Consider the following 110,884-nt stretch of genomic DNA (forward strand, 5'->3'; position numbering starts at 1 on the left):
CGGCGTTCGAAGCGTGCGGACCTACTTGACTTCGCGCGCCGAGGCTTCCCCGCGCTCATTGGCGATGCTCTATGACCTGGTGCTTGCGGACGCGCGCAGTGCGTCTTACGTGCGTGCGCTCATCGAGGGCTGCGAGCCGATTCTAGAAATCGACTGCGACGTCGCGACGCACATCGCCGCTGGATGGAGCGCTGCCCCATGTCGCTCCGATTTCGAGTCAATCTCGTACTGGACGTTCAGCGATTGGCACTATGGCGTCCCATACACTCGACCGTTAGGTAAACAGCAAGACGGCGACGATGCCAGCAAAGGGAGAGTCGGGCAGAACATATAGCGAGTCTGACATCGCTATCGAATGGAAACACCGGCAAATGAAGGCCGACGTGCTGTGGAGAGTCGGGCCCATACAAGAGCAGGTCTTCCCTGTCAGGCATCCAACGAGTCCCTACTTCCAGCGATTTCGAGTAAGCGCATTTGAGAAGCCGGTCGATGAGCCAAAGGTTCGTTCTGACCTGCACAAGAGGTGCATAAATTTCCTGATTAGGAAGGTCGTAGAGCGCGGCCTTGTAGTCTGCACCCCCACGTTCGACGGAGAGGTCCGCACCGCAGACGGCCAAGTGCTGCTGGACGTTGCTGCCGGCCAATATTCGTGGTGGTCTGACACGCGAGGCACTCGAATCCCGGTGGGCTATGGGCGCTATATCCAACCGGACCTGTGCGGGAGACTTGCAACGGGCGACGCCTTTGCTCCGTCCATGCGTTGGCCCAGCGTAATCATCGAGGTCATCGACACGCACTATCCGGAAGAGGGCACGCTCTTTGAGCTGCTGAAGCTCTCCACGCAGAACCACGTCGTCGCGCTGCACTTCATCAGAGCCAGTTTCAGCTCGTACTGGAGCCAGCTCTACACACCCGAACAGGAAAAGGTCCGGCTGAGGGTTGTGCATCTGCTGGTCAACGGAAACTTCGTGACAAACGGCGAGCCGCTGGACGAGAAGCTTGCGCCACCGGCCGATAGGAAGCAGTTCTCCGCGTGGTACGGCGCCTTCAGGGACAACACGTTCAAACGAATCATGGACCGGAAGGACGAGACAAAGGACTATTCCGCGCCGGCATAAGGGGCCCGCCAGGCGGGCAGCGACCTAGCGATGAACTCCCGAGAGGTCTTCCAGCAGGCCACGCGCCTGGTCGTAGCCAGGCAAGTCGGAGCGAAGGCTTCTCACGAGCTCATCGACGTGTTCGGCAACCTGCGCGCGGATGGTGTTCTCTGATGGGCTACCGACTGGGCGCAGGCGCATGAACGGGATGCCGGCCGCCGCGAACAGACGGTCCTTCTTGTCGTCATTGCGCTGCTGGCGCTCAGTGTCGTGCCAGACGGAATCGACTTCGATGGCCAACATTGGTAGGTAGGTCGTCGAGGAGACGACGACGATGTCAACGCTCGCTCGGAGGTAGTACCCGAAGTCGTCTTCGCTGACCAACTCCTTCATGCGGTCGAAGTTCATGACGCTCTGCAGCGAGCAGTTCGGGAAGACGAGATGGTTGGGACAGAGCTGCACCAGGACTTGGTAGATGGTGAACTCGCGCTGACTGTTGAAGACTTGCTTGACCGCGCTGGTGCCCTGAGCGCGAACGATTCTGCCGACCACAGCGTGCTGCGACTCCCTCTCTAGCAGCGGCGCAATATGTGGGTTGATGCGGAAGGTCGTGTCTGTGGTCAGCAGCATTCCAAGGTCGACCAGTTTGTCGTAGTGGCGCTCGGCCCACTTCAGCTCCATGCCCGCGTACTCGGCCACCTCGGCAAGGCCGTTGTAGCTCTTGATGGTGGCAAACACGCTCAGCAGCTTGCGTGCGGGCGCGGTAAGCGTCGGCCACCGGCTGACGGCGGTCCGCTCAAACTGGTCACGCTTGTTGAGAACCGCCAGCCGTGCTTTCGCATCAGTCAGCAGCTGACGGACCACATCAGAACTGCGCGAAGTAGCCAGGTCCTCTTCAAGCGTGTCGATGAACTGCTGCACCTTGTCGAGGCTCTCGGAGCGCGCCCAGAGTAGCTTGGCGTTGTTGATAGCGCTCGCTGGTGGCTCACCGTCGGCGGCCTCAATGTAGGCGAGGTAGTAGCGAAGCGCTTTTTCCGGGTCCCCGGCTACCTGCTCAAGGTAGGCCAACCTGAATGCGTGCCCCTTCTCGAGCAGGTCATCGCAAAAGAAGCGCGCCAACGGCAACAGGCGGATTCGGACCTTGTCGCCAAGCTTGGATAAGGGGTCGAAGATATCTTCTGCAACCTGGAGCCACATGCGCTGGGTGTTGGCATGCATCTTCCCGCGCACTGCTGCAAGTCTGCCCAGAGCTTCGAGCAACGGCTCGGCATCGGCTTCATCAAGTTCCTCATCGAGGTCGCCGGAGTAGTAGCTCTGGGACGGTGGGATGCCCGCATCCGTCGTACGCCACATCGCATCGAGCAGAAGCCTCATTCGACCCGCCACGCCTTGGATGACAAAGGCTGCAGCGAACTGGAAGGAAATGCTCCGCTCGCACAACCACTGAAGGCCTGGCATCTTCTCGTCGCCGCGCTCTTCATCCTGCAGCGGGGAGTACTGCGTGCTAGCGGTGAATACGCGGTAGAGGCTTTCAAGCTCGGCCTGTCGGGCGAAGCCTTCGGGCGCATGCTCATACAGCCGCAGCAGAAGGTCCGCTACAGACGGCACGTCAAGCCCTTGGAGCCCGATGTACACGTCACGCACCTCGTCAGCCACGGTCATCGTCAGCCGCTCGCCGAACCAATGGGCGTCGGCATCGGCGAACCGCATCAGAGCCGGAACGGCGAGAGCGAGATGCTCGTCGACTTCCCCCGGGGCGGCTACCAGAGCGCATAGCAAGCGTCGGAGCCCCTCGCAGGCGTCGCAAGCCAGTGGGTCGGGGAATTGCTGCAGCAGTTCAGCAAAGCCCTCGCCGGACGTGTGCCCTAGGCCCCACATGAAAGCCCACGCCCGCGGTGTCAGCCAAGCGTTGGCACCGACCCCCTCATGCATGGCGATGAGGTCGCGCTCACTCGGGCCGGGAAGCCTCAAAAGCGCATCGCAAACTCGCCCGTAGTCCCACGGGTCTGCCATCCTCAGGTCGAGGTCGAGCCGCATCACCTCGACGAGCGCACGTCCTTCATCATCAAGTGCACCACCCTGTTCAGCCGCTGCATAGGCTTCGCTGAGTGCCAAGGTCAGGTCCGGAAGCGAGGCAAGCGTCTGCTGCTCGGCTGCAGTGACGTCAAACTCAAGGCCCTCCTGCGCCCGCATGAGTCTCACTGCGCTCCCGCGAAGCTTTCGCAGCCACTCGACATTGGTCATTTCCATGCAGGCGCGCGACAGGTGCCGGAAGGCTTTGGCGCAGTCGTGAATTGACCAGCCTAGGGTGTCAAGGTACAGCTCGAACTCCGGCTGACGGTGCGGTGCGTCGACGACTTGGGTGAGTTCATCCAGCGCGCCAGCAAGCTCTTCGCGGTCGGGCTTGGCGAGGTCGTAGAGGGACTTCGTCCCAGGCGGATAGAGCCCAAGAATTTTGGCGCGCAAGAGCCAAACTCGTGCCTGAGGCCGTTCCTCTTCATGGAAATCAGCCAAAGGCATGCGGCCCAACGCCGCGAGTTCCGCCCAAGCACGGTCGTCGATATGCGCAGCTGCTTGTGCTCTCAGGTCATCCAGGCGGACCTGTGAAGCAGACATGGAAGGCTCGACGGCGATGTCGTTGCCTGCAAGCGCGGCGGCTGCCTGCGGCTTCTTCTTCGACTTCTTGCTCATGCACCCTCCTCAAGGCGGTCGATATCCAGGTAGATGGCGTGTCCGAAGGCGTAGGACCACGTGTTCGGCAGCTTCTCGATGACGCCCTCGGTAGGAACGAGGTGTGGCATCACGCCGACGTACATCTCCAGGCCGAGCGCCTCGAGCTTCAGTCGCAGCTCGTCTCCGTCTCCGGCATAGCAGAGGTACGGCAGCGGGTCGTCGGGGTCGGTGAGCTGCCCCAGCTGCTGCATCCTTTGCACCCGTATGGAAGCGCTGAAGTCCTCAATGGCATCGCGGATGCCTTCGACTTGGTCAGGTTCGAGGTCGCGTGGCGACCGGTAGCGCACGAAGTCCACACGTGGCATGAGCGAGCGGATGAGGCTGTCGTCGGTGGCCTTGACCAGCTTCGCTCGGGGCGGCGAGGCGAAGAGCCTGTTGGGGTCCTTGAGCTTAAGGTGCTCGGCCAGCACCATGACGAAACCGACTGCCACGTCGGGCGTCTTGGCTTGCTCGATGCCCAACTCAGCGCAAAACGAATCCCAGTCGTATCCGGCGTCGTTCAGTGCGTGGAAGACCCGATTGAGGTCGACCCGATAGGTGTCGTCAGGACCGCTCAGGTACTTCAGTTGCTTCGTGACGTGGTGGTGCTTCACCTTGCCGCCGAGGATGCCCCGCGCGAGGTAGTAGCGCCGCAGGAGCTTTGCGGTCTCGGCCTCTGTGAGTGGGGCTTGAATCGACCGTGGCGCATAGTCGTCCGGGTAAAGGGTTGTGAGCTGCCACACGTAGCGCCCCATTCCGACCCACCATGCGCCTGCTTCCATAGAGACTTCAAGCGGCTGGCCCTTCGCCTCGCTCTTCACAGCCAGCTCAAGTTGCGACCAACACGTCATCTCGTCGCCACGGGCGATTTCGAAGCCGCTGCCCGGCACATCGTCTTCCCGAAGTAGCACCAGCTCGGAATTGCAGGCATCGTCGAGCGCGACGGGTCCCAGCACAGACGACATCCTTCCTGAGACGTCCAGCGCCAGGCGACCGCAGACCTGAAGGGCGGCAACCCCGTCCAAGACGGCTTTGCCAGTCTCCTCCAACCGCCGGCGGACGAACTCAAAGGCTGCGCCTGCGTCGTCCAACCAACCCTTTGAGTCTCCGATAGGGGTGATGGAGAGCGCCGGCATCATTTCGGTCTCGCCGGCCGTGCTGTCCTGCTTGAGCTCTGGCACGCAGACCAGGATGAAGTCGTTCCCGAAGCGGACTTCAAACAGCGTGGTGGGCTTGACCTGATGCCAAGCCTCCAGCCACTCCGCCAACCTTGGCGCCAGCTCGTGCCACGCTGAGAACTGCTCCTCAGGCGCCTTCGCCACCACGGTGAGCTTGAGCTTGGGTACGGTAGGTTCGCGATGAAGGGCGTGCCAACTCGACCGCCCCAGGATGCGCGAGGCGGCGTCGAGAGCCGCCGTGTGCTTGAGGGCCACGCCAGCGTCGCTCAGCGCTTTGCGTAGTCTTTTGGCCAGGGCCTTGGGGTCTTCGTCAGGATGCGCCTGAAGGCCTTCGACAACCCTGAGGGCGGCCTCAGAGGTGAAGCGAGGGACCTTGAGATGGACGAACGTCCACAGAGCTGCGGCACTGGCCTGCAGGTCATGAGGTGAAGGGGGATGCGCCGTCGGCGCAGCAGCGGCTGCCATAGATGAACTCCTGGAGAGCATCGAGGGACGGCACGCGTTGTCCGGCTCCCCAAGTGGAGGTCATCGAGCCGGGAAAGGGAGTCTTGCGATTGAACTGGCTTTGCCGTGTCGGATGAGACCGATGCGTGCACTGACGGGCGCCAACTTGCCCCCGGTTCGGCTTGAACCGCGAGCAAATCGTAAGGACCAGCGGCCAACGGTGTCAACCGTCCATGCGGCGGCATCTGACCCTGCCCCGACGAAGAGGTGCCCAGCAAGACCCACGGAGGACGCCTGGAACTGCGCTTTTCCGTCGCTTAGAGGGCCAGTCCGGTCTGCACGCTAGGACTCTCTCAGCGTGGTGCGCACCCACGGTCGACCCTGAGGGCTGCACAAGTTGCTCGCCGTGTTCGAAGCGACTTTATTGCCGCGTGCGCGATGCGAGTTGCATGCCTTGCGAAACGACTATTTGTCTTGCTTCCGCTACTGCGGCTCTTTTTGTAGGCAGATACCGAAACGGCTTTAATGCCGGCGACCACGTCCTACGAGGCCGGTCATCGGCAGCAAAGCACAATGCCGGCATGGATGACGATGCCTTCCAGGTCCGCGACGACCTGCAGTTCACCCACCCGCCAAAACGCATGTTCGGCGACTGCGCCGATTGCGCGGCCGGGCGCTGCGCCCCGCCGACGCAACGCGGCCGCCGCCTCTTCACGGGCCTGCTGGGCGCCGCGGCCTTCATGCCCGCCTGGGCCCGCGAGGGCGTGGACGTCGGCCCCAAGAGCAAGTTCACCGGCTTCGTGTCGGCCGAGCAGCTGGAGCAGGCCGGTGGCCAGCAGTACGCGCAGATGATGCGCGAGGCCGGCCAGCAGCGAGCGCTGGCGCCGATGGAGCACCCGCAGGCCCAGCGCCTGCGCTACATCGCCCAGCGCATCATTCCCTTCAGCTATGAATGGAACGACCGCGCCCGGCAATGGAAGTGGGAGGTCAACCTGCTGGCGAGCACGCAGCTGAATGCCTTCTGCATGCCCGGCGGCAAGATCGCCTTCTTCTACGGCATCCTCGACAAGCTCAAGCTCGAGGACGACGAGGTCGCCGCCATCATGGGCCACGAGGTCGCGCACGCGCTGCGCGAGCACGCCCGCGAACGGGTCGGCAAGTCGGCCGCGACCAATGCCGTCGTCGAGCTCGGCTCGGCTCTGCTGGGCCTGGGCAATGTGGGGCGCGGCTTGGCCGGCATGGGCGCCCAGCTGGTCAATCTGCGCTTCAGCCGCGACGACGAGAGCGAGGCCGACCTGGTTGGCATCGAGCTGTCCGCCCGCGCGGGCTATGACCCGGCCGCCGCGGTGCGGCTGTGGGAAAAGATGATGGCGGCCAACAAGGGGGCGCCGCCGCAGTGGCTGTCCACCCACCCGGCCAGCTCCACCCGCATCCGCGACATCCAGGCCAATCTGCCCCAGGTCGCGGGCCTTTACCAGCGCGCGCCCAAGCCGGACCAGCGCTTTCCGGTCGCGCCGCCGCTGCCGGTGCGTCCGCGCTAGGCGCCTTCGGGCGCTACCAGCGTGCCGGCAGGTTCTTCAAGCGCTGGTATTCGCCCGCTGCGACACGCTTCAGATAGCCGCCCAGCTCCAGGTCCTTGACGAGCTTGGAGACCATCTCGCGCGAGCAGCCCAGGCGCTGGGCCATGCCCTGGTGGGTCAGCTCCAGGTGGCGGCCATCGCCGGTCGAGTCGTCCACCAGGCTCTTGAGCCGGCCATAGACATCGTTCAGCGCAAGCTGCTTGGTGGACAGCGTCGCGGCACGGGCGCGGCGGATGACCTTGGTCAGCAGCTCGAAGGCGAACTCGGGGTGCTCGCTGATATGCGTCAGCAAGCTGGCCCGCGTGACCATGACGAGGCGGCTGGCCTCTTCGGTGATGACGCTGGCCGAGCGCGGCCCGCCGTCCAGGCTCATCTCGCCGACGTATTCGCCGGGGCCGTAGACGCCGTAGGTGATCTCGCGGCCCCGCGCGTCGCTGCTGAAGGCGCGCAGCGAGCCCGACAGGATCAGGTAGAGGTTGTCGCCGACCGAGCCTTCCTCGATCAGCACGATGCCCTTGCGATAGCTGCGCGCCATGCCGCGCGCGGCCAGCAGCCGCAGCGAGGGCGGCAGGGCCAGGAGTTCGGTGTCGAGGGTGTCGTCAGGCATCCGGCTGCGCCGCGGGATTGTGGCCCGCGGCGCGCCGGAATGTTAGTTCACCAGCTTGGCAGGCCTCAGAGACGACACCAACGGGGGCAACAGGGCCAATTGGCGCATCAGCTCGCCGATGCTGTCGGCACCGCTCTTGGCGCGGATGCTCTGGATCTGGCTGCGCACCGTCGAGATGGCCACGCCCTGGCGTTGGGCGACCTCGGTCGGCTTGACGCCGTTGGACAAGGCCTTCAACACCTCGGTCTCGGCCGGCGTCAGCTGGTAGCGCAGCGCGAACCACTGGGCGGCCAGGTCGCCGCAGAGCTGGCGGCGCTCCAGGATCAGCAGCACGGCCGCCTGGTTGACGTCGCGGTTCAAGGGCACGACAACGACATTGGCCCGGCCGCATTCGGCGCGGTCATCGCCCAGGCGCAGCAGGCAGCGGCGGCCGCTCGCCTCGGCGCCCTCCAGCGCCTCGGCCAGCGGCACCGCATCGGTCAGCAGGCGGGCCCGCAGATGCTGGCCGACCAGTTCGAGCGGATGGTTGTCATCCAGCGACGCACGCGCCGCGAGATTGCTGTGGAGGACACGGCCGGCACCGTTCAGCAGCACGACGCCGTGGTCGAGCTCCTCCAGCACCAAACCCAACCATTGACTGGACAGCGAGGCCGCCTGACGGCGTTCACGCGGGCGGGAGCCAGGGGCTTGGCCCGGCTGCACAAACTCGGACAACCACATCGAAGCACTCCTCGGCCCACACCATGCGAACCATCATCAAAGCGTAGGAGAGCATGTTTCGTCGCGGGCGTAAATGTTGCTGAGTGTGTTTGTGAAGGAATTACGGCGCGCCGTCGCTCAGGCGCCATCTACAACATAGGGATTGATGCAATGCCGCTTCCGCTGCCGATTTCGGGCTCGTGGCCAAATCGGTGCGGTCGATGCTGCCCGCGAACACATTCGCCGCCTCTCCAGCCTCGCGCATTGATTCCCGCGCCACGGGGCGAAAGGTTGGGGGGAAACGTTCCCGGCGCGCGGGAAATCAGCGCTTGCAGGCCTGCGAATCGCTGCGCCCTTGATGTGGCTCAAAGGCCAGGCCGGACGCCGGCGCACAGTCCGGCGAAGCGAGGCCAAGCGCGCAAGCCCAGCGCCTCCTGCGTGCTGCGCCGCACAGACCTTGGCCAGCTTCGAGGCCACGCTCGCCGTCGAATCGGAGGTTTCCTCATGCCCATGATGAAAGCAGCAGTCTTTGTCGAGCCCGGACGAATCGTTCTGCAAGACAAGCCCATCCCGGACGTCGGCGCTCAGGACGCACTGATCCGCGTGACCACGACGACCATCTGTGGAACCGACGTGCACATCCTCAAGGGCGAGTACCCCGTCGAGCGTGGGCTGACCATCGGCCATGAACCGGTCGGCGTGATCGAGAAACTCGGCTCCGGGGTTCGGGGATTTGTCGAGGGGCAACGTGTGATTGCCGGCGCCATCACGCCCAGTGGGTGGAGCACGGCATGCCTGTGCGGTGTCAGTTCGCAAGATGGCGCCGGCACGCGCCATGGGTGGAAGGCGATGGGAGGCTGGAAGTTTGGCAACACCATCGACGGATGCCAGGCCGAGTACGTCCTGGTTCCCGACGCCATGGCCAACCTGGCAGCCGTTCCCGACAGCCTCGAGGACGAGCAGGTGCTCATGTGCCCTGACATCATGTCGACCGGATTCAGTGGCGCGGAAAGCGCCGGCGTACGAATTGGTGACGCGGTGGCCGTGTTCGCCCAGGGCCCGATCGGCCTCTGCGCCACGGCGGGAGCAAAGCTCAGCGGCGCGTCACTCGTCATCGGTGTGGATCGGCTGTCGAATCGCCTGGAAGTTGCCAGGAAGATGGGCGCTGACCACGTCATCGACGCCAGCAAGACGGATCCCGTCGAAGAGATCATGCGCCTTACCGATGGGCGCGGCGTCGACGTGGCGATCGAGGCGCTGGGCACCCAGCAGACATTCGACGCTTGCCTGCGGGTCTTGCGGCCTGGCGGCACGCTCTCGAGTCTCGGGGTCTATTCGACCGATCTGACGATCCCGCTCGGCCCGTTCGCGGCAGGGCTGGGTGACCACAAGATCATCACGTCACTGTGCCCAGGCGGGAAGGAGCGCATGCGCCGGCTCATGTCGATGATCGCGAGCCGTCGCGTCGATCTGGGCGCCATGGTGACCCACCGCTTCAAGCTCGACGACATCGAAAGAGCCTACGAGCTGTTCAGCCAGCAGCGTGACGGCGTGCTGAAGGTGGCGATCACGCCATGAGGCTCGGGTGGCGCGAATTCCCGTGACGGCGGCGGCGGCAGTTCTTGCTGGCCGCGCCCGAACAAATGGGGTTGATGCGTGTCCGGCCGCACCGACCGTCAGCAGAAAGACCTGGACCATGTTTGCGAGCCGTTGGTCTTGCTTTCGACCAATTCGCCGGTCTCGTCCGGCCCACACATGCAGACGGGTGTCGACAATGACTTTTGCTGACGATGTAGATTCTCTCAACCACCGCATAGCCAAGGCAGAAACAGCGCGGGATGCATGGCGGGCCACCGGGGGTCAGGAACAATATCTCGAGGCTTGCTCGCTGGTCAGCGCGCTCACCTTGCAACTGGACCAGCTGTTCGAAGAGCGAGCCGGCATGGCCGCGCGCCTCCCAAGCCCCAGCACCGATGCCTGACCCAGCCATGCTCGAATCCCCGCAGCTGTTCAAACAACAGGTCATGTCCGCTTCTTGCGCCGGGCGGTCTCTGCCGTTCACCCTGTCCTGTGAGTCGCCTGTTGGAGATCAGGCCATCGCGCCCGTGGATGACAACATGTCGGTCGCCGGCGAGGAAGATCCAGGGGCGGCGCTGGACACCATGGACTTGAGCCCAACATTGCATTCGATCCACACGACAACGGGATCGGGCCAAGCGGGCAGAACGCCGGAGCCAGCCCCTCCGGTGACCCGACTCGACTCAGGGGGCGCTAACGCTGCAACATAGGCCCCCAGACGCAGGGGCGCAGGACACGCACGTAGCGCATGGGTCCGCCAATCGGCGCTCGCACGTCGACGTGGAAACCCAAGCTGCTGGCCAACGCGCGCATCGCCGTGTTCTCGTGCAGCACGTCGCAAGCGATGCGTTGGGTGCCGCGACGCTTGACCGTGGCAATGAGATGCATGAGCAGCAGGCGCCCCAGCCCTTGATGCTTGAGGTCGGACCGCACGGTGATGCCAAATTCAGCTTCGACGTTGCCGGCATCTGCAACCGCGCGCGATGAGGCCACTTCCTCCAGCTGGCCGTCGGCACCCGCTGCCAGCGCCATGAGCGCCACTTCGGTGGCGGCGTCGGGGTGCACGAACCGCAGCATCTCAGCTTGCGGCACTTCGCGCCTTGGACTGAAGAACCTCAGCCGCAGATCCTCAGGGGCCAGATGAGCGAAGAAGGCGGTGTGCCGTGCTTCGTCGGCCGGCACGATGGGCCGTATCACCAGCGCACGGCCTCGCCAGTCGAAGGTTCTTGCGGCTGAGCCCGGCCCCGCGAGCCCAGCGGGCATGTCCAGACATTGATCGGCGGGGCGTGCCATTCACGGGCCGCGGCGATTCTGGATGCCTTGGCGCCCTGCCGAAGCCCACGGGCCTGCAGCCACCGTGCCCACGCGGCCTGCGACAGGAATCATCAAGGTCTCAAGTGCACCATCGCCACGCGCCGGCAGCTCGATGCGAGTCATCCTGCCCGCGCCATCTGCAGGCACGAACTGCATGGTTCCGCCCAACAGGCCGCAGAGCCGGCTGACGATGGACAGGCCAATGCCTTCGCCGGAGGTCTGGCCAGCCGCTGTCGGGAGGAGGGATGCTGGCTCCATCAGGTCGTTGCCGCCCGGGGCGAAGGGGGTGTCACCGACTTCGAAGTACCAGTGTTCAGATTCCGCACCGGCACAACGACCGCACGTCAACATCACACTGCGAGCCTGCGTGTACTGGATGGCGTTGAGCACGAGGTTTTGCGCGATTCGCGCCACCATCAGCGGATCAGTTCTTGCAGCGAGATTTGCCGGGCCTTTGAATTCGAGTTGGAGCCCGCGCACGCTCGCCATGATCCGCAGGCTGTTGCACGTCTCACCGAGCGTGGCGGCAATGTCGACATCGCGGATGACGGGTTGCTCCTGCATGGCGTCCAGGCGAGCCAGGTCAGCCACGCCGTTGAGCAGCTCGCGCAGACCGGTCACATTGCGATCCAGCATGGCCATCAGCTCAAAACGGCGAGCTTCGCCGACCGGCTTCTGCAGCATGGCAGTGACGCCCGCGACGACACCGAGCTTGCCTCGCAAATCGTGAACCGCTTGGCGCCACAGCGCCGAAGCCCGCTCGGCGGCTTCAGGCCCCGACTCGTCGGCGATACCTCGCCACGCAACGTGCGAACGAGCAAGTGAACTCTGCAAGCCGGGCAGGACCCTCATAACTTGAGTGGAGCCCGTCGCGTCAAAGGGTGGGCGTTGCGTGTTCATGAGATCACCTTCTGCATCAGCCATCGAAGCATCAGGGAGGTGGGCGCTCTGCGTCTGTGCGGTGCCATACGTTCACGTCCGCCGAAGGCGTTGCCAAGGGGGCGGCCGAGTTGGCGCAGCGCGCCTGTCTAGCGCTTCGCGCGTTTGCCTCGCGACAGCGGTTCGCCAAAGGCCCAGCAAATCGGGATGCAGATGAGTATCGGAATCCAGGCGCCCAGGATCTTCTGTCCAACGTCTTCACCCGTGACGAAGAAGTACGCGATCGCCGTCAACATGCAGGTGTAGACAAGCCACCCCTGCCAGGTCAAAGGCCAGGACCACCCCAGGCCACTTTCCTTGGCCTTGAACCAATACTTGCGCTCTGAACTCATGGCCTTCTATATCTGGACGCGTGTTCCCAGCTCGACCACGGCGTTGTCCGGCAGGCGGAAGAACCTGGCAACACCGCTGGAGTTGCGACTTAAGGCAGCAAACAGGCGCTCGCGCCAGTTCGCCATGCCACCGCCGGGCGTCGGCACCACCGTCTCGCGACTGAGGAAGTAGCTGGTCTCGAAGGGCTCGACACGCAGGCCCTTGGGTTCGCACAGCGCGAGCGCGGCCGGCACGTCGGGCTCTTCCATGAAGCCGTAGTTGACCACCACGCGCCAGAAGCCAGGGGCGATCTGCGACAGCGCGACGCGGTCGGCCGCGTCGACGCTGGGGTGGTCGTGGAACTGCACGTTGAGGATGACGTTGGTCTCGTGCAGCACCTGGTTGTGCTTGAGGTTGTGCAGCAGGGCTTGCGGCACCAGCGTGGGGTCGGCCACGGTGTAGACGGCCGTGCGCTGGGCGCGGTGAGCGCCGCCGTGGGCCAGGCTCTCGATGAAGGGCTCCAGTTCCAGGCCTTCGCTGCGCAGGCTCTGCATCAGCAGCTTGCGCCCGCGCGCCCAAGTGCTCATCAGCACGAAGAGCATCAGGCCCAGGGCCAGCGGGAACCAGCCGCCGTCGAAGAACTTGATGGCGCAGCCGGCCACGAGCAGTGCGTCCACAGCGAGGAAGAAGACGGTCGCGCCGATGGCGACCGGCGCGGGCAGGCGCCAGCCGTCACGGATGACGAAGAAGGTCAGCACCGTGGTGATGAACATGGTCAGCGTCACCGCGATGCCGTAGGCGCCGGCCAGGGCCGACGAGCTGCCGAACATGAACACGGCGCCCAGCACGCCGGCCAGCAGCGCCCAGTTGACGGCCGGCACATAGATCTGGCCCGACTCGCTGGCCGAGGTATGGCGCATGGTGACGCGCGGCAGGAAACCCAGCAGCACGGCCTGCTTGGTCATCGAGTAGGCGCCCGAGATGACGGCCTGCGAGGCGATGACGGTCGCCAGCGCCGCCAGAACCACCATGGGCAGGATCAGAGCGGTCGGAAAGAGGCGAAAGAAAGGGTTGTCGATGGCCGAGGCATCGCCCATCAGCAGCGCACCCTGGCCCAGGTAGTTCAGCGCCAGCGCCGGGAAGACGAGGCCCATCCACGCCAGGCGGATGGGCTTGACGCCGAAGTGGCCCATATCGGCGTACAGCGCCTCGGCACCTGTCAGCGCCAACACGATGGCGCCGACGGCCGCGAAAAGATGCCAGCCGCGCTGGCTCAGGAAGGCCCATGCCTCCAGCGGGTTCAGCGCCGCGAGGATCTGCGGCTGCTTCACGATATGCACCACGCCGATGGCGCCCAACACGCCGAACCAGATCACGATGATGGGGCCGAACACCTTGCCCACCGACGCCGTGCCATAGCGTTGCACGACGAAAAGGCCGACCAGGATGGCCGCCGAAATGGGCAGCACATAGGGCTTGAGCGTGGGCGTGACCACCTCCAGGCCTTCGATGGCGCTCATGACCGAGATGGCCGGCGTGATGACGCTGTCGCCGTAAAACAGCGTCGCGCCAAACAGACCCAGCAGCAGCAGCGCGCTGCGCAGCCGGGGACGTTGTTGCACGGCATGCGCCGCCAGCGCGGTCAGCGCCAGGGCACCGCCTTCGCCGCGGTTGTCGGCGCGCAGGATGAGGATGACGTACTTCAGTGTGACGACGAACATCAGCGCCCAGACGATGACCGAGGTCGCGCCGATGAGGTTGTGCGTGTTCAGCGCGACGCCGGTCGCCGGCAGGAAGACTTCCTTGAGGGTGTAGAGGGGGCTGGTGCCGATGTCGCCATAGACGACACCGATGGCACCCAGCGTGAGCGCGGCAAGGCCGCTGCGTTTGTGATCAAGGCTCATGCGGTAGGGTCCCGAAGGGGATACCGCAGTTTGCTGGGTTTCGTATAAAGAACTTATAAAGATGAAGGACAGCCGGCGGCAACGCGGCGGCTTTCCAGGCAGAACGTCGATGCCCGTCGGCGCTGCGCGTCAGTGCCAATTCACCGCAACGGCCCGCCGCCACCCCGGGCCGATCAACCTTGACGTCCATTCGCTGTAGACCCGCCTGGCAATGCGCCGCAACTCGACGACGCGCTGCGGCAGTTCCCTGAGGATGAGGGCTGGCGATTGCACCGCGGGGCCGTGGGCACGCGCCAGTTCTGCGGCGCTCTGGCTGCACCAGTCACGGACGATGCCCTCGTCCACCTCGAGGTGGCATTGGAAAGCCAGATGGGGACCGATGACGAAGGCCTTGTTCAGGCAATGCTGGCCATAGAGAAGGCGCCGTGCGCGAGCCGGGATCTCGAAGGTTTCGTAGTGCCAGTTGAAGGCGGTGATCTCCTGGGCCTGCATCAGCGGTCGACCGGCCGGGGTGACCTGCAGGCGGCTCCAGCCGATGTTGGCAAAGCCGGCGCGCCCCACCCGCGCACCCATGGCGCGGGCCAGCATCTGCCCCCCGAAGCAGTGGCCCAGCATCGGCACGTCGGCATCCAGCGCACGCCGCACCAGATTCAGCTCGGCTTGAATCCAGCCAACCGGATCGTTCACGCTTCGGTTGCTGCCCAGCAGGACGATGCCGCTGTAATCGCTGGCTTGGTGGGGCACGAAGTCGCCGTGGTCGGGCATCACGATTCGCGTGTCGATGCCTGCCTGCGTCAGATGGTCGAGCAGTTGACCTGGTCGTTGGGTGCTGTCGTGCTGGAGGATGAGTACCGGTCTCATGAAGCTGGCTCACGCCCTGGTGTGCCATCTGTGAAGGAGACTCCAATCTAGGACTGGCGGTGTCAGGTTCTCGTCAAGACTAGGGGTCGGGATGGCAAGAACGCATCAAGGAAATGACATCCGGTCGACAACGCGGCGAGAGGCCCTGGTGCAGGCCTAGTGATTCAACCGGCAGCCCAAGATCTCGAGAACTCGCTCGCCCGGCATGTCGTGATCGCTGACAACTGGGGTGCGGCTACACAGGCTCGACCGTGCAGCGCAACGGATGCTCTTCCTGATGCGCAGCCGCTCGCACGAGTTCGACCTTGCTGGCCGCTACATCGGCGGCGAAGCAGCCGCAGACGGCGCGTCCTTCACGGTGGATCTTCAGCATGACCTGCTCGGCTGAGCCGAGATCGAACATGAAGTGGTCTTGAAGCAGCTTCACGACGAATTCCATCGGCGTGAAGTCGTCGTTGAACAGCACGACATCGACGTCCTTGTGCGCCGGCCCCTCGACCATCAAGGGCTCCGCGGGATCGGACTTCCTGATGCCATGGGCGAGGTAACGGGTCACATCGAAGTGCGTGGTGCCGTGCCGCTGCAACTCCCTCACCGCCGGGCTTTCCTTTTCGCTGAAGACGGCCACCAGCAGGTCTGCGCCATCCACGGCCGCCCGGCTAGGGAGTGGCATCCAGCGCGCGAGCGCCCGCCTCGCGGCCTGCAGCGGCCCCGTCGAAGCGACGGGACGGCCGCGGGTGGCCTGCACCCGCAGGATGGCGCGCTGGAGGGCATGCTCCAACTCGAACGAGGGCCGGGGCTGCACCGGTGCGCTGCCGGCAACCAACGGCGTGCCGTGCTGGAGGATGGCCTCAAGGCCCTCCCTCAGCCGAGCGAGATCGACCGAGCAGGCCAGCAGCACCTCGACTACTCGCGGACTGCCGAGCAGCGCAAGCAGCAGCTGTTCCAGCGACACCGTCTCATACCGCCGCTTGCGTGCCTCGCTGAAGCAGTCGTGCAGGCTGGCCGTGACGTCTCCCGCAATCGCTCCTGAAGCCGAACTCGCCATCCACTCGCATCCTCTCCGCCAGACGTGGGTGCGGATCGGCGCGCAGTCTAGTGGGGCCAGGCGCTACGCCGTGCAGCGGGGCGCTTGCATCCGATAGGCATCCGCCCTACAAGGCGGTGCATGTTCGTCCGCCACCAGCCGTCTCCACGGCTTGCCCCCTACATCGACAGCCTCTGGTACAGCGCGCGCGGCGCCCTGCCGCACAGCCGCGAACGCAGCCTGCCGACCGGCTGTGCCGACATCGTGGTGCCGCTGTTGCAGGACCATCTGATCCGCTACGACAGCGAGCAGGACGTGCAGGCGCGGCGTTTGCGCGGCGCCATCGTGCAGGGCGCCTCGGACCGCTTTGGCGTGCGCGGTACCGAAGGGCCGTCGACGGTCGTCGGCGTGCACTTCAAGCCCGGTGGTGCGGCGGCCTTCTTCGGCGGTGCCTTGCCCGAACTGCGCAACCGCACCGAATTGCTCGAGGATGTCTGGGGGCCCACCGCGCGGGAGTGGCGCGAGCGCCTGCAGGCCGCGGGATCGCCACAGCAGGCCCTGCAGCGGCTGGACGGCTTGCTGCTGCAGCGGCTGCACAGCAGTGCGCTGCCCGACCCGCTGGCAGCCTTCGCCATCGAAGCTTTCCAACGTGACCCGGCCGGCGCGCGGGTGCAGCCCGTGCAGCGCGACAGCGGCTGCACGCCGGCCCAGTTCATCCGCCGCTTCGAGCAGGCCGTGGGCCTCACGCCCAAGCGCTATGCGCGGGTGCTGCGCTTCGGCCTGCTGCTGCCGACGCTGGTGCGCTGCGGGCCGCGCGATTGGGCGCAGATTGCCGCGGGTGCCGGCTACTTCGACCAGTCGCATCTGATCCGCGAGTTCCGCCAGGTCGCGGGCATGGCCCCCGGTGCCTATGTGCCTGTGCAGGCCGACCAACCGTCGCACGTGGCCCTGCCGCGCTGAAAAAATATCCAATACGCCGCACACCCTCGCCGCCTAGGCTGCGGTCCTCGCGGCCGGGTGCCGCACAAAGGAGAGCTTGCATGAGCGAGATCCACGAGGTGTTCCCGTATCTGATGGTGCGCGACGCGCAGGCCGCGGTCGCCTTCTATCAACAGGCCTTCGGCGCGACCGAGATCTTCCGGCTCGTCGAGCCGTCGGGCCGCATCGGCCATGTGGAGCTCCGGCTCGGCCCCGTCGTGCTGATGGTGTGCGACGAGTTTCCGGAGTACGGCATGGTGGCACCGCCGCGCGACGGCTTCACCGGCTGCACGATTCACCTGCATGTCGACAACGCCGACGCGATGGCCGAACGGGCGGCTGCGGCGGGCGCTACGGTGCTGATGCCGCCGACCGACCAGTTTTACGGCGAACGTTCATGCCGGCTGCGCGACCCTTTCGGCCACGCCTGGCTGCTGGGCCATTCGATCGAGAAGCTGGAGCCCGAGGAGATGCAGCGGCGCTACACCGCCCTGATGACCGGTTAGCGAAGCCTCAGTGCCGACGGCCGCTGAGGCCGAAGGTCAGGAAGCCGCCCAACAAGGCCGTGATCAGCGCCGCCATGCCCGACCCGAACAGCGGGTGATGGCCCCACAGGGCCAGGTCATGGTGCTTCAGCGCGTGGCCGAAGGACAGGCCCAGGAAGGTCAGGCCGACGAGGACGACGGCCCACAGCAGCGATACGAAAGCGTGATGTGCGTTCATGAGACATCTCCGACTGCAGCTTCGGATGTCCGTTGTAGCGGCGCGCTCCGGCGCTGGCGAGGCCTTGCTTGGGGGAAGCGTCATCAAGCATGAGGACTAAGCCACGCTTTGGCTGTCGAAAATACTGTACAAAACAACAGTATCATGCGGCATTGCAGTTGCCAGGTGTGGGGTGCACACCGAGGCGTTCCAGCCCGGCGGCCTCCAGGTCGTCGGGCTTTTTTTGGAAGCCAGGCGCCGGCTCAGTCCTTGAGGCCGTTGGCCCAGACGCGGTCGGCGGCTTCGAACATGGTGCGGCCCTCCAGCACGGCGGGGTCGCGCGCCAGGGCAAGCCAGGCCAGGGTGTCGTGGTGGCTGCCGGGAATCAGCTCGGCCGAGCGCTCGGCCACCAGCCAAGCCTGCAGCCGGGCATAGAGCTCGAAATGACGCGCGCGGGTCCAGGCCAGGCCGACGAGGTCGCCATAGGCTTCCTCGCGGCGGGTGGAGCGCATGTCCAGCCAGGCCTGCTGCAGATCGGGGGCGAGACCGTCCGGCGCCTTGGCGGCGACGAAGCCGGCCGGCATGCCGTGCCAGGCGCCGTCGAGGTAGCGGCGGCAGTGGCCCAGTTCGTGGGCGGCCATCAATTCCAGGGCCGGGCCCAGCAACGCCGGGTCGATGGCATCGATCTGGCGTTGGCCCTCGGGGTTGCCGCGCATGGACAGCACCAGCTTGCAGCGGCCGTCGACGAAGCCCAGCGCCAGCGGCGCCGTGCCGGGCTCGGCCTGGGGTTGCACGACGATGTCCAGCGGCAGGCTCAGGGCCTCGCGGGCGTGGCTCACGACGGGCGCAATGCCCTGCAGCCAGCGCATTTCCAGCGGTGTCAGGTCGGCGGCGTGGGCGGTCGGCGACAGCACGGCAGACACAAGGGCGAGGGCAGCAAAAAGACGACGCGGCACGGCAGACACTCCTGGAGTGAACCCATCTTCGGCCGAGATGACCCGCGGCTTGACGGCGTTGCCGCAGGCGTCCGTGAACTTTGCCGGCCCAGGCTGGGCTAATGTGTATCCATGAAAACCATGCGCGACCTCATGACACCGCCGGCCCATATCCAGGGCCGTGTCGAAGCCATCGTCGTGCGCGGCACGCCGCGTGACCGGGCCCGCCTCATCGAGCAGACGACGGCATTGGCTGGCATCGGCCTGGCCGATGACCGGCTGGGAAAACGCGGCGAGGCCGAGCTGTCGACGCGCCAGGTCACCTTGATCCAGCAGGAGCACCTGCCGCTGATCGCGACATTTGCACGTCACAGCGGCCCGATCGACCCGGTCGACCTGCGCCGCAATCTCGTCGTCTCCGGCATCAACCTGCTGACGCTGAAGAACGCCAAGGTGCGCGTCGGCGAGGCGCTGATCGAGATCGTCGGTCCCTGCGCGCCCTGCTCGCGCATGGAAGAGGTCATCGGCCCCGGTGGCTATGCAGCGATGCGCGGCCATGGCGGCATGACGGCGCGCATCCTCGAAGGCGGTCGCATCGCCGTGGGCGACGCGGTGAGCGTCAGCTGACGCGGCTGCGCGCGCGTTCGAGGACGCGTTGCGCGCTGGTGCTCGCGCTGAGCTGGTCTTGCAGGAACTGCGCCACACGCGGCTGCTGGCTGAAGGCGACGTTGAAGCGGATGTGCGGGTCGCGCGCGCCATCGGCCGCGAAGGTGGCGCCGCGCACCAGCAGGATGCCGGCACGGAAGGCCTCCTTGACGACGCTGTCCACGTCGACGCCGGCCGGCAGCGCGCCCCACAGGAAGAGGCCACCCTCGCCTGGATGCTCCAGCAGCACGCCGGCCTGGCGCAGCTGCTGCGTGGCCTGGCCACGCGCAGCGGCCAGGCGCTGCTGCAGGCGGTCCAGATGCTTGCGCCAGCGGCCGGCGGCCAGCACCTCCAGCAGCACGAACTCGTTCAGCGCCGAGGTCGTCAGCACCGAGATGATCTTCTCGCGCATCAGCGCGCGCAAAAGAGCCGGTTCGGCGGCCACATAGCCCAGGCGCAGCGCCGGGCTCATGGCCTTGCAGACGCTGGAGTAGTAGATGACGCGCTCCAGGCCCGACAGCTGGGCCAGCCGCGTCGGCGTGCCGGGGTGGAAGTGGCCCTGCACATCGTCCTCGGCAACGAGGAAGTCGTGGCGCTGCGCCAGCATCAGCACGCGGTGTAGATTGGCGGCCGTGCTGCCCCAGCCCGTGGGGTTGTGCAGCACGCTCTGGATGAAGAGCAGGCGTGGGCGGTGGCGGGTGCAGGCCTCGTCAAGCGCTTCGAGGTCGATGCCGTCGGGTCGGCGCGGGATGGGCAGGATGTTGACGCCAGCCTGGCGCAGGCGGTCGAAGAGCAGGAAATAACCCGGCGTCTCGACGGCGACCGAGTCGCCCGGCCGCAGGAAGGCGCGGCAGATCAGGTCGATGGCCTGGGTGCCGCCATAGGTCGTCAGGATGCGGCCCGCGTCCACCGCCACGCCCTGGCCGCGCAGCAGCGTCGCGATGCGTTCGCGCAGCTCGGGCAGGCCCTGGGGCGGGCAGCGCGATGCCATGCCGGCGTGGGCGCGCGCCAGACCTCTCTGCACGGCGGCGGCGGGAATGGCTTCTTCCAGCCATGTGGCCGGCAGGGCGCCGCTGCTGGCCAGCAGCACGCCCGAGCGCTGGTCGTTGGCCTGCTGGGCCAGCCAGACGGCCTCCTGTTCCTCGCCGGCCTCGACACGGGCCGCGTCGGGCATGGCGTCGGCCGGGCCCTCGGCGACAAAGAAGCCGGCCGTGCCGCGCGAGTCGATGACACCCGCAGCCACCAGCCGGTCGTAGGCGACGACGACGGTGTTGGGGCTGACGCCCAGACGCGAAGCCAGCTGGCGAATGGAATTCAGCCGCGCGCCCGGCGGCAGCTGATGGCTGGCGATCAACGCATGCAGGCGCTGCTCGATCTGGTCGGCCAGCGGGAGGGAGGAGTCGCGGTCCAGAGAAAACATCAGCGCAACAGGAGCACAGCCAGCACAACCAGGGAGGCGGCCATGATGGCATTGAACACGCGCCGCCGGCCAGGGCTGGACAGGAAGCGCGAGATGCCGACACCGAACAGCGCCCACATCGAGACGCACGGAAAGCCGATCAGCGCGCCGGCCAGGCTGACGAACAGGGCGCCGCTGCCGAGGCTCCAATCGGCCGGCATGAAGACCGAAGCGACCGTCACCGCGCGGATCCAGCTCTTGGGGTTCACGGCCTGGAACAGTGCCGCCTGCGCGAAGCCCACCCGCTCGGGCGGCCGCCCATCTGCGGCGGGCGCGACGGCCAGCTTCCAGGCCAGCACCAGCATGTACAGGGTGCCGGCCAGCTTCAGCGCCTGGTGCAGCAGCGGAAATGCCGCGAACACGGCGCCCAGGCCCATGCACATGGCGAAGGTCAGCACCGCCACGCCGGTGTTGGTGCCCAGGATGGCCGGCAGCGTTCGCCGGTAGCCGTAGTGCGCGCCATTGGCCACCAGCATCATGTTGTTGGGGCCGGGTGTGCCCGACATCAGCAGGCAGTAGGTCGCAAAGGGCAGCAGCTCGTTCATGCCGCGATTGCAGCGGCTGGCGGCGGCAGCGTGAAGCTACAGCGCGGGACGGCGTGCGGCGTGCTGTATCAGTGCCGGGACCGACACAATGGCCGCATGAGCCTCACGATCCGTCACGCCCTCTGCACCCTGGCCGCCCTGCTGGCCGCACCCGCCTGGGCCGAGCCGCCCGCCTACCGCACCCAGGGCCAGTGCGACGGCCTGCCGGCGATCACCTCACTGCAGGTGGCGCCCGAGTTCTGCCTGGCACTGGCGGCCTCCAACCTGGGCCGCCCGCGCGGTGTGCTGGCCCTCGGCCCCAACCACCTGCTCGTCACCGACATGGGCAACTGGAACCCCGGCCGCGGCCGGCTGCTGGAGTTGACGCGAGAGCCCGGCAAGCCCTTCAAGGTGACGGTGCTGCTGAAGGGCCTGGACCGCCCGCATGGCCTGCGCAAGGATGCGCAGGGCCGGGTGCTGCTGGCCGAGACGCACCGCATCAGCCAGGTCGAACTGAATCCCGCGCGGCTGGCCCCCCTCATCGCCGACCTGCCCGCCCAGGGCCGCCACCCGCTGAAGTCCTTCGTCATCGACGCGACCGGTGCACTGCTGATCAACGTCGGCTCGCCCAGTGACCACTGCGAGGCCTTCGACGGCGTCGACGCGGGCAACGACAAGGGCTGCCCGCAGACCGGCGGCAAGGCGCCCTGGGCCGCGGTGTGGAAGTACACACCCAAGAACGCCACGGCCTGGGAGGGCCAGCCCCTGGCCTGGGGCCTGCGCAACTCCGTCGGCCTGGCCATCCAGCCGGAAACCGGTGAGCTCTGGCAGGCCGAGAACAGCCGCGACACCTTGGCCGGCGACCAGTACGACAAGGGCTCGCCGCCCGACGAGCTGAACCGCGTCGAGGCCGGCAAGCACTATGGCTGGCCGCATTGCACCGGCAACGATGTGCTGGACAACAGCTATGGCGCCGGCAGCTGCAAGGACTTCACCGCGCCGGCCCGCCTGATCCCGGCCCATGCCGCGCCGCTGGGCATGCTGTTCTACGGCAAGGGCGCGCCGGCGAAGTGGCAGGGCAGCCTGGTCATGACCTGGCATGGCTACCAGCCCAGCGGCCACCGGCTGATGGCCTGGCGCTTCGATGACAAGAAGCACCATCCCGTGGGCGAGCCGCTGCCGCTGATCGAAGGTTGGGATGCACAGAAGGGCAAGCATCCCATGGGCGCGCCCACCGACGTCGACCAGGACGAGCAGGGGCGGCTGTGGATCACCGAGGACCGCAACGGCGACCTGCTGCTGCTGATGCCACGGACCGGCAGGTAGACCGACCGTGGACTCGCTGATCTCCGCCGCCGCACGCGCCCTGGCCGCCGGAGATGCGCTGACGGCGCTGAAGCGCGTCGCCCTGCGCGAGGACCCGCCGGCCCTGGCCCTGCGCGGCATTGCCATGGCACAGCTCGGCGAGCACGGCCGGGCGCGTGAGCTGCTCAAGCGCGCGGCCCAGGGCTTTGGCAAGCACGAAGCCTTGGCGCAGGCGCGCTGCGTTGTCGCAGAGGCCGAGGTGGCCCTGGCCTTGCGCGACTTCAGCGGCGCACCACGGCTGCTGGAAGCCGCGATGGCCACGCTTGAAGCCGGAGGCGACCGCAGCAATGCCCTGCAGGCCCGGCTGATCGCGGCGCGCCAGCAATTGCTGCTGGGCCGCCTCGACGAAGCGGCCCGGCTGCTCCAACCGCTGGAGGGCCAGGCCATGCCAGCCCTGCCTGCCGCCGTCGCGGCCCTGGCCACGGCCGAGCTGGCGCTGCGTTCGCTGCGCCTGCGCGAGGTGAGCGCCGCCCTCGCTCGTGGCCGCGACGCCGCCGCACGCAGCGGCGTGCCAGCACTGCAGGCCGAGATCGATGACGCAGCCGCCACGCTGAACCACACGGCCGCGCGCCGGCTGCTGGACGGCGAATGGCAACCGCTGCGGCTGCAGGATGTGGCGTCGCTGATGGACTCGGGTGCCCTGGTCGTCGACGCCTGCCGCCACGGCCTGCGCGCCGGCGCGCTCCGGCTGGACCTGGCCCGCCGACCCATCCTGTTCACGCTGTTGCGCACGCTGGCCGAAGCCTGGCCGGGTGAGGCCGACCGCGACACGCTGATCGCCCGCGCCTTCCGCATCCGCGAGGTCGACGAGACCCACCGGGCCCGCTTGCGCGTCGAGATCGGCCGGTTGCGCGCCCTGGTCAAACCCGTCGCCGCCATCGAGGCCACCGCACGCGGCTTTGCGCTGCGCGCGCCCGACGTGGCCGTGCTGGCGCCACCGATGGAAGGCGAGGCCAGCGAGCTGCTGGCCCTGCTGGCCGACGGCGCGGCCTGGTCGACTTCGGCCCTGGCGCTGGCGCTGGGTGAAAGCCAGCGCAATGTGCAGCGCGAACTGGCCGAACTGGAGGCCGCCGGCCGGGTACGCGCCATCGGCCAGACGCGGGCGCGGCGCTGGCTGGCGCCGCCGCTGACCGGATTCACGACGATCTTGTTACTCCCCGCCGCGCTGCCGCTTGGCTAAGGTTGAGCCATCGCAAGGAGCAAACCATGAGCATCGCAACACAAGCCGCAGAAATCGTCCGTGAATACGGCCCCTTCGAGGGCGTCGACAAGGTGGGCGGCGTGACCCACGACGGTCGCTGCGTCTGGGCTGCGACCGGCCCCGCCCTGGTCGCCTTCGACCCGGCCAGCGGCGAGCCGCGCAAGCGCATTGCCCGCCCGGCCGATGCCGGTACGGCCTTCGACGGCCGCTATCTGTTCCAGATTGCCGAGGCCCGCATCGACAAGATCGACCCCGAGAGCGGCGCCGTCGTCGCGTCCATCCCCGCGCCCGGCCAGGGCGGCGACTCGGGCCTGGCCTGGGCCGAGGGCAGCCTGTGGGTGGGCCATCACCGCGAACGCAAGATCTACCAGATCGATCCCGAGACCGGCGCCATCCGCCGCACCATCCAGTCCAACCGCTTCGTCACCGGCGTGACCTGGGTGGACGGCGAGCTCTGGCACGGCACCTGGGAAGACGACGCCAGCGAGATCCGCCGCATCGACCCCGCCGACGGCACGGTGCTGCAAAGCCTGCAGATGCCGGCCGGCACCAATGTCAGCGGCCTCGAGTCCGACGGCGCCGACCTGTTCTACGCGGGCGGCGGCGGCACCGGAAAAGTCCGGGCCGTGCGCCGACCCAAGCGCGCCTAAGCGCTGATTCCCCCTGAGCAGACACCCACCCGCGCCCGGGTGGAGCCGCTGCATTGCCTTCCCACCCCCACGGAGTCTTTCGATGAACGCACCGACACCCCATCCCATCGTCACCCGCGACCGCTGGATCGCCGAACGCAAGGCCCTGCTGGCCCGCGAGAAGGAACTGACCCAGCAGCAGGACCAACTCGCCGCCGAGCGCCGCGCCCTGCCCTGGGTGCGGCTGGACGACGACGCCTATGTCTTCGACACCCCCGACGGCCCGCGCAAGCTGAGCGAGCTGTTCCAGGGCCGGCGCCAGCTGCTGGTGCAGCACTTCATGCTGGCACCCGGCTGGGAGCAGGGCTGCAAGAGTTGCTCCTTCATGGCCGATCACCTCGACGGCATGGCGCCCCACCTGGCCCAGCGCGACATCGCCCTGCTGGCCGTGTCGCGCGCACCGCTGGCCGAGATCGAGGCCTTCAAGCGTCGCATGGGTTGGCAGTTCGCCTGGGCCTCGTCCAACGGCAACGACTTCAACCGCGACTTCCACGTCAGCTTCACGCCGGCCGACCGCGTCGATGGCGCCGTCTACTACAACTTCCACATGACGCCCTTCCCCAACGAAGAGGCGCCCGGCATCAGCATCTTTTTGAAGGACGACGACGCCCAGGTCTTCCACACCTACTCGACCTTCGGCCGCGGCGTGGAAGTGATGATGGGAACCTACAACCTCATCGACCTGACGCCGCGGGGCCGCGACGAGGCGGGCCTGAGCTACACGATGGAGTGGGTGCGCCACCACGACCGCTACGAGTCGCAAGCGCCCGCGCCGGCGGCCTGCTGCGGCGGCGTCAAGGCCTGAAGGTCATGAGCATCTGGCCCTGGCTCGCCCTGGCAGGTGCTGGCGCATTGCACGGGCTCAACCCCGCGACCGGCTGGGGCTTGGCCGCGTGCTCGAAGGATGCGCGCCGGGCCCTGCTGCCCATCGCGCTCGGGCATGCGGCCGCCGTCGGCGGCGTGGCGCTGCTGGTTGCCTTCGGGGGCTCCATGAACGCCGGGCAATGGCTGAGCGGCGGGCTGCTGCTGATCGCGCTGGCGAAGCGACACGCCAAGGCCGGCCTGGCCCTGTGGTCCTGCCTGGTCGCCAGCGCCCATGGCAGCGGCCTGATGCTGGTGCCGGCCCTGGTGCCCCTGTGCCTGAGCGCCTCGCCGGCGCGCGAGATCACCGCCTCGGGCTCGCTGCTGTTGGCGCTGGCGGCCGTGGCCGTGCACATGGCGGCCATGCTGGCGGTGACGGCCGCCCTGGCGCTCGGCGGTCAATCCCTGTGGCTGCGCTGGAGGCAATAAAGGGCGATTCCTACAATCGGCGCCCCTTCACTCTCGCTCCACCATGTTTGCGCTCCTCCGCCGCGAGGTCTTCCTGATCATTGCGGCGCTCGCGGCCGTCGTCGCCCTGCCGCTGGAACACGCGGCCCTGGCCGCCGGCCAGGCCGCATCGCTGGCGGCTGCCATCGCGCTGATCCTCGCCATCCTGCTGGCCTCGGTGCGCGTGGCCCATCATGCGGAGGAACTGGCCGAGCGTGTCGGCGAGCCTTACGGCACCATGGTGCTGACGCTGAGCGCGGTGCTGGTGGAGGTGGTGATCCTGGCCATCATGATGAGCCACACGACCTCGCCGACGCTGGTGCGCGACACCATCTACTCGGCCGTCATGCTGGACATCAACGCCCTGCTCGGTCTGTCAGCGCTGCTGGGCGGCCTCAAGCATGGCGAGCAGCCCTACAACGTCGACTCCGGCAACACCTATGTGGTGATGATCCTCACGGCCGTGGGCGTCTCCATGGTGCTGCCGGCCTTCATCCCCAGCGAGCATTGGCGGAGCTATTCGCTGTTCACCATCGTCGTCATGGTGCTGCTCTACGCCCTCTTCCTGCGCATGCAGACCGGGCGGCACAGCTATTTCTTCAGCTACAGCTATGCCCAGCACGCCAAGCCGCGCGACGCGACGGCGCCAGCCTCCGCGCACGGACCGCTGGCCACGCCCATCGCCCTGATGGCCGTGGGCGTCGCGCTGATCGGCCTGCTGGCCGAGGTCATGTCGGTGACGCTGGACGCGGGCCTGGCCGGTGTCGGTGTGCCGCCCATCGTGGCGCCGCTGCTGGTGGCCACCATCTCGGCCGCGCCCGAGATCCTGACCGCCCTGCGCGCGGCCCTGGCCAACCGCATGCAGCCGGTGGTCAACATCGCGCTGGGTGCTTCGCTGTCGACCGTCATCCTGACCATCCCCATCATCGAGGCCCTGGCCCTGGCGACGGGCAAGCCCATCCAGATGGCGCTGTCGCCGGCCCAGACGGTGATGATGTTCCTGTCGTTGATCGTCGCTTCCATCAACATCCACGACGGCGAGACGAATGCCATCGAGGGCATGACCCACTTCGTGCTCTTCATGGCCTTTCTGATGCTGGCATCCTTGGGCGTCTGACACCGCCCCCACCGCCATGACCGACCCTCAACAAGCATCCACCCCCGGCGAGGAACTGCAGTCCGTCGTCGAAGCCCTGCGCGGCGCGCGCCGGCAGTGGCGCGACGCCCACCGCCGCGGCGATGACGGCCGCGAGTTGCCCTCGCGCGAGCTGCTCGCAGGCATGGTGCAGTGCCTGTCGGGCGCGCTGTTCCCGATGCGCCTGGGCCCGCCGACGCTGCAGCCCGAGAACGAGGACTTCTACGTCGGCCACACCATCGGCACCGCCATGGCAACCTTGCGCCAGCAGGCCGGGCTGGAGCTGCGCCACGAGGCCCGCCAGCGCGGCGGCGATGCCCCGGGACCCGAGGTGGCGGCCGCACTGGCCACCCGCTTCCTGCGCACCCTGCCCGGTGTGCGCGTGCTGCTGGACAGCGACGTGCTCGCCGCCTACCAGGGCGACCCGGCCGCGCGCAGCGTCGACGAGGTGCTGCTCTGCTACCCCGGCGTGCGCGCGCTGATCAGCCACCGCCTGGCCCACGAGCTCTACAAGCTCGGCCTGCCGCTGATCTCCCGCGTCGTCGCCGAGCTGGCCCACGCCGACACCGGCATCGACATCCACCCCGGCGCCACCATCGGCAGCGGCTGCTTCATCGACCATGGCACCGGCGTCGTCATTGGCGAGACGGCCGTCATCGGCGAGCGGGTGCGTATCTACCAGAACGTCACGCTGGGGGCCAAGAGCTTCCCCACCGATGGAGACGGCAATCTCGTCAAGGGCCAGCCGCGCCACCCCATCGTCGAGGACGAGGCCGTCATCTACGCCGGTGCCACCGTGCTGGGCCGTGTCACCATCGGGCGTGGCGCCGTCATCGGCGGCAATGTCTGGCTGACGCGCAGCGTCGCACCGGGCAGCCTCGTCACGCAGGCGGACTCCCTCGCCGGCACAACCTGAAACAGCGCGCCCGCACCGGTGCGCCAAGGTGTCCCATGCAAGCCGACGAACAAGAGATCCGCGACCTGGTCGCGACCTGGATGGCCGCCACGCGCGAGGGCGATACCGCCACCGTGCTCGGCCTGATGACAGATGACGCGGTCTTCCTGACGCCGGGCCGGGCGCCCATGACCAAGACCGACTTCGCCAAGGCGGCCGAGGGCCAGGCGCGCGGCAAGGCGCCCAAGTTCGATGGCCACAGCAACATCCTGGAGGTGCAGGTCATGGGCGACTGGGCCTTCATGCGCAGCCGTCTCAGCGTCACCGCCACGCCACCCGACGGCTCGCCGGCGAAGCGCCTGGATGGCCACACGCTGACGGTCCTGCGCAAGGACGAGGGCCGCTGGAAGCTGGCGCGTGACGCCAACCTGCTGATGCCCGTGTCCTAGGAATCGCTCCGATCCAGGCCGAGGCGCCGCGCCAGCGGCGCCAGCGTCGGCCCCTGCACCAGCAACGACAGCAGCACGACGACAAAGGCCACGTCGAAGAAGCGCCAGCCGTCCTTCAGGCCGGCCAGCACCGGGTAGGTGGCCAGCACGATGGGCACGGCGCCACGCAGGCCCGACCAGGCGACGAAGCACTGGGCTCGCCAGCCAAAGCCCAGTGGCGCCAGGCACAGGAACACCGCAGCCGGCCGCGCGATCAGCATCAGGCCGACGGCCAGCAGCAGGGCCGGACCGATGATGCGCAAGACCTCGTGCGGCGTGACCAGCAGGCCCAGCAGCAGGAACAGCACCGCCTGGGCCAGCCAGGTGTAGCCATTCAGGCCCGGCAGGCTCAGCTTGGCGACGCGCTCGGCCCGGTGGCGTACCAGCAGGCCGGCCACGTAGACGGCCAGGAAGCCGGAGCCGCCGCAGCGGTTGGTGACGGCAAAGAGCAGGAAGCCCAGTGCCGCCATCAGCAGTGCGGCCAGTCCGTCGTGGTCGTCGGTGATGGGCAGCTTGCTCACCCACCAGGCGGCCAACAGGCCGCCCAACCCACCTGCAGCAAGGCCCAGGCCCAGCTGCTCGGCCAGCAGCGGCAACAGGTCGGCGAGGCTGGTCACCTGGGCGTCGCCCGTCTGGCCGAAGGGGGTCAGCCACGTGATCAGGCCGATGGTCAGCACCATGGCCATGGGATCGTTCAACGCCGACTCGACCTCGATGGTGGCCGCCAGGCGCGGCTCCAGGTTCAACTTGCTGGCGCTGAACTGTGCGAACACGGCCGAGGCGTCGGTGGAGGACACCGCCGCGCCCAGCAGCAGGCCCTCGGTCCAGGGCATGCCCAGCACCCCCCTCGCGATACCCGCCACGATGAAGGCCGTGATCGCGACGCCCACCGTCGCCAGCAAGCCGGCCGGCAGCATGGCGCGGCGCACCTCGCTCCAACGCGTGCGCAGGCCGCCGTCGAAAAGGATCAGCGCCAGGGCCAGGTTGCCCAAGGTGACGGCCATGCGGTGGTCGTCGAAGGGCAGACCCAGCGGGCCGTCCACGCCGGTCAGCATGCCGACCGCCATGAAGACCAGCAGATGCGACAGACCCAGGCGGTGGGTGTAGAGGGCGCCGGCGATGGCGACGATGACCAGGGCCGCAATGGCCGCCGTCAGCAACTCGGGGCCGGCGGCAGCACTGTGGATCACGGGATCAGCCGGCGGCCGGCACGACGTCGGGCGCGTCCGGCGAGGCACCCTTGCGCACCGCGGCCTGGGCTGCGGGCGCCGGAACGGCCTGGGCCTGCAGGCCGACGACATTGACCGTGTTGGTCGTGAAGGCCAGGCGGATGCCGCGCTTCTCCAGCTCGCGCATCAGCGCCAGGTTGAGCGCCTGCTGGTGGTCCATGTAGACGTCATAGCTCGAGTCGTTGACGCGGTACACCACCTCGAAGTTCAGCGAGCTCTCACCAAAGCCCTTGAAGTGGGCGCGCACCAGTTCGAGCTTGGGGTCGGCCTCGATGAGGGACTTGACCAGCGGCGGCACGGCGGCGGCGTCGTCGGCCGAGGCATCGACCGTGATGCCGAAGTTGAAGGCCACGCGGCGCGTCTGCAGACGCTTGAAGTTGGCCACCGTGCGCTTGAGCAGTTCGGCGTTGGACATGACGATCTGCTCGCCGCCCAGGCTGCGGATGCGCGTCGTCTTCAGGCCCACGCGCTCCACGGTGCCGGTGACGTCGCCGACGGTGATGGAGTCACCCACCTCGAAGGGCTTGTCCACGGCGATGGCGAGCGACGCGAACAGGTCGCTGAGGATGTTCTGCACCGCCAGCGCCAGCGCGATGCCGCCGATGCCCAGCGATGCGACGAAGGCGGTGATGTTGACGCCCAGGTTGGACAGCACGGCCAGCACCACGATGACCCACAAGGCGCCGCGCAGGCCCCAGCTGAGCAGCGTGGCCGAGGCCGACAGGGCCGCGGTGCCGCCGTGCCGCCTCTGCTGGGCAGCCAGCACCTGGGCCACGGCCTGCTGGGCCCACAGGCCGAGCTGCAGGGCCACGACGGCAAACCACAGCTGCGACACGCGGTCATGCCAGCGGTCGTCCAGCGGCAGCATGTTCAGGCCCACCAACAGGCCCACCACCCAGATCAGCGTGCCGTTGGTGCGCTCCAGCACGCTGACGACGCCGTCGTCCAGCGTGCTGCTGGTGCGCTGCGACAGTGTGCGCAGCCGCTGCACGACAAAGCGCAGGCCCAGCTTGATGACGAGGATGGTGAGGGCACCCGCCAGCAGGGCGGGCAGGACTTCGGTCCAGCCCACGTGCGGCCAGGCAGCTTGCGCTCGTTCGATGAAATCGTTCCAGGTCATTGCGACCTCCAGCAGTCTTCAATCCCCTGACCCTAGGCCTGCAGGCGCCGCCCGTCTGTCAGCGGGCGGAAGCGGGGGCTGTGGGCCTTGGCTGACAGGGTGAGGACGCGGTGTCGGCTGACACCACGCGAAGCCGTCGCCATCTAAGTTCTGCACATCACCGACCGCCCTTGAAAAGGACGCGCCATGGACACCACCACGCACCACGACATGACGGCCTTGTTCTGCCAGCTCGGCCTGCCGGATTCGCCGGCCGACATCAAGCAGTTCATCCGCCGACACCGCCCGCTGCCGCAGACGCTGAATCTGTCCGAGGCACCGTTCTGGACAGCGAGCCAGGTCGCCTTCATCCGCGAGCAGTGGCATCAGGACGATGGCGACTGGTGCGGGCAGATCGACCAGCTCAACGCAGCGTTGCGCGAGCATCCGGATCCGGCCGATCTGGATCAGGGATGAAGCAGCCTTCCTGGTCGGCGTTGCTGAACCGCAATGCCGCCCTGATCCGCAGTGCGACGCGGCCATTGCGCGAGCGCCACCGGCCCCAGTCGAGCGGCGGCAGCTGGCTGATGGGCCTCGTCATGGGCACCGACGGGCCGCGCCGCTACTACCTGTTCCGACCGGCGGGCGTGCGCTTCGGCGAGAAGCTGCCGCTGCTCGTCATGCTGCATGGCTGTCACCAGGATGCGAAGAGCTTCGCGGACAGCACGCGCATGAATGCCGTCGCTACGCGGGAGCGCTTCCTGGTGCTGTATCCGGAACAGCCGCGGCTGGCGAACGCCCAGGGTTGCTGGAACTGGTTCGAAACGCAGACCGGTCGCGCCTTCACCGAGGCGGCCTGGATAATGAAGGCCGTCGACCAGGTCTGCATGCTCTACGCGGCCGACCGCGGACGCGTCGCCCTGGCCGGGCTGTCTGCCGGCGCCAGCATGGCCGCCCTGCTGGCCACGCGCTATCCGGAACGCTTCAAGGCCCTGGTCATGCACTCGGGCGTGCCCCCGGGCACGGCGAGCACGCCTGCTGCGGCCATCGGCGCGATGCAAGGCAGACGCCAACCGCTGCAGCCGCGCTCGGCGGGCGACTGGCCACCACTGATGGTCATCCACGGCGACGCTGACCGCGTCGTGTCCGCCCGCAATGCCGGCTCGGCCGCGCTGCTGTGGTCCGAGGCCGCCGGCGCGCGGCAGGAGCCCGTGCAGGAGCAGCGCCGCGGCAAACGCTACCCGATGCGGGTCACGCAGTTCAAACGTTCGCGCGACGTCGTCGCCACGCTGGTGGAGGTCGACCAACTTGGCCATGCCTGGAGCGGCGGCGCGGCCCGCCAGCGCTTCAGCGATGCCAACGGGCCGGATGCCTCGCGCATGGTGTGGCGCTTTGTCGCGCGGCAGTTCGAGTCCACGCGGCCTGCGAACACCCAGGACTGAGGGCCGCGCGATGACGGGCGCCGCCAAGGCGTCGATCAGAATCCGCGCATGGACGAGGAGGGCAACCAAGCGACGCCGGCACGACTGCACGTCGTGACCACGCTGGGCATGGCCCAGACCTTGGCCTGGGCCTCGTCCTACTACCTGCCGGCCCTGCTGGCGCGGCCGATGGCGGTCGAACTGGGTGTGGACGAACCCACGGTGTTCGCCGCCTTTTCGGCGGCCCTGGTCGTATCGGCCTTCGTCGGGCCGCATTCAGGCCGTCGCATCGACCGCTGGGGCGGCCGGCCGGTGCTGATGGCGACCAGCGTACTTTTTGCGCTGGGTCTCGGCGCGATGGCCCTGGCCAGCGGCCCCATCGGCCTGTTCGCCGCCTGGCTGGTCATGGGTGTGGCCATGGGCAGCGGCTTGTACGAAGCCGCTTTTGCGTCGCTGGTGCGCCTGTACGGCCAGGACGCCCGAAGCGCCATCACCGGCATCACGCTGATCGCCGGCTTTGCGAGCACGGTCGGCTGGCCGCTGACGGCCGCGATGGAGCACGCCTGGGGCTGGCGCGGCGCCTGCTGGGCCTGGGCCGGCCTGCATCTGGTGCTGGGCCTGCCGCTGAATGCCTGGCTGCCCCAGGCCGGCAGGCCTCCTCGCCCGGCGATGGAGGCCCGCTCGACGCAGCCACTGGCTGAGCCCTCGGAATCACCCTTCAGCACGGTCGCCCTGCTGGCCTGGGTGTTCGCGGTGACGCTCTTCGTCAGCACCGCCATGGCAGCCCACCTGCCGCGGCTGCTCGGCGCCGTGGGCGTGGCGCCGGGCGCCCTCATCGCCATCGGCGCGCTGGTGGGGCCGGCCCAGGTCGTCGGGCGACTGCTGGAGTTCGGCTTCCTGCGTCGGCTTCATCCCTTGTTCTCGGCGCGCGCCGCGGCCTTGATGCATCCCATCGGAGCTGCCTTGCTGGCCGTGCTGGGCGCTCCCGCGGCCATTCCCTTTGCGCTGCTGCATGGCGCCGGCAACGGCGTGTTGACCATCACCAAGGGCACCCTGCCCCTGGCCTTGTTCGGCACCGCGGGCTATGGGCAGCGGCAGGGCCTGTTGATGCTGCCGGCCCGGCTCGGTCAGGCGCTGTCGCCCTGGCTGTTCGGCCTGCTGCTGGCCCGCTACGGCGCCGAGGCGCTGTGGTTCTCGGCCGCGCTGGCGCTGAGCGCGGTGGTGGCCTTGGTGCTCATCCGGGTGCCGGCCCGTCCTGGCGTCTTGCCTTGAATTTGCGGGCCGAGCGCCGGGCCGCTCCCTAGCCGGCCCGCCTTGGGCGATGTGCATGCGGCTTGATGCCGCATGCATCGCCGTCCCCTCGGGGGACCGATCAGGCTTGCCGGCGTCCAGCCGGAGCAAGACTGGACGAGGGGCTAACGGTTGATCTGCTGGATCAGCGCCCGGTGGCTGGGCAGATCGGCCACGGCACGGTCGGCGAAACGCTGGATCTTGGCGAAGAGCTTGTCGGCGTCCACGGTCTGCGGAAAGTCGCTGCGACCGGCGCTGAGGTCGGTGCCGAAGCCCATGCCGTAAAGGATGTACTGGTAGTTGAAGAAGGCGAAGGTCTCGGTGTCGAGCACGAAGTCGAAGCGACCCGGCGGGCGCAGCTTCCATTCCTCCAGCAGGCCGGCGAGGCGGTCGGGGATGGTGGCGGCGACGGCGTTGTCGCGCCAGAACGGCTCCTCGCGCTGGCTGATGCAGTAGTGCAGCTTCAGGAAGTTGATGATGTTCTCGAAGCGGGCCGTCATCAGCTCGTTGAAGCGCCGCGCCGGTGCATGGATGGGGCCGCTGTGCGGCAGCATCTCCGCGATCATGCCGACGGCGGCCTCGATGAGGACGAGGCCGGTGGCCTCCAGCGGCTCCAGGAAGCCGGCCGACAGGCCGACCGCGACGCAGTTCCTGACCCACTGCTGCTCGCGGTAGCCGGGCGTGAAAGGGATGCTGCGCATGGCCAGATCTTCATGACCGGCACCGCAGTAGTCGCGCAGGATGTCGGCGGCGCGGTCGTCGCTGATGTGGCTGCTGGAGTAGACGCAGCCGATGCCGCGCGCGCCGTTCAGGCCGATCTCCCACAGCCAGCCCGCCTCGTGGGCGGTGGCGATGGTGGAGCTTTCCATGACGGCGTTGCCATCCAGCGGCACCTTGCAGGCCAGGGCGCGATCGGCGAAGAGCTGGTGGCGCACGGACTTGAAGCTCGTGCCCACGGCCTTGCCGATGAGCTCGGCACGAAAGCCCGTGCAGTCGATGTAGAGCTCCGCCTGGAAGCGCCCTTGCTGGGCGGTGTCCAGATGCGCGATGGCGCCGGTGGCGTCGAGGGCCACGTCGGTCACCGTGCCCTGCACATGCCTGACGCCAAGTTCGAGCGCACGCGCGGCCAGCAGCTTGGCGAGCTTGAGCGCGTCGAAGTGATAGGCGTAGTTCAGCGGCGCCGCATAGGGTGCCTCGCCGGCCCGCTTGGGCGCGCGGTGGGCTTCAGCCACGCGCACCTGCAGCGTCATGGCTTCGGCGAAGGGCAGGCGCCTGGCCTCATCCTGCAGCAGCCAGTAGGGCACGAGGTTGAGATCCTCGGCGTAGAAGGGCGCCTCGAAGGGATGGAAGAACTGCTGGTGCTGGCCCGTGGTGGGCGTGCGCGCCCAGTCGACGAAGCGGATGCCCTGCTTCAGCGTCGCCGAGGTCTCGCGGATGAAGCGGGCCTCGTCGATGCCGAGGAACTGCAGCGTGCTGCGGATGGTGGGGAAGGTGCCCTCGCCGACGCCGACGCTGCTGATGTCGGGCGACTCCAGCACGGTCACTTCGAGATGGCTGCGCTCCGCCAGCTTCAGGGCCTTGGCCAGGTAGGCGGCGGTCAGCCAGCCAGCCGTGCCGCCTCCCACGATAAGGATGCGTCGCTTGTTCATGCTCTCGTGTACAGATTCTTGAGCCACTGGTGGCCGGTCTGCTGCGCGCCGTGGCTCCAGTCTTCGTCCTCGTCGCTGGGTTGGGCGACATAGCCGGAAGGGTTGAGCAGCTTGACGCGGCCGGCGCGGAAGGCCGAGACGCGGTGGGTCACGAAGGTCAGGCCATGCTCCAGGGCCGTCGCGGCCAGCAGGCCGTCGCGGGTGTTGGCATAGGGCAGCTGGGCGCGGCGGCGCACGACGGCCGCATCGACCGCCAGCACGCGACCTTCGAAGGCGGGCATCACGCGCTCATCGATCCACTCGCGCACCACCAGGCCGGCGGCGCGGTCCTTGCGGCCCAGGCGGGCGGCGGCGTTCTCGAGCTCCAGCAGGTTCAGCGCCGAGATGAAGAGCTTCTGGCGCGGCAGGCCGGCGGCCCAGGCGGCGAGGCCGGCGTCGGACTGCCCGGCCTTGGCCTTGCGCAGTTCGAGCACGATGCCGGTGTCGAGCAGGAACACTTCAGAAGGCCTTCCTGCAGACGCTGCGGCGGTGCTGCGTGAAATCCGAAGCCGCAAATGGCAAGAGAACACGGCCACAGAGGCACTGAGACACAGAGAGACCTTCATCCCACGGCCTCTGTGCCTCTGCGCCTCTGTGGCTTTGTTTGGATTTCATTTCAGCCCAGGTTCTCGCGGTGATCCCAGGCGCCGTCGGCCGCGGCATCCGCAGCGTCGATGGCCACCACTTCGGGCATGGCCAGCAGCTCCAGGATGCTTTCTCCCTCGCCGCTCAGCCGGCGGTAGTCGCCAATGCTCATCAGCACATGGGTGGGCTGGCCCCGGTCGGTGATGACGACGGGCTCCACCTGCGCCGCCCGCTTGGCGAGGCTGACGTCGCGGTTGAACTCGCGGCTGGTGAGGAGCTTCATGGTCTGGCGAATGTACCTACGTACCTTCAAGCGCGCAATTGGGATGTAGGTACATAGGCTCGGATCGGTTCGACCCCATGGACACCAGAAACCCGGCTGGCAAAGTGTTCCACGCGGTGAATGCGCTTTCACCAAAAACGGCAGACAACGCTGTACAAGATCGCGACGCGGTTCAGGACGGCGACAGAAAAACGACGAGGAACAGCCATGGATTTCGACCTTCCTGCCATCCTGGGCGACGTGTTCGCCAAGCATGGCCCCGCCGCGGCAGCAGCCGCCCAGACCTACGCGCCGGGCGACTTCAGTATCCACTTCTTCCTGCAGCTGGCCATCATCCTGCTGGCCTGCCGCGTCGTCGGCTGGTTCGGCAGCAAATTCCTCGGGCAGCCCCAGGTCGTTGGCGAAATGATCGCCGGCGTGCTGCTGGGCCCGTCGCTGTTCGGCCTGCTGGCGCCCGAGATCCAGGCCGCCATCTTCCCGAAGGAGATGAAGAACGTCCTGTACACCGGCGCGCAGCTCGGCGTGGGTCTGTACATGTTCCTCGTAGGCACGACGCTGCGGCTGGACCACTTCGCAACCAAGGCCAAGAGCGCCATTGGCGTGTCGGTGGCCGGCATCACAGCGCCCTTCTTCATCGCCTTCCTGATCACGCCACTGCTGCTGCAGGTGCCCGGGCTGTTCGCCGAAGGCATCTCGACGACCAATGCGACCCTCTTCATGGGCGCCTGCATCGCGCTGACGGCCTTCCCGATGCTGGCCCGCATCATCAACGAGCGCGGCCTGGCCAATACCTCGCTGGGCACCCTGTCGCTGACGGCCGGCGCCTTCGATGATGCCGTGTCCTGGTGCGTTCTGGCTCTGGTGCTGGCGGCCTTTGGCGCCGGCCCGGGCGTGGCGGTGCTGGCCATTGGCGGCGGCGTGCTCTACGCAGCCTTCATCATGCTGTTCGGCCGCAAGCTGCTGGCCCCCCTGGGCCGCATCGTCGAGCGCGAGGGCGAAATGAGCATGACGGTGCTGGGCATCACGATGGCCCTGTTCTGCCTGTCGGCCTTCATCATGGACGCCGTCGGCATCCACGCCATCTTCGGCGGCTTCATCCTCGGCGCCGTCATGCCGCGGGGCCTGTTTGCCGCGGAGCTGAAAAAGAAGGTCGAACCACTGGCCGTCATCCTGCTGCTGCCGATGTTCTTCACCTACTCGGGCCTGAACACGCGCCTGGACATGATCAATTCGGTCCAACTGCTGCTGATCGCCGCCGGTGTGCTGGTGGCCTCGGTGCTGGCCAAGTTCGGCGCCTGCTACCTGGCTGCCCGCATGGCCGGTGAAGACAACCGCACGGCCCTGGGCATCGGCGCGCTGATGAACTCCCGCGGCCTGATGGAGCTCATCATCATCAACATCGGCCTGCAGAAGGGCATCATCGGCCCGGCCCTGTTCTCGATGCTGGTGCTGATGGCCGTGGTGACGACCATGATGGCCACGCCGCTGTTCGAGATCTTCTACGGCCGCAAGGCGCGCGAATCGGGCGAGCTGGAGGCCGTCCCGGGCAGCAGCACCGCCGCCCATCCCGCCTGATCACAGTCTCCACGCTGCCGCAGTGAGGTGTCGGCGGCGTTTGCAAGGGGCGTGGCCGCCGGCCTGCCCCTGTTTTTTTGCCCCGGTCCGGCGTGATCCTTGCTAGATCTCCGGGACCTGCCGAGGACCTCCATGAGCGAGCTTGCTTCCGGCGTCGTGGCACAGGCCACCGCCCGCCAGCCCAGTCGCGCGCCGCGCTATGGCCTGCGCCGCGGCGCCCTCGCCTGCGCCGGTGTCTTCACCATCATCGGCGTGCTGGGCTTTGCCTCCTACAACCTGGGCCTGCTGCTGCTGCTCGGCTCCTTCGGCACCAGCGCGGTGATGCTGTTCACCTTCCCGGAGCTGGACTTCTCCCAGCCGCGCAGCCTCGTCGGCGGCCATGTCATCTGCACCGCCGTAGGCCTGGGTGCGCTGGCGCTGTTCGGCCCGAGCTGGTGGTCGCTGGCCTCGGCCGCGGCGGCCTCGGTGGCGCTGATGATGCTGACGCGCACCCTGCACCCGCCGGCCGGCTCCAACCCCGTCATCGTCTTCCTGGTCGCACCGAAGTGGAGCTTCCTGCTCTTTCCGACGCTGTTCGGTGCGCTGACGATGGTCGTCGTCGCGGTGCTCTACCACCGCGCCTGCAAACGGATCTACCCGGTCTACTGGCGCTGACCCACGGCCAGCGGCCGCACCCGCTCGACGAGGGCGACCAGGAACTTGCCCGGCTCCTCGTGCGGCGCCAGGTGGGCCGAGTGCTCGAACCAGACCAGCTGCTTCACCGGCGCCTTCAACTGGGCGAGCCAGGGCTCGATGACCGAAGACGGCGTCGTCAGGTCGTGGCGGCCGAGGAACATCAGCACCGGGAAGCGGGTGGCGCGGATCTGCGTGTGGTCGGCCCGCTTCATGTCGGGCAGCAGGGCCGGGACCGACAGCTGGCCGCCGGCGTCGATGGCCAGACGGTCCTCGAACTCGTAATAGGGCGACAGCCGTGCGGCGCGGAAATAGAAGTTGGCGTTGTCGCGGTAGGCCGCCAGGCCGCCCCAGGCCTGCACCCATTTGCGCGCCACGTTGACCTTGGCGAAGGGGATGTCGCCTTCGCCCGGATAGGGCGCGATGGCATCGAGTTCAGCCAGAGCCGTCGCGTCCTTGCGTTTGCGGGCTTCGGCCAGCAGCCCCTCGTACTGCGCCTTCTCGTTGGCCTGCAGATTCATCAGCGGCCCGACACCGACATAGGCGCTGACCCACTCGGGTTTGGCCATCGCCGCATCCAGGCCGATGACATTGCCCCAGGAGTGGCCGAGCAGCACGACGCGCTCGACGCCCAGGCGCTGGCGCACCAGGGCCATCAGCTCGACCAGATCCTTGGCCATGCGCTCGCGCGTCAGCTCGGCCTTGTTGGCCGCCTCGCCGCCGGAACGCAGGGTCTTGGCCGTGCCGCGCTGGTCCCACTGCACGACGGTGAAGAAGTCCTCCCAACCGCGCTGGTAGGGCCAGCTGCGCCCCATCTCGGCCGCGCCCGGGCCGCCATGCACATAGATCAGCACCGGGTTGGCCTTGTCGGCACCGCGGATGGTGATCCACTGCTTCAACCCGCCCAGCTCGACGGCCTCGCTGACCTCGATGGCGTTGGGCGCGACCAGGCGCTGCTGCTCGGCAATCATGGGTCGCACAGCGATATAGGCCGGCTCGGCGGGCGGCGGTGCGTCGGCCGCATGGACCAATCCGACGAAAAACAGCAACGCGACAGGCAGGATTTTCTCGATCATGGCGGACGAGCGTTGAACGGGCGGCGCACCATAGCACCCACGACCAAACCGTAAGGGTCTGCCGGCCCGCACCGACTGCCATGCCATGAAAAACCTGCTCTGGCTTTTGCTGCCTCCGCTTCTCGCCGCCTGCGCCACCGGCATCACGCTGCCGCGCGAGCAGGCCTGGGTGGACGGCCGACGCGTCGAATACGTGACGACGGACATTTCCGATGCGGCCATGGCGACGCAGGCCGGCATCAACCATGTGCCGCGCCTGGCCGGCGCCGTCGGTGTCGGCAGTGCCTCGCTGACCGAGCGCGTCTACAAGTTTGCCGACGGCGCCCAGATCAGCATCTTTGCCTCCGGCCCGGCGGCCGTCGGTTCGGCCATACCCGACTCCAACTACAGCCCCTTGTGGCGGCTGGTGCTGGTGCGCTGGAAGCCGGGAAAACCGCAGCGCGAGCTGCGCTCGGAGGAAGCCCTGCTGGAAGCTCAGGCCTCGGGCGAGGTCGAGTTCGACGTGACCGGCATCGTCGTCAACTGCCCCATCACGCGCGGCGCCGACGGCGTCGCCTTGCGCGGCGTACGCTGAATGCCCAGCAGCAGGGCCAGGCCCGGCACGCGGCGTGCGCCCAGATAGCCCAGCCCGCTGATCGCAAAGGTCAGAGCTATCAGCAGCAGGGCCTCCCGGCCCCAGGGCAGGCCCAGCGGCTTGAGCGCCTGTGTCAGCACGACGATGACGCTCTGGTGCAGGATGTAGAGGCAGAACACCGCCTTGCTGGCCTCGCGCAGCAGCGGCGATTCGCGGGTGAAGGTGCGTTGGGCCCAGCCGCAGCAGGCCACGATGGCCCACCAGGTCAGCGAGCCGCGCAGCGAGCGGGCGGCGACGACCATGGCCTCGGGCGGCTCGTTGCTGGCGTAGTGCTGGGCATAGACCAGCAGCACGGCCCAGATGGCCAGCGACAGGCCCAGGGCCGCCCAGCGCAGCCGCAATGCCGCGGCCCAGAACCCGGCCGCCAGCGGCGTGCGGCTGGCCCAGCCGATGGCGAACAGCCAGCCGTATTGCAGATGGTTGTAGAGGTCATGCACCAGGTCATGCTCGATCGGGAACAGCGGCTTGATGAAGACACGCATCAGCGCCAGCGGCACGGCGGGCAGCAGCAGCCAGGCCCAGGCCGGCAGCTTCAGATCACCGGGAATGCGGATGAAGCGTGCCACCAGCGCGCCGAGCACCGCATACAGCCACAGATAGGGCAGGAACCACAGATGGTTCCAGGTCGGCATCGTCATGCAGTCGTTGCCGCGGCAGGCCTTGCCGGCGTGCAGATAGAAGCGCCAGAAGTCCAGGTAGCCGCCATCGCCGGGCAGCACGTCGGGCGCCTTGGTCAGCACCTCGTAATAGGCCTGGGGCGTGACGATGACGACCATGCCGAAGATCAGCGGCAGCAACAGGCGCAGCGATCTGTCCTTCAGCGTGCCCAGGGCGCCGCGCTTGGCGAACAGGCCCTGGCAGGCCGCGCCTGCAATCAGGAAGAGCAGGCCCAGCCGCCAGGGCGAGCTGAGCTGCATGAAGGGCTCGAGAGCGTCGCTGGCCGCCGGGCTCTTCACATGCCAGTCCCAGGTCACGTAGTACATGCCGACGTGATACGGGATCAGCAGCGCGAAGGCGGCGACGCGCAGGCCGTCGAGGAATGGCAGGCGTGAGGTGGTGGTGGTGTTCATGGCCGCCAGCTTCGGGGCCCTCGCGTTGCACCGCGAGCGGACTGGGGCGAGTGGTGGGATCTAAGGGGCGAATGCGTCCAGCGCCGCGCGGTAGCCGCGCGACACGCGCACGGTCTCGCCGCTGTTCAGCGTCAACACCGCCTCACCGCTGCCCAGCCTCTCTATGCGCCGCACATGAGCCATGTTGACGGCATGGCTGCGGTGCACACGCAGGAAGCGCGCGGCCCAGCCGGGGCGGGCCAGCGCATCGGCCAGCGTCGCTCGCTCCAGCAGGCTGCGCGGCGGCAGGTGCAGCTCGATGTAGTTGTCGGCCGCCGAGATCCACTGCACCTCGGCGAGGGAAACGCGCTCGCCCTCCACCCAGCATTCACCCACCGGTGCCGCGGGCCGAGCCAGCAACTCGCGCACGCGATCCAGCGCCGCACCCAGCCGCTCGGCGGTGTAGGGCTTGAGCAGATAGTCCAGGGCCGCAAGCTCGAAGGCCTGCAGCGCATGTTCGGCATGGGCGGTCGAGAAGATGATGCAGCGCACGCCGGCCTCGCGCAAAGCGGCGGCCAGTTGCACGCCATTGCCGCCGGGCATCTCGATGTCGAGCAGGGCCAGATCGGGCGGCTCCGCGAGCGCACGCACGAGGGCCAGCGCCGCGGGGGCGTCGGGCGCCTCCATCAGCTCGGCCACATCGGGCTCGGCCGCCAGCAGGCGGCGCAGCTTGGCGCGCGCGGCGGGCTCGTCGTCGACGATCAGCACACGCATGGCAGCTCCAGGTCCAGCGCCATGCCCGGGCCGCTCGGCCCGAACTCGACACGCGCGGCCTCGCCATAGCGCGCCGCCAGCCGCTCGCGCAGATTGCGCAGACCAAAGCCGCCGTCGGGATCGGGCGGCGACTCGGGCACCGGTGTGTCGCCCTGGTTGCTGACGATGAGCTTCAGCCGTTCGCCCACGCGCTCGGCCCGCACGCTGACGGTGACCCGCCCACGATGCCGCGCCACGTCGTGCTTGACCGCGTTCTCCACCGGCGCCAGCAGCAGCAGGGCCGGCAGCCGGCATTCGGCTGCGGCCGCATCGGCCTCGATCTGCACGACCAGGCGCTCGGGTCCGAAGCGCGCCTGCATCAGCGCGAGAAAAGGCTGCACCAGCGCGAGCTCCTCGCGCACCGTGTGTTCGACACGCTGCTGCGCCGCCAGCGTCTGGCGCAGCAGGTCGGCCAGCTGGCACAGCAGCCGGTCGGCCCGCGCCACATCCTCGTACATGACGGACGAGATCAGGTTCAGCGTGTTGAACAGGAAGTGGGGCTGGACCTGGTCGGCCAGGCGCGCCAGCCTCACCTCGGCCAGCTCGCGTCGCGCGCGGTCCAGCTCCTGGGCGCGCGCGGCGGCGGCCTGCGCCATCCAGACACCGCGCGAGATCAGGCAGAAGCTCAGATAGCTGACCGCGTCCTTGCCGCCTTCAAAGACCAGCACGGTGGCGAGGTCGTCGGGGTGATAGCCAACACCGGCCAGGCCATAGACCGCGAAACGCAGGCCGAACATGCCGCCGACGTGCAGCAGGCTGAACAGCGGCATGGCCAGCGCATGCGCCGCCAGCTGGCGCGGCCAGGGCAGGCCCTGCAAGCGGCCCAGCAGCGCATGCACGCCGAGGGCCAGCGCGCCGATGACGACAACGGAGCTGAACTCCCAGAGGAAAGGCTCCCAGGGGCGCGTGCCGCCTGAGAGCCGGTAGGACTGCAGGGCCGAGATGCTGAGCAGCAGGCCAATGATGCCCAGCACGGCGAAATAGGGAAGGCGCCAGCGGCGCGGCAGCAGGGACATGGGCCGCAGCGTAGCGGGCTTTGGCCCCACCGGCGCCGCGGCCCGCCCCTGCAGGACCGCGCTTCGCCCCTTGGCGTCAGGGCTTGGGCAGGTCGTAGGTGGCGGCGATGCTCACGCCGCTGTAGCTGGCGCGCGAATCCTTGGACCCGAGCACGACGTAGTACCAGTCGGACGAGCCGGGCTGGTTGATGCTGACGCTTTGCACCGTGCCGGACTGCCAGGAGCGGGCCAGGTATTGGGTGGCGGTGGGCCAGCGGCCGTAGTCGACAGCCAGGCTCAGGTCACCGGTGCCGCCGCTGCTGGCAATGCGCACATTGCTCGCCCCTGCCGGCAGGCGCAGGTAGAGGTAGTTGACCGTGCCCGCGGGCAGCGCGATGGTGCAGTTGCGGCCGAGATAGCGCGTGTCGCCACTGCAGGCGGGCAGCGTGGAGTCGGTGGGCAGCGGCGGCTGGCCTGCCGTCGTGGCGGAGGCCACCCAGCTGGCGAACTCGGCGTCGTAGCGCGTGCCGATGGCCTGCATGCGCGCCTGGTAGCCAGCGTAGTCACCCACGCGGAACAAGGCGAGGTTGGCGTCCACGTCGCTGCGATGGCGCTCGACCATGAAGCGCGTGGCCATATAGCCCCAGCGGTAGGCACGGTTGACGTAGTCGGCCATGTCGTAGGTGTTGCCGAAGATGTCGCTGAGCTTGTACTGGGCCGTGCGCGCGGCATCGATGGCGGCCTGGTTGTTGTTGCCCAGCGAGATGTACTCGGCAATGCCTTCGATCCACCAGACCGTGGGCTTGGAGGTGCCCAGCGCGAAGTCGCCCACCATGTCGAAGCGGCCGTCGATGTAGTGGATGTACTCGTGCTTGAGGTTCCAGATCTGGAAGTCGGGCAGCCAGGTGGCCTTGTAGGCGACGAAGCGCGCCTGGTTGGCCGCGTCTGCCGGGTTGCCCTCGAGGTACATACCGCCGTTGTCGGTGCTGATGCCGTAGATCAGCGAGGCGTACTTCTGGTAGTTGGCGTAGTCGTCGAACACGACGACCTCCAGCGCGCTGTTGTTGTCGTTGGCGACAGGCTTGCGTTGGGTCTTCAGCATGGTGTGCGCATAGGTCTCCTCGGCGGCCAGCTGGCCGCAGGTGTCGGAGAACTGCGCGGCGGTGAGGGCCTGGGCGCGCACGCGTATCGTGCTGCTGCAGCTCTGCGAGAACTTCAGCACCGCATCGGCCAGCGTGGTCTTGTAGTTGCACGTGCCATAGCTGGCGCAGTTGGCGTTGTCGTAGTAGCTGACGGCCTCGGCCGCACCGGCCCACAGCGAGACGCTGTTGTCGCTCGGTCGGCTGTTGGCCAGCGTGTCGCGGATCTCCTGGCTGACCGTGGGCAGCAGCGCCGGGTACTGGCCGTAGCGCAGCGCCTCGCGCAAGGCGTCGTTGAGCTGGTAGTCGTTGGCCGTGCCCAGCAGCGCGGCGCGGTTGCCGCGCACGAAGCCGTAAAGCGCCTGCGTGTAGCTGGGGTCGTTCTGCAGCACAGCGGCGGCGCCGTCGCGCCAGTGCACGTAGTACATGACCGTCAGCGCACCGGTGAAGCCGGCGCCGACGGTGCGATCGGACAAGGCCTGCACGGCGCTGGGGTTGGACGGCGTGTTGGTGAAGCGCGTGACGAGGCTGCGCAGCCGCGGCATGTAGTAGAGCTCGTCGTTCTGGTTGGTGATCAGCGTCATCACCTCGCCGGCTGTCGTGTAGCCCGGCGTGTTGGCGCGCATCAGACGGCCGTTGTCGATCAGGGTGCCGATGGCATTGCGCGTGACGTCGCGCACCGCAGCAGGCAGTGCGGGGCCGCTGCCGCCGCTGGCCAGGTAGTAGCCGGCGCGCAAATAGAGCGTCAGGTTGACGAGGCGGATGTTGGTGGCGTCGTAGCTGGCCGCCTCCTGCGCGAAGCGCTGGGCCACGGCCGTCACGTTGGCCGCGCTGAACACGCTGGCTGCGCGCGTGCCGCTCAGCGAGAACAGGCCGTAGTGGCAGTCGAAGGCCGGCAGATTGGCGATGTAGTCGGCCAGGGCGCTGCCCTGCAGGCCGGCCAGCACGCTCATGTCTTCGCAGGGCCGTGCGGCCAGCGCCTTCACGCGGCCGGCGACGAGCTTGGCGGCGTCGCGCGGCGCCGTCTGCAGCTGGTACTGGGCCTGCTCGGGAGAGGGAGGCAGGGCGCTGCGCTGACTGGGGCGCGGCGCCTGCTGTTTCGGATCGTCGTGGGCCGCGGCCAGCGTGGCCAACGCGCCCAGCGCCAGGCTCGTGGCCAGGCGGTGCAAGGTCTTCATGGGTGTCTCCTGTGTTGCGCCGTCGCCGGTGATAAGGCGATGCAGCGGGGGCGCAACTTACGTGCGGCCCACGGACCCGTCTTGTGCGGATTCGCTGCGATCGGCGAGGTGTGAAACCGACGGCCAGCGCGGCTTCATCACGGGCTTCACAGGGTGCGGCGCGGGTTGTCCCGGGCCGGGTTGGCCCCAGGCGCGCCGCGAGGGGCGCGGATACAAGGCGTCACGCCTCGGGGCGGATGTCGCGCACCCAACGGCGGAAGGCCAGCGGCGTGAGGCCGGTCAGTGCGCGGAACTGCTTGGTCAGTGCGCTCTGGTCGCAGAAGCCGCAGTCCAGCGCGATGTCGCTGATGCGCCGGTCGCTCGCCTGCAGCAGCCGCGCGGCGGCGTCGATGCGCAGCTTGGTGAGGTACTGGCTGGGGCTGAGGCGGAAGATCTTCTTCATGCGTCGCTCGAACTGCGCGACGTTCAGGCCCGCCTGGTCGGCCAGCATCTCGACGCCGAGCGGCTCGGCATGCCGCGCCAGCATCAGGTCCACGACGGCGGCCATGCGCGCGTCGACCATGCCGGAGCGGCTGGGCTCCTCCAGGTCGCGCGACAGGCAGGCCAGGCCGATGATGAGGCCCGCCCGGTCGTGCAGCGGCAGCTTGGTGCTGAGGCACCAGCCGGGTTCGCGGTTGGGGAACAAGGTCAGGTCGAGGTTGTCCAGCACCGGCTCGCCGGTGCGGAACAACTGCTCGTCCTGGGCCATGTAGCGCTCGGCCATATGGGCCGGGAACAGCTGCCGCGCGGTGCGGCCGATGGCGTCGCCCTGGTGCACCAGGCCGCAGCGCTCCGCGCAGGCCTGCGAGATGGAGACATAGCGGCCGCTGCGGTCCTTGATGGAGAAGACCATGTCGGGCTGGCGGTCGAACAGGGCCTCCACCCAGGGCAGCGGCTGCGCGAGCTCACGCAGGAACTGCTGGCGCCAGTGGGCAACAGGGGGCTCGGACGGAGGCGCGTCGGTGCAGATCAAGGTGGGGCGGCACGAAGTGGGGGCGCAGTTTGTCGTGGCACCTTGTCCCCAGCCAGCCCCCATCCGGGCGACGCAACAATCCGGATTGCGCTTCGATCGACATTCGCGGAAGCGAAGCCAGCCTGAGACACTTTTCCACGTCGAACCGACCGGCCCGTCCAAGTGATCGCTCATACCGTCCAGCTAGAAAGGCTTTTCGATGTCCACTACCAGGCCGGCGACGGAGAGAACGCCCCCTGCGTCATCTTCTCCTGCGTGGCGGATAGCGAACATCACTCCTGGGTGCGATTGCCCGGCCATCCGCGCCTGGAGGTCGGCGACCGGGTGACGGTGGTGCTGCGCCGCGCCGACAACTGGCACTCGCTGATCGGCTGGAAGAACCATAGCAATGGCGAAGTGGTCATGCTGGAAGCAGGCAGCTCGGCGGCCCTGGCGGTGGTTGCCGCGATGGCTTGCGCTGCTGGTGTCGCCTGGTCGATCGCCCAAAGCTCCCACACGCGCCTGCTGCTGAGCATCGGCACCGTGGCCGGCGTGATGGCGACTGGGGTGTTGGCGATGAACTGGTGGCAGAACGTGCGCGCTGCGCGCATCCTGCAGGCAGCCTGAGAGGGTCGCGGCGACACTGGCCAGCCCCGCATATCGCGATCCCACCTTGCAGGTCCTGACCTTGACGCTGGAACGCGTCTTCGACATCCAGCGCTACGAATCTGCCCGGCACAGGCCTCGCACGACGCACTTCTCCTTTGAAGCCGGCGGACGTAAGCACTACGGCGTCAGGGTGGCTGGCTGGCCACGTGTGCAGGCCGGCGACAACCTGACGGCGGTGCTGCGCAGCGCAGACAACTGGCAGACGTTGGCCGGCTGGAAGAACCTCAGCACGGGCGAAAGGGTGGTACCAGCGACCGGCAGCGTCCGGCACATGGCCTACCTCCTCGCTGGCGCGGGCTTCTGCTATCTCGTCACAAGCGGCGCCACCTCTTCAGCCGCACGCCAGGTGGCGCTCGGGCTGCAAGTGGTTCTCGGGCTGGCCTTGCTTGCCGGAGGGGTCGAGGCCTGGCGAAGCTATCGCTGTCGCAGGCTCATCGAACGCCTTTAACGGGCTAGCTGCCCCGACGGGTCTTCTGATCACCGGCTCCATGCTCGCCGCCCTTGACCATGCCGCCGCGGCGGCCGGCGTCCAGCCCTGGCGTGGCGCGCAAATCGGTGTCGACCTGGCCCTGCTTCAGATCGCGCGCGGCACGATCCACCTGCGGGTCGGGCTTGGCATTGGTGGCCGTGTTCTGCTGGTCGCGCTCATGCGGCAGCGAGGGCTTGCCCTCGGGCCGGGCGGCGTCGGGGTTGATGGTCCTGCTCATCGCTTGGCGTGGCTCTTGCCAAACTCTTCGGCGTCGCGCATCTCGCGGGCCTCGTCGATGCTGTGAGGCGCCGCATCGCGGGCTGCAGGCTCGACGGCGCCGCTCTTCACGAACTTCTCGGCGGACTCGCGGTGGCGGCGGGCGGCGTCGTAGTTGCCCTCGCCTTGCAGGCCATCGCCTGGGGTCGGATTGGTGGACTTCATCGCGGTCTCCTGAGTCGAGCGGTCTGGCTACAACTTTGGTCGCCAGACCGCGCCAGCGCGGTCATCCGCGCTGCCGTTGGCGTGTCGGCCCAGACCGACAGAGCCGCAGTGGCGGCGTGCCGTCCTACAAATCGCGCCGTTGGCGTCCGGGCCGTAAAGCCGCAGCCGGGACAGAGCATGAGTCGTCATGTCCCATGCCCTGTCCACTCCCCTGCCTCCGTCCGGTGCCACCGGCGCGGAAGCGGCGCACTGGGAGGGCGAAGGCCCGCAGTGGCTGCTCGTGCTGGCCGGCGACCTGAAGGGTGTCGACCTGCCCAAGCCGCCGGCCGGATTGCCCGCGGCCGAGGGCACGACGATCGCCTTCGACAGTTCGGCCCTGTCGCACTGGCAGCCGCCCCTGGCCGGCGCGCTGTGGCAGCTGCTGGCGCCGCTGGCCCGTGCCGGCGTGCAGCTCGATCTCGAAGGTCTGCCGCGCGGCCTGCAGCCCCTGCTGAAGCTCAGCCTGCCGCAGGGCGAGGCACGCCCGACGAAGAAGCCCACCGACGATGAAGAAGAAGCGCCAGACCCCGAGTGGCGCAAGACCCTGGTCTTCATCGGCGACACCCTTGCCGCCGTCGGCCGGCTGGCACGTGGCCGCAGCGCGATGCGCCTGAGCGACTGGCTGTGGCAGATCGAGCAGACCGGCCCGCGCAGCCTGCCCATCGTGCTGCTGGTCAGCTCCCTGGTGGGGCTGATCGTGGCCTATATGGGCGCCCAGCAGCTGCAGCGCTTCGGCGCGCAGAGCTTCATCGCCAATCTCGTCACCATTGGTGTCGTGCGCGAGATCGCCGCCCTGGTCGTGGGCATCGTGCTGGCGGGCCGCGTGGGCGCGGCCTTCGCGGCCCAGATCGGCAGCATGCGCGCCGGCGAGGAAATCGACGCGCTGACGACGCTGGGCGTGGACCCGGTCGAGCATCTGGTGCTGCCGCGCATGCTGGCCCTGCTCGTCACCGGCCCGATGCTGACGCTGTGCGCCGGCATCGCCGGCCTGACCGTGGGCTGGGCCGTGGCCGTCGGCCTCTACGACGTGCCTTCCGCAGCCTACCTGGCCACCACGCGCGATGCACTGGAAGGCTGGGATCTTTTCGTCGGCCTGCTCAAGGGCAGCGTCTATGCGGTGCTGGTGGCGCTGGCGGGCTGCCGCCAGGGCCTGAACGCCGGCCGCAGCGCTCAGGCCGTCGGTGAGGCGACGACGGCAGCCGTCGTGCAGGCCATCGTGTGGATGGTGGTGGCCGCGTCGGCGCTGACGGTCATCTTCCAAAGGCTGGACGTGTGATGGCCGACGAGGTACTGATGAAGATCGAGAACCTCAGCCTGCATGCCGGCGGCAAGGAGCTGCAGCACGGCCTGAACTTCGAGGTCAAAGCCGGCGAGGTGCTGGCCATCGTCGGCGCCAGCGGCTGTGGCAAGAGCACGCTGCTGCGCCACATGATCGGGTTGCAGACACCCAAGGTGGGCCGCGTGCTGTGGACGGCGAATGGCGAGGAACGCGACGTGCATGGCGACGACCCGCCGCGGCGCGAGATCGGCGTCGCCTTCCAGGCCGGTGCACTGTGGAGCAGCATGACCGTCGGCGAGAACCTGATGCTGCCGCTGGAGCTCTACACCGAGCAGGACGAGGCCGAGCGCGAGCGCAATGCACGCTTCAAGTTGGCCCTGGCCGGGCTGGACGACCCGGCCACCTTCGACGCCGAGCCGTCGGCGCTGTCGGGCGGCATGAGGAAGCGCGCGGCCATCGCAAGGGCCCTGATGCTGGACCCGCCGCTGCTGTGCCTGGACGAGCCCTCGGCGGGCCTGGACCCGCTGACCTCGGCGCGGCTGGACGACCTCATCAAGAAGCTCAAGGACGAGATGGGCCGCGCCATCGTCCTCGTCACGCATGAGCTGGACAGTCTGTTCGCCGTGGCCGACCGCGTGCTCTTCCTCGACGTCGAGGCGCACACGGCGACGGCTCTCGGCCCGCCCGAGGAGCTGCGCGACCACGGGCCGGACGCCGTGCGCGAGTTCCTGACGCGCGGCCAAGCAGACACCGAAAGGAAGGCGGCATGAGCAGCAGCAAGCGCCGCCGCGCCAATCCCTTCGTCATCGGCGCCTTTGTCGTGGGCGCGCTGGCCATCCTCGTCGCCGGCCTGATCCTGCTGCCGGGCCAGCACTGGTTCAAGCAGCCGCAGCGCGTCGTCATGTTCTTCAGCGGCTCGGTCTTCGGCCTGCAGAAGGGCGCGCCCGTGGTGTTCCGCGGCGTGCATGTGGGCGACGTGACCGAGATCCGCGTCTACTACGACAGCAAGACCGACAGCTTCGCCATCCCCGTCGTCGCCGAGCTCGATGACGACGCCGTGCGCAACCTGGACGGACACCGATCGCACGGCGACATCGCCCATGCGTTACCGACGCTGATCGAGCGCGGCCTGACCGCCCAGCTCGGCACGCAGAGCCTGGTGACGGGCCAGCTCTATGTCGACCTGGACATCCGCGCCAAGCCCAAGGGCGTGCTGCACGGCGGGTATCGCGGCGACGCGACCGAGATTCCGACCAGCGCGACCGTCTTCCAGGCGCTGAAGAACCAGCTCGAAAGCGTGGACCTGCGCAAGATCCTCGACGACCTCAGCCAGATCGCGAACTCGGCACGCACGCTGATCGCCTCGCCCGAACTCAAGCAGGGCATGCAGGACTTCGCCGCCACGGCCAGCCACGCGCGCAAGCTGGCCGCCCAGCTGGAGCAGCGCGCCGCGCCGCTGACACGCGGTGCCGAGCGCGCCATGGCCAGCGTGGACCGGGCCGGCGACAAGGTGTCCAGCGCGGCCGACAAGCTTGGCGCGGGCGCGGACAAAGCCAATGTGCTGCTCGACCCCAAGGGCCCGCTGGTGCCGGACCTGCAGAAGACCCTGGCCGAGCTGCAGCGCGCCAGCGCCTCGCTGCGCGAAGCCGCCGATGGCGACGGCCCGCTGCTGCAGCAGACGGAGCGCACGATGCGCGACCTGTCGCAAGCCGCGCGCGCCCTGCGCCAGCTCGCCAGCACGCTGGATGCGCAGCCCGAGGCGCTGCTGCGTGGCCGCAAACCCGATACACCGTCACACGCGCCGACCCGGGAGCCCGCACGATGAAGCCGATCGCCCTGCACCGCCGCGACCTCGTGCTGCTGGCCGCCGCCGCCCTGACCGGCTGTGCCACGCGCGACACGCCACCACGCCGTCTCTACGGCCTGACCGGCGCGCCAGCGCTGCCGCCCGGAACGCAACCCGGCCAGGACAACCGGGCCTGGGTGCTGAGCCCGCAGATCGCCCTGCCCGAGTTGCTGGACCGCGACGAGATGCTGGTCGCCGAAGGCAGTGCCGGGCTGCGGCCCTGGCCCGAGGCGCGCTGGGCCGAACCGCTGCGCGAGGCCCTGCCGCGCCTGCTGGCCGAGGACCTGGGGCGGCTGCGCCAGCCCTACCCGGTGGCTCTCGCCGCGGCGCCCGACCGCGACGCCGAGTCGCTGCGACTGCTGGTGCAGGTGGATGAATGGCTGGCCCGGCCCGACGGCGCCGGCCTGCAGCTGACGCTGCGCGCGCGCTGGCGCTGGGCCGCCCTGCATGCGCCGACCGGTACCGCGCTGCCGGCGGCCGGGGCCGTGGAACTGACCCTGCCCTGCGCGGCCCAGGCGGATGCGCTGGCCGACGCGCACCGGCGCAGCGTCATGCAGCTGGCCGCGCGCATCGTCGCGGCCTCGTGAACTGCGACACGCCGTCGCCTGGGCGGCTTCAGGCAGACCCTGAGGAGCCATGCCGGGCTCGCCTGGAACAATTGCGCCCGCAGGGGCGGCTGCCTCACAGACACAAAAATCGCGCCCGGCCGCCCGTGGGCGCCAAGGGAGTGAGTGATGTTCAGGTCCTGGATCTTTCTGCTGGCGCTGCTGCTCGGCGGGCCTTATCTGATGTTCAGCGGCGCGAGCGACGCGCGCGACATCAAGCGTCTGCAGGCCAATGGCCGCGAGACCATCGCCGGCGTGGAAAGCATCGAGTGGCGCAAGAAGCGCGGCTCGGAGAGCGGCTTCCGCGGCCACATCGTCTTCAAGACGGAGTCCGGTGACGTGGTGCGCGCCGAAATCGGCCTGCCGCAGCAGCAGGGCCAGGCCATCAAGGACGGCAAGGCCGATCCCATGGTCAAGGTGCGCTATCTGCCCAACGAGCCGGGCATCGTGCGCCTGGCGGACATGCAGGACAGCAGCAGCGAAACGCGCTGGTTCGGTCTGGGCATGTTCGTCGTCGGCCTGCTGATGCTGTTCTGGCGCTTTCGCAATCGTTCCGCCGGCGCCGCCGCCGCGGCGGCCTGATCGGCGGCCGGAGCCGATGGCTCCGGCGCCTTCAGCTCAGGGCGTTGCCGTCAGCCTTGCCGCGAAGGCCTTGTGCACGCCCAGCAGGGCCGCGGCGCGCTGGGTCTGCACCTGGATCAGCGCATCCGCCGCCGCGAGGCGCTCCTGCTCGGCATTGAGCAGGGCATAGAAGTCGGTCACGCCGGCTTCGTAGCGCTTCAGCGCCAGCTCACGCGCGCGCACCGTCGCTTCCGCGGCCGTGGCCTGGGCCGTGGCCTGCAGCTCGGTCTCGCGCAGCGTCGACAGGCTGCCCTGGGCGTCCTGCAGGGCCACCAGCTGAGCCTGCTCGGCATTCGCAACGGCGGCGTCAAACCCGGCACGAGCCGCGCTCTCTTCCGCCTTGCGGGCGCCGAAGTCCAGGAAGTTCCAGTTCAGTGCCGCGGCGATGCTGTGGATCTGCGTGCCGCTCTTGAACAGGTCACCGGCGCTGCCGGCGCTCCAGCCGATCTGGCCGGTGAGGCCGATGCTGGGCCAGCGCGCGGCCCAGGCGACATGGGCGCGCGAGGCGGCCGCCTGGGCGCGTGAGGCCGCGGCCTTCACATCAGGACGTTGCGCCAGCAGGCCGGCCGGGTCGGGCAGGGTGCCGAGGCTGACGAGGCGGGGCTCGGGCATGGCGGGCAGCGGGTCGCTGTCGGCCTTGTCGCAGTCGGCCGGCGTCTGGCCGCGCAGCACGTCGAGCTGCAGGCGCGTCAGGCAGGCCGCGTTGCGCAGGGCCGGCACGCTGGCCGAGGTCTGGGCGACGAGGGCTTCGGCGCGGGCCTGGTCGAGTGCCGTGCCGCGGCCGGCGCCGACGCGGGCCTTCACGAGGTCGAGCAGCTGGTTCTGTACGACCAGGGTTTCCTTGGCCAGTTGCAGGCGATGGCCGAGGCCGATGAGCTGGGTCTGCAGGTTGAGTGCGGTGCCGGCCAGGCTGAGCTGGGCGGCATCGCGGTCCAGCGCGGCGCCCTGCGCGTCATAGCCGGCGGCTTGGGCATTGGCCGCGGCGCGGCCCCACAGGTCAACCTCCCAGGCGGCCGTCGCATTGACGCCGTAGCTGGTGAAATTGTTGAACTGGCCCTGGTCGTTGGGCGCGCGCTGGCGGCTGGCGCTGGCGCCGAGGCCGACCGTGGGCAGGCGCTGGGCGCCCGCCGCTGTCGCCAGGGCCTCGGCCTGCTTGAGCCGTGCGGCCGAGGCGCGCAGGTCGCGGTTGTTGGCCAGCACCTCGTCGACGACGCGCTGCAATTGCGCGCTGTCGACAAAGGCCTGCGTCATCGTGGCGGCGCCCGGGTTGGATGCCGGCAGTTGCGCGAACTTCTCAGGGGCCAGGTTGGCCGGGCCCTTGGACAGGCCGGGCGCGGCGCAGCCAACCAGCGTGAGCGCCAGGGCGAGAGGGGTCAGACGGGCGAGCATCTCAATGGCCCTCCTTCTTCGTGGGGGCGTCGTCATCGATGCCAGGGTGGAAGGCATGGGCCGAGGCGTCGATCTGCGCGCGCACCTGGGCCGCGCGGGCACGCCGCTTCTCGGTGCTGGCGCGCAGCAGGCTGTAGAAGACCGGCGTCAGGAAGATGCCGAAGAAGGTCACGCCCAGCATGCCGGCGAACACGGCGATGCCCATGGCACGACGCATCTCGCTGCCGGCGCCGCTGCCCAGGATCAGCGGCACGACGCCGGCACAGAAGGCGATGGACGTCATCAGGATGGGGCGCAGACGCAGCCGGCAGGCCTCGATGACAGCGTCATAGATGGACTTGCCCTGCTCTTCCAGCTCCTTGGCGAACTCGACGATCAGGATGGCGTTCTTGCACGCCAGGCCCACGAGCACGACCAAGGCCACCTGGGTGAAGATGTTCAGGTCCCCGGCCTGCATGAAGGGCGGGAAGTGCGACAGCCAGACGCCGAACAGCGCCGACAGGATGCACATCGGCACGATGAGGATGATGGCCAGCGGCAGGCTCCAGCTCTCGTACTGGGCGGCCAGCACGAGGATGACGAGCAGCACCGAAAAGGCCAGCACGGCCGCCAGCGTGGGCACCTTCATGTTCAGCACGGGCACGGTCACGTCGCGCGTCAGGCGGTCCTGGTAGCTGAGTTCGGTGAACTCGTAGCCGAAGCCGCGCGGCAGCGTCTTCAGCAGGTTCTCGATCTCGGCCTCGGCCTGGCCCGACGAGAAGCCGGGCTTGGGCGCGCCATTGATGTCGGCCGACGGGAAGCCGTTGTAGCGCGTCACGCGGGTGGGGCCGAAGGTCGGCTCGACGCTCATCAGCGAGCCCAGAGGCACCATCTCGCCGGCGTCGTTGCGGGTCTTCAGCTGCGTGATGTCCTCGGCCTTGGCGCGGAAGGGCGCGTCGGCCTGCACGATGACCTGGTAGGTCTTGCCGAACTTGGTGAAGTCGTTGACGTACAGCGACCCCAGGTTGATCTGCAGCGTGTCGTAGATGGAGGCCAGCGGCACGCCCATCTGCTTGGCCTTGGTGCGGTCGACGTTGGCGAACAGCTGCGGCACGTTGATGTCGTAGTTGGAATACGGCGTGCCGATGGAGGTGTTCTGGTTGCCGTAGACCTGGCCCAGCGTGCCCCAGACGGCGCCGTACAGGGCCTGCTCGCCCTGGCTGCTGCGGTCCTGCACCTGCACCTTGAAGCCGCCGGCGATGCCCAGGCCGTCGACCGGCGGCGGTGGCACGACAAACATGCGCGCGCCCTGGATCTGCTGGATGGCGCCGTTGACCTTGCCGAGGATGGCTTCCTTGCTGAGGTCGCGCGAAGTGCGCTTCTCGAAGTCCTCCAGGCCGAAGAAGACGATGCCTTCGTTGGGCGCGGCCGAGAAGCCGGCGCCCGACAGGCCGGGGAAGGCCACCGAGTCCTTGATGCCGGGCACCTTCAGCGCGATCTCGCTCATGCGGCGGATGACTTCCTCGGTGCGGTCCAGGCTGGCGCCCGCCGGCAATTGCGCGATGCCGATCAGGTACTGCTTGTCCGGCGCAGGCACGAAGCCGCTGGGGATGCGCGACATCAGCAGGGCCGTGGCGCCGAGCAGCAGCGCGTAGACGATCAGGGCGACCGACTTGCGCTTCAGGATGCCCGTGACGCCGCGGCCGTAGTCCTCGGAGCGGCGGTGGAAGAAGCGGTTGAACCAGTGGAAGAAGCGGCCGAAGACCTTGTCCATGCCGCGCATCAGCGCGTCCTTGGGCGCGTCATGCGGGCGCAGCAGGATGGCTGCCAGGGCCGGCGACAGGGTCAGCGAGTTGAAGGCCGAGATCACCGTCGAGATGGCGATGGTGACGGCGAACTGCTTGTAGAACTGGCCCGACAGGCCCGGCACCAGGGTCAGCGGGATGAACACCGCGCACAGCACCAGGGCGATGGCGATGATGGGGCCCGAGACCTCCTGCATGGCCTTGACCGTCGCCGCGTGCGGCGTGAGGCCATCCTGGATGTTGCGCTCGACGTTCTCGACCACCACGATGGCATCGTCGACGACGATACCGATTGCCAGCACGAGGCCGAACAGCGTCAGCGTGTTGATGGAGAAGCCCAGCAGCAGCAGCACGGCAAAGGTGCCGACGATGGACACCGGCACGGCCACCAGCGGGATGATGGAAGCGCGCCAGGTCTGCAGGAAGATGATGACGACGAGCACGACCAGGCCGACGGCCTCGAACAGCGTGTGCACGACCTTCTCGATGGAGGTCTGCACGAAGCGCGTCGGGTCATAGACGATGTCGTAGTCCACGCCCTTGGGGAAGCTGGGCTTCAGGCGCTCCATCGTCTTGCGGACGTTGTCCGAGATGGCCAGCGCATTGGAGCCTGGTGCCTGGAAGACGGCGATGGCCGCGGCTTCCTTGTTGTTCAGCAGGCTGCGCAGCGCATAGGTGTTGGCGCTGATCTCGACGCGGCCGAGGTCCTTCACGCGCACCATGGCGCCGGTCTTGGGCTCGCTGCGCACGATGATGTTGCCGAACTCTTCTTCCGTGGCCAGGCGCCCCTGGGCATTGATGGAGAGCTGGAAGTCGGTGCCCTTGGGCGACGGCGAGGCGCCCAGCACGCCGGCGGCGACCTGGGTGTTCTGCTCGCGGATGGCACCGACGACTTCACCTGCCGTCAGGTTGCGCGCGGCGAGCTTTTGCGGGTCCAGCCAGATGCGCATGGCGTAGTCGCCGGCGCCGAAGCTCAGCACCGAGCCCATGCCGGGCACGCGCAGCAGGTCGTCGCGCACGTTCAGCGTGCCGTAGTTGCGCAGGTAGAGGGCGTCGCGCGAGTTGTCCGGGCTGACCAGGTGGACCACCATGGTCAGGTTGGACGCGGCCTTCTCGGTCGTCACGCCGATCTGGCGCACGATGTCCGGCAGGCGCGGCAGGGCGCGGTTGATGCGGTTCTGCACCGCCGTCTCGGCGGCCTCCGGATGCGTGCCGATCTTGAAGGTGACCGTCAGCGTCATGCCGCCGTCGCCGGTGGCCTGGCTGTCGAAATACAGCACGTTCTCGAGGCCGTTGATCTGCTCTTCCAGCGGCGTGGCCACCGTCTCGGCGATGACGCGCGGGTTGGCGCCCGGGTACTGGGCGCGCACGACGACCTGGGGCGGCGCGACCTCGGGGTATTCCGAGATCGGCAGCAGCGGGATGGCCAGCGCGCCGATGAGGAAGATGAAGAGGGACAACACGGTCGCGAAGCGCGGCCGGTCGATGAAGAAGCGTGAGATGTCCATTGCGGCTACCGCCTTCTGATTACTTCGAGGCGGCGGAGGCCGGAGCGGGAGCCGGGGCAGCGCCCGGCGGGCCCTGCGGCGGTGCCGGGATGGGCATGCCCTTGTCGTCGACCTTCAGCACCTGCGGCGTGACAGGCGCGCCGGGGAAGGCGCGCAGCAGGCCGTCGACGATGACCATCTCGCCGGCCTTGACGCCTTCAACGACGCGCATGCCGTCGATCAAGGCACCCGGCGTGACCGGGCGGGGCTGGACGATGTTGTTGGGGCCGATGATGAGGACGACCTTGCGGGTCTGGTCGGTCGAGATGGCGCGGTCGGGCACGACGACGGCGTTGTAGCTGCCGCTGCCGATCAGCTTGATGCGGGCGAACAGGCCCGGCGTGAACAGGCCGCCCTTGTTGTCGAAGACGGCGCGGCCGCGGATGGAGGCGGTGGCCGGGTTCAGGCGGTTGTCGACGAAGTCCATCTTGCCGGTGTGCGGGTAGCCCTGCTCGTTGGACAGGCCCATCTGCACCGCATTGGGCGTGTCGCGCGACGAGGGGCGGCTGCCGTCACGGGCGGCGCGCATGTATTTCAGATAGGTCGCCTCGCTGGCGTCGAAATAGGCATAGACCTTGTCGCTGGAGACGACGGTCGTCAGCACGGGGTCGCCGACACCGACGAGGTTGCCCGGCGTCACGTTGGCGCGCGAGGTGCGGCCGCTGACGGGGGCCGTGATGCTGGCGTACTCGACATTGAGCTTGGACTGCACCAGGGCGGCCTCGGCGGCCTTCTGGTTGGCCTCGGCCGAGCGCAGGGCCGAACGCAGCTGGTCGATCTCCTGCTGGCTGACGGCATTGATGCTGATCAGCTTCTCAGAGCGGGCCAGGTCGGCCTTGGCGAGCTCGGCCTGGGTCCTGGCGGCGGCGATCTGGGCTTCCACGCGGGCCACGTCGGCCTTGAAGGCGCGGGCGTCGATGGTGAACAGCGGCTCGCCCTTCTTGACGACCTGGCCTTCCTTGAAGCGCACGGCCTCGACGGTGCCGGCGACGCGGGAGCGCACCTCGACGGTGTCCGGCGCCTCCAGGCGGGCGGTGAACTCGTCGAATTCCTGCACCTCGCGCTGGGTGGCGGGGGCCACCGACACGGGCGGCGGGCCGCCAGGGCCCCCATGGCCGCCGGCGCCATCCGGCTTCTGGCCGCAGGCGGCCAACAGGGCGATGAGGACGGGAGACAGGGTCAGCGCCAGATTCTTCTTGGACATGGGGGGCTCCAAATGCAAGCCGGCGACTGTAAGCACATCGCCCCATCGCTGTTACCCCAAAACCTAAAGCCCGACCAGGCTGCTGACATTCCTTGTCAACAGCGCAGAACTGTGAACAAAAAAGCCGCCGGGCGCGGGGCCGGGCGGCTTTGGCGGTAACGCACGGGTTTCATGACCCCGCGCAGTCGGCCTCTTAGTGGACGCCGTGCATCTTCTTCTTCATCCACGGGGTCAGCAGCATCAGGACGACGCCGGCGCCGATCGGGATGGCCGTGAAGATCAGGAAGAAGACCGACATCGAGTAGTGGTTGGAGATCTCATCGATGTAGGAACCGGTCACGCCGGCCAGCTTGTTGGCGATGGCGGTGTTCAGGAACCAGACGCCGAACATCAGGCCCAGCAGGCGCGCCGGCGCCAGCTTGGAGATGTAGCTCAGGCCCACGGGCGACAGGCAGAGCTCGCCCATGGTGTGGAAAAGGTAGGCCAGGCACAGGAAGACCATGCTGACCTGGGCCGTCTTGGCGCCCGTCGGGATGCCGGCCGAGCCATAGGACAGCGCGGCAAACCCCAGGCCCAGCAGCACCAGGCCGACGCCGAACTTCACCGGGCCGGCCGGGTTCCAGTGCCGCTCCCACATCTTGGAGAACATCGGCGCCAGGATGACGAGGAAGAAGGAGTTCAGCACGCCGAACCAGCTGGCCGGCACTTCGGACTGCTCCAGTGCGAATTCGCGCGCCAGCATCCAGATGACGAGGCCCCAGATGACGGCAAAGGCCAGCGCCAGCATGCCGTTGGCCAGCAGATAGCGGCTGCCGGTGCTGCGGTTGAGCTTCCACAGCAGCCAGGTCAGGATCAGCGCGGGCAGCACGGTCATCAACGAATTGACGACCTTGAAGACGAATCCACTGGTGCCGACCAGGGTGCGGTCGGTGTAGTCAGCCGCGAAGATGGTCATGGAACCACCGGCCTGCTCGAAGGCGAACCAGAAGAAGATCGTGAAGAAGGAGAAGACGAAGATGGCCTTCAGCCGGTCGGCCACGACATGGGCCGGCGCTTCCTCGGCCGCGGCGGCGGCGGCGACCTTGGCGCGGTCTTCGGCCTTGGGTGGGCCGCCGATGTCGCCGAAGATGTGCTGGCTGAAATAGAACTGCAGCGCACCCAGGATCATGAACAGGCCCGCGAGACCGAAGCCCAGGTGCCAGGACACCTTCTCGCCGATGTAGCCGCACAGCAGGATGCCGAAAAAGGCGCCGGCGTTCACGCCCATGTAGAACAGCGTGTAGCCGCCATCGCGGGCGTTGTCTTCCTTGGGGCCGTAGAGCTGGCCGACGATGGCCGACACATTGGGCTTGAACAGGCCCGTGCCCAGCACGACCAGCCCGAGGCCGGCGTAGAAGCTCGGCACCGTGTTCAGGAACATCGAGATGTGGCCCGCCGCGATGACGAAGCCGCCGAACAGCACCGCACGGCGCGTGCCGAGGTAGCGGTCGGCCAGATAGCCGCCCAGCACCGGCAGCAGATAGGCCATGCCCGTGTACCAGCCGTACAGCGACGTCGCCTCGGCGCGGCTCCAGCCCCAGCCGCCCTTGGCGACCTCGGTGACGAGGAACAGCACCAGCAGGCCGCGCATGCCGTAGTAGGAGAAGCGCTCCCACATCTCGGTGAAGAACAGCACGAACAGCTGGTTGGGCTGGCCGAGGATGGCTGCACCGGCTTGCGGGGTCGCCGCTCGGCCGGGCGTGGCCGAGGCGGCCACGGGGGAAGTGGTAGTCACGTCAATCGTTCCAGGTGAAACCGGGGAGGCGGGCGGTAGCTCGCCGCGGAAGGCTGGAATTGTCCCGCCAGCAGGACGTTTTCCACGGACGGGCGGCCCAGGGATTGCCCTGGGTCGACCTAAACTCGTTCGATGACCAAAGCCGTGATCCTTGCCGGGGGACTGGGCACTCGCATCGCCGAGGAAACCCATCTGCGGCCCAAGCCCATGATCGAGATCGGCGGCCAGCCCATCCTGTGGCACATCATGAAGATCTATGCCGCCCACGGCATCCAGGACTTCATCGTCTGCTGCGGCTACAAGGGCTATGTCATCAAGGAGTACTTCGCCAACTACTTCCTGCACAGCTCGGACGTCACCTTCGACCTGGCCCACAACCGAATGGAAGTGCACGAACGCCACGCCGAGCCCTGGCGCGTGACGCTGGTCGATACCGGCCACGAAAGCGGCACCGGCGGCCGGTTGAAGCGGGTGGCGGCCTATCTGAAGGACGAGACCGACTTCTGCTTCACCTATGGCGACGGCGTCGCCGACGTGGACGTGACCGCAGCCATCGCCCAGCACCGCGCCCGCGGCGTGGCGGCCACCATCACCACCGCCATCCCGCCGGCCCGCTTCGGCGCTCTGGACGTCGACCCCGACACCGGCCTGGTGCGGCGCTTCCGCGAGAAGCCGCAGAGCGAGAGCGCCGGCGTCAATGCCGGCTTCTTCGTGCTCAAGCCCGAGGTGCTGGACTTGATCGAGGCCGATGCCGACGCCTGGGAGGCCCGGCCGCTTGAGACGCTGGCCGAGCGCGGCCAGCTCGGCGTCTACGAGCACCCCGGCTTCTGGCAGCCCATGGACAACGTGCGCGACCGCAACCATCTGGAGCGCCTCTGGGCCGAAGGCCGGGCGCCGTGGAAGCTGTGGTGAACGCCAGCACCTGGGCCGGCCGGCGTGTCTTCGTCACCGGCCACACCGGCTTCAAGGGCGGCTGGCTGGCGCTGTGGCTGAAGCGCCTGGGCGCCCAGGTCAGCGGCTATGCGCTGGCGCCGGAGCCCGGCGGCTTCCATGACCTGGCCGGCGTGCGCCAGGTGCTGCAGGCCGACTGGATCGCCGATGTGCGCGACGCGCCCACGCTGCTGGACGCCCTCATCACGGCCCAGCCCGAGGTGGTCTTCCACCTCGCGGCCCAGCCGCTGGTGCGAGCGTCCTATGCCGACCCGCTGGGCACTTTCGCCACCAATGTGATGGGCACGGCCAACCTGCTGGATGCCGTGCGCCAGTACGGCGGCGTGCGCGCCACCGTCGTCGTCACCACCGACAAGTGCTATCGCGACCTCGGCCCGCCCTGCCGCGAAACCGATGCCCTCGGCGGCCACGACCCCTACAGCGCCAGCAAGGCCGGCGCCGAGATCGTCGCGGCCAGCTATGCGGCCTCCTACGAGCTGCCGCTGGCCACGGCGCGCGCCGGCAATGTCATCGGCGGCGGCGACATCAGCACCGACCGCCTCGTGCCCGACCTGCTGCGCGCCATCGACGCCGGCGCGCCTCTGCACCTGCGCCACCCCGACGCCGTGCGGCCCTGGCAGCATGTGCTGGAGCCGCTGGCGGGCTATCTGCAGCTGGCCGAAGGCCTGCTGGAAGACCCCGCGCAGTTTGGCGGCGCGTGGAACTTCGGCCCCGCCGACCTGCACGGCCAGCCCGTGCGCAACGTGGCCGGCCTGCTGCTGGCCCATGCCCGTGCCGACGGCGCAGCCCTGCCCGAACTCACGCTGGGCGACGGCAGCGGCGTTCACGAAGCCAGCGTGCTGCTGCTGGACTCCAGCAAGGCCGCCCAGCAACTCGGCTGGCAAGGGCGCCTCACGCTGTCCGAGGCCCTGCGCCTCACCTGGCAATGGCACCAGGCCCACCGCAGTGGCCAGGACCTGCAGGCGCTGACGCTGCAGCAGATCGACTCCTACTCATCGCTTCCATGAACCCCGACCAAATCAAGCTGCGCCAGCAGATCCTGCAGCTCGTCGAGCAGTACGCCGCGGCGGCGCCTGCGCCGGGTGGCTTCAAGCCTGGCGAAACCGTCGTTCCGCCGTCCGGCAAGGTGGTCGGCGCACCGGAGATGAAGCTGATGGTCGAGGCCTCGCTGGACGCCTGGTTGACCACCGGCCGCTTCAATGCCGCCTTCGAGGCGCGCCTGGGCGAGCGCCTGGGCATGAAGCATGTGCTGACGACCAACTCCGGCTCGTCGGCCAATCTGCTGGCCTTCTCGGCCCTGACCTCACCGTTGCTGGGCGCGCGCGCCATCCAGCCGGGCGATGAGGTCATCGGCGTCGCCGCGGGCTTCCCGACCACGGTCAACCCCATCCTGCAATGCGGCGCCGTGCCGGTGCTGGTGGACGTGCACCTGCCGACCTACAACGTCGATGTGGCCCAGCTGGAAGCCGCCATCACGCCGCGCACCAAGGCCATCATGCTGGCCCACACGCTGGGCAACCCCTACAACCTCGAGGCCATCACCCGGCTGTGCAAGCAGCACGGCCTGTGGCTGGTGGAGGACTGCTGCGACGCGCTGGGCTCGACCTACAACGGCCGGCTCGTGGGCAGCTTCGGCGACATCGGCACACTGAGCTTCTACCCGGCCCATCACATCACCATGGGCGAAGGCGGTGCCGTCTTCACCAACAACGACGACCTGCGCCGCGCTGCCGAGTCCCTGCGCGACTGGGGCCGCGACTGCTGGTGCGCACCCGGCAAGGACAACACCTGCGGCAAGCGCTACTGCTGGAAGCTGGGCCAACTGCCCGAGGGCTATGACCACAAGTACACCTACAGCCACCTGGGCTACAACCTGAAGATCACTGACATGCAGGCCGCCTGCGCCCTCGCGCAGCTGGACCGGCTCGACGGCTTCATCGCCGCGCGCAAGCGCAACTTCGCGCGCCTGCACGAGCGGCTGCAGGGCGCTCAGGAATTCCTGCTGCTGCCCAAGGCCACACCAAACAGCGACCCGTCCTGGTTCGGCTTCCCCATCACCCTCAAGCCCGAAGCCAATCTGCGCCGCGTCGACCTGCTGACCCACCTGGACAGCAAGCGCATCGGCACGCGCCTGCTGTTCGCCGGCAACCTGACGCGCCAGCCCTATATGCAGGGCCGCAACTACCGCGTCGCCGGCCCGCTGACCAACACCGACATCGTCATGAACGACACCTTCTGGATCGGTCTCTACCCGGGTCTGTCCGATGAACAGCTGGACTACGCCGCCGACGAGATTGCTGGCTTCGTGGGGGGCGGCCTGTGAACGCGGCCGAGCGCGTCGCCGCGTATCTCGCCTCGAAAGGCCTGTCGCAGGTCTTCGCCGTCACCGGCGGCGGCGCGATGTTCCTGAACCAGGCACTGGCCACCCACGCCAACCTCCAGTGCAGCTTTATGCACCACGAGCAGGCCTGCGCGATGGCGGCAGAAGGCTATGCCCGCATCGACGGCCGGCCCGCCATCGTCAACGTGACGACCGGCCCCGGCGGCCTGAACGCGCTGAACGGCGTGTTCGGCGCCTTCACCGATTCCATCCCGATGATCGTGCTGTCCGGCCAGGTCAAGCGCGTGACGGCGCTGGCGCACACGCCCGTGCCGGGCCTGCGCCAGCTCGGCGACCAGGAAGTGCCCATCACCGACATGGTCGGCCCCATCGTCAAGAAGGCCTGGGCGATTGGCTCGCTGGAGGAGCTGGGGCGCGCCTTGCCCGAGGCCATTGCGCTCGCCACCCATGGCCGGCCAGGGCCGGTGTGGCTGGACATCCCCATCGACCTGCAATCATCCACGGAAGCCTTTGATTTCATCGAGCCGGCCGCGGCACCCGTGCCGGCCACGCCGGATGTCAGCACCGTTCTGCAATGGCTGCGCGACGCCAAGCGCCCGCTGATCCTTGGCGGCACCGGCGTGCGCCTGGCAGGCGCCGTGGACGAGCTGCGGGACCTGGTCGAAGCCAGCGGCATTCCGCTGACGACGGCCTGGACGCATGACCTCATCGAGAGCGACCACCCGCTGTTCGCCGGCCGCCCCGGCACCATCGGCACGCGCGCCGGCAATATCTGCCTGCAGGCCGCCGACCTCGTCATCGTCATCGGCTCGCGGCTCAACATCCGCCAGGTCAGCTACAACTGGGGCAGCTTCGCCAAGAGTGCCCGCGTGGTGCAGGTCGACATCGACCCGGCCGAGTTCGACAAGCCGCTGGTCAAGCCGACGCTGACTGTCATCGCCGACGCCAAGGCCTTCATCCAGGCCCTGCGCGCCGGCATCCAGGCACCCGGCTTCGCGCCCTGGGCCGCCTGGTGCCGCGACATCGCCGCCCGCTACCCGGCGCTGGAAGCCGGCAACACCAGCGCGCCGGGCGTCATCAATCCCTACCGCGCCGTCGCCGCCCTGTTCGAAGCCCTGCCTGACAACGGCATCGTCGCCAGCGGCAATGCCTCGGCCTGCATCCTGCCCTTCCAGATCAGCCGACTGAAGCGCGGCCAGCGCCTGTTCAGCAACTCCGGTGCCGCCTCCATGGGGCATGACCTGCCGGCTGCCCTGGGCGCATCGACGGCCGCACCGGCCCGTCGCGTCGTCTGCCTGGCCGGCGACGGCAGCCTGCAGATGAATGTGCAGGAGCTGCAGACGCTGAAGACGCAGCAACGCAATCTCGTCGTCGTCGTCATGGCCAACGACGGCTATCTGTCCATCCGCCTCAGCCACGAGAACTTCTTCGGCCGCGTCATCGGCGCCGACCGCGCCTCGGGCGTGGATTGCCCGGACTATGTCGCGCTGGCTCGGGCCTATGGCATCGAGGCTGTGGACATTGCCAAGCCCGAAGATCTGGCGCGCCTGCCGGCGTTGATTGGCGGCACAGGTCCGCTGCTGGTGCAGATCCACGTCGACCCGACCCAGGGCTTCAGCCCCAAGCTGAAGTCGCGCGTCGACGAACACGGCAAGTTCCTGACACCGGAGCTGGACGACATGCACCCCTTTCTGCCGGCCGACGAGTTGGCCCAGGTTCGCCTCGGCGCGCTGCAAGCCACGGGTGACGCGTAGTGCTGCCGCGCCTGATCCGAGAGCCCATCCTCGCGCTGCTGGACCGGCTGGGCTACCAGCTGACCCTGCGCAACCGCAACGGTGCGCTGCATGGCCCCATCCTGCCGGGCGCGACGTATTCGCCGTGGAACGCCGATGCGGACTTCCAGGCTGCGATGAAAGGCATTGAGGGCCACACCCTGGTGGACCTGTATCGCTGCTACGAGCTGTGGTCGCTGGTCGGTGAATTGCGCCACGTGCCCGGCGCCCTCATCGAGGTCGGGGTCTGGCGCGGCGGTACGGGCGCCCTCATCGGCCGGCGCGCGCGGCTGGCGGGCATCGATGCGCCGCTCTACCTGTGCGACACCTTCAGCGGCGTCGTCAAGGCAGGCACGGCCGACCCGGTCTACGTCGGTGGCGAGCATGCCGATACGTCGGAAGGCGTGGTGCGCGAGTTGCTGGCCCGCATGCAGGTGGACAACACCCGTATCCTGCGCGGCATCTTTCCCGACGAGACGGCGGCGGGCCTCGAGAACACGAAGTTCCGCCTGTGCCACATCGACGTGGATGTCTACCAGTCGGCCAAGGACGTTGCGGACTGGATCTGGCCGCGCCTGTCCGTGGGCGGCGCCATCGTCTATGACGACTACGGCATTGCGCCGACGGCCGGCGTGACGCGTTTCGTGGACGAACAGCAAGGCCTGCCGGACCGGCTCACGGTCTACAACCTGAATGGCCACGCCGTCACCATCAAGACCCGCTGACCTGCCGGCCGCCGTCGGTCTGCACCATCCGCTCGCCGCGGAGCGCTACTACCTGCTGCATCGCGCCACGCAGGTGGTGGGCGCCGGCCTGCTGGCTCTGCTGGCGACGCTGACCCTGTCGCCCGTCGAGGCGGGACTGTTCTTCACCCTCTGCAGCCTGCTGGCCGCGCAGGTGCTGCTGGATGCTGGCAGTTCCACGCTGCTGGTGGCTTTTTTGGGCCGCTCGATGCGCCAGGTCGAATGGCGGGGCGGCCGCTTGCAGGGTTCGCCCGCCGCCCTGCGCCGCGTTGGCTGGCTGGCCCGCTATGCCATGGGTTGGGGCCTGTTCAGTGCGCTGCTGGCCCTGGTGCTCATCATGCCGGCCTCGCTGTGGCTGCTGGGCCAGCGATCCGAGATCGACGCGTTGCCGCAGTGGCGCCTGGTGACGCTTGCGACGCTGGCTGGTCTCGCGTTGAGCCAACTGGGCAACGCGGTGCCGGTCGCGCTGGAAGGGCTGGGGCAGGTGGCGCGCGTGGCCAGGCTGCGGGCCGGCCAAGATGCGCTGGCCTACGCCGCCGCGGCGTTGGCGGCGGCCTCGGGGCATGGTCTCTGGTCGCTCGCCTGGATGTGGGGACTGCGCGGCGCCATCGGCATCACCTGGAGCCTGCAGGCCGCCGCGCCATTGCTGGCCGCGGGCCGCAGCGCGGCCCACCGTCGCCATCAGCGCACGCTTTGGCCCATGCAGTGGCGGCTCGCCTGCTCCTGGACGGCCGGCTATCTGAGCCAGCAGAGCCTGGTGCCCGTGGCCTACGCCCTGCTGGGCCCGCAGGCCGCGGGCCGGCTGGGACTGGCTTTCTTCTGCACCAACGGGTTGTTGATGGTCGCCACCGCCTGGGCCTCCGCACGCATGCCCGAGTTCGCGCGGCTCTCCGCCGGGCGTCGCTGGTCGGACTTCGACACCCTGCTCGCACGCGTGCTGCGTGTGACTGCAGCCGCTGCCCTCGGGGGCGGCCTGCTGGCGGTCGTGGGGCTGTGGCTGCTGCAGGCCGCGCCGGCCTGGGCCGAACGCCTGCCCGCTCCCGGCTGGTTTGCGCTGCTGCTGCTCGCCACGGTGGCGTCGGCCGTGGTGGCCGCCATCGCCACTGCCTTGCGAGCCTGCGGCGGGGAGCCTTTCTTCGTGCCCACGCTGGTCGGTGGTGCGCTGGTGCTGCCGGCCTTGGCGCTGGGAGCGCACGTCGACGGCATCATGGGCCTGTGCGTCGCGTATCTGGGCTTGTGCGGCGGGCTCGGGCTCCCTTGGGCCCTGTGGCTGCGCAAGCGCCAGCAGCGCGGTCGCGCCGCCTGACGATGCACATCGGACGCAGCCTCACGGCCTGGCGGCTGCTGCGCGGCGCACTCGCTCTGCAGCCCCGCCCGAGGTGGTCGCAACGCCTGCAGGCCCTGGAAGGGGTGCGGCTGCTGTGCGTCGACATCTTCGACACGCTGCTGTTCCAGGACCCGGAGCTGGACGCCACCGTGCTGCTGGCCGTCTGCGAAGAGATCCCGCGCCTGCTGCGGCGCGAGGGCGTGGCCGGTGGCTCGGCAGCGCATGGGTACGCGGCCTTGGCCAGTCACCGCGAGCGTCTTCGCGCCACGGCCGGCGGGCGGCCGGAGGTGCCGCGCCGCGAGGTGTATGCGGCGGTGTTCGCCGCAGCTGGTCTGCCCGCCAGCGCCGAGGCCTTGGCCGGCGAGCTGATCGCCTTCGAGCTGGCCCTGCACCGCCGCCTGACCTGGCCGCATGCGGAGATGCGCGCGCTGCTGGAGGCGGCGCGGTCGCGCGGCATCCGCATCGTCGCCGTGTCCGACAGCTATCTCGGCGCCGCGGAGCTGCAGGCGCTGTTGCAGGCCCACGGCATGCCTGAGGTCGACCGCATTTACGCGTCCTGCGAGCACGCGGCCGACAAGTTCCACGGCGAGCTGTTCCGACAAGTGCTGTCGGCCGAGGGCGTGCCGGCGCAGCAGGCACTGCATGTGGGCGACCGCATGACGGCCGACGTGTGGTCGCCGCGCGGCTGCGGCATGGCCGCCCTGCACTGCAAGCCGGCTGCGGCGCCGCAGCCCGTCGCCGAGGCCGGCACGAATGCGGCGTACCGCTTCGGACACGACACCCTCGGCCCGGTCTTCGCCGCATTCGCCCGCCTGCTGACTCGCGAGCTGCGGCACCGCGGCTGGAGCCGGCTGGCCTTTGTCGCACGTGACGGCGACCTGCTGCGCGAGGTGATGCGCCGCTGGCTGGGCGCGCGACCGAGCGGGCCGCAACCCGCGCTCGACTATGTCTACCTGTCGCGCCGCGCGACGGCGCTGGCTGCCGCGCAGCGCATCGACAAGGCAGCGCTGGCGCAGCAACTGCAGATCCGCGCGCCTGGCGCGCTGCTGGACAGGGTACTGGCCTTCCACGACCTGCAGTCGCTGGCCGTACCGGACGACATCGGGGACCCGGCCTTCCAGGCCGCCGTCGCGGAGGCCGCCGCCACGCAGACGGCCCTGCTGGCCGACTATCTGAGCCAGGAGCGGCTCGGGGCGGACGAGGCAACACTGCTGGTGGACATCGGCTGGCGCGCCAGCATCCAGCAGGCCCTGAACCGGGCGTTTGCCGCGTCGCCGGGCTTCCGGCCCCTGGCCGGCTGCTATCTGGGCCTGTGGGGCGGCGAAGGCTCACATGCGACGGGTCTGCTGGGCGACGGTAACCGCCGCCGCAGCCTGGCGGAGTCAGCCCCCTGGCAGGCCGCGCTGCTGCTGGAACCCCTCTGCCGGGCTCCACATGGCACGGTGCTGGGCTATGAACGCGATGGCGAAGGCCGGGTGCAGCCGCGCCTGGACAGCCACAGCGCGGCACGCCGGGCCGAGCTCGAGGCGCAAGCCCGGGCCGAGGCCATCCGCCGCGGCCTGCTCGACCACGTCGCGCGCGCTGCCGCGCTCACCGAAGTCCCGGTACCGGCTGCACGCCTGCGCCGACGGGCGCAGCGGCGCCTGCTGCGGCTGGCCTGGCTGCCCCGACCTGCCGAGGTCGAGCTGCTGGCCGGCCTCGTGCACACCGAAAGCCATGCTGCGGACTGGGCGCCGACACTGGTGGCCGCCGAACGCCCTTCCCCCTGGCGCTCGCCGCGGCGCTGGCTGGCCGGCCTGGCGTCACCCTGGCGCGGCGGCTATGTGGCCATGACGGCGGGACGCGCCGGCGGGCTGGCGTTTCTCGGGCTGGAGGCGCTGCTCATCGCCTTTCCAGGCCTGGGCCGGCGCCTGCAGGCGTGGGCGAGACGGGCCGCCGGCGTCTGAACTCAGATCCGCTGCGTGCGGTCCTGCAGCGCGTTGCGCGAGGACCTGTCGCCCAGCACCGCACGCGCCACTGCCTCGACCACCGGCCGCGCCAGCGGCGGCGCCACGAACAGCCAGCCCAGCAGCCAGGCCAGCAGCCGCCGCGCCGACAGCGGCCCGCCGCCAAAGCGGCGCAGGCGCATCTGGCGCCATGCCCAGCGCGCCGCCGCGGCGTCGCCGTCCGCGCAGGCCAGCGCCAGCAGTTGCCGCGCCAGCCCCAACAGTTCGGGGTGCACGTCGGCCTCCACCTTGCGGGCCAACAGCCGGCGCTGGCGTTGCGGCAGCGGCAGGTCCAGCACGGTGGGAAAGGCCAGCGACGCATTCACGACCGACCAGGAGCTGCCTGCGTCGGCCTCGCACCAGGTGGCGATGTGTTGCGTCGACAGCCGTACGCGCCCCTGCCCCCCCAACGCCAGCAGCAGGGCCAGCACATGCGGCATGTTGCTGTAGGCATAGGCATAGGCGAGGCGCAGATGCCGCTGCAGCGCCGGCGCGCGCAGCACGCTGGCCGACAGGAAGAGCACGTTGGACAGGGAATCCATGCGCGCCAGGAAGTCGTCGCCGCCGCGCAGCTCCAGGTCCAGGCGGCGGTCGTACAACTCGCTGCGGTAGTTCACGCCGACGAGGTCGGCGTGGGCGGCGCGCACATCTCCCAGCACGCGCGCGACGGCATCGGCATCGGGCAGGTCGTCGTCGCCCAGGATCCACAGCCACTCGGTCTCGCAGGTCTCAAGGCAGCGCAGAATGTTGGCGTTGCCGCCGATGTTCCAGGGATTGCGCACGATGCGCACGTCGGCGCCCGCGACCAGCTCGGCCAGCGTCTGGGCCACCGGCCGCGGCGAAGCGTTGTCTCGTATGACCAAGCTCACATCTGGCCCGAGTTGCGGCAGCAGCGCAGCCACGGTCTGTGCCAGGACCTCGTTACGATCAAAGGTCGGGATGGCGATCGTCAGCAACGGTGCGGTCATGCCGGCATCCTAGAACCTGAAAGCGACCTCCATGCAGCGCATCTTCAACGATCTGTTCGTTCTCGAACTGGCCAACAACCATTGGGGCCGCGTCGACCGCGGGCTGGCCATCATCAATGCCTTCGCCCAGGTCGTGCGCTTCAACAACGTCCGCGCGGCGATCAAGCTGCAGTTCCGCGACGTGGATCACTTCATCTCGCCCAGCTTCAAGGGCCGTGAAGACCTGCGCTACATCAAGAAGACCGAGGCCACCAAGCTGGAGAAGCATGAGTACGCGACGCTGATCAACGCCATCCGCGACCAGGGCTGCATCCCGATGGCGACGGCTTTCGACGAGGCCTCCGTGGACCTCTGCGAGGAGTTCGACCTGCCCATCATCAAGGTCGCCAGCTCGGACCTGAACGACTGGTTCCTGCTCGACCGCATCGCCAAGACCCGCAAACCCGTCATCGTGTCCACCGGTGGCTCGTCCGAGAAGGACATCGACGACCTCGTCACCTTCTTCGCCAACCGCCACATCCCGCTGTCGCTGAACCATTGCGTGTCGCTCTATCCCTCGGAGGACGGCGAGCTGGAGCTCAACCAGATCGACTACCTGCGCGCCCGCTACCCGGATCTTGTCATCGGCTTCTCGACGCACGAATACAGCGACTGGCGCGACTCGATGCTGATGTCCTATGCGAAGGGCGCGCGCACCTGGGAGCGCCACATCGACATCGAGGCCGACGGCATTGCCGTGTCGCCCTACTGCTCACAGCCGCATCAGGTCGACGCCTGGTTCAAGGCCTTCCACAAGGCCCGCGAGATGTGTGGCGCCAGCGGCGACACCAAGCGCATTCCCAGCAAGCGCGAAATCGAATACCTCGACCAGCTCGTGCGCGGCGTCTACCTGAAGCGCGACCTGCCCGCTGGCTACGAGTTCCACCACAACAGCGTGGACCGCGACTTCTACCTGGCCATCCCGCTGCAGAAGGGTCAGCTGTCCTGCCGCGAGGTCATGAACGGCCAGCGCGCTGCGCGCGAGCTCAAGGCGGATGCCGCTTTGATGATCGACGACCTCGAAAGCCCTTACTCCAGCACACCCGCACTGCGCCAGCTGATCTACAACCGCGGTCTGTGAGCGACCTGGCGGCCTTTTTGGCCGAGGACTTCGGCCGCATCGAGCCGCTGGCGCCCGATCTGGACGCGCTGGCAGGTCGGCGCCTTTTCCTGAGCGGCGCCACCGGCTTCTTCGGCAAGAATCTGCTGGCCCTGCTGGACTTCCTGCACCGGCGCGGCTTGCGCTTCGAGGTCGTCGGTCTGAGCCGCAACCCGGAGCGCTTCCTGGCCGAGCAACCCTGGGCCGCGGGCCTTCCCTGGCTCCAACTGCTTGCGGGCGATGCGCGCCAACCCTGGCCGGGCGACGGGCCTTTCGACCTGTTGCTGCATGCCGCCACCGACACCCATGCCGGCGCCCATGTCGATGCCCAGGCGGTCTTCGACGACGCACTGGCCGGCACGCGCCGGGCGCTGGACTTCGCCGCCGACCATGGCGTGCAGCGTCTGCTGCTGACCGGATCGGGCGCGCAGTACGGCTCGATGCCGCCCGAGCCGGGCGGTGTGATGGAGGACGCGCCCGGCGCCTGCGATCCCACCCAAGCGAGCAGCGCCTACGGTGAGGCCAAGCGTGTGTCGGAGCTGCTCGCCACGCTGCATGCGCAGCGACAGGGCAGCGTCGCCGTGCTGACGCGCTGCTTCGCCTTCGTGGGACCGGGCCTGGACCTGAACGGCCATTTCGCCATCGGCAATTTCGTCCGGGACGCGCTGGCCGGCGGTCCGCTGCGCCTCAATTCGGCCGGCCAGGCCGTGCGCAGCTATCTGTATGGCGCCGATCTGGCCTGGTGGCTGCTTCACCTGCTGGTGAATGCGCCGCGGACGGTGGCCGTGAACGTGGGATCCGACCAAGCGCTGACGGTGGCCGAGCTGGCCCTGCTGGCGCGTGACCAGCTCTGCCCTGGGGGCGATGTGCACCTGGGGCCGCCGCAGCCGGACGACGCCCGCCGTCACTACCTGCCCAACATCGAGCGCGCCCGCTCCCTGGGCCTGCGCGACTGGACGGCGCTGCCGCTGGCCATACAGCGCACCGCCGATTGGCATCGCCTCCATGCATGAAGTCGACATGCGCTCTGTCTCCCGCTGGTTGATCTGGCCGGCCACCCAGCGCGCCATCGCGGCGCCGCTGCTTCTGGTCGCCTTGGGCCTGGGCCTGCTGTGCGCGGTCGCATCGGACGACGCGATCATGACGCTGACGATCTGGGCCGCAACCTTGGCGGGCGCCGGTCTGTGCGTGCTGGCCTTTGGGCTGCGACTGCCGGCTCCCGCCAACCGCAACTCCGGCATCACCTATGCAGCGGTTGTGACCGCGACGCTGCTGAGCCTGGGCCTGGCCATCCATGTTCTCGGCATGCGCCAGTTCGGCGGCTACGACATGAGTCTGGTGGTGGACTTCGGCTGGCGCCAGCTGCAGGGGCAGCGCTTTCCCGCCGACTTCCCCAACACCACGCCGCCCAGCTTCCTGCTCGGCACCCTGTGGGCGTTCCAGCTCGGCGGCGTGTCCTGGCAGTCACTCGTCGACGTGTTTGCGCTGTTCTCCCTGGCCTCCATGGTCTGGGTGCTGTGGCTGTGGCGGGCGTTGCTGGGCCGGCCGTGGATGGCCGCACTGCTGGCCACCAGCCTGATCGCCATGGCCATGCTGCCCCTGAGTTCCTGGTGGTACAACCCCATCACCTCGGCCGCCGGCGTGATCTTTGCGCTCTCCTCCGCGCTGACCTGGCTTCGCCCCGGTCAGCGCCGTGCCTGGGTGTCATGGGCCGGCTCGGTCGCCTTGCTGGCCAGCGCCAAGCCCAACGTGGCCGGCGTGATGCTGCTGCCGGTGGCGCTGCTCTTCCTTATCAGTCGCGCGCATCGCGGGCCGGCGGTGCTGGCGGGCCTGATCGCGCTGGCGGGCCTGGAGGGCCTGCTGCGAGCCTACGGCATGAGCCTGGCTGACTTCGTCGCGGGTTACCGCGGCGTGGCTGAACGTGGTGTCGTCATCGGTGCGGGTTTCGTCAACGCATCGGCCCTCGTCGTCGTGACCGCACTCGCGGGCCTGGCCCTGGCTCTGTTGCCCCTGGGGGTACTGGTGCCCCGGACGCTGCGGCCTGGCAGCGACCCGCGCCTGGCCTTCATCGGCGCCGTGACGATCGCAACCGGTGCACTCGCATTCGTCACGTCGGGCGAGGTCAAGCTGGTGGACATGGTGATCATCCATGCCGGCCTGATGATCTGGGCGCTGGCCGTCGGTGTTGCGCCGAGCCTGGATGCCCAGGCTCCCGTTGATGGGCCCGGCCTGGCAGGTCGCTACCTCGTGGCGACAGCTGTGCTGGGCATCTTCATGGGCGCAGGCGTGGCGCTGAGCCGCCAGCGCGTGAGCAGCATCGGACCGCGCACCTTCTTCGAGCACAGCACAAGGCCGGAGCCTTTTGCCGACGGCTTCTTCAAGGGACTGACGGCCGGCCCGCGCCTGCACGGGACCTATGCCGATGTGGCCCGGTTGCTGGAAGGGCAGCCACGGCGCGCCATCTTCTTCGGACCGCGCATGCAGTGGGCCTACGCGGCCTTCAGGCAGGGCTCGCCAGTGGGTGAGCCCGTCTGGTTCCAGCCCGGATTCTCCTTTGCGGTGTCGCGCCAGGATGGTTACTTCGCCGAGGCGTCGAATGGGCGTTTCGAATTGATGGTGTTCCTGAAAGGTGATTACACCTTCTTCCCGCCCGCCTTCATGGCACGGCTGGACCGGCGCTATGAGCGGGTGCCCGGCTTCGAATTCATCGAAGTCTACCGACGTCGACCCGGGTAGTTCAGCGCAGCTGGCGCCGGATATAGAGCCAGGCGCAAACCAGCACGACCAGATAGAGCGTCAGATTGGACGCGAACACGATCGTGCGGTCGTTCTTCACCGTGAAGATGACCAGGGGCAGAAACAGCACCGAAAGCCGCAACGCCAATGTGGATGCTGCGCCGCGCGGCAGGATGAAGGCGAAGCCCATCAGCCAGGTCAGATACCACTCCTGGTTGGATGCGTTGACGAGCACGAAATACAGCAGCGTGGCCATCAGGCACAACTCGACGCCTGCCTCAAAGGGTTCGCGCCTCAGCCTTGGCCAGTAGCGCCAGCACAGCAGCGCATAGGCGGCCATGTAGGCCAGGCGAAGCACGCCGCCGATGTCCTCGGGCGAGATCAGCGCGGCCTGCACATCGAGCAAGGGCGGCAGCACGTACTGGGTCAACCCGTCGATCAGATGGAAGATGCTGTTGCGATAGACGCCCACGCCCGTGCTGACAACTTGGGACACACGCTCCGAGGACGCCGGATAGAGCTGCTGCAGGGCCAGCACGGCAAGCACGAAACCAGCGCCCAACAACAGCGCACGGCGCCAGTCGGCCCAGCGCAGCCGCGGCCCGGCAGCTTGCAGCAGCGCCATCGCCATGAAGATGGGCAGGAAGACCAGCGGGAAGTACTTCAGGCTGAAGGCTGCACCCAAGGCCGCGCCGGCGGCCAACGTCAGCCGTCTCTGCAGCAGGCACAGCGCACCCAGGATGCAGACGTTCATCAGGTGATCGTTGTGCGCGCAGGTCAGCACGCTGAAGAGGATCAGCGGATTGGCGGCATAGCCGAACAGCGCGGCGCGGCGCCATGGCTGCGGCGCCAGGCGGTAGACCATGGCACTGGCCGCCGCATGCAGGCCAAGATAGAGGGTCTTGTGCAACGCCAGCGCCAGCTTGATGCTGCCGCCGGACAACGCCGCAACGCCGGCCGCCAATTTCTGGAAAGCCGGTCCGTACGAAGTCGTGCCCTGCATGAATGGCGGATGCACGTTGCCAAACATCGGCTCGCTCAGATAGCCGGGCACCGAGGCCATGGCGTGCAGATAGGGGTTCAGCCCGTAGTGCGCGTCCACCCAGCCGGTGCCGATATAGAAGAACACGTCGGGACTGACCCAGGGCATGCCGAAGGCAAACACCACGGACAGCGCCGCGCAACTGGCGGCGATCCGCCGCACGGACCAGGCCTCAGGTTGCCGTGCCAAGCCAAGCACGATGCCGGCATAGAGAGCGCCGAGCAGCGCAAAAGCCAGCAGATGCAGCAGCCGGCCCTGCAACACCCTCTCGCTGATGACGCGATAGCCGTCGCTGAACAGGCCGACGAAAAAGTCGAATTCGTAGGCGGTCAATCGCAGCGGCGACTGCCACCACAGCCGTGCTGACACCGCCATGGTCAGCAGCGCGCAGCCCAGATAGGCCCAGAACAGCCAGCCGATGGCGCGGCCGGCGCGCGCCTCGGTCATTCGCGCGGCCCGCCCGAATGCCGCGGCAGCGCGTCGCCCGGCGGCAGGTTCACGCGCTCCTTCTCCACCACCAGCGGCCGTTTGCTGACCTGGGTGTGGATGGCGGCCACGTATTCGCCCACCAGGCCGATGAAGAAGAGCTGCACCGCACCGAAGAAGAACAGGCCGATGATGACCGGCGCGGTACCGATGGCGAAGTAGTCCCAGAACAGCAGCTTGGCCAGCAGATAGCCCAGTGACACCAGCAGGCTGAGCGCGCTCAGCGTGAAGCCAGCCAGCGTGGCCAGGCGCAGCGGCAGCTTGGAATGACTCGTCAGCCCCAGCATGGCCAGGTCGTAGAGGGTGTAGAAGTTGTTCTTGGTGATGCCGCGAACGCGGGCGGGTTGCTCGAACTCCACCGTCGCGTAGTGGATGCCCAGTTCGGCGATGAGGCCGCGGAAATAGGGATAGGGGTCGCCCAGCTCGCGGATCATGTCCACCACCGAGCGGTCGTAGAGGCCGAAACCCGTGAAGTTGGCGATCAGCGGCACGTCGGCCATGCGGCCCAGCGCGCGGTAGTAGAACCGCCGCAGCACGGCCATGGCCCAGGTTTCGCGCGAACTCGGCTTGACGCCCAGTGCGATCAGCTCGCCGGCGCGCCAGTGCTCGACGAATTTGCCGATCAGCTCCGGTGGATCCTGCAGGTCGGAGGCCATGCAGATGACGGCCTGGCCGCTGGCCTGGTACATGCCGTGCAGCGGCGAGCGCACATGGCCGAAATTGCGCGCGTTGACGATGAGCTTGACGCGCGGATCGACGGCGGCAATCGCCTTTACCCGGGCGACGGTGTCGTCCGTGGAGCCGTTGTCCAGGAAGATGTGCTCGAACTCGAAATCCGACGCCGGGCCGCCGTTTTCAAACTGGGCCTTGATGCGCTGGTGCAGCTCGACGACGTTGTCGGCCTCGTTCAGGCAGCTGGTGACGATGCTGATCAGGGTCATGCGGCCGCATCCTAGGGCCTGGCCGCAGGCTCCGGAACTCAGGGGGCGGCGGCGTGCGGTGCGCCCGCGGCGGCAGCGAGAACGGGTTCACGCTCCGGCAGGATGTAGACCAGGCTCTTGCCGGCCCCCAGCGTCGGCAGCACGACCTGGTCGAAGAAGGCCGGGTCGACGACGACGCAACCCAGGGTGATGCGGCGATCCTCCAGCTTGGCCGAAGCGAGCCGCTCAGAGCGGCGCTGGCTGGCCGGTGCGGGACGCAGGCGGTGGATGGCGAGGTTGGCCTCGTAATCGAACCAGACGATGCGCTCGCCGTTCAGGTTGCGGCCAGGCTGGGCCTCGAAGCGGCCGGATGGCGTCACGCGCTCATTGACCTTCAGGGCCGACGGCTCCTTGCCGCGCGAACTCTGGGGCTCCTGGTCGCCGGGCGTCAGGCCGAGCAGCACGGGGGCGCGGCCGACCAGGCTGCCGTCAGCGGCGTAGATGGACAGCGTCGCCTGGCGCTTGTCGACGATGGCAAAAGGGCGGTTGTCTCCCGCGTCGCTGGCGACAGGGCGTGAGATGACCTGCGCGCTCGGGGAAGCAGCCGCAACGACGCTCCACACCGTGGCCATGCCACACAAGACTGCCTTGGCCCGAACCGCCCAACTGCTGCCCACTCGATGCCCCCAGGAACTTGGCGGCGCAACCTTCGCGCCTGCCTTGCGGGCAGTCTAGGGAGGGGATCTTGTAACCAACAGTCGAGAAGTTCACGGTTTGGCGCTGTTACCTCGCCGCGACCCAGCCTGGGCCAGCATTTGCGGAGGCGCGGCGGCTGGGAAGAAGGCCATCAGCGGCTGCTTTTCCGGCAGAACATAAACGACGGCACGGCTCTGGCCCAGGTTGGGAAGTACGGTGCGCTCGAAGAACTCGACGGGAACGTTGATGCAGCCCCAGCTGATGCGGTTGTCGGCCGCTGTCGGGGTGGCCAGGCGCTCCAGGCGGCGCTCCGCGGGGTTGCTGTTGATGACGCGGTGCATGGAGACAGCCGCGTCGTAGTCCACCCAGACCACTTCCTTGCCATCGGCATTGCGGCCGGGTGTCGAGACGAAGCGGCCTGCGGGCGTGGTGCGCTCCTGCGGCTTGATCTCTTCGATGCTCTTGTTGCCGATGCCGGCGACCGTGGTGTCCCCGGACGCATAGCCGAGCAGCACTGGGCTGGTGCCGAGCAGGCGGCCGCCGGGCGCGAAGACGTAGACCTGGGCGCGGCGCTTGTCGACGATGGCGAAGGCGCTGCTGCCGTTGTCGGCTTCGCGAACCGCCCAGGCGGCAACGCGCGTCACATCCAGCGGCGCGCGCACCTTGCCGAAATCGAGCTGGCGCTCGATGGGCGCGGCGGGCGGCTGGGCGGCAACGGGCGCTTTGGCGATCCCCGCTACGCGATGGACCGGCGCCACCACGGGCTTGCGCTTGAAGCTGCCGCCAAAGAAGGTGAAGAAGACGGCCAAGGCCAGGGCAGCGATGACGCTGCCCTGGGCGAGGCCGATGAGGATGTCACGCCGCCGGGTGTCGGCGGCGAGTTCGGCGCGTGCTCCGAAATGCATGGCAGGTGACGGAGGCAGCGCCTGGCAACGGCCGATCAGTGACGGTCAGCGCGGGGGGCGGGCGTGGCCGGCTGGTCGTAGGACGGGCTCGGCGTCGTCGTCGTGGTGGTCGTCGTGTCGGTCGTCGTGGTGGTCGGCGTCGCAGCGGTACTGTCGACCGGCGGCGTCACCTTGGCCGGGTCGTCGGCGGGGGCGGGCTGCTGGACGGCAGCGGTGCTGTCAGTCGGCATGGCGTTGACATCGGCCGGCGCTGCGTTCGGATCGGCCGGGGTCTGTTCGCTCAGGGGAGCGGCGGTCGATGCGGCCACCGGATCGGTGGGCTGCTTCTGATCTTCGGTCTGCGCAACAGCCAGGCCGATGCCGCTGACGAGAACGACGGCGGTCAATGCGCTGGTGACGGTCTTGAGGGTGGACATGGGAAGCTCCTTTTCAGTCAGTGCGGTGGCCGACTAGCAATGCCGACCGGCGGGGGTGCCGGGCATTTCCACCGCGGCTGAACCCACTCTATGACCGCGACTTCGCTCCGGGCGTCGGCCCCGAGCGTCATCTCACGTAGGAGGCATCCCCGGTCCGTAGCGCCCGGTCACGCCGTGTAACCGCCCCGCTCAGAGCTTGAAGTCGTAGTCGATGGTCAGCGGCGCATGGTCGCTGAACATCTGCCCCGTGTAGATGGCCTCGGCCTTGGCCAGCGCCGCGATGCCGGGTGTTGCCAGGTGATAGTCCAGCCGCCACCCGACGTTGTTGGCGCGCGCTGCACCGCGGGCGCTCCACCAGGTGTATTGCTCAGCCTTGTCGTTCAGCGTGCGGAACACATCGACCAGGCCGCCCCCTTCAGCGCCGGCGTCGAACAGGGTGGTCAGCCAGGCACGCTCCTCGGGCAGGAAGCCGCTGTTCTTCTGGTTGCCACGCCAGTTCTTCAGGTCGATTTCCTTGTGGGCGATGTTGACGTCGGCCACCAGGATGAATTCGCGCTCGGCCTTCAGCGCCATCAGGTGCGGGCGCATGGCGGCCAGGAAGCGGTACTTGACCGCTTGGCGCTCCTCGCCGCTGGTGCCGCTGGGGAAGTAGACGCTGATGAGGCTGAGCTTGCGGCCGGGCTTGTCGAAGCGCTTCTCGACCCAGCGGCCCTCGCTGTCGAACTCGGTGATGCCAAGACCCGTGATGAGGTCGCTGGGCTCCTCTTTCGTATAGAGGCCGACGCCCGAGTAGCCCTTCTTCTCGGCGTAGTGGAAATGACCCGCGAGCTTGTCGCAGTGGCGGAACTTGGCCTCCACCACGTCGGCCTGCGCCTTGATCTCCTGCACGCCGACGGCGTCGGCCTGCTGCTGGTCCAGCCACTCGAAGAAGCCCTTGCTGGCGGCGGAACGCACGCCGTTGAGATTGGCGGTGATGAATCGCATGGGAACTGGGGGGAGGGTTTGACCTGAAGAAGTATCGCAGTGCAGCAAACGCACAACACAAGCCGCAGGCTTTCATCATCAAACGGTCACGTGATCTTTACGATCCCGTAGGAATCAGAGGCGTTACGAGCGCCCATTTTTTCGCCCCCGCATGCCCTTCCCCCCGTCAACCCGAGGATTTCTCATGCCGAACCCCCGCCTTTCATTGACCCTGCTCGCGCTCGCGCTGGGCACGGCCTTCCCGATGCAGGCCGCGCTGGCGCAAGCCGCCGCCACGCCGGAAGCCAAGAAGGACGTCAGCCAGCTCGAGGCCGTCATCGTGACCGGCAGCCGCCGCTCCGAGAACCTGAAGGAAGTGCCGCTGTCCATCTCGGCCATCAAGTCCGAGGACCTGGACACCTACAACGCCAGCGGCCAGGACGTGCGCGCGCTGTCCGGCAAGGTGCCCAGCCTGAACATCGAGTCCGACTACGGCCGTACCTTCCCGCGCTTCTACGTGCGCGGCCTGGGCAACACCGACTTCGACATGAACGCGTCCCAGCCCGTGGGCCTGGTCTATGACGACGTCGTGCAGGAAAGCATCGCGCTGAAGGGCTTCCCGGTCTTCGACATGGCCCAGGTGGAACTGCTGCGCGGCCCGCAGGGCACGCTGTTCGGCCGCAACTCGCCGGCCGGCGTCATGAAGTTCGACTCGGCCAAGCCGGGCAAGAAGTTCGAGGGCTACGCCAACATTGGCTACGGCCGCTGGAACTCCGTCAACCTGGAAACGGCCGTCAACGTGCCGCTCAGCCCCGACTGGTCCATGCGCGTGGCCGGCATCGTGCAACGCCAGGACGACCGCGTCCACAACCCCATTGCCGCGACGGCCGGCGGCACGGCCGACCTCGAGGGCTACAACGACAAGGCGCTGCGTCTGCAGGCCCTGTACAAGAACGGTGGCTTCGAGGGTCTTTTCAAGGTCCAGGCCCGTGACTTCAAGGGCACGGCGACGACCTTCCGCGCCAACATCATGAAGCGCGGCACCAACGACCTCGTCGACGGCTACGACGACAGCTACTACCCCACCGACGGCTACAACTCGCAGACGCTGAAGTCCAGCGAGATCAGCGCGCGCCTGCGCTGGGACTTCGACGGCGTGTCGCTGTACTCCATCACCGCCCACGACCGCGCCAAGTTCTACAGCCGCGGCGACGTGGACGGCGGCTTCGGCAGCCGCTTCGGCGGCATCGCCGACGGCCCGAAGTACTACCCCTCGGGCTCGACGACGCCCTACCCCTCGGTCATCCCGTTTGACTCGCAGACGGCCGACGGCATCCCCTATCTGCGCCAGACGACGCAGGAATTCCGCCTGCAGTCCAACACCAGCGCGCCCTTCCAGTGGATCGCCGGCCTGTACTACTTCAACGAGAAGCTGCAGGTGGACAGCTTCAACTTCGACAGCTTTGCCGCCGGCGACCCGCAGAACGGCTACGCCGTGCAGCACCAGGAAGCCAAGTCCTGGGCGGCCTTCGGCAATGTGAAGTTCGCCATCACGCCGGACTTCAAGATCACGGCCGGCCTGCGCTACACCGACGACAAGAAGGACTTTGACGCCGTGCGCACCTGGACGCCGGGCAAGGCCAACAACGTCGACATCATCGGCCCCTTCTACACCCACCCCAAGTCGACGAACTGGAGCTGGGACTTCGGCGCCAACTACAACCTCGACAAGTCCACCAGCGTGTTCGCGCGCGTCGCCACCGGCTACCGCGCACCGTCCATCCAGGGCCGCGTGCTGTTCGGCGACTCGATCTCGGTCGCCAACTCCGAGAAGGTGCTGTCCGTCGAGGCCGGCTTCAAGGCCGACCTGCTGGACAACACCGCCCGCATCAGCGGCACGGTGTTCAAGTACCGCGTCAAGGACATGCAGCTGACCGCCGGCTCGGGTTCGACCAACCAGAACCGCCTCGTCAACGCCGCCAAGGCCGAGGGCCAGGGCTTCGAGCTGGATGCCCAGGCCATCATCGCGCGCGACTGGCGCACGACGCTGGGCTTCTCGTACAACGACACCAAGATCAAGGACCCCAACCTCTTCGTGCAGCCCTGCGGCAATGCCAACTTCCAGTTCCTGGAAGCCAACACGGGTTGCACGGTGCTGGATCCGGCCGGCCCGCTGGCGGGCACCGTCAGCATCAACGGCAACCCCCTGCCGCGCGCACCCAAGGTCACCTGGAACTGGACGCTCAAGTACAGCGTCGAGCTGGGCAACGGCGAGCTGAGCGTGCTGACCGACTGGGCCTACAAGGACAAATACAACATGTTCCTGTATGAGGCCGTCGAGTACCGCGCCAAGGCGGCCCTGGAAGGCGGCCTGCGCGCCGGCTACGCCTGGGCCAATGGCAAGTACGAAGTCGCTGCCTATTCGCGCAACATCACCAACCACCGCCAGACGGTCGCCGCCATCGACTTCGACAACCTGACCGGCATCGTCAACGAGCCCCGCAGCTACGGCGTTCAGTTCAAGGCCAGCTTCTGACAGTGCGGGACAGACCTGCCCAGGTACTCCTGGGCTGCTCTGTCCTCACCTGACTCAGCGGGTTGGTGACCCGCAAGACGACAAGCGGGCCTGGCCCGCGACTTGGTGAAAACCACGCATGGCCCGGCCCCCCTTCTAGGGGTCGGGCCTGTTTTTTTGACCCCTAGAATCTTTGTCACATGTCCGCCGCGCCTACCCCGTCTGTCGCTGATCCCCTCGCCCAGTCCTTCGTCGCCTTCGCCGTGGAGGCTGGCGTGCTGCGTTTCGGGGAATTCAAGACAAAGGCTGGACGCCTCAGCCCCTACTTCTTCAACGCCGGCCTCTTCGATGACGGCGCCAAGCTCGGCCGTCTGGCCGGCTTCTATGCCGAGCGCCTGATCGCGTCGGGCCTGGCCTTCGACATGATCTTCGGCCCCGCCTACAAGGGCATCACGCTGGCCGCCGCCGTCTCGATGGAGCTGGCGCGCCGCGGCCGCAATGTGCCCTTTGCCTACAACCGCAAGGAAGCCAAGGATCACGGCGAAGGTGGCACCCTGGTCGGCGCCCCGGTCCAGGGCCGCGTCCTCATCATCGACGACGTCATTTCCGCCGGCACCTCGGTGCGGGAGTCCATCCAGATGATCGAAGCCGCCGGCGCCACGCCCTGCGGCGTCAGCATCGCGCTGGACCGCCAGGAGAAAGCCGCCGAGGGCGGTGTCGACAGTCCACAATCGGCCGTGCAGCAAGTGCAGCAGCGCTACGGCCTGCCGGTCGTCGCCGTGGCGGGTCTTGCCGACCTGCTGGCCTTTCTGGAGGGTGCGCCGGAACTGGCCGCCCATCGCCCGGCCGTTCTGGCCTACCGAGAGCGTTACGGGGTCTGATGCGTATCCTGCCCGTCGTTGCCGGACTGTTCGTCGCCAGCACCGCGCTGGCACAGGATGCCGCGCCCACCCGGGGCATCTACACCTGCACGACGGCCGATGGCCGCAAGCTGACGGGCGACCGCCCGATTCCCGAATGCACGGCGCGCGAGCAGCGGGTGCTGAACCCCGACGGCTCGCAGCGTTCGACGCTGCCGCCCTTTCTCAGCCCCGAGGATCGCGCCAACAAGGAAGCGGCCGATCGCCGCGCCGCCGCTGAGCGCCTTGCGCAGCTGGACGCCATCCGCCGCGACCGCACGCTGATGCTGCGCTACCCCAACGAGGCCGCTCACCAGCGTGCGCGCAATGCGGCGTTGGACGATGCCACCAAGGCCATGCGCAGCTCCGAGCGCCGCATCAAGGACCTGAACGTCGAGCGCAAGCCCCTGCTGGATGAGGCCGAGTTCTACAAGGGCAAGACGCTGCCGGCCAAGCTCAAGCAGTCCCTGGACGCCAACGATGCCAGCATCGAGGCCCAGGAAGTGCTCATCGAGAACCAGAAGTCCGAACTCGTGCGCGTCAACAAGAGTTTCGACGCCGAACTGGCCCGGCTGAAGAAGCTCTGGGCCGGCACCCCGCCGGGCACGCTGCCGCCCCTGGGCGAGTTGCCCCCGACAACACCGCCGCCGACGCCCAAGCGCTGAATTCGGCCTCAGAGAAACCCTGAGGCCGACCGCTTAGCCGAGTTTCTTCTTCAGCAACTCGTTGACCAGGGCCGGGTTGGCCTTGCCCTTGGTCGCCTTCATGGCCTGGCCGACCAGGGCGTTGAAAGCCTTGTCCTTGCCCGAGCGGTACTCGTCGACCGACTTCTGGTTGGCGGCCAGCACCTCGTCGAGGATGGCCTCGATGGCGCCGGTGTCGCTGACCTGCTCCAGATCTCTTACTCGAATGATTTCGCTGATGCGGTCAACGATGGACGCAAATTCAGCGGCCTCTTTAGCCCACAGCGAACGGAACAGAGTCTTAGCACCGCCGCCGTTTATCCGGCCTTTAACCACTTGCTCAATGATGTTCGCCAGCGCGATCGGGTCAACGTGCGAATGCTCAATAGACAAGCTGCTCTCGTTCAACGCTGAACTCAGTTCGCCCAGAATCCAGTTCGCGGCCAACTTAGGCTGACCGCAAGTCAGAGCGCAGTCTTCAAAATACCTCGCCATCTCACGACTCTGAGTCAGCGTCATCGCGTCGTATTCCGTCAGTCCAAACTGAGTCTCGAAGCGCGCCGCCATCACCGACGGCAGTTCGGGCATCTCGCCCTTCACACGCTCCACCCATTCCGGCGCGATGACCAGCGGCGGCAGATCGGGATCGGGGAAGTAGCGGTAGTCGGCCGAGTCCTCCTTGCTGCGCATCGCGCGGGTCTCGCCGGTCTGGTCGTTGTAGAGCACCGTGGCCTGCTGGATCTTGCGGCCGTCCTCGATCTCGTCGATCTGCCAGTTGACCTCGTAGTTCACCGCATCGACCAGGAAGCGGAAGCTGTTGAGGTTCTTGATCTCGCGGCGCGTGCCGTAGGGGTCGCCAGGCTTGCGCACCGACACGTTGACGTCGCAGCGGAAGGACCCCTCCTGCATATTGCCGTCGCAGATGCCCAGCCACATCACCAGCGCATGCAGGGTCTTGGCGTACTCGACCGCCTCGGCGCCCGAGCGCATGTCGGGCTCGGAGACGATCTCCAGCAGCGGCGTGCCGGCGCGGTTCAGGTCGATGCCCGACTGGCCGTGGTAGTCCTCGTGCAGGCTCTTGCCGGCGTCTTCCTCGAGGTGGGCGCGGGTCAGGTTGACCTTGTGCTTGACGTCGCCGACGAAGAACTCGACCGCGCCGCCCTGCACCACCGGGATCTCGAACTGGCTGATCTGGTAGCCCTTGGGCAGGTCGGGGTAGAAGTAGTTCTTGCGGGCGAAGATGGACAGCGGCGCCACCTTGGCACCCACGGCCAGGCCGAAGCGGATGGCGCGCTCGACGGCGGCGCGGTTCAGCACCGGCAGCGTGCCGGGCAGGGCCAGGTCCACGGGCGAAGCCTGGGTGTTGGGTTCGGCACCGAAGGCGGTCGAGCTGCCACTGAAGATCTTGCTCTGCGTGGAGAGCTGGACGTGGTTTTCGAGGCCGATGACGACCTCATAACCGCGGATGAGCTTGGATGTAGGCATGTTCAGATCCCAGCCGGAGCAGCTTGGTGCCAGTCGGTGGCTTGCTGGAGGGCGTGCGCGGTGTGCAGCAGCTGCCCTTCCTTGAAGTAATTGCCGATCAGCTGCAGGCCGACCGGCATGCCGCCGGCGCCCAGGCCCACCGGCACGCTCATGCCGGGCAGGCCGGCCAGCGAGCCGGGCAGCGTGAAGATGTCGGCCAGATAGGCCTGGGTCGGGTTGTCCTTGCCCTCACCATGCTTCCAGGCGACGGTGGGCGCCACTGGGCCCGCGATGACGTCGCACTGCTTGAAGCACTGCTGGAAGTCATCCGCGATCATGCGGCGCAGCTTTTGCGCCTGCAGGTAGTAGGCATCGTAGTAGCCATGGGACAGCACATAGCTGCCGATCATGATGCGGCGCTTGACCTCGGGACCGAAGCCTTCGGCACGCGTCTTCTTGTACATATCGAGAAGATCGCCGTACTTGGCAGCGCGATGGCCGAACTTGACGCCATCAAAGCGGCTCAGGTTCGAGCTCGCCTCGGCCGGGGCAATGATGTAGTAGACCGGGATGGCCAGCTCGGTACGCGGCAGGCTGACATCCACCAGCGTGGCGCCCAGCTTCTCCAGTTCGGCCAGGCCAGCGCGCACGGCGGCGTTGACGTCGGCGGACAGGCCGGCCGGGAAGAACTCCTTGGGCAGGCCGATGCGCAGGCCCTTCAGCGGCTGGGCTGCGGTGGCGCCTTCGCGGGCGGCCAGCATCTGGGCGTGGAAGTCCTGGGGCGGCTGCTGCACGCTGGTCGCATCGCGCTCGTCAAAGCCGCTCATGGCCGACAGCAGCAGGGCGCAGTCCTCGGCGGTGCGGGCCATGGGGCCGGCCTGGTCCAGACTGGAGGCGAAGGCGATCATGCCGTAGCGCGAGCACACGCCATAGGTCGGTTTGATGCCGGTGATGCCCGTGAAGCTGGCGGGCTGGCGGATCGAGCCGCCGGTGTCGGTGCCGGTCGTGGCGGGCACCAGGCGCGCCGCCACGGCCACGGCCGAGCCGCCCGACGAGCCGCCTGGCACACGACTGACGTCCCAGGGGTTGTGCGAAGGGAAGTACGCGCTGTTCTCGTTGGCCGAGCCCATGGCGAACTCGTCGCAGTTCAGCTTGCCCAGCGACACCGTGCCGGCCGCATTCAGCTTGGCGACAACCGTGGCGTCGAAGGGGCTGCGGTAACCGGCCAGCATCTTGGAGCCGGCCGTCGTCGGCATGTCGGCCGTGACGTAGATGTCCTTGTGGGCCAGCGGGATGCCGGTCAGCACGCCGCCATGGCCGGCCGCCAGCAGGGCGTCGGCCGCGGCCGCGCGGGCCAGGGCGCCCTCCGCATCGACGTGCAGGAAGGCCCCCAGGGCCTTGTCGTGGCCGGCGATGCGGTCCAGCAGACCTTGCGTGGCCTCGCGGCTGGACAGGGCACGGCTCTTCAGGGCGGCGGCCAACTCGGCCACGCCCATGTCGTGAACGGGCTTCATTCGATGACCTTGGGAACGAGGAAGAGGCCGTCCTCGACGGCCGGGGCGCTGCGCTGGTTGGCTTCGCGCTGGTTGCTCTCGGTAACGGCGTCATCGCGCAGACGCAGCTGCACCTGCTGGATGGCCGACAGCGGCGTGTAAAGCGGCTCGACGCCGGCGGTGTCGACGGCGCTCATCTGGTCGACGATCTTGAAGAAGTCGTTCAGATTGCCCAGCAGGGCCTCCGACTCGGCCGGCTGCAGTTCCAGCCGGGCCAGATGGGCGATGCGGCTCACGTCTTCGTGGGTGAGGCTCATGGGTGCGTTTTCAGGTGTAAGGATTGAGCCGAAAACCCAGTGGCGGCGGGCTCAAAACAAAGGTGATCGGTTATTATCGCCGCCCATCTTCATGGCCTTCGGGGCTGCCCTTTCAGCGACGGATTTCGTCGCCGGCCGGGCGGCCTCGCTGCTTATTCAGCCCCCCGTTTTCGAGTCGCGCGCCGTCCGCGAGGCTCCTCGCGTCACACCATGTTCGCCTCCCTGCGCCGCTATTTCTCCACCGACCTGGCCATCGACCTCGGCACCGCCAACACCCTGATCTACGTGCGCGGCAAAGGCATCGTCCTCGACGAGCCCTCCGTGGTGTCGATCCGCCACGAGGGCGGCCCCAACGGCAAGAAGACCATCCAGGCCGTCGGCCGCGAGGCCAAGGCCATGCTGGGCAAGGTGCCCGGCAATATCGAGGCCATCCGCCCGATGAAGGACGGCGTCATCGCCGACTTCACGGTGACGGAGCAGATGCTCAAGCAGTTCATCAAGATGGTCCACGACTCGAAGACGTTCAAGCCGTCGCCGAGGATCATCATCTGCGTGCCCTGCGGCTCCACCCAGGTCGAGCGCCGCGCCATCCGCGAGAGCGCCCTGGGCGCCGGTGCCAGCGAGGTCTACTTGATCGAGGAACCCATGGCCGCCGCCATCGGCGCCGGCCTGCCGGTGGCCGAGGCCTCGGGCTCCATGGTGGTCGACATCGGCGGTGGCACGACGGAAGTCGGCGTCATCTCGCTGGGCGGCATGGTCTACAAGGGTTCGGTGCGCGTCGGCGGCGACAAGTTCGACGAAGCCATCATCAACTACATCCGCCGCAACTACGGCATGCTGATCGGCGAGCCCACCGCCGAGGCCATCAAGAAGAACATCGGCAGCGCCTTCCCGGGCTCCGAGGTCAAGGAAATGGAAGTCAAGGGCCGCAACCTCTCCGAAGGCGTGCCGCGCAGCTTCACCATCTCGTCCAACGAGATCCTGGAAGCCCTGACTGACCCGCTGAACCAGATCGTCTCTGCCGTGAAGAACGCGCTGGAGCAGACGCCGCCCGAGCTGGGCGCCGACATCGCCGAGCGCGGCATGATGCTGACCGGCGGTGGCGCCCTGCTGCGTGACCTGGACCGCCTGCTGGGCGAAGAGACCGGCCTGCCAGTGCTGGTCGCCGAAGACCCGCTGACCTGCGTCGTGCGCGGCTGCGGCATGGCCCTGGAGCGCATGGAGCGCCTGGGTTCGATCTTCACCTCGGAATAAGCCCTTAAAGCGCCGCGCGCGCCATGCCCCTCGGCACCTTAGACCGCACCCCCCCGCCGTTTTTCCGCCAGGGTCCGTCGGCGCTGACCAAGCTCGCGCTGTGTTCGGCGCTGGCCCTGCTGCTGATGGTGGCGGATGCCCGCTTCAAGCTGATGCAGCCGGTGCGCGCCACCTTTGCCCTCGTGCTGCACCCGGTGCAGCGCCTGTTGCTGACGCCCGTGGACGCCTGGGAGACGGCGGGCGACTACCTGCGCGGCACCAAGCGCGCCATGGAAGCCGAGGATCAGGCCAAGCGGCAGCTCGCCCAACAGGCCGAGCGCCTGTCGCGCGCCGAGGCCCTGCAGGCCGAGAACGACCGCCTGCGCAAGCTGCTGGGCCTGCTGCCGTCACTGAATGTGCCCTCGCTGCCGGCGGAAGTGCTGTTCGAGGCCCCCGATCCCTTCTCGCGCCGCGTCGTCATCGACCGTGGCGCGACGCAGGGCGTGGCATCCGGCTCACCCGTCATCAACGAGGCCGGCGTGCTGGGCCAGGTGACGCGCGTCTACCCGCTGTCGGCCGAGGTCACGCTGCTGACCGACAAGGAAGCCGCCATCCCGCTGCTGAACGCCCGCACCCAGATGCGCAACGCCGCCGCCGGCCGCTCCGACGGTGCCGGCATGGAGCTGCGCTTCCTGGCCGCCAACGCCGACATCAAGGTGGGCGACCTGATGACGACCTCGGGCCTGGACGGCGTCTACCCGCCGGGCCTGCCGGTCGCCAAGGTCGCCATCGTCGAGCGGCGCGGCGATTCCAGCTTTGCCCAGGTGCTGCTGGCGCCCATCGCCCAGCCCGACAGCGCCCGCCACGTGCTCATCCTGCTGCCCCAGGACCGCCACCTGAACGCGAAGAAGGAGGCCGAGGTCGCTGCCGCCGAGGAAGCCGCGTCCGCCGCCGCCACCAAGGCCGCCGTACGCGCGGCCAAGAAGGAAGAGCGCGCCGCGAAGGCTGCTGAAAGAGCCGCCGCCAAGGCCTCGGGAGCCTCCCAATGATCATGCGGGACTGTCTGCCCCCCGCCTCGCTGACACTCAGGCGGCCCCCCGAGGGGGCCAATTCGCGCTTGGGGCGGCCCGGCGAGCGAATTGTGGAGACCTCGGCATGATCATGCCTCGCGCCGCCGACCAGCTGCTGCTGCCGGCCAACCCCTGGTTCATCGGCCTGACCCTGATCGTCGCCATGATGATCGACATGGTGCCGGCCGGCCGCATCGCGGCCATGCCTGACGTGCTGGCCGTCGTGCTGGTGTTTTGGGGCGTGCACCAGCCGCGCCGCGTCGGCGTGCTGTGGGCCTTCATCTTCGGCCTGGCCATCGACGTGCATGACGGCGCCCTGCTGGGCCAGCATGCCCTGGCCTACAGCGGCCTGAGCTTCGGCGCCATCACCCTGCACCGCCGCCTGACCTGGTTCCCGATCGGTGCCCAGGCCGTGCAGGTGCTGCCGTTGTTCTTCGCCGCCCACGCGCTGGCGCTGATCGTGCGCATGATCGTCGGCGGCATGTGGCCGGGCTGGGGCGTGCTGCTGGCGCCGGTCTTCGAGGCCGCACTGTGGCCGGTGGCGAGCTTGCTGCTGCTGGCACCGCAGCGCCGTGCGCCGGACCGCGACGCCCACCGGCCCCTGTAAACCGACGTGGTCGTCCTCAAGAACCTCCACCAGGAGCTGTCGCGCTTTCGCATGCGCGTGCTGGCCGCGGGTGCCTTCGTGCTGTTCTGCTTCGGCCTGCTGGTGGCGCGCCTGCTGTGGCTGCAGGTGGCGCAGTACGACAGCTTTGCCGAGCGGGCTGAGTCCAACCGCATCGCCGTCGTGCCCATCGTGCCCAACCGCGGCCTCATCAAGGACCGCAACGGCGTCGTTCTGGCCAGCAACTACTCGGCCTACACGCTGGAAATCAACCCCGAGAAGGTCGCCGACCTGGACGCCACCATCGAGGCCCTGGGTCAGGTCATCGAGATCCAGCTGCGCGACAAGCGCCGCTTCAAGCGCCTGCTGGAAGAGGCCAAGCACACCGACTCCCTGCCCATCCGCACCAAGCTGACGGACGAAGAGGTGGCCCGCTTCACCGCACAGCGCTTTCGCTTCCCCGGCGTCGAGATCAAGGCGCGGCTGTTCCGCTCCTACCCGCTCGGCGACGTCGGCGCCCACCTGATCGGCTATATCGGCCGCATCAACCAGGCCGAGAAGAAGACCATGGACGACTGGGAGGAGGAAGACCTCGCCAACTACCGTGGCACCGAATACATCGGCAAGCTGGGCCTGGAGCAGGCCTACGAGAAGGAACTGCACGGCGTGACCGGCTTCGAACAGGTCGAGACGAGTGCGGGCGGGCGCGCCGTGCGCCGGCTGGACCACAAGCCGCCCACGCCGGGCAACACGCTGAACCTGTCCATCGACATCAAGCTGCAGGCCCTGGTGGAGCAGCTGTTCGGCGAGCGCCGCGGCGCGCTGGTGGCCATCGACCCGCGCAACGGCGAGGTGCTGGCCTTCGTGTCCAAGCCCACCTTCGACCCCAACCTCTTCGTCGACGGCATCGACGCCGACTCCTGGCGCGACCTCAACGAGGACATCGACAAGCCGCTGCTGAACCGCGCCCTGCGCGGCACCTACCCGCCCGGCTCCACCTTCAAGCCGTTGATGGCCATGGCCGCGCTGAACACGGGCAAGCGCTCGCCCAGCACGGTCATCATGGACAACCTGACCTTCAGCTTCGGTGGCCGCACCTTCGGCAGCCCGGAGACCGACCGCGCCGGCCCCAAGGACATGCGCCTGGCCATCGTCAGCTCGTCCAACGTCTACTTCTACAGCCTGGCCAACGAGATGGGCGTGGACCTCATCCACGACCAGCTCGAGCCCTTCGGCCTGGGCCGCAAGACCGAGATCGACGTGCAGGGCGAGGTGACCGGCGACCTGCCGTCCACCGAGTGGAAGCGCCGCAAGTTCAAGAAGCCCGAGCAGCAGAAGTGGTATGCCGGCGAGACCATTTCCCTGGGCATCGGCCAGGGCTACAACAACTTCACCATGCTGCAGATGGCCACGGCCTACTCCACCATCGCCTCGGGCGGCCAGCGCTACAAGCCGCGGCTGGTGCGCGAGATCGAGGACGTGGTCAAGCACGAGCAGCGCCGCGTCGCCAGCGACGCACTCCCCGCCCTGCCGCTGAAGCCCGCCGACGTCGCCGTCATCCAGAACGCGATGAACGGCGTGACGCTGGAGGGCACCTCGCGGCAGGTCTTCCTGGGCGCGGGCTACCAGAGCGGCGGCAAGACCGGCACGGCCCAGGCCGTCGGCCTGAAGGCTGGCGAGAAGTACAGCAGCATCAAGGCCGACGAGCGCAAGCGCGACCACTCGCTCTACGTCGCCTTCGCGCCCGTGGACAACCCGACCGTGGCCCTGGCCGTCATCGTCGAGAACGCCGGCTGGGGCTCGTCCTCGGCCGCGCCCATCGCCCGCCGCGTGTTCGACTACCTGCTGCTGGGCCAGTACCCCAGCGAGGAAGACATTGCCAAGACGCAGCTGGGCCAGACCTTCGCGCCCATCGGCACGCCCCGCAAGGCGGCGGACGTGCCCTTGCTGCCGGGCCCGGCCGTCTCGGCATTGGCCCCTGCCTCCGGAGCCTCGCGATGACCGTCATCGAACGCCCACCCCTCTGGCAACGCCTGCGGCCCTGGTTCATCGGCTTTGACATCCCGCTGCTGATCGCCGTGCTGTGGATGTGCTGCTGGGGCCTGCTGTGCATGTATTCGGCCGGCTACGACAACGGCACCCGCTTCCCCGACCACGCCCGCAACATGGTGCTGGCCCTGGGCCTGATGTTCATCGTCGCCCAGGTGCCGCCGCAGAAGCTGATGGCCCTGGCCATCCCGCTCTACACCTTCGGCGTGGTGCTGCTGATCGCGACTGCCCTGTTCGGCGTGACCAAGAAGGGCGCGACGCGCTGGCTCAGCATCGGCGTCACACAGATCCAGCCGTCCGAGCTGCTCAAGCTCGCCACGCCGCTGATGCTGGCCTGGTGGTTCCAGAAGCGCGAAGGCCTGCTGCGCTGGCCGGACTTCATCGCCGCCTTCGGCCTGCTGCTGGTGCCCTTCCTGCTGATCGCCAAGCAGCCCGATCTGGGCACGGGCATCCTGGTGCTGGCCGCCGGCCTGTACGTGATCTTCTTCGCCGGTCTGCCGTGGAAGCTCATCGTTCCGGCCCTGGTGCTCGCCGCCGCCGGCGCCACCACCCTCGTGCTGAGCGAGGACGCCATCTGCCAGCCCGACCTCAAATGGCCGGTGCTCAAGGAATACCAGAAGCACCGCATCTGCACCCTGCTGGACCCGTCCAAGGACCCGCTGGGCAAGGGCTTCCACATCATCCAGGGCGAGATCGCCATCGGCTCCGGCGGCGTGACCGGCAAGGGCTTCATGCAGGGCACCCAGACCCACCTGGAGTTCATTCCCGAGCGCACCACCGACTTCATCTTCGCGGCCTTCGGCGAGGAGTTCGGCCTGATGGGCGCGCTGGCGCTGCTGCTGGGCTTCACGGCCCTGATCCTGCGCGGGCTGATGATCGCGTCGGATGCGCCGACGCTGTTCACGCGGCTGATGGCCGGGGCGGTGACGCTCTCCTTCTTCACCTATGTCTTCGTCAACATGGGCATGGTCAGCGGCATCCTGCCCGTCGTCGGCGTGCCCCTGCCCTTCATCAGCTATGGCGGCACGGCCATGGTGACGCTAGGGCTGTCGCTGGGCCTGCTGCTGTCGATCGCGCGGGTCAGGAAGCTGGTGAAGACATAGCCGCGGGTTCCGCCGGCAATTTGGCAGGAAAACGGATCGTGAAGCGCGCCCCCGGTCCTTGACCGTCGGGCGATTCGCCGCCCGCCGCGCGGCGCAGGCGGGTGTCGTCCAGCGTCAGCTCGGCTTCGTGCTGCTGCACGATCTCCTGCACGATGGCCAGGCCCAGGCCCGAGCCCTCCACGCCACTGCCCAGCGACCGGTAGAAGGGCTGGAAGACCTTCTCGCGCTCGGCCGGCGCGATACCCGGCCCGGTGTCCTCGACCTGCAGCACGACGACCTGGCCGAAGGGGTCCTCGACCACCCGCACCGTGACCAGGCCGCCCGCCGGCGTGTAGAGCAGGGCGTTGTCGACGAGGTTGCGGATCAGCTCGCCGAGCAGCACCGGCTGGCCATTCACGCGCAGCCGGCTGTCGTCCGGCACGACGCCGTCGTAGCCGAGGTCGATGCGCCGCTCCAGCGCCCGCGGCACGAAGTCGCGCACGGTGTCGATGGCGATCTCGGCCAGGCTGAGCGGCTCGCGTTTCATCGCCTGCTCGGCATCCTCGGCGCGTGCCATGGACAAAAGCTGGTTGACCATGTGGGCCGCCCGCTCACTGGCGCGGGCGATCTGGGCCAGCGAGCGCTTCATCTCATCGGGCGAGGCACGGCCGGCGTCGATCTCGCGCTGGATCAGCTCGGCCTGGGTGCGCAGGCCGGCCAGCGGCGTCTTCAGCTGGTGGGCGGCGTCGGCGAGGAAGTGTTTTTGCCGGCTCATGGACGAGTCCAGCCGCGCCAGCAGGTCGTTGATGGCTTGCACCAGCGGTGCCACCTCGTCGGGCACGCGCTGTTCGTCGATGGGCGACAGGTCGGAGGCCTCGCGCGAGCGGATGCGCCGCTGCAGCTCGTTCAGCGGCGAGATGCCACGCGCCAATGCCAGCCAGACCAGCAGCACGGCCAGCGGCAGGATGACGAACTGCGGCAGGATGACGCCCTTGATGATCTCGTTGGTCAGCCGCGCGCGCTTGCCCAGGGTCTCGGCCACCTGCACCAGCATGGTCTTGCTTGACCCGGCCTGGCCCTCGGGCGCAATCCACAGATAGGCGACGCGCACGGCGTCAGGGCCGACCTCGTCGTCGCGGAAATGCAGCTCCCAGGGCACGACGGGCGCGTCCTCGGTCGGCACCGGCAGCGTCGCGTCGCCGCTCAGCAACTCGCCGCGCAGGCCCAGCACCTGATAGAAGACCGTGTCCGACGCGTCCGCGCGCAGCAGGGCGGCCGCCTCGGGCGCCAGCGCATAGCGGTCCCGGCCCTTGCTCGGCGCCGATTCGGCCGCCACCTGCAGGCCGAGGCTGCGCGCCATCTCGCCGAGTTCGCGGTCATAGGGTCGGCTGGCAATGCCCTGGGCCACCAGCCAGGTCAGCGCCACGCTGATCGGCCAGATCAGCAGCAGCGGGGCGAGCATCCAGTCGAGGATCTCGCCGAACAGCGAGCCCTGCTGGGGGCTGGCGCCTTCCTTGTTTGGCATCAAACGGGCCGCAGCGCTGGGCCGCTCCCGAGCAAGGCCCGACCCTCGCGGAGGGTCGACGGCTGTACCCGGCCGGCGGGGTGTCCCATCAGGACGAGATCTTCTCGAGGCAATAGCCGAGGCCGCGGACCGTCGCGATGCGGATCGGCCCCTGCTCGATCTTCTTGCGCAAGCGGTGGATGTAGACCTCGATGGCGTTGTTCGAGACCTCCTCGCCCCATTCGCACAGGCGCTCGACGAGCTGGTCCTTGCTGACGAGGCGACCCGCGCGCTGCAGCAACACCTCCAGCAGCGACAGCTCGCGCGCCGACAGCTCCAGCATCTGGTCGTTGATATAGGCCACACGTCCGGTGGCATCGAAGGTCAGCGGCCCATGCTTGATGAGGCTGCTGGCCGTGCCCAGGCCGCGCCGTGTCAGGGCGCGCACGCGCGCTTCCAGCTCCTGCAGCGAGAAGGGCTTGGCCATGTAGTCGTCGGCGCCCAGATCCAGCCCCTTGACGCGTTGCTCGACGCTGTCGGCCGCGGTCAGGATCAGCACCGGCATGGTCGAGCCGCGCGCGCGCAGCTTGCGCAGCACCTCCAGGCCGTGCAGGCGCGGCAGGCCGAGGTCGAGGATGACGAGGTCGAACTCATGGGTCGCCAGCGCCGAATCGGCCTCGGTGCCCGTCGTGACCCGGTCCACGGCATAGCCCGAGGCGCGCAGGGCCCGCAACAGGCCATCGGCCAGCACTTGGTCGTCTTCGGCAATCAGGATGCGCATAGGTTTTATGTCTCCGCCGCCGATGTTAGGTGTTGAGTTGGTGGCTCACGCCTTGAGCCACCTGGCTCGCAGAATGCCCTTCAAGCCTGAGGCCGCTGCTTCCTCAGATCAGGGGACACGAATACTGTACAAACATACAGATTGCCCCATAATTCCGACATTCCTTTGGAGAACTGCATGGACGCCCCCGTCAAAGCCCTGAACACCGAAAAAGCCAAGGCCCTGCAGGCCGCCCTCGCCCAGATCGAGAAGCAGTTCGGCAAGGGTTCCATCATGCGCCTCGGTGAAGGCGAGGTCATCGAAGACATCCAGGTCGTTTCTACCGGCTCCCTGGGCCTGGACATCGCCCTGGGCGTCGGCGGCCTGCCGCGCGGCCGCGTCGTCGAGATCTACGGCCCCGAGTCCTCCGGCAAGACGACGCTGACACTGCAGGTCATCGCCGAGATGCAGAAGCTCGCCGGCACCTGCGCCTTCATCGACGCCGAACACGCGCTCGACGTGCAGTACGCCCAGAAGCTCGGCGTCAATCTGCAGGAGCTGCTGATCAGCCAACCCGATACCGGTGAACAGGCCCTCGAAATCGTCGACGCCCTGGTGCGCTCCGGCTCGGTGGACCTCATCGTCGTCGACTCGGTCGCCGCGCTGACGCCCAAGGCCGAAATCGAAGGCGAGATGGGCGACAGCCTCCCTGGCCTGCAGGCCCGCCTGATGAGCCAGGCCCTGCGCAAGCTGACCGCCACGATCAAGAAGACCAACTGCATGGTCATCTTCATCAACCAGATCCGCATGAAGATCGGCGTCATGTTCGGCTCGCCCGAAACGACCACCGGCGGCAATGCGCTGAAGTTCTACGCCTCGGTGCGCCTGGACATCCGCCGCATCGGCTCCATCAAGAAGGGCGAGGAAGTCATCGGCTCCGAGACCAAGGTCAAGGTCGTCAAGAACAAGGTCAGCCCGCCATTCAAGACGGCCGAGTTCGACATCCTTTACGGCGAAGGCATCAGCCGCGAAGGCGAAATCGTCGACATGGGCGTCATCGCCAAGGTCGTCGAGAAGTCCGGCTCCTGGTATGCCTACCAGGGCGAGAAGATCGGCCAGGGCAAGGACAACGCCCGCGAGTTTCTGCGCGAGAACGTCGATGTCGCCCGCGAGATCGAGAACAAGATCCGCGAATCCCTGGGTGTGGCGCCGCTGACCCAGGCGGCCGAGGAATAAGTCGCCCGGCGCCTGCCACATGGCGACCCGAGCGCCGCTGTCGCTGAAGGCCCGCGCCATCGGCCTGCTGGCCCAGCGCGAGCACAGCCGGGCCGAACTCAGGCGCAAGCTGTTGCGCATCGAGCAGCAACAGCGGGAACGTGCACGTCTGGCCGCCCACGAAGGCGGACTGGACGTGGAAGGCGAGGGGGCAGAGGAGGGGGAGGAGCAGGCATCCGGTGCAGCTGCCGTCGATGCCCTGCTCGACACCCTCGCCGCGGGCGGCTATCTGGACGAAACCCGCTTCGTCGAATCCCGCCTGCATCTGCGCGCCAGCCGCTTCGGCGCCCAACGCATCCAGCAGGAACTCGCCCAGCACGGGCTGAAGCTCGACGCCGAGCAACAGGCGAGCCTGCGCGAAACCGAGATGGAACGCGCCCGCGAGGTCTGGAAAAAGCGTTTTGGCGATGAGCCTTCGCGTGAAGCTGCCGAACAGGCGCGCCAGACGCGCTTCCTGCTGGCACGCGGGTTTACCCCTGAAGTGGTGCGCCGCTTGCTGAGGGCCTAAGCACAGCTTGACCGAGCGCGCAGGGGGCGTTTTCACCCTCCGTGCTACATTGCCGCCTGCCCTAAAACGAGGGTTCACCCGGTTACAAGCGCCTTTGCCTCCCTGGCGAAGCCTTGTGGGAGCCGGGCTGACCCCGTCCCGGCACAGGCCGGGGTGATTTGCCATACCCCGTTCCATGCCTGCCGTCCAACCGTCCGTCACGCGTCGCCTGCTGCATCGCCGCGCCCTCGATGTGCAGGTGTTTGCGCGCGATGACGGCCTGTTCGATGTCGAAGCCAGCCTGACTGACACCAAGACGCATGACGTGCCGCTGGCCGGCGTGCCTCGCAAGGCGGGCGACCCCATCCACGAGATGCACCTGCATCTGACCGTGGACACCACCCTGACCATCACCGCGGCCAGCTCCGACACGCTGTGGATGCCATACAGCGGCGCCTGCAACGAGCATGGTGACGCCTACCGCCGCCTCATCGGGCTGAACCTGATGAAGGGCTTCAGGCAGGCCGTCCTGGAACGTCTGGGCGGCACGCGCGGCTGCACCCACATCACCGAACTTTGTCTGGTGCTGCCGACGGCCGTCATCCAGGCCATGGCCGGCTCCGTCATCGACACGCGTGAGGGCGACGCCGCCGGCAACCCGCCGTTCCAGCTCGACCGCTGCCACGCGCTGCGCCGCGACAGCGCGACCGTGGCCAAGTTCTATCCACGCTGGCACCAAGAGCCAGCGAACTCCGAATCCTGACTTCCCCGACCCGAGAGACCCAGCCATGAAAATCCACGAATACCAGGGCAAAGAAATCCTGCGCCAGTTCGGCTTGCCGGTGCCGCGCGGCATCCCGGCCTTCACCGTGCAGGAGGCCGTTGAAGCCGCCCAGAAGCTGGGCGGCCCGGTCTGGGTCGTGAAGGCCCAGATCCACGCCGGTGGCCGCGGCAAGGGCGGCGGCGTCAAGGTCGCCAAGACCATCGACGACGTCAAGGAAAAGGCCGAAGGCATCCTGGGCATGCAGCTCAAGACCCATCAGACTGGCCCCGAAGGCCAGAAGGTCCGCCGCCTGTACATCGAAGACGGCGCCGACATCAAGAATGAGCTCTACGTCTCGCTGGTGACCGACCGCGGCACGCAGAAAGTGGCTTTCATCGCATCGAGCGAAGGCGGCATGGACATCGAAGAGGTGGCCCACAGCACGCCCGAGAAGATCATCACCGAGATGATCGACCCGCTGACCGGCCTGACCGAAGCGCAGTCGCGCAAGATCGCTGGCGCCATCGGCCTGACCGGTGGCTCCGTCGACCAGGCCGTCGACATCTTCGCCAAGCTCTACAAGTGCTACATGGACACCGACGCGTCCCTGGTGGAAATCAACCCGCTGAACTGCGACTCCAAGGGCAACCTGATGGCCCTGGACGCGAAGTTCAACTTCGACGCCAACGCGCTGTTCCGTCACCCGGAAATCGTCGCCTACCGCGACCTCGATGAAGAAGACCCGGCCGAAGTCGAAGCCTCGAAATTCGACCTCGCCTACATCTCGCTGGACGGCAACATCGGCTGCCTGGTGAATGGCGCCGGCCTGGCCATGGCCACCATGGACACCATCAAGCTGTTTGGCGGCGAGCCGGCCAACTTCCTGGACGTCGGCGGCGGCGCCACGGCCGAGAAGGTCACCGAGGCCTTCAAGATCATGCTGAAGAACCCGGAAGTGAAGGGCATCCTGGTCAACATCTTCGGCGGCATCATGAAGTGCGACACCATCGCCGAAGGCGTCATCACCGCCTGCAAGGCCGTGAACCTGAGCGTGCCGCTGGTCGTCCGCATGAAGGGCACCAACGAAGAACTGGGCAAGAAGATGCTGGCCGAATCCGGCCTGCCCATCATCGCCGCCGACACGATGGCCGAAGCGGCCACCAAGATCGTCGCCGCCGTCGCCTAAGCCCAGGAGAACAAGACATGTCCATCTTCATCAACAAAGACACCAAGGTCATCACCCAGGGCATCACCGGCAAAACCGGCCAGTTCCACACTCTGGGCTGCCAGGCCTATGCCAACGGCAAGAACGCCTTCGTCGCGGGCGTGAACCCCAAGAAGGCCGGCGAGAAGTTCAGCGAGATCCCCATCTACGCCACCGTCAAGGAAGCTGCTGGCCAGACCGGCGCGACCGTCTCGGTCATCTACGTGCCGCCCGCGGGCGCTGCCGCCGCCATCTGGGAAGCCGTCGAAGCCGACCTGGACCTGGCCATCTGCATCACGGAAGGCATCCCCGTCCGGGACATGCTGGAAGTGCGCAACAAGATGAAGGCCAAGGAAGCCGCCGGCGGCAAGCGCACGCTGCTGCTGGGCCCCAACTGCCCCGGCCTGATCACGCCCGACGAAATCAAGATCGGCATCATGCCGGGCCACATCCACCGCAAGGGCCGCATTGGCGTCGTGTCGCGCTCCGGCACGCTGACCTATGAAGCCGTGGCGCAGCTGACCGAGATCGGCCTGGGCCAGTCGTCGGCCGTCGGCATCGGTGGCGACCCCATCAACGGGCTCAAGCACATCGACGTGATGAAGGCCTTCAACGATGACCCGGACACCGACGCCGTCATCATGATCGGCGAGATCGGCGGCCCCGACGAGGCGGAAGCCGCCCGCTGGTGCAAGGCCAACATGAAGAAGCCCATCGTCGGCTTCATCGCCGGTGTCACCGCCCCTCCGGGCAAGCGCATGGGCCACGCCGGTGCGCTGATCTCCGGTGGTGCCGACACCGCCGATGCCAAGCTCGCCATCATGGAAGAGTGCGGCTTCACGGTCACGCGCAATCCCAGCGAAATGGCCAAGCTGCTCAAGGCCCTGCTGTAAGTCAGGCCTGAGCCATTGACGAGGGCCGTTCAACGAACGGCCCTTTTCTTTTGCGACGCCTGCGTAGTTGCACGCAGGCGCCGCGCGCCGGCCGCAACGACACTTCGACGACCAACTTTCCCCTCGCCATGGACCTGCTGAACGCCGCCTTCTTCATCGCGCTGCTGAAGATCATCTGGGTCAACATCCTGCTGTCCGGCGACAACGCCGTCGTCATCGCGCTGGCCGCCCGCAACCTGGCGGCCGATCAGCAGAAGAAGGCCATCGTCTTCGGCAGCGGCGCGGCCATCGTGCTGCGCGTCGTGTTGACGCTGTTCGCCGTGCAGCTGCTGCAGCTGCCCTGGCTCAAGCTCATCGGCGCGGTGCTGCTGCTGTGGATAGGCATCCAGCTACTCGCCGACAACGACGACGACGCCGACGTGCAGGCCAGCAGCAGCGTCTGGGTGGCCATCCGCACCATCCTCATCGCCGACCTGGTCATGAGCCTGGACAACGTCATCGCCGTCGCGGCCGCCGCCAACAGCGCACCCGAAGGCGCTCGCCTGAGCCTGCTCATCATCGGCCTGGGCCTGTCCATTCCCCTCATCATCTTCGGCAGCACCCTGCTGTTGAAACTGATGGAGCGCTTCCCCGTCATCATCACCCTGGGCGCGGCCCTGCTAGGCTTCGTGGCCGGCGAGATGGCGACGACGGATGCTGCAGTGCACGAATGGTTCGAGGCCCATATGCACGGCCTGGACTACGCCGTCAGCATCAGCTGCGCGGTCTTCGTCGTCGCCGTCGGCATGGCATTGGCACGCCGCAGCAAGCGCGAGCCCGCCTAAGATCGGCCGCATGGCAAGCGGCGACAAAACCGGCAGATCGGGAGGCTTCTGGCAGCGCCTCGTGGGCAGGGTGTCCAGCCCCGCGGACGACGATCCTCCCGGCGAGCCGTCGACCCTGCCCACCGTGCAGCAGACCCAGGCACCCGGCGCCTCCCCCATGCAGGCCCGGCCGGCCGCAACGCCGGCGCCCGATCTGCACGACTTCGAACTCGGCGCCGAGATCGGCCGTGGCGCCATGGCCGTCGTCTACAAGGCCACGCAGCGCTCCACCGGCCGCCAGGTCGCCATCAAGCGCCTGGCGCTGAGCCGCGAGTTTTCCGCCGAAGACCTGGCCGATGTGCGCGAACGGTTCATGCGCGAAGCCCGCGCCGCGCGTCAACTCGAGCACCCCGACATCCTGCAGGTGGTCGACGCCGGCCAGGACGGCAACGACACCTGGATTGCGCTGGAATACGTGCTGGGCCGCGACCTCAGCGTGTTCACCAAGGTCGGCCAGTTGCTGCCGGCCCGCGAGGTGGTGCAGATTGGCGCTCGCCTCGCGCGTGCGCTGGCCTATGCCCACAGCCAGGGCGTGGTGCACCGCGACATCAAGCCCGCCAACGTCATGCTGGACCGCATCAACGGCAGCCTGAAGCTGATGGATTTCGGCATCGCCCGCGTCGGCGACGGCAGCCGCACCCGCACCGGTCTCGTGCTCGGCACGCCGTCCTTCATGTCGCCGGAGCAGCTGGCGGGCCTGACCGTGGACGGCCGCAGCGACCTCTATTCCCTGGGCGTGCTGCTCTACCAGCTGCTCAGCGGCGCCCTGCCTCACCAGAGCGAGTCGATGGCGCGGCTGATGCAACAGATTGCCACCGAGCCGGCCGCCGACATCCGCACCCACCGGCCCCGCCTGCCCGAAGCCCTGGCCCTGATCCTGGGACTGGCACTGGAGAAGCGCCCGGAACTGCGCTATGCCAGCGGTGAACAGATGGCCCGCGACCTCGAGGCCATCTTGGTCGTCAGCATGCAGACAGAACCGGCAGCCCCTGAATCGGTGGCCCCCCAAGATGCGGCCTTCGCACAAACACTGCGCTTGACGCCCGGGGAAGCAGGGCAGAATCCCCGATCCTCTGTCCAGCCCCACGAGCCCCCGCAAGCCTCATGACCCTGGAGTTCTTCAGCGCCACCGACGTGGGACGTGCGCGCGACAACAACGAAGATTCGGTCGCCTTGGACGAGGCCGCCGGCTTGGCCGTGCTGGCCGACGGCATGGGCGGCTACAACGCAGGCGAAGTGGCGAGTCAGATGTTGACCAGCTTCGTCAGTTCTGAGCTGGGACGCTGGCTGAAGGATGCCGGGCGCGAGGCCCGCGCCGGCGAGGTCAAGCGCGCCATGGACATCTGCGTGGACAACGCCAACCGCGCCATCTTCAACGCCGCCAACACCAACCCGCGCTACGCCGGCATGGGCACGACCCTGGTGCTGGGCGTCTTCCGCCCCGAGGGCCTGCTGCTGGGCCACGTCGGCGACTCGCGCGCCTACCGCCTGCGAGCCGGCCGCCTGATGCAGATCACGCGCGACCATTCCCTGCTGCAGGAGCAGATCGATGCCGGCCTGCTTACGCCCGAGGAAGCGGCTTTTTCCAGCAACAAGAACCTCGTCACCCGCGCCGTCGGCGTGGAGGATACGGTGCTGATGGAGCTGCATCTGCACGAGGTCCAGCCTGGCGACACTTACTTACTTTGTTCCGACGGCCTGTCAGACATGCTGGACGATGACAGCCTCGCGAACCTGCTCAACGGCAATCCGGCCTTGCCCGAAGCCGCACGGGCACTGATCAACGCGGCCAATGACAGTGGCGGGCGCGATAACATCGCGCTCATACTGGCCCGCGCAGAAGGCCGTCAACGGTCCGAAGGACGGGGCTGGTGGCCCTTCGGCCGACGCGGAGGCAACTGACATGCCATCCCATGCAGAGTCACGGCACGAACAACAGAACTTGAGGTCATAAATGGGCAAACTGGTGGTTTCGCTCGACGGCGTCGTGATCAAGGAGGTGCAGATCACCAAGGACAAGACCACCTTGGGTCGGCGCCCCTACAACGACATCGTCATCGACAATCTCGCGGTCAGCGGCGAACACGCTGTGCTGCAGATGGTCGGCGCCGACGTCTTCATCGAAGACCTCAACTCCACCAACGGCACCTACATCAACGGCAAGGCGATCAAGAAGCAGTTGCTGGCCGACAACGACACCGTCGAAATCGGCAAGTACAAGATCAAGTTCCTGCTGAACGATGGTGGCGATTACGAGAAGACCATGATCCTCAAGCCCGGCTCCGGCGCACCGCCGAGCCTGGGCCTGGGTTCCAACTTCGGCTCGCTGACCGGCGCCACCGTCGGCCCGGCCTCCATCAAGGTCTTGACCGGCGCCGCGGCCGGCCGCGAAGTCGCGCTGAGCAAGGTCGTCACGACGCTGGGCAAGCCCGGCGTGCAGGTCGCCTCCATCACCAAGCGCCCCACCGGCTATGTCTTCGCCCACGTCGAAGGCGCCCAGCGCCCGAGCGTCAACGGCATCCCGCTGACGGGCGAATCGATTGCATTGCGCACCGGCGATCTCATCGAACTCGCCGGCACGCAGATGCAGTTCATCCAGGGTTGATCGCCCGAAGTTTCAGCCTCGCCGCGGGCCTCGCGGCTGCTGTGACTTCCTCACGATAGCGACACCCCCAACTCGGTAATCCGACCGTCCGACCCCTGGGACGGGTGCGTACATTCTTGGCTCTGCCCCGCCTGACGCGTGGCACCTAAATCCGAGCCACGCACCGCATGAAGATCCGCGTCCTGGGTTGCTCCGGCGCCATTGCCGCCGGTTACAAGACCACCGCCTTTCTGCTCGACGCCGATGTCCTCATCGACGCCGGTACGGGCGTTGGCGACCTGCCGCTGGACGCGCTGGCGAGCATCGATCACATCCTGCTCAGCCACTCCCATCTGGACCATGTGCTGGGCATCCCGCTGCTGGCCGATGCCGTGCTGCGACTGCGCGCCGCCGCCGGCCGCCCGCCCATCCAGGTCCACGCCCTGCCCGAAACCCTGGCCGCGCTGCGCCAGCACATCTTCAACGGCGTGATCTGGCCCGACTTCACGGCCCTGCCCAGCCGCGAGGCCCCGGTGCTGAGCCTGCATCCCTTCCATATCGGTGACCGCCTTGACCTGGGCGGCCGCATCATCGAAGTGCTGTCGGCCGCCCATACCGTGCCGGCTGTCGGCTTCGCCGTCGACGCCGGGCCGGCCAGCGGCCACGCCCACTGGGTCTTCACCGGTGACACCGGCCCCAATCCCGCGCTGTGGCGGCGCCTGGCCAACCTGCGCCTGTCCCATCTCGTCATCGAGACCGCCTTCAGCGACGACGAGGCCGAGGTGGCCCATGTCAGCCAGCATCTGTGCCCGGCCGATCTCGGCCATGAGCTGACCCAGCTGGCAGGCAGCGTCGACGTGCGCATCACCCACATCAAGCCCGGCGAGGTCGAGGCCGTCATGCAGGGCGTGCAGGCCCTGAACAGCCCGCATCGCATCAGCGCGCTGCAGGCGGGGCAGGAAATGGCACTCTGACCCCAATTTGAATCACGGCCGGCGCCCTCGTGGCGCCATTTTTTTGTCTGACGTTTCTCGGCCCTGGGGGCTGCCCTGACAGAACACGTCAGCCTGAAGTGACGTTTTTTGTCAGAACCGCCCCCCTCAGCTATCCTTCCGTGTGCTTTTGCACGCTCCGCAGGCCCTGAAAAGCTGGCACGGCACCTGCATTCGTGGGGTGTGCCTCCTCCCACCACCTCACACTCTCTGGAGTACTACATGAACCTGAAAGCACGCGCCCAACAAGGCTTCACCCTGATCGAACTGATGATCGTCGTGGCCATCATCGGCATCCTGGCTGCCGTGGCGATCCCGCAGTACAAGGACTACACCGCCAAGGCCAAGGCCGGCAACGCGCTGTCGTCGATCGACGCCATCAAGACGGCCGTCGCCGTTTGCGCCCAGGAAACCGGCACGCTGACCGGCTGCGACGCCGGTACCAACGGCGTTCCCGCTTTCACGGCCACCAAGGAAGTCGCCAGCGCCACCACGACCAACGGCATCATCAAGTTGACCATGCAAGGCACCGGCGTTGTCGGTACCGATCTGGGTGGCAAGTACATTCAGTTCCAGCCCAATATGCCCGCTGGCGCGACCTCGATCACCTGGACCATCACGACCGACGTCACCGCCCCGGCGATCCAGCAAGCCATCGTCAAGAACAGCACGACTTGATATCCTGACATTGCCGCCTTGGCGGCAGTCCAAAGGGCCCGTTGGGGCCCTTTTTCATTGGCTCCGCGCTCCGCGCCTGCCCCACATCCTCGTACACGGTCGGTATGTCCAGGTATTCGAGTTCATCGAACGACGCGAAAGCGCTGATCAGCAGCCGTCTTGGCGTGATCGGCCTGATCTGCGGCATCGCGCTGCTGTTGATCTCGCGCATGTACGAGGGCATTCAGCACGACAGCGCGCTGTACTTCGGCCAGGTGCTGCATCGTGGCGGTGCACTGAACGGCGACCCTTTCTTTGCCGGCGGATCGCAGGATTCCTTCTCCGTCTATTCCCGGCTGCTGTACCCGCTCTACACCTGGGCAAGTCCCGAGATTGCCCATATCGGCCTGCTCTTCGTGTGCATCCTGGGCTCGGGGCTGGCCACCTTGACCTTGCTGCGCCGCATGGACCTGCTCCCGGCCGCAGGTCTGGTCGCCATCGCCACGCTGTCGCCGCTCTACGGCGGCCTGCAGAAGTTCAGCTTTGCAGAGAACTTCATCACCGCCCGCACCCTGGCGGAGCCGCTGGTGCTGTGGAGCCTGATCCCGCTGGCCAGTGGCAGGCTGCGCGCCGCGTTGGCGCTGCAGATCGGCGCGGCAGCGCTTCACCCCTTGCTGGCCGTGGCGGCCCTGGCCGTTACCTGGCTGCTCGCCGTCGCCCGAGATCGGCGCTGGCTGGGGCTGCTGGCACTGCCCGGCCTGGCGCTCGCGGTGGCTGCCACGGGCCTGATGCCTTGGGACCGGCTGCTGCTCACCTATGACCCCTATTGGTGGTCATTGGTCTCCCAGTCCAATGTGCAGGTGGTGCTCGGCAACTGGGAGCTGTCGGACTGGCTGACGGCCCTGACGGACGCCGGCGTGATCGCGTCCGTCGCCAGGCGCCTGCCGAAATCACCAGCGCGGCAGATGCTGATCTCCTTGCTGGCGGCGGCGGCGGGACTCACGGGCTTTGCCTTCCTGGCCACCGATGGCCTGCATTGGGTGCTGCCCACGCAGATGCAGCTGTGGCGGGTGCTGTGGCTCGTCCATTTGCTGGCGCTGGCGACGGCGCCCTGGCTGGTCTGGCAGCTTTGGAAGATGCCTGGCCTGTCCAGACTCACCGCGAGCATCGTGGTGCTGGCCATGCTCAACAGCCACGCCACCAGTGCCTATGGCGCGCCCATCCTGGCTGGCTGGGTGATGTGCGAATGGGGCATGAGCCGCGGTTGGCCCCTGTCGACCAGCCTCGTGCGCTTCAGCGTCGCGGCCTGCGTCCTGGTGGCGCTCGGCCTCAATGCCGTGCACCTGAACCTGCAGATCGAACGCCTGCATTGGCACCCCACGGCGTCGGTGCCGGTGGGCCTGGCAGCCCTCGTTCTCTCGGAACCCGCAACCGGCTTTGCCATGCTCGGGGTGCTGATGTGGATGGCTCGCGCAAGCCGCCAGGCTTTTGCAGTGGCCCTGTCGCTGAGCGCCTTGCTGGCCGGTTTCGCCGTCTTGAACTGGGATCAGCGACATCCCTTTGCCCGGGCCATCGAGGTTCGCGCTGCGGAACGTCCCTTTCAAGGGCTGATCCCTCCAGAAGCGACCGTCTGGTGGCCCGAAGGCCTCTCAGCGACCTGGGGGCTGCTCGATCGGGTCAGCTATTACGTGCCTCAACAGGGGGCCGGCATGCTGTTCAACCGCGCCACCGCCGAAATTATCGGCCCACGCCGCGAGGCCTACCGTCCCATCAAGACTGAGAGAGAACTGTGCGAGGCCTCGGTATGGCTCCAGTACGGCAGCGATCGCGACCTGAGGACCTGTCTGACGCCTTCCGCAGCGACTCTGCAAACCTATTGCTCGAAAGCGGAGCACCCCGACTTCCTTGTCTTTGAGGCCCCCGCCGCCGCGCCGGCGCTCGCCACCTGGAACATCGGCAGCCAGCGATTCCATCTCTATCGCTGCAGCCAGTTCTCACCTACCGCCGTGCAGAATGCCCTCAGTCCCGCAGTTTCCTGATCGTGGCGCCGCCACAGCGGCACTTCGGCCTGTCACAGTGACCGGCCGAGCCCCTGACGAGTCCGACTTCAACGCTGTGCAACGCTTCATCCACCACCTGCAAGGCCTCCCGATCTATGCCGCCGGCAGCGCTCTCGCGCTGGCGCTTGACACCGGATCGCTGATGCTGGCTTTGCGGGCGGGCCTGCCGCTGGCGCTGGCCGCGTCGATCGGCTTCCTGGCCGGCATGGCCCTGATCTATCTCATCAGCATCCGTTTCGCCTTCCATACCCGTCGCCTCGAAAGCACGAAGCAGGAGTTGCTGCTGTTCGTGCTGATCGGCCTGGCCGGCCTGGTGCTGACGACGGTGCTGCTGAGCCTGTTCGTGCGGCTGGGCATGCCCGTACTGTTGGCCAAGGGTGGCACGGCCTGCGTGGTCTTCTGCTTCAACTTCACGCTGCGCAAGCAGTTGCTGTTCACACCCGCAACCGCGGCGTCGCGCTCCTGATGGCGCCGGCTCTCATCATCGGCGCCGGCCCCGCCGGCCTCACCGCAGGGCTGGAGCTGCTGCGCGCCGGCTACCCGCAGGTCACCATCCTAGAGGCCACCGACGCCATTGGCGGCATCTCCAAGACGGTCGCCTACAAGGGCAACCGCATCGACATCGGCGGCCACCGCTTCTTCTCCAAGTCGGACTGGGTCATGGACTGGTGGCGCGATGTGCTGCCCGTGGCCAAGCCCGCATCCGGCGACGGCGCAGCCCTGCTCGCCTACCAGGGCCAGCAGCGCCTGCTCGGCGGCCATGAGGCCACGGCCAGCGAGACCGACGACGCCGTCATGCTGATCCGCAACCGCCAGTCGCGCATCTACTTCGGCGGCAAGTTCTTCGACTACCCACTCAAGCCCGGCATGGGCCTGGTGCGCAATATGGGCCTCGCCCGCTGCCTGCAATTCGCCGGCAGCTACATGGCCGCGGCAGCCAGCCCCATCAAGCCCGAGAAGACGCTGGAAGACTTCTTCATCAACCGCTTCGGCCGCCAGCTCTATCTGCAGTTCTTCAAGGACTACACGGAGAAGGTCTGGGGCGTGCCCTGCCGCGACATCAGCGCCGACTGGGGCGCCCAGCGCATCAAGAGCCTGTCCATCGGCAGCGCCGCCAAGCAGGCGCTGAAGAAGATCGTCACCGGCAGCACCGACACCCAGCACACCTCGCTGATCGAGAGCTTCCTCTACCCCAAGTACGGCCCCGGCCAGATGTGGGAGACGGCCGCCGCCGAGTTCGAGCGCCGCGGCGGGCGGCTGCTGCGCGGCTGGGCGGTCGACGAGATCCATCGCCAGGACAACAAGGTCGAGCGCGTCGTCGCCCGCGACGCGGCCGGAGAACGCCAGAGCTTCGATGCCAGCGCAGTCGTGTCGACCATGCCCATCCGCGAACTCGCCCAGGCCCTGCGCCCCGCACCGGACGCGCCGGCCCTGGCCATCGCCTCGGGCCTGGAATACCGCGACTTCATCACCGTCGGCCTGCTCTACCGCCGCATGTCGCCCAAGGTGGCCGGCAAGGCCCGCTGCGTGACGGACAACTGGATCTACATCCAGGAGCCCGGCGTCAAGGTCGGTCGCCTGCAGGTCTTCAACAACTGGAGCCCCTACATGGTGGCCGATCCGGACACCGTCTGGCTCGGCCTGGAATTCTTCGCCCGCGACGACGACGACCTGTGGGCGATGAGCGAAGAGGCCCTGAAGGCGCTGGCCGTGCGCGAGATGCAGCAGCTGGGGCTGGCCGACGAGGCCGAGCTGCTGGACGCCACCGTGCTGCGCCAGCCCAAGGCCTACCCGGGCTATTTCGGCGCGGCCTTCCAGCGCTTCGACGAGCTGCGCGGCTGGCTCGACGGCCTGAGCAACCTGTACCTGTGCGGCCGCAACGGCATGCACCGCTACAACAACCAGGACCACTCCATGTTGTCGGCGCGCCTGGCGGCGCAGGCCATCATGAACGGCGATGGCGACGGCAAGGGCCGCGACGCGATCTGGGCCGTCAACATCGACGACGACTATCACGAGGAAGCGGCGGCCAAGCACTGAGGCGCCCCGCGCATGCCATCATGCGCGCCCATGTCTGCCGCGACACCTTCTTCCCCCCCGGTCACGCCCGCCTTCGTCGGCATCGCCCTGGCCACTGCCCTGCCCACGCTGCTGGCCTTCAACCAGACGCCGGCGGCCACGCTCTACAACCAGCTGCTCGCACTCGGCGGGTGGGGGGCCGCCCTGCTGCTGTGGGCGCACCTCACGCCGGGCTGGCGCGCCGGCCTGAAGAGCCCCGCGGCCCTGGCCCTGGCGCTGCTGCTGGCGGCGCCGATGGTCTCGGTGGTCTGGCGCCAGCTGCCTGCCTCCCTGGGCCTCGGCGCCGCAGCCGTTGTTGGCGCCGGCCTGGCGGCGTTGCTGGTCGCCCAGGGCCTGTCGCGCGAGCTGCGCAGCCAGGCCGCCGAAGCCCTGTGCTGGGGCCTGCTGATGGCTGGCCTGCTCAATATCGTCGTCAGCCTGGTGCAGGTCTTCCTGCCCGATCTGGCCGACGGCATCCTCATCGCGCGCTCGGGCATCCCCGGCCGCGCCGTCAGCAATCTGCGCCAGCCCAACCACCTGGCCAGCCTGATGATGTGGGCCGCCGTTGCCGCCGTCTTCATCACCGAGAAGCGCGGCTGGCGCCAGGCATTGCCGGCGCTGCTGTTCGGCTGCGTCTTCGCCGTCGTCCTCAGCGCCTCGCGCACGGGTTTCATCGGCATCGCGATGCTGGCGCTGTGGGGCATCGTCGATCGCAAGCTGTCGCGCAGCGCGCGTCTCAGCCTGCTCGCCACGCCGCTGATGCTGGGCGTCTGCTGGTGGCTGATGTCGCTGTGGTCGGCCGAGAGCGGTCATGCCTTCGGCGCCGCGTCGCGCCTGTCCGAGGGCGCCGGCTCGCCGTCGCGACTGGCCATCCTGCGCGACGCCTGGGCGCTGACCCTCGCGAACCCGCTGTTCGGCGTCGGCTGGGGCGAATTCAATTTCGCGTGGAGCCTCACGCCTTTCCCGACGCGCCCCATCGCCTTTTTCGACCACACGCACAACATCGCGTCCCAGCTCGCCGTCGAGCTCGGCCTGCCCTGGGCGGGCGCCGTGCTGGCCCTGCTGGGCTGGGCGCTGTTGAAGGCCTGGCGCGGCGCCCTGCGCGAGGACGACGACACGCCTCTGCGCCGGGCAGCGCTGATGATCGTGCTGACCATCGCCCTGCACAGCCTGCTGGAGTACCCGCTCTGGTACGCCTATTTCCTGCTGCCGGCCTGCTTCGCCTTCGGCCTCACGCTGCCGGTGGACGCGCCCGCCAGGCCGGCCGGCCCGCTGGCCTGGCACGGCCTGGGCGTCCTGCTGATTGCCGGCAGCTTCTTCGCGCTGTGGGACTTCCACCGCATCGTCGCCATCTACGCGCCGAGCGCGAACGCCGTGCCCTTGAGTGAGCGCATCGCCATCGGCCAGCGCTCCCTGTTCTTCAGCCACCAGGCGGACTACGCGGCCGCCACCAGCCAGCCACCGGGGCCGCGCGCGCTGGAAGCGGCGCGCCGCACCGCGTTCAGCCTGATCGACGCGCGGCTGCTGATGCACTGGTCGCAATCCCTGGAGCAGACGGGCGACAAGGAAGGTGCACGCTTCCTGGCCGATCGCCTGCGCGAGTTCCGCAATCCGACGGGCGACGACTGGTTCGCTACCTGCGATGACGCCGCTTCGGCGCCGGCCATGCCGCAATGCCAGCCGGCATCGGGCGTCGTCGACTGGCGCTCACTACGCTGATTCGCCGTCCGCCTGCCAATCGCCCGACTTGCCGCCGTGCTTCTCCAGCACGCGCACGCGGTCGATGACCATGCCGCGGTCGGCGGCCTTGCACATGTCGTAGATGGTGAGCAGCCCGACCTGCACGGCACACAGCGCTTCCATCTCGACGCCGGTGCGGCCCAGGGTCTCGACCTGGGCACGGCACAGCACGCGGCTGCCCGCCTCATCGAGATCGAACTCGACCTTGACGCGGGTGATGGGCAGCGGGTGGCACAACGGGATCAGGTCGGAACAGCGCTTGGCACCCTGGATGGCCGCGATGCGC

106 protein-coding genes (2 of these 106 only partly in view) are annotated in these 110,884 nt (G+C 68.0%); 62 read left to right on the forward strand and 44 right to left on the reverse strand.

The annotated features are described in order from the left end of the window. Positions 1-334 carry the 3' portion of a hypothetical protein gene (locus ACS5PN_RS11675; protein WP_439464120.1) on the forward strand. It extends 128 nt beyond the left edge of the window, so the window shows 334 of its 462 coding nt (coding positions 129-462); the start codon falls outside the window, past its left edge; it ends in the stop codon at positions 332-334. Between the two features lie 37 nt (positions 335-371). Beyond that, entirely contained in the window at positions 372-1,118 is a 747-nt protein-coding gene (locus tag ACS5PN_RS11680) for a hypothetical protein (protein WP_439464121.1), read from the forward strand. 24 nt (positions 1,119-1,142) lie between these two features. Here ACS5PN_RS11680 and ACS5PN_RS11685 read toward each other — a convergent pair whose 3' ends face one another. Together ACS5PN_RS11685 and ACS5PN_RS11690 are read right to left on the reverse strand one after the other, a co-directional pair. Continuing rightward, entirely contained in the window at positions 1,143-3,788 is a 2,646-nt protein-coding gene (locus ACS5PN_RS11685) for a DUF2726 domain-containing protein (RefSeq protein ID WP_439464122.1), read from the reverse strand. Continuing rightward, entirely contained in the window at positions 3,785-5,452 is a 1,668-nt protein-coding gene (locus ACS5PN_RS11690; protein WP_439464123.1) for a hypothetical protein, read from the reverse strand. Before ACS5PN_RS11690 ends, ACS5PN_RS11685 begins: the two co-directional genes overlap by 4 nt. Before the next feature lie 620 nt (positions 5,453-6,072). On the opposite strand from ACS5PN_RS11690, the gene ACS5PN_RS11695 reads away from it, so the two are divergent. Further along, positions 6,073-6,972 carry a M48 family metallopeptidase gene (locus ACS5PN_RS11695; RefSeq protein WP_439465561.1) on the forward strand — a complete coding sequence of 300 codons (900 nt, stop codon included), beginning with the start codon at positions 6,073-6,075 and terminating at the stop codon, positions 6,970-6,972. Between the two features lie 13 nt (positions 6,973-6,985). On the opposite strand, the gene ACS5PN_RS11700 is transcribed toward ACS5PN_RS11695, so the two are convergent. Then, on the reverse strand, positions 6,986-7,618 hold the full coding sequence (locus tag ACS5PN_RS11700; RefSeq protein WP_439464124.1) for a Crp/Fnr family transcriptional regulator: 633 nt from the start codon (positions 7,616-7,618) through the stop codon (positions 6,986-6,988). A gap of 42 nt (positions 7,619-7,660) precedes the next feature. Continuing rightward, complete coding sequence (locus ACS5PN_RS11705; RefSeq protein WP_439464125.1) at positions 7,661-8,338, reverse strand: helix-turn-helix transcriptional regulator; 678 nt, start codon at positions 8,336-8,338, stop codon at positions 7,661-7,663. A gap of 483 nt (positions 8,339-8,821) precedes the next feature. On the opposite strand from ACS5PN_RS11705, the gene ACS5PN_RS11710 reads away from it, so the two are divergent. Both ACS5PN_RS11710 and ACS5PN_RS11715 read left to right on the forward strand, forming a co-directional pair. Beyond that, positions 8,822-9,895, forward strand: coding sequence for an NAD(P)-dependent alcohol dehydrogenase (locus tag ACS5PN_RS11710; protein ID WP_439464126.1), 1,074 nt, complete (start codon positions 8,822-8,824; stop codon positions 9,893-9,895). A gap of 196 nt (positions 9,896-10,091) precedes the next feature. Then, positions 10,092-10,298, forward strand: coding sequence for a hypothetical protein (locus ACS5PN_RS11715; protein ID WP_439464127.1), 207 nt, complete (start codon positions 10,092-10,094; stop codon positions 10,296-10,298). Between the two features lie 290 nt (positions 10,299-10,588). Here the strand turns inward: ACS5PN_RS11715 and ACS5PN_RS11720 are convergent, their stop codons facing one another. From ACS5PN_RS11720 to ACS5PN_RS11745, 6 genes are all read right to left on the reverse strand, one after another. Then, positions 10,589-11,188 carry a GNAT family N-acetyltransferase gene (locus ACS5PN_RS11720; RefSeq protein ID WP_439464128.1) on the reverse strand — a complete coding sequence of 200 codons (600 nt, stop codon included), beginning with the start codon at positions 11,186-11,188 and terminating at the stop codon, positions 10,589-10,591. Further along, entirely contained in the window at positions 11,189-12,109 is a 921-nt protein-coding gene (locus ACS5PN_RS11725) for a sensor histidine kinase (RefSeq protein ID WP_439464129.1), read from the reverse strand. A gap of 128 nt (positions 12,110-12,237) precedes the next feature. Further along, entirely contained in the window at positions 12,238-12,480 is a 243-nt protein-coding gene (locus ACS5PN_RS11730; RefSeq protein WP_439464130.1) for a hypothetical protein, read from the reverse strand. A gap of 6 nt (positions 12,481-12,486) precedes the next feature. Then, the gene (locus ACS5PN_RS11735) at positions 12,487-14,364 is read right to left on the reverse strand and encodes a potassium transporter Kup (protein WP_439464131.1); all 1,878 of its coding nucleotides are present in this window, start codon (positions 14,362-14,364) and stop codon (positions 12,487-12,489) included. A 129-nt stretch (positions 14,365-14,493) separates the two neighbouring features. Further along, positions 14,494-15,225 carry a type 1 glutamine amidotransferase gene (locus ACS5PN_RS11740; protein ID WP_439464132.1) on the reverse strand — a complete coding sequence of 244 codons (732 nt, stop codon included), beginning with the start codon at positions 15,223-15,225 and terminating at the stop codon, positions 14,494-14,496. Between the two features lie 235 nt (positions 15,226-15,460). Then, on the reverse strand, positions 15,461-16,273 hold the full coding sequence (locus tag ACS5PN_RS11745) for an ATP-dependent Clp protease adaptor ClpS (RefSeq protein WP_439464133.1): 813 nt from the start codon (positions 16,271-16,273) through the stop codon (positions 15,461-15,463). Between the two features lie 120 nt (positions 16,274-16,393). On the opposite strand from ACS5PN_RS11745, the gene ACS5PN_RS11750 reads away from it, so the two are divergent. Both ACS5PN_RS11750 and ACS5PN_RS11755 read left to right on the forward strand, forming a co-directional pair. Then, positions 16,394-17,212 carry a DUF6597 domain-containing transcriptional factor gene (locus ACS5PN_RS11750; protein WP_439464134.1) on the forward strand — a complete coding sequence of 273 codons (819 nt, stop codon included), beginning with the start codon at positions 16,394-16,396 and terminating at the stop codon, positions 17,210-17,212. A gap of 80 nt (positions 17,213-17,292) precedes the next feature. Then, positions 17,293-17,736, forward strand: a complete 444-nt coding sequence (locus ACS5PN_RS11755) for a VOC family protein (RefSeq protein WP_439464135.1) — start codon at positions 17,293-17,295, stop codon at positions 17,734-17,736. A 7-nt stretch (positions 17,737-17,743) separates the two neighbouring features. Here ACS5PN_RS11755 and ACS5PN_RS11760 read toward each other — a convergent pair whose 3' ends face one another. Together ACS5PN_RS11760 and ACS5PN_RS11765 are read right to left on the reverse strand one after the other, a co-directional pair. Continuing rightward, complete coding sequence (locus ACS5PN_RS11760) at positions 17,744-17,953, reverse strand: hypothetical protein (RefSeq protein WP_439464136.1); 210 nt, start codon at positions 17,951-17,953, stop codon at positions 17,744-17,746. 242 nt (positions 17,954-18,195) lie between these two features. After that, positions 18,196-18,888, reverse strand: a complete 693-nt coding sequence (locus tag ACS5PN_RS11765) for a hypothetical protein (protein ID WP_439464137.1) — start codon at positions 18,886-18,888, stop codon at positions 18,196-18,198. Between the two features lie 111 nt (positions 18,889-18,999). Here ACS5PN_RS11765 and ACS5PN_RS11770 point away from each other — a divergent pair, with 111 nt between their 5' ends. Further along, positions 19,000-19,494 (forward strand): MOSC domain-containing protein, encoded by a 495-nt coding sequence (locus ACS5PN_RS11770; RefSeq protein ID WP_439464138.1) that lies wholly within the window; start codon positions 19,000-19,002, stop codon positions 19,492-19,494. Here the strand turns inward: ACS5PN_RS11770 and ACS5PN_RS11775 are convergent. Beyond that, entirely contained in the window at positions 19,487-20,932 is a 1,446-nt protein-coding gene (locus ACS5PN_RS11775) for a PLP-dependent aminotransferase family protein (protein WP_439464139.1), read from the reverse strand. The two genes, ACS5PN_RS11770 and ACS5PN_RS11775, sit on opposite strands and share 8 nt — an antisense overlap. Further along, on the reverse strand, positions 20,932-21,516 hold the full coding sequence (locus tag ACS5PN_RS11780; protein ID WP_439464140.1) for a LysE family translocator: 585 nt from the start codon (positions 21,514-21,516) through the stop codon (positions 20,932-20,934). Before ACS5PN_RS11780 ends, ACS5PN_RS11775 begins: the two co-directional genes overlap by 1 nt. 96 nt (positions 21,517-21,612) lie before the next feature. On the opposite strand from ACS5PN_RS11780, the gene ACS5PN_RS11785 reads away from it, so the two are divergent. The 8 genes from ACS5PN_RS11785 to ACS5PN_RS11820 all read left to right on the forward strand — a co-directional run bounded on the left by ACS5PN_RS11785 (position 21,613) and on the right by ACS5PN_RS11820 (position 28,537). Beyond that, positions 21,613-22,821 (forward strand): PQQ-dependent sugar dehydrogenase, encoded by a 1,209-nt coding sequence (locus ACS5PN_RS11785; protein ID WP_439464141.1) that lies wholly within the window; start codon positions 21,613-21,615, stop codon positions 22,819-22,821. 7 nt (positions 22,822-22,828) lie between these two features. Next, on the forward strand, positions 22,829-24,040 hold the full coding sequence (locus ACS5PN_RS11790) for a helix-turn-helix domain-containing protein (protein WP_439464142.1): 1,212 nt from the start codon (positions 22,829-22,831) through the stop codon (positions 24,038-24,040). 26 nt (positions 24,041-24,066) lie between these two features. Next, positions 24,067-24,711 carry a YncE family protein gene (locus ACS5PN_RS11795; protein ID WP_439464143.1) on the forward strand — a complete coding sequence of 215 codons (645 nt, stop codon included), beginning with the start codon at positions 24,067-24,069 and terminating at the stop codon, positions 24,709-24,711. 82 nt (positions 24,712-24,793) lie between these two features. Beyond that, a complete protein-coding gene (locus ACS5PN_RS11800) occupies positions 24,794-25,555 on the forward strand; it encodes a DUF899 domain-containing protein (RefSeq protein WP_439464144.1) in 762 nt (253 codons plus the stop codon). A gap of 5 nt (positions 25,556-25,560) precedes the next feature. Beyond that, positions 25,561-26,040, forward strand: a complete 480-nt coding sequence (locus ACS5PN_RS11805; RefSeq protein WP_439464145.1) for a hypothetical protein — start codon at positions 25,561-25,563, stop codon at positions 26,038-26,040. Between the two features lie 43 nt (positions 26,041-26,083). Further along, entirely contained in the window at positions 26,084-27,175 is a 1,092-nt protein-coding gene (locus ACS5PN_RS11810; protein ID WP_439464146.1) for a calcium:proton antiporter, read from the forward strand. A 16-nt stretch (positions 27,176-27,191) separates the two neighbouring features. Further along, entirely contained in the window at positions 27,192-28,109 is a 918-nt protein-coding gene (epsC, locus tag ACS5PN_RS11815; RefSeq protein WP_439464147.1) for a serine O-acetyltransferase EpsC, read from the forward strand. Between the two features lie 35 nt (positions 28,110-28,144). Further along, a complete protein-coding gene (locus tag ACS5PN_RS11820; protein WP_439464148.1) occupies positions 28,145-28,537 on the forward strand; it encodes a YybH family protein in 393 nt (130 codons plus the stop codon). Here the strand turns inward: ACS5PN_RS11820 and ACS5PN_RS11825 are convergent. Continuing rightward, positions 28,534-29,766, reverse strand: a complete 1,233-nt coding sequence (locus tag ACS5PN_RS11825) for a potassium/proton antiporter (protein ID WP_439464149.1) — start codon at positions 29,764-29,766, stop codon at positions 28,534-28,536. The two genes, ACS5PN_RS11820 and ACS5PN_RS11825, sit on opposite strands and share 4 nt — an antisense overlap. Positions 29,767-29,770: 4 nt before the next feature. After that, on the reverse strand, positions 29,771-30,925 hold the full coding sequence (locus ACS5PN_RS11830; protein ID WP_439464150.1) for a mechanosensitive ion channel family protein: 1,155 nt from the start codon (positions 30,923-30,925) through the stop codon (positions 29,771-29,773). 186 nt (positions 30,926-31,111) lie between these two features. On the opposite strand from ACS5PN_RS11830, the gene ACS5PN_RS11835 reads away from it, so the two are divergent. From ACS5PN_RS11835 to ACS5PN_RS11845, 3 genes are read left to right on the forward strand one after another with little or no spacing between them, the layout of a single operon-like run. Then, positions 31,112-31,381, forward strand: coding sequence for a DUF2789 family protein (locus ACS5PN_RS11835; protein ID WP_439464151.1), 270 nt, complete (start codon positions 31,112-31,114; stop codon positions 31,379-31,381). Further along, positions 31,378-32,346 (forward strand): extracellular catalytic domain type 1 short-chain-length polyhydroxyalkanoate depolymerase, encoded by a 969-nt coding sequence (locus ACS5PN_RS11840; protein WP_439464152.1) that lies wholly within the window; start codon positions 31,378-31,380, stop codon positions 32,344-32,346. The genes ACS5PN_RS11835 and ACS5PN_RS11840 overlap by 4 nt, the downstream gene beginning before the upstream one ends. Positions 32,347-32,394: 48 nt before the next feature. Next, positions 32,395-33,597, forward strand: a complete 1,203-nt coding sequence (locus tag ACS5PN_RS11845; RefSeq protein ID WP_439464153.1) for an MFS transporter — start codon at positions 32,395-32,397, stop codon at positions 33,595-33,597. Between the two features lie 143 nt (positions 33,598-33,740). On the opposite strand, the gene ACS5PN_RS11850 is transcribed toward ACS5PN_RS11845, so the two are convergent. From ACS5PN_RS11850 to ACS5PN_RS11860, 3 genes are all read right to left on the reverse strand, one after another. Further along, positions 33,741-35,264, reverse strand: coding sequence for a tryptophan halogenase family protein (locus tag ACS5PN_RS11850; RefSeq protein WP_439464154.1), 1,524 nt, complete (start codon positions 35,262-35,264; stop codon positions 33,741-33,743). After that, positions 35,261-35,761 (reverse strand): PIN domain-containing protein, encoded by a 501-nt coding sequence (locus ACS5PN_RS11855; RefSeq protein ID WP_439464155.1) that lies wholly within the window; start codon positions 35,759-35,761, stop codon positions 35,261-35,263. Before ACS5PN_RS11855 ends, ACS5PN_RS11850 begins: the two co-directional genes overlap by 4 nt. A gap of 158 nt (positions 35,762-35,919) precedes the next feature. Beyond that, complete coding sequence (locus ACS5PN_RS11860; protein ID WP_439464156.1) at positions 35,920-36,171, reverse strand: type II toxin-antitoxin system Phd/YefM family antitoxin; 252 nt, start codon at positions 36,169-36,171, stop codon at positions 35,920-35,922. Between the two features lie 207 nt (positions 36,172-36,378). On the opposite strand from ACS5PN_RS11860, the gene ACS5PN_RS11865 reads away from it, so the two are divergent. Next, complete coding sequence (locus ACS5PN_RS11865) at positions 36,379-37,746, forward strand: cation:proton antiporter (protein WP_439464157.1); 1,368 nt, start codon at positions 36,379-36,381, stop codon at positions 37,744-37,746. 132 nt (positions 37,747-37,878) lie between these two features. Continuing rightward, positions 37,879-38,400 (forward strand): HPP family protein, encoded by a 522-nt coding sequence (locus ACS5PN_RS11870; RefSeq protein ID WP_439464158.1) that lies wholly within the window; start codon positions 37,879-37,881, stop codon positions 38,398-38,400. Here ACS5PN_RS11870 and ACS5PN_RS11875 read toward each other — a convergent pair. Beyond that, the gene (locus ACS5PN_RS11875; protein ID WP_439464159.1) at positions 38,388-39,494 is read right to left on the reverse strand and encodes an alpha/beta fold hydrolase; all 1,107 of its coding nucleotides are present in this window, start codon (positions 39,492-39,494) and stop codon (positions 38,388-38,390) included. The genes ACS5PN_RS11870 and ACS5PN_RS11875 overlap by 13 nt on opposite strands. Positions 39,495-39,579: 85 nt before the next feature. Between ACS5PN_RS11875 and ACS5PN_RS11880 the strand changes: the two genes are divergently transcribed. After that, the gene (locus tag ACS5PN_RS11880) at positions 39,580-40,068 is read left to right on the forward strand and encodes a DUF7482 domain-containing protein (RefSeq protein WP_439464160.1); all 489 of its coding nucleotides are present in this window, start codon (positions 39,580-39,582) and stop codon (positions 40,066-40,068) included. Here ACS5PN_RS11880 and ACS5PN_RS11885 read toward each other — a convergent pair. The 5 genes from ACS5PN_RS11885 to ACS5PN_RS11905 form a co-directional block, all read right to left on the reverse strand. Further along, complete coding sequence (locus tag ACS5PN_RS11885; RefSeq protein WP_439464161.1) at positions 39,969-41,198, reverse strand: acyltransferase family protein; 1,230 nt, start codon at positions 41,196-41,198, stop codon at positions 39,969-39,971. The genes ACS5PN_RS11880 and ACS5PN_RS11885 overlap by 100 nt on opposite strands. Before the next feature lie 60 nt (positions 41,199-41,258). Then, positions 41,259-41,951, reverse strand: a complete 693-nt coding sequence (locus ACS5PN_RS11890; RefSeq protein WP_439464162.1) for a LytR/AlgR family response regulator transcription factor — start codon at positions 41,949-41,951, stop codon at positions 41,259-41,261. Next, entirely contained in the window at positions 41,939-43,006 is a 1,068-nt protein-coding gene (locus ACS5PN_RS11895) for a sensor histidine kinase (protein WP_439464163.1), read from the reverse strand. The genes ACS5PN_RS11890 and ACS5PN_RS11895 overlap by 13 nt, the downstream gene beginning before the upstream one ends. A 76-nt stretch (positions 43,007-43,082) precedes the next feature. Next, the gene (locus ACS5PN_RS11900) at positions 43,083-45,302 is read right to left on the reverse strand and encodes a collagenase (RefSeq protein WP_439464164.1); all 2,220 of its coding nucleotides are present in this window, start codon (positions 45,300-45,302) and stop codon (positions 43,083-43,085) included. Between the two features lie 220 nt (positions 45,303-45,522). Then, positions 45,523-46,314, reverse strand: coding sequence for a helix-turn-helix domain-containing protein (locus tag ACS5PN_RS11905; RefSeq protein ID WP_439464165.1), 792 nt, complete (start codon positions 46,312-46,314; stop codon positions 45,523-45,525). 162 nt (positions 46,315-46,476) lie between these two features. Between ACS5PN_RS11905 and ACS5PN_RS11910 the strand changes: the two genes are divergently transcribed. Continuing rightward, on the forward strand, positions 46,477-46,920 hold the full coding sequence (locus ACS5PN_RS11910; RefSeq protein ID WP_439464166.1) for a hypothetical protein: 444 nt from the start codon (positions 46,477-46,479) through the stop codon (positions 46,918-46,920). Between the two features lie 61 nt (positions 46,921-46,981). Further along, positions 46,982-47,410: a hypothetical protein gene (locus ACS5PN_RS11915; protein ID WP_439464167.1), complete on the forward strand. Its 429-nt coding sequence runs from the start codon at positions 46,982-46,984 to the stop codon at positions 47,408-47,410. 4 nt (positions 47,411-47,414) lie between these two features. On the opposite strand, the gene ACS5PN_RS11920 is transcribed toward ACS5PN_RS11915, so the two are convergent. Together ACS5PN_RS11920 and ACS5PN_RS11925 are read right to left on the reverse strand one after the other, a co-directional pair. Next, complete coding sequence (locus ACS5PN_RS11920) at positions 47,415-47,669, reverse strand: hypothetical protein (protein WP_439464168.1); 255 nt, start codon at positions 47,667-47,669, stop codon at positions 47,415-47,417. Beyond that, positions 47,666-47,872, reverse strand: coding sequence for a hypothetical protein (locus tag ACS5PN_RS11925; RefSeq protein ID WP_439464169.1), 207 nt, complete (start codon positions 47,870-47,872; stop codon positions 47,666-47,668). Before ACS5PN_RS11925 ends, ACS5PN_RS11920 begins: the two co-directional genes overlap by 4 nt. Positions 47,873-48,059: 187 nt before the next feature. On the opposite strand from ACS5PN_RS11925, the gene ACS5PN_RS11930 reads away from it, so the two are divergent. The 5 genes from ACS5PN_RS11930 (at position 48,060) to ACS5PN_RS11950 (ending at position 52,223) form a co-directional block, all read left to right on the forward strand. After that, positions 48,060-49,187 carry an MlaE family ABC transporter permease gene (locus ACS5PN_RS11930; protein WP_439464170.1) on the forward strand — a complete coding sequence of 376 codons (1,128 nt, stop codon included), beginning with the start codon at positions 48,060-48,062 and terminating at the stop codon, positions 49,185-49,187. Beyond that, positions 49,187-49,960, forward strand: a complete 774-nt coding sequence (locus tag ACS5PN_RS11935) for an ABC transporter ATP-binding protein (protein WP_439464171.1) — start codon at positions 49,187-49,189, stop codon at positions 49,958-49,960. The genes ACS5PN_RS11930 and ACS5PN_RS11935 overlap by 1 nt, the downstream gene beginning before the upstream one ends. Continuing rightward, complete coding sequence (locus tag ACS5PN_RS11940; RefSeq protein ID WP_439464172.1) at positions 49,957-51,015, forward strand: MlaD family protein; 1,059 nt, start codon at positions 49,957-49,959, stop codon at positions 51,013-51,015. The genes ACS5PN_RS11935 and ACS5PN_RS11940 overlap by 4 nt, the downstream gene beginning before the upstream one ends. Beyond that, positions 51,012-51,623, forward strand: coding sequence for a PqiC family protein (locus ACS5PN_RS11945; protein WP_439464173.1), 612 nt, complete (start codon positions 51,012-51,014; stop codon positions 51,621-51,623). The genes ACS5PN_RS11940 and ACS5PN_RS11945 overlap by 4 nt, the downstream gene beginning before the upstream one ends. A gap of 147 nt (positions 51,624-51,770) precedes the next feature. Beyond that, on the forward strand, positions 51,771-52,223 hold the full coding sequence (locus ACS5PN_RS11950) for a DUF3592 domain-containing protein (protein WP_439464174.1): 453 nt from the start codon (positions 51,771-51,773) through the stop codon (positions 52,221-52,223). Positions 52,224-52,259: 36 nt separating this feature from the next. Here ACS5PN_RS11950 and ACS5PN_RS11955 read toward each other — a convergent pair whose 3' ends face one another. From ACS5PN_RS11955 to ACS5PN_RS11970, 4 genes are all read right to left on the reverse strand, one after another. Next, positions 52,260-53,651, reverse strand: a complete 1,392-nt coding sequence (locus ACS5PN_RS11955; RefSeq protein WP_439464175.1) for an efflux transporter outer membrane subunit — start codon at positions 53,649-53,651, stop codon at positions 52,260-52,262. 1 nt (position 53,652) lies between these two features. Beyond that, on the reverse strand, positions 53,653-56,943 hold the full coding sequence (locus tag ACS5PN_RS11960; protein ID WP_439464176.1) for an efflux RND transporter permease subunit: 3,291 nt from the start codon (positions 56,941-56,943) through the stop codon (positions 53,653-53,655). Positions 56,944-56,962: 19 nt separating this feature from the next. Continuing rightward, positions 56,963-58,186 carry an efflux RND transporter periplasmic adaptor subunit gene (locus ACS5PN_RS11965; protein WP_439464177.1) on the reverse strand — a complete coding sequence of 408 codons (1,224 nt, stop codon included), beginning with the start codon at positions 58,184-58,186 and terminating at the stop codon, positions 56,963-56,965. Between the two features lie 193 nt (positions 58,187-58,379). Then, positions 58,380-59,960 carry a peptide MFS transporter gene (locus ACS5PN_RS11970; protein WP_439464178.1) on the reverse strand — a complete coding sequence of 527 codons (1,581 nt, stop codon included), beginning with the start codon at positions 59,958-59,960 and terminating at the stop codon, positions 58,380-58,382. Positions 59,961-60,092: 132 nt separating this feature from the next. Here ACS5PN_RS11970 and rfbF point away from each other — a divergent pair, with 132 nt between their 5' ends. Genes rfbF through ACS5PN_RS12005 form a run of 7 tightly spaced genes read left to right on the forward strand, consistent with a single transcriptional unit; the run spans position 60,093 to position 69,040 of the window. Continuing rightward, positions 60,093-60,872 carry a glucose-1-phosphate cytidylyltransferase gene (rfbF, locus tag ACS5PN_RS11975; protein ID WP_439464179.1) on the forward strand — a complete coding sequence of 260 codons (780 nt, stop codon included), beginning with the start codon at positions 60,093-60,095 and terminating at the stop codon, positions 60,870-60,872. After that, entirely contained in the window at positions 60,869-61,918 is a 1,050-nt protein-coding gene (gene rfbG / locus ACS5PN_RS11980) for a CDP-glucose 4,6-dehydratase (protein ID WP_439464180.1), read from the forward strand. The genes rfbF and rfbG overlap by 4 nt, the downstream gene beginning before the upstream one ends. Further along, positions 61,915-63,234, forward strand: a complete 1,320-nt coding sequence (gene rfbH / locus ACS5PN_RS11985; RefSeq protein WP_439464181.1) for a lipopolysaccharide biosynthesis protein RfbH — start codon at positions 61,915-61,917, stop codon at positions 63,232-63,234. Before rfbG ends, rfbH begins: the two co-directional genes overlap by 4 nt. Beyond that, the gene (locus ACS5PN_RS11990; protein WP_439464182.1) at positions 63,231-65,006 is read left to right on the forward strand and encodes a thiamine pyrophosphate-binding protein; all 1,776 of its coding nucleotides are present in this window, start codon (positions 63,231-63,233) and stop codon (positions 65,004-65,006) included. Before rfbH ends, ACS5PN_RS11990 begins: the two co-directional genes overlap by 4 nt. Next, a complete protein-coding gene (locus ACS5PN_RS11995) occupies positions 65,006-65,749 on the forward strand; it encodes a TylF/MycF/NovP-related O-methyltransferase (RefSeq protein ID WP_439464183.1) in 744 nt (247 codons plus the stop codon). Before ACS5PN_RS11990 ends, ACS5PN_RS11995 begins: the two co-directional genes overlap by 1 nt. Continuing rightward, a complete protein-coding gene (locus tag ACS5PN_RS12000; protein WP_439464184.1) occupies positions 65,718-67,073 on the forward strand; it encodes a hypothetical protein in 1,356 nt (451 codons plus the stop codon). Before ACS5PN_RS11995 ends, ACS5PN_RS12000 begins: the two co-directional genes overlap by 32 nt. A 2-nt stretch (positions 67,074-67,075) precedes the next feature. Further along, complete coding sequence (locus tag ACS5PN_RS12005) at positions 67,076-69,040, forward strand: HAD family hydrolase (protein ID WP_439464185.1); 1,965 nt, start codon at positions 67,076-67,078, stop codon at positions 69,038-69,040. 2 nt (positions 69,041-69,042) lie between these two features. Here the strand turns inward: ACS5PN_RS12005 and ACS5PN_RS12010 are convergent, their stop codons facing one another. Then, the gene (locus tag ACS5PN_RS12010; RefSeq protein WP_439464186.1) at positions 69,043-70,047 is read right to left on the reverse strand and encodes a glycosyltransferase family 2 protein; all 1,005 of its coding nucleotides are present in this window, start codon (positions 70,045-70,047) and stop codon (positions 69,043-69,045) included. 31 nt (positions 70,048-70,078) lie between these two features. Between ACS5PN_RS12010 and ACS5PN_RS12015 the strand changes: the two genes are divergently transcribed. From ACS5PN_RS12015 to ACS5PN_RS12025, 3 genes are read left to right on the forward strand one after another with little or no spacing between them, the layout of a single operon-like run. After that, a complete protein-coding gene (locus tag ACS5PN_RS12015; protein WP_439464187.1) occupies positions 70,079-71,167 on the forward strand; it encodes an N-acetylneuraminate synthase family protein in 1,089 nt (362 codons plus the stop codon). Further along, positions 71,164-72,198, forward strand: coding sequence for an NAD-dependent epimerase/dehydratase family protein (locus ACS5PN_RS12020; RefSeq protein ID WP_439464188.1), 1,035 nt, complete (start codon positions 71,164-71,166; stop codon positions 72,196-72,198). The genes ACS5PN_RS12015 and ACS5PN_RS12020 overlap by 4 nt, the downstream gene beginning before the upstream one ends. Before the next feature lie 7 nt (positions 72,199-72,205). Continuing rightward, the gene (locus ACS5PN_RS12025; protein WP_439464189.1) at positions 72,206-73,921 is read left to right on the forward strand and encodes a hypothetical protein; all 1,716 of its coding nucleotides are present in this window, start codon (positions 72,206-72,208) and stop codon (positions 73,919-73,921) included. Position 73,922: 1 nt separating this feature from the next. On the opposite strand, the gene ACS5PN_RS12030 is transcribed toward ACS5PN_RS12025, so the two are convergent. The 6 genes from ACS5PN_RS12030 to ACS5PN_RS12055 form a co-directional block, all read right to left on the reverse strand. Beyond that, positions 73,923-75,410 carry a hypothetical protein gene (locus ACS5PN_RS12030; RefSeq protein ID WP_439464190.1) on the reverse strand — a complete coding sequence of 496 codons (1,488 nt, stop codon included), beginning with the start codon at positions 75,408-75,410 and terminating at the stop codon, positions 73,923-73,925. Further along, on the reverse strand, positions 75,407-76,390 hold the full coding sequence (locus tag ACS5PN_RS12035) for a glycosyltransferase family 2 protein (protein ID WP_439464191.1): 984 nt from the start codon (positions 76,388-76,390) through the stop codon (positions 75,407-75,409). Before ACS5PN_RS12035 ends, ACS5PN_RS12030 begins: the two co-directional genes overlap by 4 nt. A 38-nt stretch (positions 76,391-76,428) precedes the next feature. Then, complete coding sequence (locus tag ACS5PN_RS12040; RefSeq protein ID WP_439464192.1) at positions 76,429-77,001, reverse strand: L,D-transpeptidase; 573 nt, start codon at positions 76,999-77,001, stop codon at positions 76,429-76,431. Between the two features lie 135 nt (positions 77,002-77,136). Continuing rightward, positions 77,137-77,970 (reverse strand): hypothetical protein, encoded by an 834-nt coding sequence (locus ACS5PN_RS12045; protein ID WP_439464193.1) that lies wholly within the window; start codon positions 77,968-77,970, stop codon positions 77,137-77,139. Positions 77,971-78,005: 35 nt separating this feature from the next. Next, the gene (locus ACS5PN_RS12050; protein ID WP_439464194.1) at positions 78,006-78,386 is read right to left on the reverse strand and encodes a hypothetical protein; all 381 of its coding nucleotides are present in this window, start codon (positions 78,384-78,386) and stop codon (positions 78,006-78,008) included. Positions 78,387-78,575: 189 nt separating this feature from the next. Continuing rightward, positions 78,576-79,370 (reverse strand): exodeoxyribonuclease III, encoded by a 795-nt coding sequence (locus ACS5PN_RS12055; RefSeq protein ID WP_439464195.1) that lies wholly within the window; start codon positions 79,368-79,370, stop codon positions 78,576-78,578. 184 nt (positions 79,371-79,554) lie between these two features. Between ACS5PN_RS12055 and ACS5PN_RS12060 the strand changes: the two genes are divergently transcribed. The 3 genes from ACS5PN_RS12060 to ACS5PN_RS12070 all read left to right on the forward strand — a co-directional run bounded on the left by ACS5PN_RS12060 (position 79,555) and on the right by ACS5PN_RS12070 (position 83,428). Continuing rightward, a complete protein-coding gene (locus ACS5PN_RS12060; RefSeq protein ID WP_439464196.1) occupies positions 79,555-81,885 on the forward strand; it encodes a TonB-dependent receptor in 2,331 nt (776 codons plus the stop codon). A gap of 179 nt (positions 81,886-82,064) precedes the next feature. Further along, a complete protein-coding gene (gene pyrE, locus ACS5PN_RS12065) occupies positions 82,065-82,745 on the forward strand; it encodes an orotate phosphoribosyltransferase (RefSeq protein WP_439464197.1) in 681 nt (226 codons plus the stop codon). Next, positions 82,745-83,428 (forward strand): hypothetical protein, encoded by a 684-nt coding sequence (locus ACS5PN_RS12070; RefSeq protein ID WP_439464198.1) that lies wholly within the window; start codon positions 82,745-82,747, stop codon positions 83,426-83,428. The genes pyrE and ACS5PN_RS12070 overlap by 1 nt, the downstream gene beginning before the upstream one ends. A 33-nt stretch (positions 83,429-83,461) precedes the next feature. Here ACS5PN_RS12070 and gatB read toward each other — a convergent pair whose 3' ends face one another. From gatB to gatC, 3 genes are read right to left on the reverse strand one after another with little or no spacing between them, the layout of a single operon-like run. Continuing rightward, entirely contained in the window at positions 83,462-84,931 is a 1,470-nt protein-coding gene (gatB, locus tag ACS5PN_RS12075) for an Asp-tRNA(Asn)/Glu-tRNA(Gln) amidotransferase subunit GatB (RefSeq protein ID WP_439464199.1), read from the reverse strand. A gap of 2 nt (positions 84,932-84,933) precedes the next feature. Next, on the reverse strand, positions 84,934-86,424 hold the full coding sequence (gene gatA, locus ACS5PN_RS12080; protein ID WP_439464200.1) for an Asp-tRNA(Asn)/Glu-tRNA(Gln) amidotransferase subunit GatA: 1,491 nt from the start codon (positions 86,422-86,424) through the stop codon (positions 84,934-84,936). Further along, positions 86,421-86,720 (reverse strand): Asp-tRNA(Asn)/Glu-tRNA(Gln) amidotransferase subunit GatC, encoded by a 300-nt coding sequence (gene gatC / locus ACS5PN_RS12085; protein ID WP_439464201.1) that lies wholly within the window; start codon positions 86,718-86,720, stop codon positions 86,421-86,423. The genes gatA and gatC overlap by 4 nt, the downstream gene beginning before the upstream one ends. A 210-nt stretch (positions 86,721-86,930) precedes the next feature. Between gatC and ACS5PN_RS12090 the strand changes: the two genes are divergently transcribed. The 5 genes from ACS5PN_RS12090 to rodA all read left to right on the forward strand — a co-directional run bounded on the left by ACS5PN_RS12090 (position 86,931) and on the right by rodA (position 92,779). Next, positions 86,931-87,974 carry a rod shape-determining protein gene (locus tag ACS5PN_RS12090; RefSeq protein WP_056191483.1) on the forward strand — a complete coding sequence of 348 codons (1,044 nt, stop codon included), beginning with the start codon at positions 86,931-86,933 and terminating at the stop codon, positions 87,972-87,974. 23 nt (positions 87,975-87,997) lie between these two features. Continuing rightward, the gene (gene mreC / locus ACS5PN_RS12095; protein ID WP_439464202.1) at positions 87,998-89,002 is read left to right on the forward strand and encodes a rod shape-determining protein MreC; all 1,005 of its coding nucleotides are present in this window, start codon (positions 87,998-88,000) and stop codon (positions 89,000-89,002) included. 106 nt (positions 89,003-89,108) lie between these two features. After that, entirely contained in the window at positions 89,109-89,630 is a 522-nt protein-coding gene (gene mreD / locus ACS5PN_RS12100; RefSeq protein ID WP_439464203.1) for a rod shape-determining protein MreD, read from the forward strand. Between the two features lie 6 nt (positions 89,631-89,636). Beyond that, positions 89,637-91,628, forward strand: a complete 1,992-nt coding sequence (mrdA, locus tag ACS5PN_RS12105; RefSeq protein ID WP_439464204.1) for a penicillin-binding protein 2 — start codon at positions 89,637-89,639, stop codon at positions 91,626-91,628. Continuing rightward, entirely contained in the window at positions 91,625-92,779 is a 1,155-nt protein-coding gene (rodA, locus tag ACS5PN_RS12110) for a rod shape-determining protein RodA (protein WP_439464205.1), read from the forward strand. Before mrdA ends, rodA begins: the two co-directional genes overlap by 4 nt. Here rodA and ACS5PN_RS12115 read toward each other — a convergent pair. Together ACS5PN_RS12115 and ACS5PN_RS12120 are read right to left on the reverse strand one after the other, a co-directional pair. After that, positions 92,757-94,283, reverse strand: coding sequence for a sensor histidine kinase (locus tag ACS5PN_RS12115; RefSeq protein WP_439464206.1), 1,527 nt, complete (start codon positions 94,281-94,283; stop codon positions 92,757-92,759). The genes rodA and ACS5PN_RS12115 overlap by 23 nt on opposite strands. 88 nt (positions 94,284-94,371) lie before the next feature. Then, the gene (locus ACS5PN_RS12120) at positions 94,372-95,043 is read right to left on the reverse strand and encodes a response regulator (protein ID WP_439464207.1); all 672 of its coding nucleotides are present in this window, start codon (positions 95,041-95,043) and stop codon (positions 94,372-94,374) included. Positions 95,044-95,220: 177 nt separating this feature from the next. On the opposite strand from ACS5PN_RS12120, the gene recA reads away from it, so the two are divergent. The 15 genes from recA to ACS5PN_RS12195 all read left to right on the forward strand — a co-directional run bounded on the left by recA (position 95,221) and on the right by ACS5PN_RS12195 (position 110,577). Further along, on the forward strand, positions 95,221-96,258 hold the full coding sequence (recA, locus tag ACS5PN_RS12125) for a recombinase RecA (RefSeq protein ID WP_439464208.1): 1,038 nt from the start codon (positions 95,221-95,223) through the stop codon (positions 96,256-96,258). A gap of 19 nt (positions 96,259-96,277) precedes the next feature. Continuing rightward, positions 96,278-96,805 (forward strand): regulatory protein RecX, encoded by a 528-nt coding sequence (locus ACS5PN_RS12130; RefSeq protein WP_439464209.1) that lies wholly within the window; start codon positions 96,278-96,280, stop codon positions 96,803-96,805. Between the two features lie 175 nt (positions 96,806-96,980). Then, positions 96,981-97,547, forward strand: coding sequence for a DUF2889 domain-containing protein (locus ACS5PN_RS12135; RefSeq protein ID WP_439464210.1), 567 nt, complete (start codon positions 96,981-96,983; stop codon positions 97,545-97,547). 25 nt (positions 97,548-97,572) lie between these two features. Further along, entirely contained in the window at positions 97,573-98,733 is a 1,161-nt protein-coding gene (sucC, locus tag ACS5PN_RS12140; RefSeq protein ID WP_439464211.1) for an ADP-forming succinate--CoA ligase subunit beta, read from the forward strand. Between the two features lie 17 nt (positions 98,734-98,750). Then, on the forward strand, positions 98,751-99,644 hold the full coding sequence (sucD, locus tag ACS5PN_RS12145) for a succinate--CoA ligase subunit alpha (RefSeq protein ID WP_439464212.1): 894 nt from the start codon (positions 98,751-98,753) through the stop codon (positions 99,642-99,644). Between the two features lie 128 nt (positions 99,645-99,772). Beyond that, positions 99,773-100,468 carry a TerC family protein gene (locus tag ACS5PN_RS12150; RefSeq protein WP_439464213.1) on the forward strand — a complete coding sequence of 232 codons (696 nt, stop codon included), beginning with the start codon at positions 99,773-99,775 and terminating at the stop codon, positions 100,466-100,468. Positions 100,469-100,478: 10 nt separating this feature from the next. Next, positions 100,479-101,615, forward strand: coding sequence for a serine/threonine-protein kinase (locus ACS5PN_RS12155; RefSeq protein WP_439464214.1), 1,137 nt, complete (start codon positions 100,479-100,481; stop codon positions 101,613-101,615). Next, on the forward strand, positions 101,612-102,409 hold the full coding sequence (locus tag ACS5PN_RS12160) for a Stp1/IreP family PP2C-type Ser/Thr phosphatase (RefSeq protein ID WP_439464215.1): 798 nt from the start codon (positions 101,612-101,614) through the stop codon (positions 102,407-102,409). Before ACS5PN_RS12155 ends, ACS5PN_RS12160 begins: the two co-directional genes overlap by 4 nt. A 52-nt stretch (positions 102,410-102,461) precedes the next feature. After that, the gene (locus tag ACS5PN_RS12165; RefSeq protein ID WP_439464216.1) at positions 102,462-103,112 is read left to right on the forward strand and encodes an FHA domain-containing protein; all 651 of its coding nucleotides are present in this window, start codon (positions 102,462-102,464) and stop codon (positions 103,110-103,112) included. A gap of 167 nt (positions 103,113-103,279) precedes the next feature. Next, positions 103,280-104,065: an MBL fold metallo-hydrolase gene (locus ACS5PN_RS12170; RefSeq protein WP_439464217.1), complete on the forward strand. Its 786-nt coding sequence runs from the start codon at positions 103,280-103,282 to the stop codon at positions 104,063-104,065. Between the two features lie 240 nt (positions 104,066-104,305). Next, the gene (locus ACS5PN_RS12175; protein ID WP_439464218.1) at positions 104,306-104,761 is read left to right on the forward strand and encodes a pilin; all 456 of its coding nucleotides are present in this window, start codon (positions 104,306-104,308) and stop codon (positions 104,759-104,761) included. Positions 104,762-104,865: 104 nt separating this feature from the next. Further along, the gene (locus tag ACS5PN_RS12180; RefSeq protein WP_439464219.1) at positions 104,866-106,779 is read left to right on the forward strand and encodes a hypothetical protein; all 1,914 of its coding nucleotides are present in this window, start codon (positions 104,866-104,868) and stop codon (positions 106,777-106,779) included. Positions 106,780-106,816: 37 nt separating this feature from the next. Beyond that, positions 106,817-107,266 carry a GtrA family protein gene (locus tag ACS5PN_RS12185; RefSeq protein WP_439464220.1) on the forward strand — a complete coding sequence of 150 codons (450 nt, stop codon included), beginning with the start codon at positions 106,817-106,819 and terminating at the stop codon, positions 107,264-107,266. Further along, complete coding sequence (locus ACS5PN_RS12190) at positions 107,266-108,840, forward strand: NAD(P)/FAD-dependent oxidoreductase (RefSeq protein WP_439464221.1); 1,575 nt, start codon at positions 107,266-107,268, stop codon at positions 108,838-108,840. The genes ACS5PN_RS12185 and ACS5PN_RS12190 overlap by 1 nt, the downstream gene beginning before the upstream one ends. Before the next feature lie 30 nt (positions 108,841-108,870). Next, positions 108,871-110,577, forward strand: coding sequence for a Wzy polymerase domain-containing protein (locus ACS5PN_RS12195; protein ID WP_439464222.1), 1,707 nt, complete (start codon positions 108,871-108,873; stop codon positions 110,575-110,577). Here ACS5PN_RS12195 and moaC read toward each other — a convergent pair. Beyond that, a protein-coding gene (moaC, locus tag ACS5PN_RS12200) for a cyclic pyranopterin monophosphate synthase MoaC (protein WP_439464223.1) crosses the window boundary here: on the reverse strand, positions 110,569-110,884 show its 3' portion. It continues 176 nt past the right edge of the window; the window shows 316 of its 492 coding nt (coding positions 177-492); its start codon lies off the right edge, out of view; its stop codon occupies positions 110,569-110,571. The two genes, ACS5PN_RS12195 and moaC, sit on opposite strands and share 9 nt — an antisense overlap.

The organism is Roseateles sp. NT4 (assembly GCF_051857475.1).
Classification (GTDB): Bacteria; Pseudomonadota; Gammaproteobacteria; order Burkholderiales; family Burkholderiaceae_C; genus Pelomonas.

Bases quoted from the DNA above. Each gene is read 5' to 3' on its own strand.
- ACS5PN_RS12030 (WP_439464190.1), bottom strand. From the start codon at position 75,410: ATGACCGAGGCGCGCGCCGGCCGCGCCATCGGCTGGCTGTTCTGGGCC.
- ACS5PN_RS12120 (WP_439464207.1), bottom strand. From the start codon at position 95,043: ATGCGCATCCTGATTGCCGAAGACGACCAAGTGCTGGCCGATGGCCTG.
- ACS5PN_RS11870 (WP_439464158.1), top strand. From the start codon at position 37,879: ATGAGCGAGCTTGCTTCCGGCGTCGTGGCACAGGCCACCGCCCGCCAG.
- ACS5PN_RS11965 (WP_439464177.1), bottom strand. From the start codon at position 58,186: ATGTCCAAGAAGAATCTGGCGCTGACCCTGTCTCCCGTCCTCATCGCC.
- ACS5PN_RS11950 (WP_439464174.1), top strand. From the start codon at position 51,771: ATGTTCAGGTCCTGGATCTTTCTGCTGGCGCTGCTGCTCGGCGGGCCT.
- ACS5PN_RS11860 (WP_439464156.1), bottom strand. From the start codon at position 36,171: ATGAAGCTCCTCACCAGCCGCGAGTTCAACCGCGACGTCAGCCTCGCC.
- ACS5PN_RS11725 (WP_439464129.1), bottom strand. From the start codon at position 12,109: ATGAACACGCAACGCCCACCCTTTGACGCGACGGGCTCCACTCAAGTT.
- gatA (WP_439464200.1), bottom strand. From the start codon at position 86,424: ATGAAGCCCGTTCACGACATGGGCGTGGCCGAGTTGGCCGCCGCCCTG.
- ACS5PN_RS11945 (WP_439464173.1), top strand. From the start codon at position 51,012: ATGAAGCCGATCGCCCTGCACCGCCGCGACCTCGTGCTGCTGGCCGCC.
- ACS5PN_RS11850 (WP_439464154.1), bottom strand. From the start codon at position 35,264: ATGAACAAGCGACGCATCCTTATCGTGGGAGGCGGCACGGCTGGCTGG.
- ACS5PN_RS11895 (WP_439464163.1), bottom strand. From the start codon at position 43,006: ATGTCCCTGCTGCCGCGCCGCTGGCGCCTTCCCTATTTCGCCGTGCTG.
- ACS5PN_RS11810 (WP_439464146.1), top strand. From the start codon at position 26,084: ATGTTTGCGCTCCTCCGCCGCGAGGTCTTCCTGATCATTGCGGCGCTC.
- rfbH (WP_439464181.1), top strand. From the start codon at position 61,915: ATGAACCCCGACCAAATCAAGCTGCGCCAGCAGATCCTGCAGCTCGTC.
- pyrE (WP_439464197.1), top strand. From the start codon at position 82,065: ATGTCCGCCGCGCCTACCCCGTCTGTCGCTGATCCCCTCGCCCAGTCC.
- ACS5PN_RS11760 (WP_439464136.1), bottom strand. From the start codon at position 17,953: ATGAACGCACATCACGCTTTCGTATCGCTGCTGTGGGCCGTCGTCCTC.
- ACS5PN_RS11770 (WP_439464138.1), top strand. From the start codon at position 19,000: ATGAAAACCATGCGCGACCTCATGACACCGCCGGCCCATATCCAGGGC.
- ACS5PN_RS12025 (WP_439464189.1), top strand. From the start codon at position 72,206: ATGCGCTCTGTCTCCCGCTGGTTGATCTGGCCGGCCACCCAGCGCGCC.
- ACS5PN_RS12130 (WP_439464209.1), top strand. From the start codon at position 96,278: ATGGCGACCCGAGCGCCGCTGTCGCTGAAGGCCCGCGCCATCGGCCTG.
- ACS5PN_RS11805 (WP_439464145.1), top strand. From the start codon at position 25,561: ATGAGCATCTGGCCCTGGCTCGCCCTGGCAGGTGCTGGCGCATTGCAC.
- ACS5PN_RS12015 (WP_439464187.1), top strand. From the start codon at position 70,079: ATGCAGCGCATCTTCAACGATCTGTTCGTTCTCGAACTGGCCAACAAC.
- ACS5PN_RS11800 (WP_439464144.1), top strand. From the start codon at position 24,794: ATGAACGCACCGACACCCCATCCCATCGTCACCCGCGACCGCTGGATC.
- rfbF (WP_439464179.1), top strand. From the start codon at position 60,093: ATGACCAAAGCCGTGATCCTTGCCGGGGGACTGGGCACTCGCATCGCC.
- ACS5PN_RS11795 (WP_439464143.1), top strand. From the start codon at position 24,067: ATGAGCATCGCAACACAAGCCGCAGAAATCGTCCGTGAATACGGCCCC.
- ACS5PN_RS11930 (WP_439464170.1), top strand. From the start codon at position 48,060: ATGTCCCATGCCCTGTCCACTCCCCTGCCTCCGTCCGGTGCCACCGGC.
- ACS5PN_RS11720 (WP_439464128.1), bottom strand. From the start codon at position 11,188: ATGGCACGCCCCGCCGATCAATGTCTGGACATGCCCGCTGGGCTCGCG.
- ACS5PN_RS11840 (WP_439464152.1), top strand. From the start codon at position 31,378: ATGAAGCAGCCTTCCTGGTCGGCGTTGCTGAACCGCAATGCCGCCCTG.
- ACS5PN_RS12115 (WP_439464206.1), bottom strand. From the start codon at position 94,283: ATGCCAAACAAGGAAGGCGCCAGCCCCCAGCAGGGCTCGCTGTTCGGC.
- ACS5PN_RS11730 (WP_439464130.1), bottom strand. From the start codon at position 12,480: ATGAGTTCAGAGCGCAAGTATTGGTTCAAGGCCAAGGAAAGTGGCCTG.
- ACS5PN_RS11690 (WP_439464123.1), bottom strand. From the start codon at position 5,452: ATGGCAGCCGCTGCTGCGCCGACGGCGCATCCCCCTTCACCTCATGAC.
- epsC (WP_439464147.1), top strand. From the start codon at position 27,192: ATGACCGACCCTCAACAAGCATCCACCCCCGGCGAGGAACTGCAGTCC.
- ACS5PN_RS12165 (WP_439464216.1), top strand. From the start codon at position 102,462: ATGGGCAAACTGGTGGTTTCGCTCGACGGCGTCGTGATCAAGGAGGTG.
- ACS5PN_RS11960 (WP_439464176.1), bottom strand. From the start codon at position 56,943: ATGGACATCTCACGCTTCTTCATCGACCGGCCGCGCTTCGCGACCGTG.
- ACS5PN_RS11955 (WP_439464175.1), bottom strand. From the start codon at position 53,651: ATGCTCGCCCGTCTGACCCCTCTCGCCCTGGCGCTCACGCTGGTTGGC.
- ACS5PN_RS11705 (WP_439464125.1), bottom strand. From the start codon at position 8,338: ATGTGGTTGTCCGAGTTTGTGCAGCCGGGCCAAGCCCCTGGCTCCCGC.
- ACS5PN_RS11880 (WP_439464160.1), top strand. From the start codon at position 39,580: ATGAAAAACCTGCTCTGGCTTTTGCTGCCTCCGCTTCTCGCCGCCTGC.
- ACS5PN_RS11865 (WP_439464157.1), top strand. From the start codon at position 36,379: ATGGATTTCGACCTTCCTGCCATCCTGGGCGACGTGTTCGCCAAGCAT.
- ACS5PN_RS11925 (WP_439464169.1), bottom strand. From the start codon at position 47,872: ATGAAGTCCACCAATCCGACCCCAGGCGATGGCCTGCAAGGCGAGGGC.
- ACS5PN_RS12175 (WP_439464218.1), top strand. From the start codon at position 104,306: ATGAACCTGAAAGCACGCGCCCAACAAGGCTTCACCCTGATCGAACTG.
- ACS5PN_RS11820 (WP_439464148.1), top strand. From the start codon at position 28,145: ATGCAAGCCGACGAACAAGAGATCCGCGACCTGGTCGCGACCTGGATG.
- ACS5PN_RS11830 (WP_439464150.1), bottom strand. From the start codon at position 30,925: ATGACCTGGAACGATTTCATCGAACGAGCGCAAGCTGCCTGGCCGCAC.
- ACS5PN_RS12045 (WP_439464193.1), bottom strand. From the start codon at position 77,970: ATGCATTTCGGAGCACGCGCCGAACTCGCCGCCGACACCCGGCGGCGT.
- ACS5PN_RS12170 (WP_439464217.1), top strand. From the start codon at position 103,280: ATGAAGATCCGCGTCCTGGGTTGCTCCGGCGCCATTGCCGCCGGTTAC.
- ACS5PN_RS11785 (WP_439464141.1), top strand. From the start codon at position 21,613: ATGAGCCTCACGATCCGTCACGCCCTCTGCACCCTGGCCGCCCTGCTG.
- ACS5PN_RS12000 (WP_439464184.1), top strand. From the start codon at position 65,718: ATGGCCACGCCGTCACCATCAAGACCCGCTGACCTGCCGGCCGCCGTC.
- mreC (WP_439464202.1), top strand. From the start codon at position 87,998: ATGCCCCTCGGCACCTTAGACCGCACCCCCCCGCCGTTTTTCCGCCAG.
- ACS5PN_RS12055 (WP_439464195.1), bottom strand. From the start codon at position 79,370: ATGCGATTCATCACCGCCAATCTCAACGGCGTGCGTTCCGCCGCCAGC.
- sucC (WP_439464211.1), top strand. From the start codon at position 97,573: ATGAAAATCCACGAATACCAGGGCAAAGAAATCCTGCGCCAGTTCGGC.
- rodA (WP_439464205.1), top strand. From the start codon at position 91,625: ATGACCGTCATCGAACGCCCACCCCTCTGGCAACGCCTGCGGCCCTGG.
- ACS5PN_RS12150 (WP_439464213.1), top strand. From the start codon at position 99,773: ATGGACCTGCTGAACGCCGCCTTCTTCATCGCGCTGCTGAAGATCATC.
- ACS5PN_RS11890 (WP_439464162.1), bottom strand. From the start codon at position 41,951: ATGCGTGTGCTGATCGTCGACGACGAGCCCGCCGCGCGCGCCAAGCTG.
- ACS5PN_RS11745 (WP_439464133.1), bottom strand. From the start codon at position 16,273: ATGGCGAGTTCGGCTTCAGGAGCGATTGCGGGAGACGTCACGGCCAGC.
- ACS5PN_RS11710 (WP_439464126.1), top strand. From the start codon at position 8,822: ATGCCCATGATGAAAGCAGCAGTCTTTGTCGAGCCCGGACGAATCGTT.
- ACS5PN_RS12040 (WP_439464192.1), bottom strand. From the start codon at position 77,001: ATGGCCACGGTGTGGAGCGTCGTTGCGGCTGCTTCCCCGAGCGCGCAG.
- ACS5PN_RS11935 (WP_439464171.1), top strand. From the start codon at position 49,187: ATGGCCGACGAGGTACTGATGAAGATCGAGAACCTCAGCCTGCATGCC.
- mreD (WP_439464203.1), top strand. From the start codon at position 89,109: ATGATCATGCCTCGCGCCGCCGACCAGCTGCTGCTGCCGGCCAACCCC.
- ACS5PN_RS11845 (WP_439464153.1), top strand. From the start codon at position 32,395: ATGGACGAGGAGGGCAACCAAGCGACGCCGGCACGACTGCACGTCGTG.
- recA (WP_439464208.1), top strand. From the start codon at position 95,221: ATGGACGCCCCCGTCAAAGCCCTGAACACCGAAAAAGCCAAGGCCCTG.
- gatC (WP_439464201.1), bottom strand. From the start codon at position 86,720: ATGAGCCTCACCCACGAAGACGTGAGCCGCATCGCCCATCTGGCCCGG.
- ACS5PN_RS11755 (WP_439464135.1), top strand. From the start codon at position 17,293: ATGAGCGAGATCCACGAGGTGTTCCCGTATCTGATGGTGCGCGACGCG.
- ACS5PN_RS11940 (WP_439464172.1), top strand. From the start codon at position 49,957: ATGAGCAGCAGCAAGCGCCGCCGCGCCAATCCCTTCGTCATCGGCGCC.
- ACS5PN_RS12050 (WP_439464194.1), bottom strand. From the start codon at position 78,386: ATGTCCACCCTCAAGACCGTCACCAGCGCATTGACCGCCGTCGTTCTC.
- ACS5PN_RS11875 (WP_439464159.1), bottom strand. From the start codon at position 39,494: ATGATCGAGAAAATCCTGCCTGTCGCGTTGCTGTTTTTCGTCGGATTG.
- ACS5PN_RS12195 (WP_439464222.1), top strand. From the start codon at position 108,871: ATGTCTGCCGCGACACCTTCTTCCCCCCCGGTCACGCCCGCCTTCGTC.
- ACS5PN_RS11900 (WP_439464164.1), bottom strand. From the start codon at position 45,302: ATGAAGACCTTGCACCGCCTGGCCACGAGCCTGGCGCTGGGCGCGTTG.
- gatB (WP_439464199.1), bottom strand. From the start codon at position 84,931: ATGCCTACATCCAAGCTCATCCGCGGTTATGAGGTCGTCATCGGCCTC.
- ACS5PN_RS11835 (WP_439464151.1), top strand. From the start codon at position 31,112: ATGGACACCACCACGCACCACGACATGACGGCCTTGTTCTGCCAGCTC.
- ACS5PN_RS11740 (WP_439464132.1), bottom strand. From the start codon at position 15,225: ATGAGACCGGTACTCATCCTCCAGCACGACAGCACCCAACGACCAGGT.
- ACS5PN_RS12160 (WP_439464215.1), top strand. From the start codon at position 101,612: ATGACCCTGGAGTTCTTCAGCGCCACCGACGTGGGACGTGCGCGCGAC.
- ACS5PN_RS12180 (WP_439464219.1), top strand. From the start codon at position 104,866: ATGTCCAGGTATTCGAGTTCATCGAACGACGCGAAAGCGCTGATCAGC.
- ACS5PN_RS12190 (WP_439464221.1), top strand. From the start codon at position 107,266: ATGGCGCCGGCTCTCATCATCGGCGCCGGCCCCGCCGGCCTCACCGCA.
- ACS5PN_RS12070 (WP_439464198.1), top strand. From the start codon at position 82,745: ATGCGTATCCTGCCCGTCGTTGCCGGACTGTTCGTCGCCAGCACCGCG.
- ACS5PN_RS11750 (WP_439464134.1), top strand. From the start codon at position 16,394: ATGTTCGTCCGCCACCAGCCGTCTCCACGGCTTGCCCCCTACATCGAC.
- ACS5PN_RS12135 (WP_439464210.1), top strand. From the start codon at position 96,981: ATGCCTGCCGTCCAACCGTCCGTCACGCGTCGCCTGCTGCATCGCCGC.
- ACS5PN_RS12035 (WP_439464191.1), bottom strand. From the start codon at position 76,390: ATGACCCTGATCAGCATCGTCACCAGCTGCCTGAACGAGGCCGACAAC.
- ACS5PN_RS11680 (WP_439464121.1), top strand. From the start codon at position 372: ATGAAGGCCGACGTGCTGTGGAGAGTCGGGCCCATACAAGAGCAGGTC.
- ACS5PN_RS12010 (WP_439464186.1), bottom strand. From the start codon at position 70,047: ATGACCGCACCGTTGCTGACGATCGCCATCCCGACCTTTGATCGTAAC.
- sucD (WP_439464212.1), top strand. From the start codon at position 98,751: ATGTCCATCTTCATCAACAAAGACACCAAGGTCATCACCCAGGGCATC.
- ACS5PN_RS11685 (WP_439464122.1), bottom strand. From the start codon at position 3,788: ATGAGCAAGAAGTCGAAGAAGAAGCCGCAGGCAGCCGCCGCGCTTGCA.
- ACS5PN_RS12060 (WP_439464196.1), top strand. From the start codon at position 79,555: ATGCCGAACCCCCGCCTTTCATTGACCCTGCTCGCGCTCGCGCTGGGC.
- ACS5PN_RS11735 (WP_439464131.1), bottom strand. From the start codon at position 14,364: ATGAGCCTTGATCACAAACGCAGCGGCCTTGCCGCGCTCACGCTGGGT.
- ACS5PN_RS11695 (WP_439465561.1), top strand. From the start codon at position 6,073: ATGTTCGGCGACTGCGCCGATTGCGCGGCCGGGCGCTGCGCCCCGCCG.
- ACS5PN_RS12005 (WP_439464185.1), top strand. From the start codon at position 67,076: ATGCACATCGGACGCAGCCTCACGGCCTGGCGGCTGCTGCGCGGCGCA.
- ACS5PN_RS12090 (WP_056191483.1), top strand. From the start codon at position 86,931: ATGTTCGCCTCCCTGCGCCGCTATTTCTCCACCGACCTGGCCATCGAC.
- ACS5PN_RS11920 (WP_439464168.1), bottom strand. From the start codon at position 47,669: ATGAGCAGGACCATCAACCCCGACGCCGCCCGGCCCGAGGGCAAGCCC.
- ACS5PN_RS11700 (WP_439464124.1), bottom strand. From the start codon at position 7,618: ATGCCTGACGACACCCTCGACACCGAACTCCTGGCCCTGCCGCCCTCG.
- ACS5PN_RS12155 (WP_439464214.1), top strand. From the start codon at position 100,479: ATGGCAAGCGGCGACAAAACCGGCAGATCGGGAGGCTTCTGGCAGCGC.
- ACS5PN_RS11715 (WP_439464127.1), top strand. From the start codon at position 10,092: ATGACTTTTGCTGACGATGTAGATTCTCTCAACCACCGCATAGCCAAG.
- ACS5PN_RS11885 (WP_439464161.1), bottom strand. From the start codon at position 41,198: ATGAACACCACCACCACCTCACGCCTGCCATTCCTCGACGGCCTGCGC.
- ACS5PN_RS11775 (WP_439464139.1), bottom strand. From the start codon at position 20,932: ATGTTTTCTCTGGACCGCGACTCCTCCCTCCCGCTGGCCGACCAGATC.
- ACS5PN_RS11780 (WP_439464140.1), bottom strand. From the start codon at position 21,516: ATGAACGAGCTGCTGCCCTTTGCGACCTACTGCCTGCTGATGTCGGGC.